This window comes from Tumebacillus flagellatus, assembly GCF_000714935.1.
GTDB classification, from domain to species: domain Bacteria; phylum Bacillota; class Bacilli; order Tumebacillales; family Tumebacillaceae; genus Tumebacillus; species Tumebacillus flagellatus.
Map to the genome: position 1 here is coordinate 1 of NZ_JMIR01000020.1, position 115,343 is coordinate 115,343.

The window sequence follows — 115,343 nt, forward strand, 5'->3', positions numbered from 1 at the left end:
CAAGGTCGTGAAGTGACCGACCATGCGTTGGATCGTGGCGGCATCGAACAGATCGACGTTGTATGCCAAATTGCCGACAACTCCGTCCGCCTCTTCCACCAAAGTCAGGGTCAGATCAAATTTAGCGACCTGACTGTTCATCTCCACTTCGGTAATCGTCAGACCGGGCAGTTCGAGGTCTGTGGACAATGCGCTTTGCATGCTGAACATGACTTGGAACAACGGAGATCGGCTGAGGTCGCGCTCCGGCTTTAACTCCTCCACCAATTTTTCAAACGGGATGTCTTGGTGCGAGTAAGCCCCGAGCGCCGTTTCACGCACGCGGCCCAGCAGTTCTTCGAAGGTCGGCGCACCCGACAGATCGGTTCGCATCACCAACGTGTTGACAAAGAAGCCGATCAAACCTTCCGTCTCTTCCATCGTTCGTCCGGCAATCGGTGTGCCGACGGTGATGTCTTCCTGACCGCTGTACCGCGAGAGAAGCAATTGGAAAGCACTCAGCAAGGTCATGAACATCGTGGCACCGTGACGGCGGGAAAGGGGCTGCAACTGTTGGGTAAGTTCAGCAGACAAAGTGAAACGCTCGTCGGCTCCCCGATAGGTCTGCAAGGTCGGGTGCGGTCGGTCGGTCGGCAGTTGAAGCACCGGAAGTTCACCGCCCAACTTTTCTTTCCAATAAGAAAGCTGTTCCTGCAACACCTCTCCTTGCAGCCAGTCACGTTGCCATGCGGCGTAATCCGCATACTGCATCGTCAAGTCCGCGAGGGGCGAAGGTTGTCCCGCTGCAAACGCTTCGTACAGAGTGACAAACTCCCGGATCAAAACTTGCAACGACCATCCGTCCGAGACGATATGGTGCATGTTGAGCACCAAGACGTGCTCTCGTTCATGGAGTTGAATCAGGTGGAAGCGAATCAGCGAACCCGAGGTCAGGTCAAACGGCTGATCGATTTCAGAAGAAACGAGTTGTTGCATCTTGAGTTCGCGTGTCTCCGGGGACTCTGTGCGCAAATCCGTCCGGGTGACGGAAATCTCACTGGATTCATGAATGATTTGGACCGATTGTCCTTCTCTGTCAGCAAACGTCGTGCGCAAAATTTCGTGACGAACGACGATCTCTTGAAGGCTTCGTACCAGCGCATCCAGATGCAAGTCTCCCTGCAGGCGCACCGCCACCGGCATGTTATACAGAGATGTGCCGGGCGTGAGTTGTTCGATGATCCAGAGACGCTGTTGCGCGAATGACAGCGGGAACTCGGATTGGCGAGAGACGAGTTCTCTCGGTTTAGGCGAAACGAGTTCTCCTTGTTTCATTTCCGAGATGCGGGCGGCAAGCGAACGCACCGTTGGCGATTCAAACAAAATGCGCAGCGGCAGTTGTACATCCAATGCGTTTTTCAATCGCGAAACCGCCTGCGTTGCGAGCAACGAATGTCCGCCCATCAAGAAGAAATCCGCTTCCGCGCTGACTCGTTCCAGGTTCAAGACCTCTGCAAAAATTTTGGCTACGGTCTCTTCCAGCGGGATGCGCGGTGCTGCATACGTGTCGCGGTTGCCTTGCGACTTCTCCGGTGCCGGCAGGGCCCGGCGGTCGACTTTTCCGTTGGGAAGAAGCGGCATCTCCTGCAAAATCATGATGGCGGAAGGTGCCATATACGCAGGCAGTTGCTGTTGCAAGTGCTGCAGGATTTCCTCCGTGCGCGGCGATGCAAACTCAGCAGCGACCACGTATGCAATGATCCGCTTGTCACCGGGCGCGTCTTCACGAATAAGCACCGCCGCTTGCTCGACATCCTGTCGGGTCAGCAAGGCCGCTTCAATCTCGCCCAGCTCAATGCGGAATCCCCGGATTTTCACTTGATTGTCAATGCGGCCCAGATATTCAAGCTGTCCGTCCGGCAGGTAGCGAACCAGATCGCCCGTTTTGTACAGGCGAGCCGCGGGATCGTCTGAATAGGGATTCGGAACAAATTTCTTCGCGGTCAGTTCCGGTTGGTTTACATAGCCGCGTGCCAGAACCGATCCGCCAATGTGCAGTTCCCCCGGCACCCCGATCGGAACCGGTTGCCCCTGTTGATCCAGAACATAGGAGATACGATCTCCAAGCGCAGCACCGATCGGCACGGCCCGCTCTTGTTGCAGATGCGTGTGCGGCGAAATCTCATAGGCATGCGAGGTGATCACGGTCTCCGTCGGACCATAGGCGTTCAGGAGGCGCACTTTTTCCGTCGGCAGTTCACGCCAGATCTCAACAGGTCGGGACAGCAGGGCCTCCCCGCCCGCGATCATCAAACGCAGGGACGGCGGAATCTCGGCTTTGTTGGCTTTCCAGTCATACACAACCTGTTGCCAATAGGCGGTCGGTACGTTGGCCACGGAGACGCGGAATTTGTGGAGGTTGGTCAGAAGTTCTTGAGCACTCCACAGCGTATTGCCGCGCAAGAAGACGGTGGCTCCCGACAAGAGGGCGCTGAACAGTTGCTCCAGCGAAGCATCGAAATTCAAGGACGCGAACTGCAATACGATGTCTTCATCCGTGATTTCGTAATGGCTTTGCACGGTCTGCACATGTTTGGAAACGGCGCTGTGCTCCACGACCACACCTTTGGGCGTTCCTGTTGAGCCGGATGTGTAGATGATGTACGCCGCTTGATTGGCGTGTGTCTGCGGCAGAGCGGTTATTTCTGCGGAATCAGCAAGCGCAACGTCGATGTCCACGACTTCAAAAGCGGACGAATCAAACGAGTCGACCAGCGACCCCTGACTGATCACGAAGCGGACGCCGCTGTCTTGGATCATATAGTCCAGACGTTCACGCGGGTACGTCGGATCGAGCGGGAGATACACTCCCCCTGCCTTGAGAATCCCCAACAACGCAAGGATGGCGTTCGGCGAGCGATCGAGCATCATGCCGACCGGTTCTTCCGGCTGGACTCCCTTCCGATGCAAATAGGAAGCGACTCGGTCCGCGCGTTCGCGCAGTTGCGAATAGGTCAATTCCTCCTGCTCGGAAACAAGTGCGATGTGGTTCGGAACGCGTTCTGCCTGCCGATCAAATACGTGGTGCAAGCAAGCGTCCTTCGAATGCTGATCCGGCATCGTGCGGGTGAACTCCACCAGCAATTGATGTCGCTCCTCCTCGGTCAGATAGTTCAACTCGAAAACCGAAGAGGTCGGGTGATCCACGATGCTTTTCAACAGCGTCGTGATGTGCCCGGCCATGCGCTGAACGGTAGCGGCATCAAACAGGTCTGCGTTGTATTGCAGGGAGCCGGCGAGAGCGCCCCCTTCTTCCACCATACTCAAGGTCAAATCGAATTTGGCGATCTGGGTGTCCATCTCCACCGCCGCAAGTGTCAACCCCGGCAGCTCAATGCCCTTGGACAGCGGATCTTGCATGGTAAACATGACTTGGAACAACGGAGATCGGCTGAGGTCGCGCTCCGGTTGCAGCTCCTCCACCAACTTTTCGAACGGTACATCTTGATGTGCGTACGCACCGAGCGCGACTTCACGCACGCGGTTGAGCAGTTCTTCGAACGTCGGCGCGCCCGACAAGTCGGTTCTCATCACCAGCGTGTTGACGAAGAAACCGATCAACTGCTCTGTGTCGTGGTGATGTCTCCCGGCAATCGGCGTGCCGACACTGATGTCCTCCTGCCCGCTGTAACGCGAGAGCAACAGTTGGAACGCCCCCAGCAAGGTCATGAACATCGTAGTCCCGTGACGACGGGAGAGGGCTTGCAGTTCCTGGGTGAGTTCAGACGGCAGAGTGAAACTCTCTTCGGCTCCGCGATAGGTTTGAGCAGACGGATGAGGACGGTCGGTCGGCAGTTGCAGAACCGGCAGTTCTCCGCCCAACTGTTCCTTCCAATACGACATCTGTTCCTCCAGAACGTCTCCTTGCAACCATTCACGCTGCCAAGCGGCATAATTTCGATACTGGATCGGCAGCTCCGGGAGCGGCGACGGAACACCTGCCGCAAACGCTTCGTAAAGAGCGACAAACTCACGAATCAAGACTTGCAGCGACCATCCGTCCGAGACGATATGGTGCATGTTCAGCACCAACACGTGCTCTGTTTCCGCCAGTTGAATCAAGTGGGCGCGAATCAAAGGCCCGACTTGGAGGTCAAACGGCCGCTCTGCTTCCAGTTGAACGAGTTGCTTCATTTTTTGCTCGCGGTCTTCCCTTTTTTCCTTGCGAAGATCGATGCGGTTGAAGCTCATCTCTTCCGTTTCGTGAATCACTTGGACCGGACGTCCGTCCCTTTCCAAAAACACGGTGCGCAGGGCTTCGTGACGCGCAACGATCCGGTTGAGACTTTGTACGAGTGCTTCGATCTGCAACTCGCCTTGCAAGCGCACCGCCATCGGCATGTTGTACAGCGCTGTGCCCGGCACCAACTGCTCCATCAACCACAGACGTTGTTGCGCAAAAGACAAGGGGTTGTCTTCGCTCGACACCGACTGGATGATCGGCTGCCGTGCGGACTGTTTCGCTCCTTCCAGATGAGCGGCCAACAACCGCGCGGTCGGCGCGTCAAACAAACTACGCAACGGCAAATGGACATTCAACGCGATTTTCAAGCGCGAGATCGCTTGGGTCGCCAGCAAAGAGTGACCGCCCAGCGAGAAGAAGTTATCCTCGACACTCACCCGCTCAAGTTGCAACAAGTTGGCGAAGATTTCGGCAACCGCCTGTTCCAGCGGCGTGCGCGGTGCCGCATATTCACTCTGGGACGACTGAGACCATTCCGGCACCGGCAAGGCACGACGATCCACTTTGCCGTTCGGAGAAAGCGGAATCGCGTCGAGCAGGATGAAGGCGGACGGTACCATATAATCCGGCAGTTTTTGCAGCAACGCTTGGCGCATGTCGGCGGCGGTCATGCCCGATTCCGGATCGACAACCACGTAGGCGACCAGGCGTTTGTCACCCGGTTTGTCCTCCCGTGCCAAAACCACGGCGGCACGCACCTCGGGCAGGTTCATCAAATCCGCCTCGATCTCGCCCAATTCGATGCGCAAACCTCTGATCTTGACTTGATGGTCAATCCGTCCCAGATATTGAATAGTGCCGTCCGGCATAAAGCGGGCAAGGTCACCCGTTTTATAGAGACGTCCCTCCGGCAAAAACGGATCTGCAATAAACTTTTCGGCTGTCAATTCAGGACGGTTGTGATAGAGCCGCGCGACTTGAATGCCGCCGATATGCAATTCGCCCGGCACGCCGATCGGAACCGGCTGCATCCGCCCGTTTAAGATGTAGATCTGGGTGTTGGCAACGGGGCGGCCGATGGGGACCAGCAATTGACCCGTGTTGGGTTGACATTCCCAATAGGTGACGTCGACTGCCGCTTCCGTCGGCCCGTACAGGTTGTGCAGACGGGCATCAAGACGGGCGAAAAATCTCTCGACCAGCTCGGCCGGCAGCGCTTCGCCGGAGCACATCACTTGCCGCAAGCTCCGGCATGCTTCCACGCCTTGCTCTTCCAAGAACACCTGCAACATCGAAGGTACGAAGTGCAGGGTCGTCACCCGCTCGCGTTGAATCAACTCGACCAGATACGCGCTGTCACGGTGGCCCTCCGGTCGAGCGACGACCAGACGTGCCCCCGTAAACAGCGGCCAGAAGAACTCCCAGACCGAAACGTCAAAACTGAACGGCGTTTTTTGCAAGACCGTGTCTTGTTCGGTCAGGTTGTATTCATCTTGCATCCACAACAGACGGTTTACGATCCCACGGTGGGTGTTGATGACCCCCTTCGGCATGCCGGTGGAGCCGGATGTGTAGATCATGTACGCCGCGTTTTCGCCCGTTGTCGTGCAGGGCGGATTGACGTCGCTTTCCTGCTTCAGAGCGGCTGCTGTCGCTTCATCGTCCAAGTAGAGAAGCTGGACGGAAGACAAATCCAAGTGGTCAAGCAGTTGTTTTTGCGTCAAAAGCAGCGGAACTCGCGCGTCTTGCAACATGTACGAGAGTCGATCGGCCGGATACGTGGGATCAATCGGCACATAGGCCCCGCCTGCCTTGAGGATGGCGTACAAGCTGATGACCATCTCCATCGAACGCTCCATGGAGACGCCGACGAGATCTTCCTTCTGCACGCCGAGTTTTTGCAGATGATGTGCCAATTGGTTGGCGCGTCGGTTCAATTCGCCGTAGGTCAACACCTGATCTTCAAATACGAGCGCCACTCGGTCCGGCGTGCGTTCTGCCTGTTCCTCGAACAGCAGGTGCAGAGCTTTGTCCTGCGGGTACTCGACATGCGTATCGTTGAAGTCCACGAGCAGTTGTCGGCGCTCCGCATCGGACAGCGGATCAAACGAATGATGTTCGGTCTCAGGTTGTTGTGCCATCGTTCTCAAGACCTTGAGGAAATACCCGCGCATCGCCTCGCCCTGCTCCGGGGTCACCACCCGACCGTTGGTATCCAGCATCAAGATGAGCTCGCCCGTCGTAGGAAGCAAACTGAAGGTGCTGCACAAGTTAAAGTTGGTATCCGCCACTTCCTTCAGGTCGAGAATCTCCATCGGTCCGTTGGTCACAACATCTTTGAGCGCATGGAAATGGACAAAGTTGAACGAGGTTTCAAAAAGCGACTGGCGGCCGTACACGCTTTGCAAGGCAGACAGCGGGTAACGGCGGTGCGGCAGAATCTCCATCTCGTCGTGGAAGACCGCTCGCACCAGATCCGACCAGGTGCCGTTTTGCAACTGGAAGCGGAACGGCAGCGTATTTAAGAACAGCCCGCGCACGCGGTCGCCGCCCCGGTCTTCCGAACGGCCGTTGGACGTCAAACCGGTCTGCACATCGTCGTCGCCCGCCAACAAGCTCAGAACTTTAACGTGCGCGGCAAGCAACACGCTCTTCAGCGGAACGCCCGCTTTTTGAGACAGTTCCTGCAGACCCCGCTGAATTTCGCGCGGCACATGCGTCAGAAACCGTTGGAACGTGCGTTCGACCTTGTCTTCACGGGCGCTTGACCACCGCGGCAACAGAGTCGGCTTGCAGTCATCGATTTTTTTCATCCAAAAATCACGGCTGTCGACCGATTGCAACGCTTGGCGTTCCCACCAGACAAAGTCGCGGAACGAGACGATCGGCGCCTCTGGTTCCACAAACTCTTCGTCCTGCAACTGAGCCAAATAGAGCATGAAAATTTCGCTGAAGATCGACGTCAAACTCCATCCGTCCAAGATCGCGTGACACTCGGTGACAGAAAACTCAAACAGATTGTCACTGCGCAGATGGACGAAGATGCGGATCAACGGCGGGCAAGCGTAATCAAACGTCTTCGTCCGCTCTTCGGCGAACCACTGCTGGAAGTGCTCCTCCTGCTCCGCCGTGTTCAAGTGGCGCAAATCTTGGAGGCCGATTCGCAAGGGAGCTGCCGCGTGCACCAACTGCAGCGGCTCGCTGAACGTTGTGAAATCAAAGCCGGTCCGCAGCGCAGGGTGGCGTGCAATCACGCGATTGACCGCGGTTTCCAACTTCGCCAAGTCAAACGCGGCGCGGATGGACAACGTGGTGATGTTGTAGTAGGTCGCTTCCCCTTCGTTGTATTCCATATGGAAAAACATCCCCGTCTGCAAAGCGCTCAGCGGGTACGCATCTTCCACGCCCTTGGGAAGCAACTGTACATCAGACTCCAGCAAACCGTGGAACGGCTCCGTGACGGGAAGCTCCGCTTCGCTTTCTTCCAAAGCTTGTGCCCCGACTTGCAACACTTCACACAGCTCGCGTACCGATTGATGTTGGAAAAGTTGTTGCAAGTTGAACGTGAGACCTTGTTCCTTGGCACGCGCCACGACTCGCAACGCACGAATCGAGTCTCCGCCCAGCGCGAAATAGTTGTCGTCGATCCCGACTCTTTCCAATTGAAGAACTTCTGCGAAAATGTCAGCCAGCGCTTGTTGCTCCGGTGTGGTCGGCGCCACATACTCGCCGCCGAAATCGGATTTCACGACCGTCAGTTGCAGCAACGCCCGACGGTCGACCTTGCCGTTATTGGTCAGCGGCATTTGATCCAGCGTGACAAACAAAGCGGGGATCATATACTCCGGCAATTCCTGTTGCAAAAATTGACGCATCTCCGTGATCGTCAGCGCCTTGCCGGACGCCGGTACCACATACGCGATCAACCGCTTGTCCCCCGGCTGTTCTTCCCGCACCAATACCACGCACTCCCGAATATCCGGGTGCTGGCTCAATTGCGATTCGATCTCCCCGAGTTCGATGCGGAAACCGCGCACCTTGACCTGATTGTCGATACGCCCCATGTATTCGATGTCCCCGTTGGACAAGCGGCGTGCCAAGTCGCCCGATCGATACAGGCGTCCGCCGCCGCGGAACGGGTTGGGCAGATAGCGCGTCGAGGTCAGTTCAGGACGGTTGAGATATCCTCGGGCGACACCCGCCCCTCCGATGAACATCTCGCCCGGCACACCGTACGGAACCGGCTGCAACCGATCATCGAGAATGTACAACTGCAAGTCCGGAATCGGAACGCCGATCAGACTGCCGCGCCCTTCTTCCACGTCCTGCATCGTGACCGGACGGTAGGTGACGTGTACGGTCGTCTCCGTAATCCCGTACATGTTGACCAATTGCGGCTGCTGGTCGCCATGACGCTCAAACCAAGGCCGCAAGCTCTGAAACTCCAGCGCTTCCCCGCCGAAGACCACGAAACGGAGCGCCAGAGCGTCCGCCAACTCCGGACGGTTCTCTTCCACGCGAATCAGTTGGCGGAAGGCAGACGGTGTTTGGCTGAGCATCGTAACCTGCTCACGAGCCAACAATTCATAAAATTGCTCCGGATTGCGCGAGACCAGATACGGCACGACGACCAATCTGCCGCCATACAGCAGCGCCCCCCAGATTTCCCAGACCGAAAAGTCGAACGCATAGGAGTGGAACACCGTCCAAACATCTCGTTCATCGAAATGGTACCAATGCTCCGTCGCTTGGAACAAACGAACCGCTTGACGGTGTTCGATCATGACACCCTTCGGCAGACCGGTTGAACCCGAGGTGTAGATGACATACGCGAGATGATTCGATTGTGCTCCGCCCTCGGGGTTTTCGTCCGGCTGTTCGTCGAAAATCCCCGGTTGGTCGAGACAAACCAGCGTGAGGCCCTGGCTTGGCAACTTGTCGAGCAAACGGGTCTGCGTCAGCATCAGCACCGCCGACGCGTCTTCCATAATGAACGAAACGCGGTCATTTGGAGAACTCGGGTCCAGCGGAACATACGCGCCGCCCGCCTTGAGGACACCCAAGATCGCCACGATCATCTCAGCCGACCGTTCCAGGTAGAGCCCCACCAGCGAGTCCGGTCCGACACCTTGCGCTTTCAAGTAATGAGCCAATCGGTTCGCACGCGCATTGAGTTCCCGGTACGTCAGCGCCTCCGTTTCGTACACCAAGGCGACCGACTCCGGGCGCAGGTTCACTTGCTCCTCAAACAGTTGATGCAGGCAGTGTTGCGAATCTGGAAGCTCGAAGTTGTCTTGAAAACGGTACAACAGTTCCTCTTGCTCATCTTCCGTCAGAAGTTTGACTTCATTAAGTACGACATCCGGTTGCGCGATGAGGTTTTGCAACAACGTTTGAAAATGGCCCAAGAAACGCTCGGCCGTTTCCGCTTCAAACAGGTCGCTGCAATACTCCAAACGCCCCTCCAGACCGTCTGCTGACTCCCACAGTTCCATCGTCAAATCCACTTTGGAAGTTTCCGTCTCCACGCGGATCGGCTCCAAAGACAAACCGGCAAACGACATCGACGGCATCGGCGTATTGTTATACGACATGATGACTTGATAAATCGGGTTGTAGCTGCTGTCGCGCTGCACGTTCAGTTCGTCGACCAACTTCTCAAACGGAACCGTTTGGTGGTCCAGAGACCCCAGCATGGAGGTACGCACTTTGCGCACGAGGTCTCGGAACGTTTCCACGTCCGAAAAATCGGTGCGCAGGGCAAGCGTATTGACAAAAAAACCAACCAAGCCTTCGAGTTCCGGTCGGTTGCGGCCAGCAACCGGCATCCCGATGACCACATCCTGCTGACCGGAAAGCCGGCTCATCAGGAGTTTAAAGGCCGCAAGCAACATCATGAACAATGTCGCTTGTTCTTGCTGACCCAACGCCTGCAAGGAGCTGACCGTTTGTTTCGTCAGCGAAAACGGCAACGATCCCCCGCGCCCGGTTTGCACCAGCGGGCGGGCATGGTCCGTCGGCAATTCGAGACGTGCCGGAGCGCCCTGCAATTGCTTTTTCCAGTACGCAACATGGTTTGACATTTCTTCACTGTCCAAATTCTCGCGTTGCCAAGCCGCATAGTCAGAGTATTGAATCGGCAAGTCCGCAAGCGGAGACGGTTTGCCTGCCTTCATCGCTTCGTACAACGCAGCGACCTCGCGCAACAACACCCCGAGCGACCAACCGTCGGCTGCGATGTGATGAACGGTCAACACCAGCGTGTGCTCCAACTCGTCCGCACGAAGCAGCAAAGCGCGAATCATCAGGTGATCGGACAGTTGAAACGGCTTGCGGACTTCTTCCGCAATCAACCGCTGCACAAGCGCGTCCCGGTCCTCGGAATGCCGGACGTCTTGAAACCGGCATTCAAAGTCCTCCTCCGAACCCCTGACGAGCGCGGGCACACCTTCCCGTGCCGCCACACCGGTGCGCAAAACTTGATGACGGCGAACGATCTCACGCAAAGCGGCTTCCAGAAGGTTCGCGTCAAGTTCTCCTTGAATCCGCACGCCAACCGGCATGTTATACGAAGAATTTCCCGGAGTCCACTGATCCAAAAACCACAAACGCTCCTGCCCCACGGACAGCACGATCGATCCATCTTGAACAGGCAGGATCATCGACTGCGCGTTTGTCTGTTTTTGAGCTGCCTCGCGGAGGCGCTTTTCCTTCAACGCTTTTAACAGTTCTTGTTTATTGGCAGCGTTTTGATCCATTTACTTCGAGCCCTCCCCAAGCATTCTTTGAATCTCTTCCTCACTCAACCCGTCCAACTCACCCAGCAGTTCCGCTTCGATCAGTTCATCAATCAACTTTGCCTGGCTGGCAACAGTCGGATGATCAAAAAACGCGGCGATGGGGAACTCCATTTCGAACGCGGTCTGCAAACGTGACACCACTTGCAAAGCCAAAATCGAGTCGCCCCCGAGTTCATAGAACTTAGACTCCACACTGACCGCTTCCTTACCCAGCACAGCAGACCAGATCGCGGCAACCTGTTCTTCCATCTCGTTGCGCGGCGCTACATATTCCTGCTCCGAAACCATGGCGTCAACGTCCGGCTTCGGCAAACTTTTTCGATCCGTCTTGCCGTTGGGAGTCAGCGGAATCTCGCCGACCGGCATAAACATCGAGGGAATCATATACTCCGGCAACTGCTCTGCCAAAAACTTTCGCAGCGACTCGGCTGTTACCGATTGGTCGTTTTTCGGCACCACGTACCCGACCAACCGTTTCTCCATCGTGTCTTTCTGCCAAACCGTCACGGCGCACTTCTCGACGCCCGGGTGTTGGGCCAGCACCGATTCCACCTCGCCGATCTCAATCCGAAAGCCGCGAATTTTCACTTGGTCGTCACTGCGACCCAGAATCTCAAGCGTTCCATCCGGCAGATAGCGTGCGAGGTCGCCCGACTTATACATGCGCCCGCCCGAGGTCCCGCTAAAGGGATCTGCCAAAAAACGCTCTGCCGTCAGGTCCGGGCGGTTCAAGTATCCGCGTCCGACGCCTCGGTTGGCGATGTACAACTCCCCTTTTGCCCCGATCGGCACCGGTTGACGTTCCTCATCCAAGACGTACAGCTTGGTGTTGATGATCGCGCGGCCCATCGGCAGGAACGGCAGTGTTTCTCCACCTGCTGAGACATACACCGTGGAGTAGACGGTCGTTTCGGTCGGACCGTACAAATTCACGATGACCGCCGGTGTTTTTGCCCGAAGGTTCTCGATGAAGGCGGTCGGCAACGGCTCCCCGGCGAACCACCATGTTTGTAACGAGGCAAGGAACCGTTGCGAACCCGGTTCATCGAAAAGCATTTTGCCGCGGGACGGCGTGGTCTGCATCATGGTCACCGGGCCGATGCCGTACTGTTGCGGCAGTTGTAAAAAACGATCGTAATTGCCGTACTGTTCGCCGTCATACGGCACCAAAACCGTCGTGATTCCTTGGCAAACAGTCCAAAACAGCTCCGCCACCGAGATGTCAAACGAGATCGACGCCAGAGCCAACATGACATCGTCTCCCGTCGGCGGGTTCACACGACTCAAATCAACGAACAGGTTCACCACGCTGTGATGCTCGATCATAACCCCTTTGGGCTTGCCGGTGGAACCGGAAGTGTACAGGAGATACATCAGCCCGTGACTGTCCGTCATGGGCTCTGGATTTCCGTCCGGCCGCGCAGCCAACTCCTGTGCCTCTTCGTCCAAACACAGCACGCGCGCACCATGATCGGGCAGTTTGTCCCGCAAGGAACGAACCGTCAACACGATCGGGCAGTTCGCATCTTCCAAGATGGCGGAGAGACGTTCTTCCGGATACGTCGGGTCCAGCGGAACATAAGCACCGCCAGCTTTGAGCACACCGTACAGCGCGGGCGGCAAGTCGGAAGTTCGCTCCAGATAGACGGCAACCAACGTGTCTTTTTGCACACCCCATTCACGCAGTCGATGCGCCAATTGATTGGCTCGGGCGTTCAGTTCCCGATACGTGAAGGCATGCCCGTCGCAGACGATCGCCACCGCGTCCGGTGTGCGCTCCACCTGCAACTCAAACATCTGGTGCACGGTGTCATAAGGAACCTCATGCTCCGTTTGATTGAGTGTAACCAAGAGGTGTTCCAACTCTTGATCCGTGAGAATGTTCAGGTTTTTTACCGGAGTATCCGGCTGCTCTACCGCATGACGCAAAAGCAATTCCAGAGAATCCAGCATTCGCTGTGCGTCTTGTTGTCCGTACAGAACCTCATCGTAAGCAAGCACGAATTCCAAGGAACCGGTGTGCTCGCAACAGACCAGTTTCAATTTGCAAGAGGGGTCCGATTCAAACAGACCCACCCGTTGAAACGTAAACTGCGGCCCTTCTTCGGCAGCCGGATGTACATGAAAAGCGAATCCAAACGGGCTCCCGACACCCCCTCTGTCATACTCTTGCCAAGAAGCGGCCAGTTCCAGCTCTTGGCGAACCGTGTCTGCCGCCTCCGCGAAAGATTGACTCATCTGTTGCAGGCCGAGCACGGGAACGCTTTTGCTCAACGGACCCACGACGGTTTGCAAATCGGGAATGGCTCGCCCGTCCAACACGACGTTGACAGGGACCACATCGCCTGCATACCGGCTTAACAACGATTGCCAAGCCGTCAAAACTGTTGCAGTGGTTGCCAGTTCAGCCATTGACGATCCAACCGCAATCGGGTTCGGAACCGTCCGCCGTGCGAACGCCGTTCGGGGAACATGCGGTTCGCCGATCCGTCGTTCCAGCGGCTGCGTATACACACTCTCTTCCACCTGGGAGAGGGCCTGACGAACTTTTTGCCAATGGGTCAGCCCCCCGATGGCGTCTTCCTCGGCAAGCAGTTCGTTTAACCACTCCACCACTTCCAAGTACGGAATGGGTTCCTCGCCGTCACTCAGCCGACTCTTCATGTTTTGAGCGGCGGCCAACGATTCCTCGCCCAACAGGGTTAACGAAGGCACATCGGCAATTTGAGAAGAAGCTGTTTGGATTAAACAAAATTTATTTTCGGATAATTCTATTAATTCAGCATGTAACAAACTTCCATTTATCTGCTCATAAGTACCCGCATCTCTCGCGTCACTCATCAGTTTCTCAACCAGCAACTTTTCGTCTGCTGTCCCGAGTTCCTCCCGAATCGACTCCCCATTCGTCTGGGAAAGGCTGGCGTGCGAAACACCAAATCGTTCCGTTGTTGCCTGATAGGCATGGCGCAATGCTCCCGCATCGACGCGGCCAGACAACAGAAATGCAGTCTGCACAACGGATTCTTGACGCAGATCAACATCGCTTTTCGAATTCACATACCCGCTCATCAAAACACCCCAGTTTAGAATTTCTTCTATCAAAGCTCAATTTTAATCAAACAGAAAAATAAACATCAACCAAATTGAAGTATAGAAAAACCAATTTGACCAACTCTATAATCTCTAATTAAGCATCAATTGTCAACGTCGACATGTAAATTCCACAGAAACAGATCGTATTGACATTACATAAATCTGAAGAATATAATTTTACTCCAACAACATCATTATTTCCTCGACCCTGATTTATCTAGTTTAAAACCGTTCTATTCTTATTCGATTTCCCCGTTTGAAGAAGGCAAATCGAATCCGCGTTTGTCGAACCCATGTTGCGTTACGAGGAGGAATCGGCTTTGTTTTCCACAGTAGTTGATGCGCTTGAACACTGGAGCAACACCCATGCCGACTTGATGGCACTCACGTATCTCGGAGAAGACGGAGAAACCGAAGAAGCCCGTCTCACCTTCACGGAACTCGTGCAGCGTGCCCGGTTGATCGGTGCAGCGCTGCTCGAACGGGGCGCAACCGGTCAGCGAGTTCTCTTGGCGTATCCCTCTGGAAGTGAGTATGTGACCGCGTTCTTTGGTTGCCTCTATGCCAACGCGATCGCAGTGCCTGTGACCTCGCCGAAGATCACGCGCCCGGATCGTCGCTTTGAAGCGATTCTAGAGGATTCAGAAGCGAAGATCGTCCTCACGTCCAGTTCCATCCTTCACGCTTTGCAAGCTCAAGAAAACCGGTTCACCCAACAGTTTGGTGATGTGCAATGGCTTGACACTCACGACTTGGACACCTCCAATCTGGAACCGTGCCCGGTGCCCAACGTCAACCCGGATACGGTTGCGTTTCTTCAGTACACGTCCGGGTCCACCTCCAAACCGAAGGGCGTGATTGTCACACATGGGCATATCATGCGCCATCTGGTGATTGCGTCCGAAGCGATCGGGGTCTGCGAAACCACGACGTTTGTGAGTTGGCTTCCGCTCTTTCACGACATGGGTCTGATCGGCAACGTTTTCTCCCCGGTGCTAAACGGACGTCATGTCGTTCTCATGTCCCCGCTCACGTTCATCAAACGCCCGTTGCGCTGGTTGAAAGCGATCGACCGCTACAAAGCCGACATCACCGCCGGGCCGAACTTTGCCTATGATCTTTGCGTGCGCAAGGCCAAGCCGGAAGATTTGCAATCTCTGGATCTGTCCAGTTTGCGTGTGGCGGTGACCGGTGCGGAACCGGTTCGCTATGACACGGTGCGTCGGTTTGATGAAACGTTCGCTCCGTGCGGGTTGAAAGCGACGACCCTGTGCCCGAGCTATGGCATGGCGGAAGCAACGCTCATGATCAGCGGTTCCTCCTATGAAGAAGGTTATACGTCCCTGCAGGTGGACAAGCGGGCGTTGTTGGAAAACCGTGTTCAGCCTGCCGCTGCCCCGGATCAGGAACTGGTGCTGATCGGTTGCGGACGTCCGCTCAACGCCGTCACGGTGCGCATCGTCAATCCGCAAACGCGGGTTCCCTGCCCGCCCAACGAAGTCGGGGAAATCTGGGTGTCGGGTCCGCAAGTCGCGGGCGGCTATTGGAACAACCCGCTCGTCACAGAAGAAACGTTTCAAGCGACATTGCCTGACGAGCCGGGTAAAGTATTCCTTCGCACCGGCGATTTGGGCTTTCTCCATGAAGGCGAAGTGTTTATCACAGGCCGCCACAAAGACCTGATCATCATCCGTGGACAAAACCACTATCCGCAAGACATCGAATGGACCGTCGAAAACGCGCATCCGTTCGTTTCCACAGACAACACCGCCGCTTTTTCCATCGAAGCGGACGGTGAAGAGAAATTGGTCATCGTCACCGAAGTGGAGCGACAGTACCGCAAACACGACCTCGCCGAAGTCGTGACCGCCATCCAAGCCGCCGTGTCCGAGCGTCATGAACTGCAGGCGCACGCGGTCATCATCTGCAGCCCCGGCGCAGTTCCGAAAACGACGAGCGGCAAAATCCAACGCAAAGCTTGTCAACAAAAATTTGTTGACATGAGGCTCTCCACGCTTCATGCCGTCATCAAAAACAGACATGTGCCCAACTGGGGACTGGTGGAAAGCGGCAACGATACTGCCAACTGAAAGGAGCAATGAGTCGATGCGCGTTTTTGATCAATATCTCGCCGCGGAAGATATGGAACGGTACTTGGGGGACCCCTTGTGCCCAGGCAGCCGCATCTCATTTCAACGTGTGGTCGAGTTGGACGAAGCCGATCAATATCCGCAGGAGTTTCTTTCCCGCCTGCATGAATGGGGGTACATGAACTATCTGGTTCCCAAGCCGTTCGGCGGGCAATTGCGCTCGTTGGAGGAACTGTTTGCCCTCAGCCGCGTCATTGCCCGGCGCGACCTGACGAGTGCCGTTGCAACCGGCGTTTGCTTGCTCGGTGCTCTGCCGGTATGGCTTCGCGGCACCGACTCCCAACGGGCAAGAGCGGCAGAACTGCTGATGGGCGGCGGAAAAATGGGGTTTGCACTTTCGGAGAAGGAACGAGGGCACGACCTCATCGCCAATGACCTCAGCGCTTGGGCGAATGAAGAGGGACACTACCTGCTGAACGGAGAAAAATGGACGATCGGCAATGCTACCCGCTCCGACGCGCTCACGTTGTATGTGAAGACAGCCGACACCAACAATCCGCGCAGCCACTCGATTTTGTTTGTCGACAAAAAAGACCTCAACCCCTCCACCTTCGAAAACACGCCGAAAATTAAAACGCTCGGACTTCGCGGCCACGACCTCAGCGGCATTCGCTTCCAAGACAGTCCGGTTTCGCAAGACACAATGGTGGGGCAACCCGGTGACGGCTTGCTGCTCGCGACGCAAACCACGCTGATCACCCGTTCCCTGTGCAGCAGTTTCATGCTCGCCTCCGCCGATACCCTCTTGCGCTCCACGTTGCAATTTGCCAAAGAGCGCCATCTGTACGGCAAACCGGTCACCGACATGCAATACGTGAGAGCGACGCTTACGGAAGTGTTCGTCGACACGTTGATCGCCGACTGCCTCGCCACCGTCACGATGCGCGGACTGCATGTCATTACGGATCAAGCAAGCATTTGGGCCGCTGCCGTCAAGTATTTCGTGCCCACCAGCATCGAGCGTTCGCTCCTGACTCTGAACGGCATCCTCGGGGCCCGTTTCTTCCTGCGGGAAGAACATCAGTTCGGCATCTATCAAAAGTTTTACCGCGACGCGCCGATTGTCAGCGTATTCGAAGGCGGGTCCTACTCCAATTTGCAAGCCATTGCCCTGCAACTTCGTCAATTGCTCAAGCCGAAAGCCACCGAACCGCAAGCGTTGCGCGCGGAGCTGGAAGCGATCTTCGATTTGCAACACCCTGTGCCGGAATGGCTCGACGCTTCCCAACTCGATCTGCACAGTCATGGACGAAACACCGCACTCGACGGTTTGGACCTTATCGACGAGTTGATGCGTGATCGGATCTCGGACCGGGTCGCCGAAGCAACGCGGGATGAAATCGCCGCGCTGATCGAGGAGTTGAAATCGCAAGTCGAATCGCTTCGCACACTGACTCGCAAACTGCACCCGGACAAGTCGTCCGATCAAATGGAAGTGGCACGCCGGTACGTTCATTTGCACACCGCAGCCATCGCGGTGCACACGTGGTTGTTCAACCCAGAACATCCCGCCGATTTTTTCCGTACTGGAGAATGGCTGGTCTTGGCGTTGCGCCGCCTGTTGTACGGAGAAAATCCCAGCATGGGCTTTGCTCCCCGTGCCGACTATGTCGAAAACGTGTTCCAAGCCTTGGAAACGTTGTTTGAAGAAAATCGTCTGTTCGCGTTGGTGCCGATTTCCTTGGGTGCCCAAAACGAAGGCGCGATCTAAGAGAGGGGTTTTTGTTAATGTCGAAACAAACGCCGGAAGCGATTCAAGAATGGATCATTGATCAGATCTGCGAACTGACAGATCTTGAGGCGTCCGAAATTCATCCGGAAGAGCCGTTTGCAAGCTATGGGTTGGATTCCATGTCGACCGTCACGCTCGTCGGCGATCTGGAAGAATGGCTCGGCCTTCGATTGGCGGCCACCTTGCTGTGGGATTATCCCACCATCGATGCCCTGTCTGTCTATTTAGCAGAACTCTCTGCCGATTGAACGATACTCTGCACCTGCATACCAGGAGGAAAACATGGAACCTATTGCGATCATCGGCATGGCCTGCCGATTTCCCGGTGCTGACGGGGTCGACAGTTTTTGGGAACTGATAAAAAACGGGGTAGACGCCATCCAAGAAGTGCCGAATGATCGTTGGCGCTTGGACACATTCTACGACGAATCCCGCACTCGACCGGGCACCATGAGCACGCGCTATGGCGGTTTTTTGTCCCGAATCAGCGAATTCGATGCGCAGTTCTTCGGGATCTCGCCTCGTGAAGCAGCAAACATGGACCCGCAACAACGTCTTTTGCTGGAAACGGCATGGGAAGCGTTGGAATCTGCGGGTCTTGTACCCAAACAACTTGCCGGCAGCAAAACCGGTGTATTTGTCGGGATCATGAATTATGATTACGGCAACATGCAATCGCGCAATCCGGAAGATATCAATCCGCACAGCGGACCGGGCAGTCAGGGCTGTATGGCCGCAAACCGCCTGTCCTATTTCTTTGATTTCCGCGGCCCGAGCTTGTCCATCGACACCGCGTGTTCCTCCTCGCTCGTCGCCGTTCATCAGGCTTGCTTGAGCTTGCAGTCTGACAATGCCGGCCCGATTGCCCTCGCCTGCGGAGTCAACGTGATCCTCTCGCCCACCGGGAATGTTTTCTTCAGCACGGCGGGTTTGATGACCGCAGACGGCCGTGCCAAAACGTTCGACGCAAGCGCAAACGGATTTGCCCGCAGCGAAGGAGTCGGCGTGCTGGTTCTCAAGCCGCTTGCCAAAGCGTTGGAAGAGGGAGACCCGGTTCTTGCCGTGATTCGCGGAAGTGCGATCAACCAAGACGGACGCACCAACGGCATCATGGCACCGAACCGCTTCTCGCAAGAAGCCCTGCTTCGCGAAACCTATGCCAGAGCCGGGATCAACCCGAGCCAAATCCAGTATGTGGAGACGCATGGAACAGGCACGCTGCTCGGTGATCCCATCGAAGCAAACGCGCTTGGCACCGTGCTGAGTGAAGGCCGTGACCCGGAAGACCGTTGCCCGATCGGTTCGGTAAAAACCAACATCGGCCACACAGAATCGGCGGCCAGCATGGCCAGTGTGATCAAAGTTGTACAGATGCTCCGGCACAAATTGATTCCGCCGAGCTTGCATTTTCAAACACCGAACCCGTATATTCCGTTCGATTCCCTGCCCTTGCGCGTGCCGACAGAATTGGAACCGTGGCCGCAAGGAACCGGATCGAGACTCGCCGGAGTCAGTTCCTTCGGCTTCGGCGGAACCAACGCCCATCTGGTGTTGGAAGAAGCTCCGGCAAGCACCGCCAAGCCCGCAAGGCCCGCTTCTGCAGATCGTTCCGCTGCTGAGCCCTTTCTGTTGCCGCTCTCCGCGCGTCACCCTGACGCCTTGCGTGCGTTGAGTCAATCCTATCTGCAGCGTTTGACGGAGAATTCGGATCTCGCGCTTGACGATGTGGTCTATACAGCAAGCCTCAAACGCACACAGCACGACTATCGACTCGCGATCGTCAGCGATTCGACAGAGCAACTGATTCAACAGCTCCAAACATATCTGGCGCAAACCTCTCATCCCGATCTGGTCACGGGACACCGTGCACCCGCCCGCCAATTAAAGCTCGTCTATGTCTTCACCGGACAAGGTTCGCAGTGGTGGGGCATGGGACGTCAATTGTTGCAAAATGATTCATTTTTCGAACAAAAATTAATCGAATTATCGAAACAATACGAAACCATCTCTTCGATCTCCGTGCTTGACGAGCTGTTGGCACAGGAGGAACATACGCGTCTCGATCAAACTTGCATCGCGCAACCGGCGTTGGTTCTGCTTCAAGTGGCACTGGTCGAGTGGTTGCGCGCGCATGGAGTCGAGCCGCACGGTGTGATTGGACACAGCATCGGGGAAGTGACTGCCGCTTATATCGCGGGCATCCTCACACTTGACCAAACGCTTCAGCTCCTCCATCACCGCAGCCGCATCATGCAAAAAGCGACCGGAACCGGACGCATGGCGACCGTCCGCTTATCTGCGGAGGAAGCGGTTCCCTATTTGCAAGGTCTTGAAAACCGTGTCAAAGTGGCAGTGGTCAACGAGCCCGCTTCGTGCGTGCTTGCCGGAGACACAGAAGCGATGGCCGAGTTGGAGGCAACGTTCCACTCCGCATCCGTCACCATGCGCTATCTCCCTGTCCAGTACGCGTTCCACAGCCCCCAACTCGAACCCTACCAAGCGGAATTGCAGCAAGCTCTCGATTTCCTGACGCCGCAAAAAGCCTCGTTGAAGATCTGGTCCACACGTACAGGCAAACTCAGTGACGGAACCGAATACGACGCGTCCTACTGGGGACGCCAGATGTGCGAAAGGGTGCAGTTTTCCGCAGCCGTTCAAGCGTGCGCCCTGGAAGGGATCACCCATTTTATCGAAATCGGTCCGCATCCTGTGTTGACCGGTCAGATCAAAAAGTGCCTCCACCACATCGACAAAACCGGCTTGATCGTGCCTACCCTGCACCGCGAAGAAGGAGAGCGCCGTCAGTTGCTCCGCGCGCTTGGCACCCTGCACGCCAACGGGTACAACCTCAACTGGAACCGACTTTCGCCGCGCGGACAGGTGGTTCGTCTCCCCGCCTATCCGTGGCAACGAGAACACTTCTGGTTCGAACCCAACGCAACCGCTGCGGACTTTTGGGAGCGCACGCAAGACGCGCCGATCGACAAAACTCTGCATCCGCTGCTGGGTTCCGCCGTTTCTCTGGCCCATCCCATGGCCGCGAACATCTGGCAGAGCCAAGTGAACAAATCTCGCCACCCCTGGCTTGACGATCATCGGATTCAAGGCAAAGTTGTCGTTCCGGGAACGTCTTATTTGGAAATCGCCTTGGCAGCCCTTCGTGCCCAGCGCGGCGATGGTGTGTACACACTGCGCAATTTGGAAACCCGTCGCGCCTTCTTCCTCGAAGATCAAGAAAAACGCTTCGTTCAAACTTGGTTGTCCGAACCGGACCGCGAGACAGGCGTTCAGAACATCGCCATTTACAGCTCTCCGGCAGATGAACGGGACCCCAAATGGATTCAACATGCGCAAGGGAGTGTCGCGTTTACGGCGCGAGAATCCCACGTCGAGCCTGCTCCGCTCCCGTTGTACGAACTGCTGGCCCGCTTCCCGGATGCGGCGGCTCCCTCCGACTTCTACCGCGACGTGGCAGGCAAAGGTCTGGAATACGGCCCGACCTTCCGCAGCATCGACCAACTGTACCTCGGGAACGGAGAAGCACTGGCGCACTTGCGCCTCCACGAAAAACTGCACGCTGATGCGGGGCGCTTCCTGATGCATCCGGCACTCCTCGACGCGTGCGGCCATCTCCTGCTCGCCACCGATGAAGTCGAAGCGGGAAGCGATTTGATCTACATGCCGGTCGGAATTCGCGAAGTTCGGGTGTACGGTTCGTTTGACCAAGAAGTGTGGAGCCATGCCAGTTTGAAACACGACGAGCAAGGACCGCAGGACCGCGTCGTCGGGCAGATTCGCATCTTCGACGGTTCCGGCCGTGTGCTTGCCGAAATGGACGATCTCGAATTTCAACGGATCGGCACTTGGAAAAAACGTGAGCGCCACGACACCTTCGACTCGTGGCTGTACGAAGTGCAATGGGAAGAAACGCCGTTGCCCGCAACACCCGCCGAGCAGCAAGGTCTCTGGCTCATGCTCTGCGACACCGCAGGAGTCGGCGACGCTCTCGCAGACCTCTGGCAGCAACAGGGACGCACTTGCATCCGTCTCTACTCCGGCGACTCGTTCCAAGAACTCGGGCCCTTGCGGTTCGCGGTTGATCCTGCACGAGAGGAAGACATCCGCCAGGCCTTGCAGATTGCCTATGCGACGCTGTCTCAAGAACCGCTGGCAGGCGCGCTCCATCTGTGGAGCCTCGACATCCCGATCGAAAGCATGGCCCAAAAAGAACGGCTCTCCCTCGCTTCCCGCCTCGCCTTGCAAAGCAGCGTGGCACTTGTGAAAACGTTGAGTTCCGACCCGCTGGCCCGTCGGACAAAAGTTCACTTCGTAACCCGTGGTGCACAAGCGGTTGACAGCACCTCTTCTGTCCACGTCAACCAAGCGCCGCTGTGGGGTCTTGCTCGTTCCTTGCCCATGGAACACCCTCACCTGTGGGGCGGGTTGCTCGATCTGGACCCGAATGCATCTTCCGCACAATCGGCGGAGTGGCTCAACCTCACCATCGGCAAGGCTCATGAGGAAGACCAGACGGCGATTCGCAACGGCCGCCTGTACAACGCGCGGTTGCGCACCCCCGACAAAGCCAAAGTGCTCGGAGAACCGACTCCGATTTCGGAAGACGGAACCTATCTGATCTCCGGCGGCCTCGGAGGTCTCGGTCTGGAGACAGCCAAATGGTTAGCCAAACAGGGCGCCCGTCATTTGCTCTTGCTGGGACGAACCCCCATGGCGCCGCGCTCCGAATGGGCGCAGCTCGATCCGGCATCCCGACAAGGGATGCAAGCCGCAACCCTCCTCGACTTGGAACAACAAGGCGTGCAGGTGGAAACAGCAGCGGTTGACGTATCCGACGCCGAGCAAATTCGCGCATGCCTGCATCAACGGAGTGAACGAGGCGTTCCTGCCGTTCGAGGTGTGTTCCACTTGGCAGGCAACGCCGAAGGAAGCCTGCTCACCGACCTGTCTGCCCAAACCTTGTCCAACATCCTGTCTCCGAAACTGGCTGGCGCTTGGGCGTTGCACACGGCCTTGGAAGGAGCGGAACTTGATTGCTTCGTTTTGTTCTCTTCCGCTTCTTCCCTGATGCCGTCGCCGATGATCTCCGCGTATGGTGCGGCCAATGCGTCGCTCGATGCGTTCGCTCATTACCGCCGCTCCTTGGGTCTGCCGGCTCTCAGCATCAACTGGGGTCCGTTCGCACAAGTCGGGATGGCGATGCAAAACACCCAAAACGAACGCCAATCCTTCGGCGCCCTGCAGCTGATCCAGCCCGAAGAAGCGTTGGACGGGATGCGTCGCCTGCTCGCCGGTTCCGGTTCCCAACTCGCCGTGTTCCCGATCAACCGCGAGATGTGGTACCAACTGTATGAGCGCAACCGCACCTTCCCGCTCTTGCGCGCTCTCTCCACCGCACCTGTCAAAAAAGCGGAAGTCTCCGCTTCCGCACTCAAGGTGGATCATGTGGAGAACTACGTGAGCCAACAAGTGGCCAACGTGCTGCGCCTTTCGGTTGGCAAGCTCGATGTCCAAGAATCCATGCTCAATCTCGGGATGGATTCCCTGATGCTCACAGAATTGAAAAACCGCATCGAGACGGATCTGAACGTGTCGCTTCCCTTGGTCAAGCTCTTGCAGGGTCCAAGCGTTCACCAACTCAGCGAGATGATCCGCGAACAACAGCAAGAGGAAACCGCCGCAGAAACCGCCGCCGCGGCAGAAGCGACGATCCCTGACGAGCTGGAAGCGGAGCAGCTTTTGGATCAACTGGACGACATGTCGGAGGAAGAGATTGAACGACTGCTGAGCTTGATGGCAGACGAGGAGGTGGAATCATGACCGTCAACGACACGGCATCTGACAAACGCGAACTTTTGCGGCAACTTCTGGAGAAGAAAGCCCGCCAACCGCAACGGCTCCCTCTGTCGCACGGCCAGCGCGCCATGTGGTTTCTCTACCAAATGGAGCCGGATTCCGCAGCCTATCACATCCTGTTTGCTGGACGGCTTCCGAGCACGCCCGACCTCGAAGTCCTGAACCGAGCGTTGAAAAAACTGATGCGCCGCCATCCGGCACTGCGCACCACCTTCGAACAAACAGCAGAGTCTCTGGAGCAGATCGTGCATCCGCAACTTGAAGTGCCGCTCACGGTGATTCCGGCACACGCTGAAACGGAGGAAGAGCTCTACGAACACGTGATGACGATGGCGCGCACCCCGTTTGATCTTACGCGCGGACCGTTGTTTCGCGTGGTGGTGTTCGAGCGTGAGGAGTCCCCTGTTTTGCTGATCGCGATCCACCATATCATCTCCGACTACTGGTCGCTCTCCGTCCTGCTCGACGAACTTGGACTTCTCTTCGCAGAAGAGAAGTCCGGGGTTTCGGCGGAACTTCCCGCGATTCGCAGCACGTATGGCGAATATGTAAACTGGCAGAACGAACACTTGCAGGGTCCCGCCGGCCGTCGCAACCATGACTTTTGGACGGAAACATTAGCCGGCGAACTCCCCGTCCTGCGTTTGACAACCGACAAACCGCGTCCGCCGGTGCAGACGTTCAATGGCAAAGGGATCACGTTCGAGCTGCCGGAAGCGCTGGTCGAGCAAGTCGAAACGTTGTCGCGAGCGGAGTCTGTCACCTCCTATGTGACACTGTTGGCTGCGTTTCAAATCCTGCTCGCCCGCTATACCGGCCAAGAGGAACTGTTGATCGGCTCGCCGACGGCCGGACGAAGCCGTCCTGAATTTGAAGGTGTGATCGGGTATTACGCCAACCCGGTCATCATGCGCACCCGTCTGCAACCGCAACAATCCTTCCGCCAGTTGCTCCAAGACCTGCGCGGCGTGGTCCTTGACGCCATTTCGAATCAGGACTACCCCTTCCCGCTGCTGGTCGACGAATTCCAACGCGAGCGCGATGCCAGTCGTTCCCCTCTGTTCCAGACGATGTTTGCTTTCCAAAAAGCACCGCGTCTGGAGGAACAAGACTTTTCGCTGTTCATGATCGGCGACCCGGACGCCCGGCTGAATCTTCAGGGTCTGGAACTCTTCCCTTATCCCGTTCCGCAACAGGAAGGGCAATTTGATTTGACATTGACGATGATCAAGCACGGTACGGCGATTCGGGCGGCGTTTTTGTACAACACCGATCTCTTCGAAGCCTCCACCATTCAGCACATGAGTGAGAACTTCTGCCAACTGCTCACCGCGTTGACGGAAACACCCGACCAACCGGTTCACGCCCTGAACCTGCTGAGTGCGCAGGAGCGCCGTCTGCTGCTCACGGAATGGGGCCGTCCGCGTCTCTCGCTGTCGACGGAAACCGCCTTGGAAACCTTCGAAGCACAGGCGCGGCAGAACCCGCAGGCGACCGCGTTGTACTGCGAGGGAGAGTCGCTGAGCTATGCAGAACTGCTCCAAAAAGCCGATCAAGTCGCCGTGTTGCTCCGCTCCCGAGGCGTACAACCGCAAGATACGATCGGGATGATGCTGGAACGGTCGGCCAGCGCCGTCATCGCGATGCTTGGCATCCTCAAAGCGGGCGGCGTGTACGTCCCGCTCGATCCGGCCTATCCGCCTGAACGCCTCCACTATATGATCGACGACAGCCGAGTCCGTTTCCTGCTCAGCCGCCGCTCACTGGCCGACTCGTATGCTTCTTCCGCCCTCGACGTGTTGGACATGGACGACCTGCTCGCCATGAACACAGACCCCGACACGTCGATCGAGATGCCAACGCCGCGCGGGGACCAACCCGCCTATATCATCTACACATCCGGCTCGACCGGCACGCCGAAGGGGGTCGTCGTCAACCACCAAGCACTCGCTCAGCAGGCGCAGACGATCCGCGAGTATCACCAACTGACAGGCGCCGACCGCGTGTTGCAGTTCTCGTCCTTGAACTTCGACACGTCACTGGAACAACTGTTCAGCGCGTTCACAGCAGGAGCGGCCGTCGTCATGCGCGGCGACGCCTTGTGGAGTTCCCAAGAACTGCGAACAAACTTCGAGCAATACCGGGTCTCGGTCGCGAACTTGCCGACAGCCTACTGGCATCAGATTGTCCACGAGTGGAAAACGATGAACATCGAGTTCCCCTCCTCCCTGCGCCTGATGATTCCTGGAGGAGAAGCGCTGTTGCCCCGGCATGTGCAGCTTTGGCGTGAACTGCCCACCCAAAACATTCGGCTGATTAACGCCTATGGACCGACCGAAACCGTTGTCACGTCCCACTCCTTTGAGATTGCCCCCGACACGCCTTTGCAACAGGAAAAAGCCGTTCCCATCGGTCGCTCGCTGGGAGACCGGGTCTCCTATGTCCTCGATGCAAACGGACAATTGGTGCCCGTCGGCGTTCCGGGAGAGCTTCACATCGGCGGCTCGACCTTGGCTCACGGGTATCTCCACCAGCCGGAGTTGACGGCGCAAAAGTTTGTGCAAGACCCTTTTTCAGACGACCCGAACGCCCGCATGTATAAAACGGGCGATTTAGTCCGCTATCTGCCGGATGGTCATCTCGAATTCCTCGGCCGTATCGACAAACAGGTCAAAATTCGAGGATTCAGAATCGAAATCGAAGAGATCGAAGCGAACTTGTTGCAGCACCCGTCTGTTGCAGGAGCTTGCGTGGTCGTAAGAGAGGATGAACCGGGCAGCAAGCGACTGGTCGCCTATCTCGTTCCTGCTCATGACGAACCGCATACGAGTGAGTTGCGTCGTTTTGCCCGCAGCAAACTGCCGGACTACTCGGTTCCATCCGCGTTTGTCTGGTTGCCCGAATTTCCCCTTACTGCCAACGGCAAAATCAATCGCAACGCCCTCCCTGCACCGGAGTCCGTGGAGCAGACGGATCGGACAGACGGTGCATCACCGCGAACCGAAACCGAGACCGTTCTCGCCGCGATCTGGGGTCAAGTGTTGAAAAAAGAGCATGTCGGCATCCACGACAATTTCTTTGAGCTCGGCGGCGACTCCATTCTCGGTTTGCAGATGATCATGCAGGCTGGACAAGCAGGCATTCACCTGACGCCCAAGCAATTGTTTGAATACCAGACGATTGCTGAATTAGGCGAAGTCGCAGGTCTTGCGACCTCCAAGATTGTGGCCGAAACCGGACTTGTCGAAGGCGATGTGCCGCTGACGCCGATTCAACATTGGTTTTTTGAGCAAACGTTGCCCGAGCGCCACCATTTTAACCAGTCTGTGTTGTTGGAAAGCAGCACACCGCTTGATGCCGGTCTGCTCCATCAGTCCCTCCTCGCGCTGCTGGCTCATCACGATGCCCTGCGCTCCAAGTACCGACTCGTAGACGGAATCTGGCAACAAACCGTGACCGGATCGGTTGCGGAAGTTCCGTTCCAGACGGTGGATCTCCATTCGCTGTCTGCCGATGAACAGGAAAAACTCATCGAACAGACGGCGGCACAAGCCCAAGCCTCGTTATCTCTTGAAGACGGCCGTCTCTTGCATGCCGTGCTGTTCAACCGCGGGCCTGAGCAGCCCGGCCTGCTGCTCTTGGTCATTCACCATCTGGTCGTCGACGGCGTTTCGTGGCGGATTCTGCTTGAAGACCTGCAACTTTCCTATCAACAACTGCAAGCGGGTCAACCTGTACAACTGCCTGCGAAGACCACCTCGTTCCAATATTGGGCACAACGGCTTGCCGCCCACGCGAAGACGGAAGAGGTTCGAAGCGAGCTCGCTTATTGGCAACATCGACCGGCAGCCGCCCCTGTGCTTCCGCGCGATCTTGAACGAGGTCCCAACACGGAAGGTTCGACACAAACGGTGACTGTTTCGCTCAGCGACGAAGAGACATCCGCGTTGCTTCACCGATCGCTTCGCACCTACCGTGCCCAAATCAACGAGTTGTTGCTGACCGCCTTGGCGAAATCGCTGTCCGATTGGACCGGTCAGTCCGCCAGCCTGATCGAACTCGAAGGTCATGGGCGCGAAGATTTGTTTGACGACGTCGATCTCACCCGCACGGTTGGCTGGTTTACTTCGGTGTTCCCCGTTCAATTGGACTTGCGGGAAGCCTCCACCCTGATTCAAGCGATCCAAGCGGTGAAGGAACAACTTCGCGCCATTCCGAAGCGCGGCATTGGATATGGACTTCTTCGCTGTCTGCAGGAAGAGGATTCCGTGAGACGAGAGCTTCAACAACTGCCGGTTGCTGAAGTGACGTTTAACTATCTCGGGCAATTCGACGATGCCGACGGCTCCTCCGCACTGCGAATCTCCCCCCGCTCAAGCGGCCCGATGCGCAGCGCAACCGGGATTCGCAGTTCCCTGCTGAACTTCGACGGAAGTTTGCTGAACAACCGATTGCAATTTGAGATCACGTACAGCACCAACCTCCATCATCACGAAACGATGGAGTGGCTGGCGAACCGGTTCCTTGCACACTTGCGCGACATCATCAGCACCTCGGAAACCCCCGGCGTCTGTGCGCTGACGCCGTCCGATTTCCCGCTTGCCGATTTGACCCAAGCGAAAGTGGACTCGCTTGCAGCGGCGTACCCGCATCTGGAAGACCTCTTCCCGATGACACCTACGCAACAAGGGATGCTGTTCCGCACGTTGGCTTCACCTGGCCGCAAGATCTATCACGCACAACTGGACTGCCTCTTGGAAGGACCGCTCGACGTTGCACGTTTCCAACAAAGTTGGCAATATGTGCAGGACAAGCACCCGACATTCCGCACGTTGTTCGTGTGGAAAGACCTGGATGTTCCGATGCAGGCCGTGCTCCAGGAGACCGAACAACAATGGCAGATGATCGACTTGCGCCATCTGAGTCCGGAGGAACAACTCGTTGAGCTGGACTCCTTCTTGGAAGCGGACCGCAACCAACCGTTTGCGCTCGACCGTGAGCCGTTGATGCGCTTCACCCTGCTGCGGCTGGCGGAGGAACGCCATCATTTTGTCTGGAGTCATCACCATCTGCATATCGACGGCTGGTCCTTGGCGCTGGCGCTTACGGATGCGATGCGCCGCTATGAGGAACATGCAAGCAGTCCCCTTCAGGAACGTGCCCGTTCCTACCGCGACTATGTGCGTTGGCTCAGTGCTCAATCCATGTCGGAAGCTCAATCCTATTGGACCGGGCGCCTCCAAGGCTACCGTTCCCCGAGCCGCCTTCAACTGCCTGCCGCACCGCCGGGAACACCGTCCGCATGGAGCAACCGCGACATCCAACTGTCTCTGGAAGAAACCAACGCCCTGCATGCGCTGTCCCGCCAAGCGCAGCTCACGCCCAACACGATCCTGCAAGGAGTCTGGGCTCTGCTGACCGCTCATTTCAGCGGTCAAGACGATGTTGTGTATGGAGTGACAACATCAGGTCGACCCATGGAACTGCGTGGAGCGGATTCGATTATCGGGATGTTCGTCAACTCCCTTCCGACTCGCATCCAGATCCCGCAGAACGGATCGGTCGCAGAGTGGTTGAGAGCGATTCAGACGGCGCAGGCGGAGGCACGTCAATACGAGTTCACCCCGTTGTCCCGCGTTCAGTCATGGAGCGACCTGCCGCATGGAGAAGATCTCTTCGAGAGCGTATTCGTGTTTGAGAACTATCCGCTCGACCGTTCGATCATGCAAGTGAACGGCCTGCGCGCACACCAACCCCGTTCGACGTTGAACCCGGGGTACACACTCTGCCTGCGCATCATGCCCGGCGATGAACTGCACGTCCTGCTTGAATTCGACAAAGCAACGTTCGCCGCCCAAGGCATCGAGACATTGCTCAACCTGATGCGACAGCTCCTCGTCACCTTGCACGAGCACTTGCACCAGGACCTTTCCGAGTGGCGGGACGTGCTCCGGCAAAAACACCAACAAGAACTGGACCGCTTGCAAAAAGACGCGCAACAACGCAAACTCAGCAAATTGCGGGAACGACGCAACAAGTCGTAACGCCAAAAAGGCAAGTCTCTCTCAATGGTATTATCCCCTCTAGGTAGACACGAGAAAAAGGACATCGGTAAGATGGACTTACTCGTGACGACCGGAGGGGATTTTTTTATGGCTAGAAAAGGGACAAAGTTCAATCGTTATTTCCTTGAAGTAAAAAGTGAAGCAATTCGGCTTTATTTAGAGGAGGGGATGGGGTATGTGGCTGTAGCACAACGATTAGGTTTGCGAAGCAAGACCCACGTGGAAACATGGGTCAAACGGCACCTTGAAGGGAAAGGATTCCAAGACGAGCGCCTTCGAGCACCTGTGAAACCTGATGAGCAGTAAAACAGGAGCAGATCGCCACACTCAAAGGGCACATTCTTGCGATCCACCAGCAATACCCATTCTACGGATACAAGCGGGTTCGTGTAGCTCTTAAACGCGAAGGTATTGTGGTCAATACAAAAAAAGTGCGACGTCTCATGCGTGAACTGAAAATTCGCTGCCACAAAACCAATGGAAAAGTTGGCAACCGACATCACCTATATTCGGGTCAAAGATGATTTCGTTTATATGTCAGCGGTGATCGATCTTTATAACAACGAGGTAGTGGCCTGGGCGACTTCGGAACGAAATGACATGGCACTGGTTCAAGCAACTCTCAACAAATTGTCCAAAGTACAAGGGATTGCGGGAGCTATTCTCCACTCTGATCAGGGCTTTCAATACACCTCTAAAGTGTACGCCAATCAGTTAGCAGGGCTGCAGTTAACAGGTAGCCACTCTCGCCGTGGAAATTGCTTTGACAACGCCTGTATCGAGTCATTCTTTTCGCATATGAAAACAGAGGAGATCTATCTCAACAAACCAGGTACCTATGACATGATTAAACGAAACATCGAGAGGTACATCCGTTACTATAACAGTGCTCGTTTTCAAACAAAACTAGACGAGCGCTCCCCAATTGAATATCGGAAAGCGCTCGCTGCATAACAATATCCTTTTTCTACTGTCTACTTGACGGGGCTGCGACCATCTTTCTTTTCATTTTTCGAATTGTCGGAATGGAGTTGCAATGTTGTTGACCTCCGTATTGGAATAACCCGATCCAGTTAGTCTCCCTGTAAGTAGGGTCTTGGGTTGTGGCAATCCAAAATCGGTACAGGAAACCTAGTTGTTGCGCGGCTTTCGGCCACCTTATTTTCAACCTACAACCACCCTGCATTTTTCGAGGATCTACTTTTTGCTCAAAAACCCCCTCGATCCTCAAAAATTTTCTAATTGCTCTTCTTCTTCCTCAGCATATTTTGTTGGACGCCTTTGAGAAAGAACTAGTTTTGATCATAAACCTTAACAAAAATAGTAATTACAACTGGACAATGTTGATTCTCAAAATTACAATACATATGTGCACTCGCTTACCACAAACAAATCAATGTTTTACTTTAGAAAGGAACCCCTAGTATGGACAACCTCTTCCCAGTCCTGTGTTCCATGTATTTTCCAGTCTATGAGGTGCTGACTACCTATGCTCCCCCGCACGAACTATCCACCCATCAAACGATCTTGGATGCCTTCCGTCCTCTTCCAACTGTCCCATCGCTTGGTGAGATCATGTACCAACTCTCCGAAAATCCAACGGGGACTACTCCCAAACTGATTGCGGAGTCCATCGCACTTTCTGGGTGGACAAAGCCCCACGGTTCACGACAAGCACTTGCTACGGTTTTCAGCAAGATCGAACTTGATCACAATGGCAGCACGCCTTCCTACTACCAACTTCAAAAACTCAAAGTAGACAGCCTGCTACTCCGACAGGCAGAACCCACTCATTCACTTCCAGCCCTTCAATCGCATGTTCGCCAATTTATGCGAGAGTCTGAAACTTTATTCGAGCAGAAGGATCTTCCTCTGCGCTCCTTCCTCATTCAAATGGCCGAATTGATTCGCACATGGTTTTGGTGTCTTCCCGTTGAAGGTCAGTCCAACACGGGAGAATCTGTGGCCGATGTCTGTCGTTTGGCCTCAGCCATCGCTTCCTGTCTTTGCAAACATCCAGATGCCACCCAATTCGGCTTGGTCGTGGGGGATCTCTCTGGAATTCAAAACTATATCTTCAGCATCGCCGTTTCGAATCAAAAAGGAGTCGCCAAACGACTGCGTGCTCGTTCGCTCTTTCTCACTCTGTTAACCGAAGTGGTAGGTCACCAAATTGTACATCAATTTGAGATGGACGTATGGAATATTGTGATGGATTCGGGAGGAAAACTCTACCTCCTTCTCCCCTGGTTCGACTCTGCTCCTCATTTACTAGAGGACATCCAACGAACACTTGATCGTTGGGCTCTCCAACAATACAACGGAGAGATCGTGTTGAATCTTGGGTGGTGTGCGGTGGACAAGGAACGAGTAAGCGAGGGAGACCACCTCTTCGCCCGGCTCAACGACTCGATCCTCACGCGAAAGGCGCAACCGCTCTTATCGGCACTTACAGAAGGATCGCAGTGGGACGAATCCGTCTGGTTGATCCCAGAATCGCTCAGCAAGCGTTGCAGCAGTTGCGCTAAATTTCCCGTACGAGTTCAGAACCTATGCGCCATCTGCGCTCGTGATGAACAGGTCGGGACGAAATTGCTGCATACGAAGTACATCTCCTTCCATTTTGCAAAGCAAGGGGACATCTCGTTCTTCGACAACTATTCGGTGCGCCTCCACTCCGAAATCCCTGTCCAGTCTGACGATACATACTTGGTTTGGTTGATTGAAGAAGACGCTTCTCACGTTGATCCCGTTGAACTTCCCCTGTGCTCGCATCCCATCGCGAACCATGTTCCACGGCAAGATGGGAGCATCATGGACTTTGATTGCATCGCCACACAGGGCGTCGGAGGAAATCAACTTGGGTATCTAAAAGCGGATGTTGACCAATTGGGGACGATCTTTTCCTTTGGTCTCAAAAAGGACGGGCACCACGTCCCTTTGACAGCGATTTTCAATTTGAGCACGATGTTGGATCTGTTTTTTTCAGCTTGGCTCCCCGCACGCTTGAAGGGAACCCATCCGCTTACCTATACCGTATTTTCAGGTGGAGATGACCTCTACTTGATCGGCCCTTGGGAGGAGATCATTCGCCTCGCGCTGGATCTTCGAGATCATTTCCGGAAGTACACGAGTTATCATCCGGAAATTACACTGTCCGCCAGTTTAACATTCGGCCCCGCTCGTACTCCGATTCATTTTCAAACCTCGATTGCCGAACGAGATCTAGAGAAAGCCAAAGAAACTCCCGCACTCGAACGAACCCAAAGCCGAGATCAGGTCACGTTATTGGGGGTTCCCATGAGTTGGGAAACGCTACAACGTGTCTTTCAAGAAGCACAAACCGTTCGGCAATGGCGTGAGGAGAAACGTATACCATCTGCTCTCCTGTATCGTCTTGCACATGCGAGCAACGAGTATCGTGCCTACCGAGAGGGCGATCCCTCAAAAGTCACGTTCGTTCCGCAATTGGTGTACACGATCAAACGCAATGTGCCGGCCCAAGATCATGAAGTACGCCAATGGCTCGCCCGCTTCGTCGATCACCAGTACTTGTCCCTCGACACTGTCAATCCGATCCTCTACATGGGTCAAATTATGCGGCTCATCTTGATGTACAACGAAGTTTCAGAGGAGGTTCATGACCATGACTCAACCACCACGCCAAGATAAAAATGGGAGCAGCGCAGGACCAAACGCAAGTCGCCCCCAATCGCGTCCTGCTCCTACATACAACAACGGATACAGCAGCGCCTATCTCGCCAAGGGCTACTACACTGATGATTCCAAAAAACAAATTCGGCGCGAAATCATCGTCGAGGATGCGGAAAGGATCGCCCATGCCCTGTTCTCTAAAAAAATGACGAGTACCACACTGTACCGTTTCTTCAATATCTTACGCGTTGCCTACGACCAATTACAGGCTGACAAAAAACGCGATTTCCGTGCAGTCGTCAATAAGATTGATATTTTGGAACCTGAAGCCAAGAAAGCGGTCCAGCGTGATGTCGCACCGCATATGTTTTTCAATTTCATACGAGATAACGTACGCCTCGCGAGACAGGGTGAAGAGAATCTGCGAGCATTTCTTCGTCACTATCAGAGCGTGATTTGCTATTTCCCAGAGAACAAGAAAAACTAACCGGAGGGATTCCCATGAAACTTAAACAAACCGTGAAATGCACCGCTACCTTATACTGCAAAACAGGGCTGCGGATTGGCGGAACTAAGGACAGCCTCGACATCGGGGCGTCCAACCCCATCGTCCGCCATCCGTTAACGCGAGTCCCTTACATCCCCGGCTCGTCAATCAAAGGAAAGTTGCGTTCGTTGCTGGAATCGGTACATTCTTCGAATAATACGGAGCGTGCTTGCGCTTGTGGAACATGCCCCGTCTGTAAATATTTCGGTTCGCTGAACTCCGCATCGCCTACTCGCCTCCTCGTTCGCGATGCGTTTATAACTGCCGATCATCTCTCCACTCTTCAACACGCAAACGAAGACTTTGGCATCAACTTCGTAGAAACCAAAACAGAAAACATGATCAACCGCAAAAACGGAAAAGCTGAAAAGCCACGGTCGATCGAACGAATTCCGGCAGGGACGGAATTTGAAGTGGAATTGATCATCCGTGTCTTTGAAGGTGATGATCCCTCTGAATCCCAAGCCTTGCTTGAGCAAGGCATTCGGATGATGGAAGCAGACTATCTAGGCGGTTCGGGTGGACGAGGTTATGGGCAGGTGGAGTTTCGAAACCTGACCTTCACACCGATCACATGGGATGAGAAGCGTTCATGATCATCGAATATCGCTTGCACTTCAACTCTCCTCTGCTGGGTCAACTCGACAGTGATACGCTGATGGGGGCAATGGCTTGGGCGATGGTTCGAACCGAGGGAGTCCCGGCACTTCAAGAGTGGATTCAACGCTGCCTCGACGACGATCCTCCCTTCGTCGTGTCGAACGGCTTTCCCACCGGCTATTTCCCAAAACCGATGCTGCTCCCCTTGAAGCGCACCGAAAGCGCAGACAAATCAAGCCAGCTTCAGGTCGCGCGCGAGAACAAGCGCTTCAAGAATCGCAGGTGGGTAACGAACGATGAGTTTCATCAACTCTTGCAGGGACAACCCTTGACAAACCATTCGGTCGTTGAGCCCTCCTCCTATTCTGGCACCCACGTTCATGCCGTCATTGATCGGACAACGGGTAAGAGCCTCTCAGAGCACGGACTTTATGAGATTCATTTCTCAGGATACCTTGCTGTGTCCCTCTATTTCCGACTTCTCGATCTAAACTGGGCGCAAAAAGTAGACAACCTGCTTCGATTTTTAGAAATGGAGGGGATCGGGGCACGAAAGTCAACAGGTCACGGCCAATTCAAAATTCTGTCCCATCAAGAATACGTACTGCCCGAGATACAAGAGAGCAACGGGTACGTCGTACTCTCTACGTTCGTCCCCTCGATTCGCGATTCCCAAGTGGGACGCTATCGGGTGAAAACGAAATACGGAAAAGTAGCCGAGGAATATTCGCAACAGGGCGTCCCCTTTAAAAAACCGTTGCTCATGATCGAAAGTGGTGCTAGCTTCCATGACTCCACTCCTCGTACCTATTGTGGACGGATCGTCACCGGCATCACCCCTCAGCGACCTGAAGTCGTCCAGTTCGGGTACGGTCTGACCGTCCCTGCACAACTTGCACTCGTAGAAAGGGACCTTACCAAATGAACTGCTCCTTAGAAATCTCCTGCACCCAGTTCACATTTGCGGTGCAAGAACCTGGGACTCTCCCTGCTATGAAAGGCTCTACCTGGCATGGCATCCTCGGTTCACGAATGAAGCAGCTTTTTTGCCTCTATCCGCACACCTCTTGCACAGGCTGCTCTCATCGCTCGGCCTGCGGGTACGTCGATTTTTTCGAACCTCACTTGCAAAGCAGTGAAGAACAAACCCCTTCCTCGTTTCAGAAGGGGTTTGTTCTTCGCGACATGACAGACATGCGGAAACAATTTCAGCCAGGGGATCTCCTCACAGTTGGGTTGGTGTTCGTCGGACGGATTCAAAAGTATCTGCCACTCCTCGTAGCTGATTTCAGCCGCCCGTTTCGGATCGGAAAAGTTCCATTTACCATCCAATTATCCGAAGTTCGTCAACTTCAATTCGCCAAACTGAGTGAGTTGGTTTTGTTCCGAGAGGGTCAGCTGATCCTTGCCCCAACCTCTACGAACACCGTTGGCCAGCTTTGGAAACTCGCGGAGGGGGTCCATTCGAACTCCGTGCAACTGAATTTTCTGACCCCGACGCGCATGAAAACGGCGGGGCGATTAAACAAGGCCCCCAACTTTGAACAGATTGTCCAAGCGTTGATCCGCAAACTGAACGCGTTTGCCGTACACTTTGGCGATGGACGAGATGTGATAGGAGCTGAGCACTATCAGGAATTGATGAAGAATTGCCGCTCTCTCCACGTGGTAGAGAATTCGCTGCGTTGGGTGGATTGGAAACGGTATTCTCGTCGCTCGGAGGAAACGATGACGCTTGGAGGGTTTATCGGCACTCTTACCGTGTCTGGAAACTTGAAACCTCTACTTCCACTCCTGCTGCTCGGTGAGTATCTACATGTTGGGAAACAGGCGTCCTTTGGACTGGGTCAATACAGGTGTCAATTTGTGTGAAACGAGGAGGGAGATTACTCGCATGAAGATGTTATTTGCCAACATCGGCAACCGCGATGTACAACTCAAGGAAACGATTCACTTTCCAGATGGTTCGGAGCTTACGAATGACGAGTTACTCAAAAACTGTCGCGCTCATGGCGAAAAACTACTTTCCCATGAGTCAATCTCGACACCGTTTCTGATCTATCCACTTCTGAGTAAAGCACTTCAAGATATCGTCAAACTTGGCATACTCCTGGACCGCGTGGTGTTGTTTTCCACGGATCAGCCGGAGGGTGTCGAGTTTCGAAGGACAGATACCCTGCATTTCGCCAAGCTGTTGGAGAAGTGGATCTCCGAGGAGTATGCAGAAGCTGTTCATGAAGTAGAAATTGTGCGCGTAACGGAGAATCCGTCGAGCTACGATCTCATGTACCTCAGATTTGAAGAGTACATGAATCACTTTTCAATCCGAGATGTAGAGACGGCGTACGTGTTGCTAAGCGGTGGAACGCCCGCGATGAACAATGCCCTGCTGTTCCTTTCGCATAAAATGTTCGACCAACGGGTGACCTGTCTGTACGTCAAGGAGTTTGAAGAGCAGCCCACGTACTTACGAATTGGGGAAACGATGCGCAAAAAAGACCTCTGTGAAAGCCTGAGGATCTTGATCCGTCGGCATGACTACCTCGGGGCGCGTGAATTGTTGGAGACGAATCGTGAGTTATTTCCCAAGGGGTATGACACGCTCCACCCACTGCTCACCTATGCGCATCATCGTTTGTGTTTTGATTTCAAAAAAGCAAGAGCTGCGCTTGATCCTCTTGCTGGCGACCCTCGTATGGAGTCACTCCAACGAAAAATCCCGGATGCAGAGAATGTACCGCGCTCTCTTGAAGAGTTGATCGGTCACGCCACGATTCTCTATGAGCAGGGGAACTATATTGACTTTTTAGGACGATTGTTCCGATTTCAAGAGGCTTGGTTGTCAGAAGTTCTCAAAAGGAAATTGCGGTTGCCTGTTAGGAAAAATAGATCGATTTCTTTACAACGGAAAGAGCTTAAAAAGGGGTTCCGTGGCAGTGAGTTCGATGGATATGTTGCGTCTGAATTCAAAAATAAATTGAGTTCTACTGCATTAAAACTAGATCGTCCAACCATGAGCACAATCATAGATTGGCATATCGAAAAGAACCACCCTGACCATAATCTTCTACAAAAACTCATGAGATACTCCCGCAAAATGGACAATCTCGCTACCCTTCGCAATGAAAGTCCGATTGCCCATAACTTCAAAGGCGTCTCTCATGAAGACCTCCAGAATAATTATGGGGGAGAGGACTTTCGCGTATTAGCAGATATGAGGGAGATGTATAGGCTACTGTTCGGGTCATTTCCTGAAACGTACATCTTTCGAGAAACGAATGATCTTGTCGAACAAGTACTCGTACATGCATAGCAAAAAGCGTCTGCCTCTGAGGAGGCCGCTGAAAAAGTCCAACATTTTTTCAAAACACAGACTTTCAGGGGTACTTGGATGTATCCCTTCATGCTATAAAAAGCGCTATGAGTCTACTAGAGGCCATGCGCTTTTTTAGTTTCGTGCTGTTTTTCAAAATAGGACTTTCAGCGGCCACACTCTGAGCAGGTGTTTTTTTTTTTGTGTGGTGATTTACTAGATTTTGTCCCCTGTTAGTCGGGTCTAGGATTGTGACTACGACGTCAACGCGTGGAGCTGCACACAACGGCCACAGTTTCAGTCCCCTATTTATCGGGTCTAGGATTGTGACGATATAGAACTTGTAGTCCGACCGATGTCTCTTGTGGTTTCAGTCCCCTATTTGTCGGGTCTAGGATTGTGACACCGCCAACGCCATTCTAAAGGAGTTCCGTACCAAGACGTTTCAGTCCCCTATTTGTCGGGTCTAGGATTGTGACTCGATTCGCGTAAAACAAAAAACATATAATTGAGAGGTTTCAGTCCCCTATTTGTCGGGTCTAGGATTGTGACAAACCAAGGCTTGTGAGGTCTGCGTGCATTTCGAATCCGTTTCAGTCCCCTATTTGTCGGGTCTAGGATTGTGACCGACCGAAATCCGCACATGAAATCCTAGATGTGATGCGGCTTCCAGCCCTCTCCGTTTTCATCTAGAACTCTCCATTTTTCGAGGATCGGTTTTTTGCTCAAAAACCCCCTCAATCCTCGAAAGTTGTTTCTCACATGGTTATTTTGCGTAAACCTAGTATAACTTATGTATCCATTGGTGAAAATAGATTTTTTTTACATACGAAAAAACCGACCTTCGTGGCCGGCCTTGCTCATTTTATGCGTGACCTCTTCCGTGAAATCATCGCAAGAGGGGGCATCTGCTGGATAGAACACAATATCACCGTCAGATTGTTGAGACACATTGCCGTCTGAATCGGTGAAACTCCTTTTTTAACCTTCCTTCGACCATTGGTTGGGAAGAGGCGCATAAATGTACTGCAACCATTTCCGTTTTCTTAATAGTCGGAATGGAATTGCAATGTAGCTCTATCCAGTTAGTTTCTGTTTCCCTGTTAGTCGGTCTTGCGTTGAGACGTTGCCGCGAACTGATCAATTTTGCCCATTCCATCAGTTTCAGTCCCCTGTTAGTCGGGTCTTGGGTTGAGACCAGGTCACGCAACGACCAATCCCACTCAGGCATCAAGTTTCAGTCCCCTGTTAGTCGGGTCTTGGGTTGAGACCCTACGACAAGGTGACGGTGAAGAGTGACGCAGTAATGTTTCAGTCCCCTGTTAGTCGGGTCTTGGGTTGAGACGGTGATTAGAATCCTGCATAACCCCCGCCCCAAAAGCAGTTTCAGTCCCCTGTTAGTCGGGTCTTGGGTTGAGACCAGTATGCTATCGCGAGCTGCTTGATGGAGTCCCAGAGTTTCAGTCCCCTGTTAGTCGGGTCTTGGGTTGAGACCACGGAAATGGCTTATCTCACCGCGTACGCCGCGCAATTGTTTCAGTCCCCTGTTAGTCGGGTCTTGGGTTGAGACGCGTAACGCAGTGCAGATGATGTCCATCCATAAATCCAAGTTTCAGTCCCCTGTTAGTCGGGTCTTGGGTTGAGACCAAAACCAAATCGTCAGACATGCCTGAGAGTTCTTAGAGTTTCAGTCCCCTGATAGTCGGGTCTTGGGTTGAGACAGTTTCGCTTTGGTGGCGAGCAGAAAATCATTGTCAGTTTCAGTCCCCTGTTAGTCGGGTCTTGGGTTGAGACTTGACCCAACACCAAAAAGATGCGGTAAATCTTGGTCAGTTTCAGTCCCCTGTTAGTCGGGTCTTAGGTTGAGACGACCCCAACTTTGGCGGCAACTACGTATCGATGGATGTTTCAGTCCCCTGTTAGTCGGGTCTTAGGTTGAGACACGCACGCCGATGTTGACCGTGGAAATCGGTGAAGCAGTTTCAGTCCCCTGTTAGTCGGGTCTTAGGTTGAGACTGGTAAGGCAGGCTTCAGTTGAGTACAAGGATATTCGTTTCAGTCCCCTGTTAGTCGGGTCTTAGGTTGAGACTTATATAATACGTGCGCTTGCGCGTATGCAATCGGGCGTTTCAGTCCCCTGTTAGTCGGGTCTTAGGTTGAGACGGCTGGTGCGGCTGTAGAGATAGGTACTGCTGCTATGTGTTTCAGTCCCCTGTTAGTCGGGTCTTAGGTTGAGACCGACCGAAATCCGCAAAAAGAAACCTAGCTGTGGTGCGGGTTCCAGCCATCTCAAATTCCACCTTGAACTCTCTATTTTTCGAGGATCGGTTTTTTGCTGAAAAACCCCCTCGATCCTCGAAAGTTGTTTCTCACATGGTTATTTTGCGTACGTCCAGTATAACTTATGTATCCCTTGGTGAATATAGATTTTTTACGTACATACGAAAAAATCCGACCTTCGTGGCCGGTGCCGCAAGTGAATCAAATCAAGAGCATGCGAAAAAAGGCACACCACTCTGTGTCGAGAAAGCGTGCCTTTTTCCTTCTTCCGTTACGGACCGGTCGTAAATCGGACAGGTGCCTTTGCGCAGCGTCGCTTCCACCACTCCGGAGCGAATCGCCCAGTTCGTCTGCCCCGAGCGGCGGTCGTACGACACGTCCATGAGATCGTCCATCAATTTGATCGTCAGTCTGGCCAATACCATGCCGAGTATTTCGACAAGGAGGCTAGACCAGACGCCAAACGTGTTCTTTCACCTCCCGGAATCCTTGGCGGTACAGAGCGGAGACGGGGAGCATATTCAGGCCCTTCAATTCGCGTTCGAGCAGTTTGAAGCCGCGTTGTCCGTCGGGGAGGTCGACTTTGTTGGCGAGGCAGAGATAACCGTGTTTGCGCTTGCCGAGCTCGGCGATTTGCAGGTCGAGTTCGCCGAGGTTGTTGAGGCCGCCCGCCTTCATGACTTCACTGGCGTCGACGAGATGGAGCACGCAGTCGGCACGGCGCAGTTCTTCAAGCGTTTGCGCCATCGCCTCGCGCATTTCCAGATCGGGATGGATGCCGTCGACGAGGCCGGTCGAGTCGGTGAGTTTGAGTTGGCGCATGCCTTTGCCGCGCGGGAGTTCGAGCGTGATCGATTGCAGCGAGCGCGTGTGATGCGCTTCGGTGCCGGAGAGTTCTTCGCGGGCGGCGCTGACGTTGTATTTGCGTTGACGGGTGGTGCCGTCCGGCAATTGGAAATAGACGTCCATGCGCTGGAGCCCGAGGTACTCCGCGAAATTGATGCAAAAGATCGTCTTACCGACGTTGGTTCTGCCAATCACGAGACAGTTCCTCATCTTTGGGTTCCTCCCCCATCACCAAGTCCTCCGGTTCGATCCGCATGAGTTCTTCACGGGACGGGCGCTCGTTGTCGAGCAGCCGTACGGCGTGCAGGCGAATTCCCCGCTCGATGATGTTGCGCACCATCCGGGCGTTGCTGAAATTGCGGCGTCCGACCCCTTGCAAGCTTTCGCGCAAGAAGGAGCGCAGTTTGACATTGGCTTCGTGCGACAGGCGGTATTCGCGCTGGCGGAGCATCGTGTCGGCAATCTGCATCAGCTCGTGCTCCGAGTAGTCCTCAAAGTGGACGGTGATCGGGAAGCGCGACGGAAGACCGGGGTTGGTGCGCAGAAACTGATCCATTTCCAAGCCGTAGCCGGCGAGGATGAGAATGAAGTCGTTTTTGTGGTCTTCCATGCTTTTGACGAGACAGTCGATCGCTTCCTTGCCGAAGTCTTTTTCGCCGCCGCGGGCGAGCGAGTAGGCTTCGTCGATGAACATGATGCCGCCGAGCGCTTTTTTGACATGTTCGCGTGTTTTTTGGGCGGTGTGCCCGATGTATTCGCCGACGAGGTCGGCCCGTTCCACTTCTACCAGATGACCTTTCGAAAGGACGCCAAGTTCACGCATCAAGCGAGCCAAGATGCGTGCCACCGTCGTTTTTCCGGTGCCGGGATTGCCTTTGAAGATCATATGCAAGACGATCGGTTCGGTGGCGAGTTTGGCGACGGAGCGTTTTTGCTGGATTTGAATGAACGCAAAAATCTCCTTGACCAAATTCTTGACTTGCCGCAACCCGATCAATCCTTCAAGTTCCTTGATGATCGTCTGGTAGCGCTGTGTATCGACAACGGCCGGTTGGCCTTTGTTTTCACGGCGGAGGGTGGAGGTCGGGCTGCTCCCGTTTAATCGTTTGAGCGCCTCGTTCAAGGCCACCTCGCCCTTGCGAAACTGATCCACCACATCCGGACCGTTGTCGCGCAAAGAAGGCGTCCTGTTTCCGCTCCTCATCACGTGATTTCCACCTCGCTTTTGGAGAGATTGGTATAGGGTATGTGTGGAGGTGGAAATAGGTGATTGCCTAGTGCGGAGGGTGGTGGGGCTTGTAAGATACTATTTCTGGACCGCAAGAATCATTCCTCGCGTACAAACTTCAAATCTTCTCTCCGGTCTCCGTGATGACTGCGAAAAACAAATCCCTGTATCCCATTGTCGACACAGCGCTCAAACTCAATCACGACGCAGTCGACTACGGGGTCGTGTGTATAAAATGTATCCAAAAAAACGACCGCCCTCACCACGGGAACGGTCGTTTTTTCATATCTTCTTACTTCTTGAGCGTCAAGAGGATTGCGTCGTTGAGGGACGCGCTGGTCTCTTGGACGAACGGGGGTTGGAGCATCGTGTAGTGGTTGCCTTTCACTTCAAACACAGTGAGTTCTCCCACTCGTTTGCGCCAGCCTTCCGCCGGGTTGAGTTGCGTGGACGGGACGTCCGACGCGCGGAACAGGATGACTTGCAGCTGCGGTGCAGCCACCGCCTCGTAGTTGCCCATCGCGTGGCTGTGGGCTTTGTAAACGGTGAACAGGCGCATCAGGTCTTCTCGCGTGAAGGAGATCGAGAGCTGCCCCGACTCTTGCGCTTGCGTCAGCACGCGCTCCAAGATCACGTGCGCTTCCTCTTGAGAAGCGGCTGCTTCGTCCTGGAAGATGCTCAGCAGGTCTTGGGCAAAGTCTGCCGCCACTTCCGATTCACTTCGTGCATTCCACTGCTCGCGGTTTTCAGGTGCGTAGCTGTCGAAGAACACCAACGGCTCCACGTCCTGCCCTTGTGCTTGCAGTTGGCGCGCCATCTCGTAGGCGACGACGCCGCCGAACGACCAGCCGCCCAGACGGTACGGGCCTTCCGGTTGCACTTGGCGCACTCCTTCCAAGTAGTACGCCGCCATCTCTTCCACGGTGTCGATCGGGTCCCCGCTTCCTTCCTCTACGCCGCGCGCTTGCAGACCGTAGACCGTCTGCTCCGGCAGACCGGATGCAAGACCCGCGTACACGTGCGCCATCCCGCCGATCGGGTGGACGAGGAACAGCGGAGTGCCTGCGCCTTTTTGGATCTCCACCAAGGACGGATGGAGCGGGCTCTCTCCGCCCTCGCGGATGAAGGCGGCGATTTGCTCGATGGTGCTCTCTTGGAACAGGCGCACCAGCGGCAAGCGGCATCCAAACTCCCGCTCAACGTCGCTGCTGAGCTTCACGGCGGTCAGGGAGTGCCCGCCCAGTTGGAAGAAGGAATCGCGAACGCCGATCTTCTCAGCGCCGAGCAGTCGTTCCCACATCTTCACCAGTCGGTATTCCGTGCGGTCGCGCGGTCCGACATAATCATTCTCGCGCTGCGTTTCCACCAAGAGCTGGCTCAAGGCGCGGCGGTCGACTTTGCCGCTTTCCGAAATCGGGAAGTTCTCCAAGCGGACGAACGCGGCCGGCACCATGTAGCCCGGTACTTTGTCCTGCATGTAGGCACGCAGGTCTGCCGCTTCGATGGAAACTTCCGGCAATACGGTGTAGAACGCGGTCAGGCGTTTCACGCCCGGCGTCGGTTCTTGGACGACGACCACGCCGCGCTCCAGCGCCGGGTGCTGTTCGAGATGCGATTCGATGTCGCCCAACTCGATCCGGTAGCCGTTCAGCTTGATTTGGTTGTCCATACGGCCGAGGATTTCCACCGTGCCGTTTGCCAAGAAGCGTGCCAAGTCGCCCGTTTTGTAGATGCGACGGGTCGTGCCGTCTGCAAAGGTGTGGGTGAGGAACGCTTTTTCCGTGAGATCCGGACGATTCCAGTACTCACGCGCCAACCCGACGCCGCCGATGTACAGCTCGCCGATCACGCCGACCGGCACGAGTTGTCGGTGCACGTCCATGATGTAGTACTCGTAGTTCGCCATCGGATGGCCGATCGTCACCACTTCGTCTGTCGGTTGCAGCGGATGGAGCGACGAGCAGACGGTAATTTCCGTCGGGCCGTAGCCGTTCCAGACTTCCACTCCGGCTTCCATGAGGCGTTGCACCAGTTCGAGCGGAATCGCTTCGCCGCAGACGACGGCGAGGAAGCGTTCCGGGTCCTTCCACCCTGCTTGCAACAGCATGTAGAAGGAAGACGGCGTTGCCACCATGTGCGTCGCGTTCGCTTCCGTGATCGTGGCAAGCAATCGCTGACCGTCGCGCGCCGTGTCGCGGGAGACGAGCACGATGCGTCCGCCGCTCGTCAGCGGCACGTAGAACTCCAAGCCGGAGATGTCGAACGTGACGGTTGCCGCCGCCACCCACGCGTCTTGCGCCGAGGAGCCCAGTTTCTCGCCGAAGGTCAGCATGAGGTTGATCAGCGAGTGATGCTCGATCGCCACCCCTTTCGGACGTCCGGTGGAGCCGGAGGTGAACAGCACGTACGCAAGGTGATGGCCGTGGGTGAAGTGTTCCAGATCGGTCACCGGCACTTGATCGGCTTGCAAATGTTCGATGCAGACGATCTGCGCGTCGGTCGACGGAACCAGCGTTTGCAAGTGCTCTTCGGTCAGAACGAGCGTCGCTTCCGAATCGTCCAGAATCATCGTGATCCGATCTTGCGGATGCTCCGGATCGAGCGGGACATACGCCCCTCCCGCTTTCCAGACCGCCAGCAGGGAGATGATCAGGCGCGGCGTGCGCTCCATGAACACAGCGACCAACGTTTCCGGTTGCACGCCCAGCGCTTGCAGGTGACGCGCCAAGACGTTTGCGCGCTCGTTGACTTCCCGGTACGTCCACGAATTTCCTTCGAAGGAAATCGCGACGGCGTCGGGGGTTTTTTGCGCTTGCGCTTCGAACAGGTGGTGGACGCATTGCTCAGCTGGGTAGCCCGCTTGCGTTTCGTTCCATTCCTGCACGAGCTGCGTTTGTTCCCCTTGGGTCAAGATCGGCAGTTCGACGATCTTGGTTTCCGGTTCGGCGCTGACCGCTTCGAGCAAGGTCACATAGTGTCCGATCATGCGCGCGATGGTCGATTCGTCAAACAGGTCGGTGTTGTAGCGCATCATGCCCACCAGTTTGTCGTCTTCCTCCGCCAGTGCCAGCGTGAGGTCGAATTTCGAGAGGTTGATCTCGAAGTCGTAGTCGCGGCCTTCCACGCCCGGCCAGTGCAAGCCGCTCGAAGGCGTGTTCTGGACTTGGAACATCACTTGGAAGAACGGCGAATGCGAAGTGTCGCGCTGCGGTTGCAGCTCTTCGACCAGCTTTTCGAACGGAATGTCTTGGTGCGCGTACGCTTGCAGCGCCGTCTCGCGCACTCGTTTTACCAGTTCGACGAACGTCGGCTCACCCGACAAGTCGGTTCTCATCACCAAGGTATTGACGAAGAAGCCGATCAATTCCTCCGTCTCGCGGCGCGTGCGCCCTGCCACCGGAGTCCCGATGGAGATTTGCGATTCGCCGGTGTAGCGGTGCAGCAGCGTCTGGAACGCCGCCAGCAACGTCATGAACAGCGTCGCGCCTTCTTGGCGGCTCAGTTGCTTCAAGCTCTTCGCCAGTTCCGGGGTGAGATCGAATTTCAGCTGTCCGCCGCTGAACGTTTGCACTTGCGGACGCGGACGGTCGTACGGGAGCGGCAGGCTCGAAGACGCGCCTTGCAGTTGTTGTTTCCAGTACGAAAGTTGCTCCGAGAGCACCGTGTCGCTCAGCGCTTCCTTCTGCCAGCGCGCGTAGTCGCTGTATTGGATGCCAAGCGGTGCCAGCGGCATCGGCTCCCCTGCCACGGCTGCCGAGTAGAGCGCGGTAAGTTCCTTGAGCAGGACGCCGACCGACCAGCCGTCGGAGATGATGTGGTGCATGTTCAAGAGCAAGACCGACTCCACCGCCGAGACTTTGACCAGATACGCGCGGACGAGCGGAGCTTCGTGGAGCGCGAACGGCATTTCCGCTTTCGCTTCGATGTACTGCTTCATGTCGGCTTCCGCGTTCGCGCTGCCTTGCACGTCGTACACTTCGAGCGGCAACTCCATCGTCGGGAGGATCAGCTGCACGCCTTCGCCCTCTTGCTCGACGAAGATCGTGCGCAGGACTTCATGGCGATCGACGACAGCCTGGAGGCTTTGTGCCAACGCGTCGATGTTCAGGTCGCCCGTCAGACGGAATGCGATCGGAACGTTGTAGACGGAAGAGCCCGGCATGATTTGCTCCAGCACCCAGAGGCGTTGCTGGCCGAAGGACATCGGCGCGGTGCCGTTGTGTTCCTCATGCTCCAGCGGCAGGAATTGACGCTGTGCCCCCTCTTCGCGGCGGCGTTGCAGTCGATCCGCCAAGCCGGTGATCGTCGGCGCTTCAAACATCGCAAGCAACGGCAGTTCGACGCCGAAGGTTTGGTAGATGCGGGAGATGACTTGAACGCCCAACAGCGAGTGACCGCCGAGTTCGAAGAACGAGTCGTGCACGCCGACTTGCGGCGTCTTCAGCACGTCCGACCAGATCGACGCGAGCAGTTCCTCATCCGGCGTGCGCGGAGCCGCGTAATTGGAGGAGCTGGAAGCGCTGGTGTCGGGCAGCGGCAGTTTTTTGCGGTCGATCTTGTTGTTCGGGGTCAGCGGGAATTCGTCCAAGATGACCACGTACGACGGAATCATGAACGCAGGCAAGCTTTGGCTGAGTGCAGAGCGCACTTCTTGGCCGTCTTGCAGGGTGTCGGAGGTGACGTACGCGACGAGGCGTTTGTCGCCCGCGATCACGTCGTCGCGCACCATGACGAACGATTCCTTGACGTCCGGCAGTTTCGCCATCGCGTCTTCGATCTCGCCAAGCTCGATGCGGTAGCCGCGAATCTTGACTTGGTGGTCGATCCGGCCGACGTACTCGATGGTACCGTCCGGCAGGAAGCGTGCCAAGTCGCCCGATTTGTACAGGCGTGCCCCCGGCGCCGGGCGGAACGGGTCGGCGATGAATTTCTCAGCGGTCAGGTCAGGGCGGTTTTTATAGCCGCGTCCGACCCCTTTCCCGCCGATGACCAACTCGCCGGTGATGCCGATCGGCACCGGATTCAGGTGCTTGTCGACGATGTAGCATTGGTAGTTTTCCAGCGGACGGCCGATCGGCATCTTCGCCACCCACTCCGGATGGTCGACGTGCGTTTCCGGGTTGTAGAACGTCGCGGTGACGGTGGTTTCCGTCGGGCCGTAGCCGTTCAGGAACAGCACGCGGTAGCCGACCATCTCATGCCACGTTTGGTAGCTCTGCGGCGAGACTTTTTCCCCGCCGGTGATGATCACGCGCAAAGTGTCGAGCTGCGAGAGATCCGTATCGCGCAGGGCGTTCACCCACTCGTGCAGGTACGCCGTCTGCATGATGATCAGGTTCAGGCGCTCCGCTTTGACCAGTCGCGCGAATTCGTACGGAGACGGCAGCGTGCGGTCCGGACGGAGCACGAGCGTTGCGCCGTTCATCCACGTCGGGAAGATTTCGTCGATGACGACGTCAAAGGAAATCGACGTGAACTGGAGCATGCGGTCTTCCGGTTTCAAACTCCACTGTTTGGTCAGCGAGTGCATGATGTTGACGCCCTGACGGTGTTCGATCATCACGCCCTTCGGACGACCGGTGGAGCCCGAGGTGAAGATCATGTACGCCAAGTTGTCTTCGCGCACGTCGACGTTCGGATTCACGCGGCTTTGCGAAGTGAATTCGCTCTCCCACTCCGTGTCGAGGCACAGTTTCGGAACTTGGGTTTCCGGCAAGGTGTCACGGATGTTGCCCTGCGTCAAGATGACGAGAACTTCCGAGTCTTCGATCATGAAGGCGAGGCGATCGCTCGGGTACGCCGGGTCGAGCGGCACATAGGTTCCGCCCGCTTTCATGACGCCAAGCACCGCGATCGGGAAGTTCAAGTTCGGCTCGACGGAGATGCCGACGGAAACTTCCGGGCCGACGCCGAGTTCGATCAAGCGATGCGCCACTTGGTTGGCACGCTCGTTGAGGTCTTGGTACGTCACTTCCATGCCGCGCCACGAAGCCGCCACGTTGTTCGGCCAGCGTTCCACCGCCCGCTCGAACAGTCCGTGCATCGTCAGCCCCGTCGGGTACTCGTCGTCCGATTGGTTGAACTCGTAGACGACTTGCTGCCATTCCGGCTGGGTCAGCATCGGCAGTTCGCCGATCTTGCGCTCCGAGTCGCTCACGATCGATTCCAGCAGGGTGTGGTAGTGCCCGATCAAGCGCGCCATCGTCGATTCGTCAAACAGGTCGGTGTTGAACTGCACCATCCCGTTCAGGCCGTCGCCCGTCTCTTCAAGCGCCAGGGTGAGGTCGAACTTGGAGATGTTCAGTTCGAATTCGTACTCGCGGCCTTGGACGTTCGGCCATTGCAGGCCGAGCGACGGCGTGTTCTGCAAGATGAACGACACTTGGAAGAACGGCGAGTGCGAGGTGTTGCGCTGCGGTTGCAGCTCTTCGACCAACTTTTCAAACGGGATGTCTTGGTGCGCGTACGCTTGCAGCGCCGTTTCGCGCACTCGTTTCACCAGTTCCACAAAGGTCGGCTCGCCCGACAAGTCGGTGCGCATGACCAGCGTGTTGACGAAGAACCCGATCAGGTCTTCCGTCTCGCGGCGCGTGCGCCCTGCCACCGGAGAACCGACGGAGATTTGCGCTTCGCCGGAGTAGCGGTGCAGAAGCGTCTGGTACGCCGCCAGCAAGGTCATGAACAGCGTGACGCCTTCCTTGCGGGAGAAGTCCTTCAGAGAGTCCGCCAGCGATTGCGGCAAGTTGAAGCGCAGCACGCTGCCGTTGAAAGTCTGCACTTGCGGACGCGGGCGGTCGAACGGCAGCGGCAGGTACGACGTGTCGCCGCTCAGTTGCTGTCTCCAGTAGGACAGCTGTTGTTCCAGCACAGTCTCGTTCAGCGCTTGTTTTTGCCACTCGGCATAGTCGCTGTATTGAAGCGCCAGCGGTGCCAGCGGCATCGGTTCCCCTGCCACGCCTGCGGTGTAGAGCGCCGTCAGTTCGCGGACGAGGACGGAGACCGACCAGCCGTCGGAGATGATGTGGTGCATGTTCAAAAGCAAAACGGATTCATCGTCGGCCGTGCGCACCAAGTACGTGCGGAACAGCGGCGCTTCGTGCAACGCGAACGGGATGTCGGCCGTCGCTTCGATCCACTGCTTGAGCTCGGCCTCGGTGTTCTGGCTACCGCGCAGGTCATGCACGTGCAGGGTCAGCGGCAACGACGGAAGGATCTCTTGGAGCGCCACGCCGCCCTGCTCCACGAAGACGGTGCGCAGGGATTCATGACGGTCGACGATCGCTTGCAGGCTTTGTTCCAGTACGTCGATTTGCAGGTCGCCTTTGAAGCGGAAGGCGACCGGCATGTTGTAGACGGACGAGGATTGCATGAGTTTTTCCATGACCCAGAGGCGTTGTTGGCCGAAGGACAACGGGGCGAACCTGTCGTTCTTCTTCTCAGCCGCTTGGAGCTGGATGAACTCGCGCTGTGCCCCTTCTTCGCGGCGGCGTTGCAGTTTCTCCGCAAGGCCGGTGACGGTCGGCGCTTCAAAGATCGCCAGCAGCGGCAGTTCGACGCCGAACGTTTGATAGAGGCGCGAGATGACTTGCACGCCGAGCAGCGAATGACCGCCGAGTTCGAAGAACGAGTCGTGAATCCCCACTTGCGGCACGTGCAGGACGTCTTCCCAGATCGAAGCAATCAGTTCTTCGTCCGGCGTGCGCGGTGCCGTGTAGTTGGAATTGCCGGCGGCGCTGATGTCCGGCAGCGGGAGTTTTTTGCGGTCGACTTTGTTGTTCGGAGTCAGCGGGAACTCGTCCAAGATGACCACGTACGACGGCACCATGAAGGTCGGCAGGTTTTGGCCCAGCGCGGCGCGCAGGACTCCACCGTCGGTGATCGTGTCGGAGGTGACATACGCGACGAGGCGTTTGTCGCCGACGACGACGTCGTCGCGGACGATGACGAGCGATTCCTTGACTTCCGGGTGTTTTGCGAGCGCTTCTTCGATCTCGCCAAGCTCGATGCGGTAGCCGCGAATCTTGACTTGGTGGTCGACGCGGCCGACGTACTCGATGGTGCCGTCCGGCAGGAAGCGCGCCAAGTCGCCCGATTTGTACAGTCGTGCCCCCGGTGCCGGGCGGAACGGGTCGGTGACAAACTTCTCGGCAGTCAGGTCAGGGCGGTTTTTATAGCCGCGTCCGACCCCTTTCCCGCCGATGACCAGTTCGCCGGTCACGCCGATCGGAACCGGCTGCAGGTGCTTGTCGACGATGTAGATCTGGTAGTTTTCCAGCGGCTTGCCGATCGGCATCTTCGCCACCCATTCCGGGTGGTCGACGTGCGTTTCCGGGTTGTAGAACGTCGCCGTGACGGTGGTTTCCGTCGGGCCGTAGCCGTTCAGGAACAGCACGCGGTAGCCGACCATCTCATGCCACGTTTGGTAGCTTTGCGGCGAGACTTTCTCCCCGCCGGTGATGATGACGCGCAGGGTGTCGAGTTGCGAGAGATCGGTGTCGCGCAGGGCGTTCACCCACTCGTGCAGGTACGCCGTCTGCATGATGATCAAGTTCAGGCGCTCCGCTTTGACCAAGCGGGCGAACTCGTACGGAGACGGCAGGTTGCGGTCCGGGCGCAAGACGAGCGTCGCACCGTTCATCCACGTCGGGAAGATTTCGTCGATGACGACGTCAAAGGAAATCGACGTGAACTGCAGCATGCGGTCTTCCGGCGTCAAGCTCCACTGTTTGGTCAGCGAATGCATGATGTTGACGCCCTGACGATGTTCGATCATGACGCCCTTCGGACGACCTGTGGAGCCGGACGTGAAGATCATGTACGCCAAGTTGTCTTCGCGCACGTCGATGTTCGGGTTCACGCGGCTTTGCGCGGCGAATTCGGTCTCCCACTCGGTGTCGAGGCACAGTTTCGGAACTTGGGTTTCCGGCAAGGTGTCGGTGATGTTGCCCTGCGTCAAGATGACGAGGACTTCCGAGTCTTCGATCATGAACGACAGGCGGTCGCTCGGGTACGCCGGGTCAAGCGGCACATAGGTCCCGCCCGCTTTCATGACGCCGAGAACCCCGATCGGGAAGTTCAAGTTCGGTTCGACGGAGATCCCGACGGCGAGGTCCGGGCCGACGCCCAGTTCGATCAAGCGGTGCGCCACTTGGTTCGCCCGCTCGTTGAGCTCGCGGTAGGTCACTTCCATGCCGCGCCACGAAGCCGCCACGTTGTCCGGCCAGCGCTTCACCGCTTGCTCGAACAGTCCGTGCATCGTCAGCCCCGTCGGATACTCGTCGTCCGTTTGGTTGAATTCAACGATCAGACGATGGAGCTCCGCGTCGGAGAGGAACGGCACGCGCGTTACCGGCAATTCCGGCGCGTGGACGACGCCCTCGACGAAGCATTGGAAATGCCCGATCATCCTCGTGATCGTCTCGTCGTCGAACAGGTCGGTGTTGTATTCGAAGGTCCCCGTGATGCCGTGTTCCCCCTCGATCACCGACAGCGCGAGATCGAAGCCCGCTTTGCCGTTGGAGCTGTACACCGGCGTCATCGTGCGATGTTCGGAGACGATCGGCGCTTCCGGCGATTGCATGAGGAACATCACTTGGAACAGCGGCGAGTAGTTCGTGTTGCGCTCCGGCTGCAACAGGTTGATCAGGTGGTCGAACGGCATCTCTTGGTGCGCGAACGCTCCGAGCGTCATGTCGCGCACGCGGCCCAACAGTTCTCGGAAGGTCGGCTCGCCGGAGAGGTCGGTGCGCAGCACGATCGTGTTGACGAAGAACCCGATCAGCCCTTCGAACTCCGTGCGGTTCCGGTTGCTGACCGGCGTGCCCAACACGATTTCGTTTTGGTTGGAGTAGCGGTGCAACAACGCATTGAACACGCTGAGCAAAGTCATGTACATCGTGACGCCCTCGCGGCGGCTCAAAGCGCGCAGACCTTGCGTCGCCTCAGCGGAGAGCGCAAACGACTGTGCCCTCCCGTTGAACGTTTGCACGGCCGGGCGCGGATGGTCGAGCGGCATCTCCAAGAGCGGCGGCGCGTCTGCCATCTGCTGCGACCAGTACGCTTCCAGTTCCTTCATCGACTCCCCTTGCAACAGCTCTTGTTGCCAGAGCGCGTAATCGGCGTATTGCACAGGCAGCGGGGCCAGCTTCGGCGTGCGGCCGGATGCGAACGCGTCGTACAGCGCGGAGAGTTCCTTGATGAAGATCGCTTTCGACCACTCGTCGTTGACCATGTGGTGGATCGTCATCACCAAGCGATGCTCTTCCGCTCCCAACGTAACCAGAACGGCGCGCAACAGCAGGTCTTCGGAGAGGTTGAACGCCTGCTCCGTCTGCTCGCGGCGCAATCCTTGCAACAGCTCTTCACGCTTTTCTTCCGTGCAATCGCGGAGGTCGAGCACCGCCAGTTCGAAGTGCACGTCATCGCGGATCACTTGCACCGGCTGCCCGTCCGCCATCGCGAAGTTCGTGCGCAACACTTCATGACGGCGCAGGATTTCGGTCAAGCTCTGCTCCAACAGCTTCGGCTCCCAGTTGCCCGCCAAGCGCAGTTCAAACGGGATGTTGTAGATCGAGTTGCCCGGATTCATGCGGTCGAGCAGCCACAGGCGTTTCTGCGCGTTCGAGACCGCAAGCGGCAAGGAACGATCTGCCGGCACGATCGGTTTGACGAGACTGAGGTGCGAGGCTTCCGTTTTTTCCTGCGGAGCTTGAATCGCTTCCGCCAGTTTCGCGACCGTCGGCGCTTCAAACAACGTGCGCAGCGGCAGTTGGAGGCCCAGCGCTTTGCGAAGCCGCGAGATAACTTGTGTAGCGTTCAGCGAGTGACCGCCCAGTTCAAAGAAGTTGTCATGAACGCCCACGCGCTCGACGCCCATCACTTGACGCCAGATCTCGGCGATCAGCACTTCCGTCTCCGTGCGCGGCGCGACGTACGTTTCTTGCGAGAGAACGGCAACCCCGTCGTCTTCCGGCAATGCCGCGCGATCCACTTTGCCGTTCGCCGTCAGCGGCAGTTCTTCCAACAACACGAACGCCGACGGAACGAAGTAGTCCGGCATCTGATTTGCCAAAAACGACTTCAACACGGAAGCGGGTTCTTCCATCGCAACGTCTTGATCCGCTCCATTTTGGAGAGCGACATACGCGACCAGACGCTTGCTGCCCTGCGCATCGTCTTTGACGAGAACGGCAGCTTGGGAAACTTGCGGGTGGCGCAGCAGGGCGTCTGCCACTTCGTTCGGCTCGACGCGGTAGCCGCGAATCTTCACTTGGTCGTCGGCGCGTCCCAAGAACTCCAACCGGCCGTCTGCCAAGCGGCGGGCGCGGTCGCCGGTTTTGTAGAGACGGACGGTCTCCCCGTCGATCTCCCGGTTGAGGAAGCGTTCGGCGGTGAGGTCCGGACGATTCCAGTACCCGCGTGCCACACCCGGGCCTGCGATGTACACTTCGCCGGACACGCCCACCGGAACCGGCTGCATCCGTTGGTCGAGCACGTGGATGTCGGTGTTCGCCAAGGGGCGACCCAGCGGAACGGTTCGCGACGAACGCTCCATCAGGGTGCTGCCGACTTCATGCGTCAGAACGCCGACCGTCGTTTCCGTCGGGCCGTAGTGGTTGATCAACAAGCACTCCGGCGCGAGGCGGCGCACGCGGTCAACCAGTTCCCAGCTCAACACGTCGCCCCCGAACACCAAGCGGCGTTTGGGCAGCACGCGGCGGGATTCGCCGCTCATCAGCGCTTGCAGGTGCGCCGGGACGATCTTCAACACGTCGACGTCGTGTTGTTCCATGTAGTCCGCCATCGCTTCGGCGTCGACCACGCGGTCTTGCGTCAACACGTGCAGCGTGCCGCCCGTCCAGAGCGCCGCGAACACCATCGTGTTCCCCAAGTCTGCCGCCAGCGTCGAGACGGTCGCGAAGCTCATGCCCGCTTCCACTTGCAAGCGCGGCAACACGCCTTGCACATACTGCAAGAGGTTGCGATGCTCGATGACGACGCCCTTCGGCTGCCCGGTGGAGCCGGACGTGTAGATCACGTACGCCGCGTCTTCCCCGCTTGCTCCGCTGACCGGATTCTCCGCAGAGTACGCATCAAAAAGGTCTGCATCCAACCGGACGACTTGCGCTTGATGCGGCGGCAAAGTTTCCGCCACGCTCTCCGTCGTCACCAGCACGGACACGTTCGAATCGGACAGCAAGTACGCGAGGCGCTCCGCCGGGAAGCTCGGCTCCATCGGCACATAGGCGCCGCCCGCTTTCAGAATCGCCAGCATCCCGACGATCTGTTCCACCGAACGCTCCACGCACAGGCCGACGAGCATGTCCGGGCCGACGCCGAGCGTTTGCAGATGAGCGGCGACGCGGTTGGCGCGCTCGTTCAGTTCGCGGTAGGTCAACTGCGATTGCTCACAGACGACGGCGACCGCATCCGGGGACAATTCCGCTTGCAGCGCCACGCGTTCGTGGAACAGCGGCGTGCCGTCGAATTCCTCTCGCGCCCCTTGCCAGTCGGTGCGCAGACGAGCTTGCTCTTCCTCTGCGAGCAGCGGCAACGACGAGATCGACTGCTGCGGATCGAGCAGCGCCCCGTCGAGCAAGCGGTGGAAATGGCCCACCATGCGCTCGATGGTCTCATGGTCGAACAGGTCGCTGTTGTACTGCAACCAGCCGCCCAGTTCCAGCTCTCCTTCGCTTCCGTGCTCGACGAGGGAAAGCGTCATGTCAAAACGCGAGATGTCGCTGTTGACATAGCGGATTTCCGTTTCGAGGTTCGGCAGCGCAAGCGGCTCCGGCGCTTTTTGCAGAACGAACAGCACTTGGAACAGCGGGTTGTGGCTCATCGCGCGCTCCGGGTTGAGCACTTCGACCAGTTTCTCCAGCGGGGTTTCTTGGTGTGCGATCGCGTCGAGCACGACCCCTTTGACCCGTTGCAACAGATCGGAGAACGACGGATCGCCGGACAGGTCGGTGCGCAGCACCAGCGTGTTGACGAAAAAGCCGATCATCGCTTCCAGTTCTTCACGGTTGCGGTTGGCGACCGGCGTGCCGACCCAGAGGTCTTCTTGACCGGTGTAGCGGTACAGCCACGTCTGGAACAGCGCCAACGCCGTCATGTACAGCGTGGTGCCGGACGCGCGGGAGATCGCTTGCAGCCGCTCGGTTTGCTCGCGGTTCAGCTTCATCGGGTACGTCGCGCCTTGGTACGAGCGCACAGCGGGACGCGGACGGTCGCTCGGCAGTTCGAGCAGCGGCAGGCGGCCGCTCAGTTTGTTTTTCCAATAGGCGAGCGACTCGTCCTCGCCGGTTTGCTTCTGCTCTTGTTCGCGCTGCCACACCGCGTAGTCGGCGTATTGAATCGCAAGCTCCGGCAACGAGGGCGTTTGTCCCTGTTGGAAAGCGGTGTAGCAAGCGGCGAGTTCCCGCAGCAGCACATCGGCGGACCAACCGTCCGACACGATGTGATGGCGAGCCAAGAACAAGCGGTGATGGTGCGTGCCGAGCTTGAGCAACTTCGCGCGCAGCAACGGGCCTTGGGCGAGGTCAAACGGACGACCGGCTTCCTCGCCCGCGAGGCGCTCGGCGCGCAGTTCGCGCTCTTGCTCCGTCCAGACCGTCAAATCTTCCAGCTCCAAACCCGGTGCGGCGGGCGGCAAAATCACTTGGGACGCAAGACCGTCCGACTCTTGGAACGAGGTGCGCAAAATTTCATGCCGGCGCACGATCTCCGCCAACGACCCTTCCATCGCTTCCACGTCCAACTCCCCGCGCAGATCGAGCACGATCAGCGGTTCGTTGTACAGCGAAGAGTGCGGGGTCAGTTGATCCAGGAAATACATGCGCTGTTGAGCAAACGACAGCGGGTAGGAATCGGCTTCTTGACGTTTTGCAATCGCAGAATGGCGGGAGGTTTCTCCCAGTTCCCCTTGTTGCTTCAGGCGCTGCGCCAGTTTTTCGCGCATCTCCGGCGAGAGATTGGCCAGTTTTTTGGAAACATCACTCATGTCTGTGGCACCTCGATTTCGATTAGTTCGCTTCCATCTCTTCCAACAGAGCCAGCAACAACGCTTCGTCGACCGAGTTCAATTGCTCGCCGACGATCAATTCCGCAAGTGACGCGACGGTGGACGCTTGGAACAAGTGGCGCATCGGCAAGTCGATCTGGAACGTCTGACGAATGCGCGCCACCAGTTTCGTCGCCAGCAAGGAGTGGCCTCCCAGAAGGAAGAAGTCATCGTGAATCCCGACTCGCTCCACTCCGAACACTTCGGCCCAGATGTCAGCCACCTGTTGCTCGGTCTCCGTGCGCGGCGCGACATATTCCCGTTGGGCGCTCACGGAACTCCAGTCCGGCTGCGGCAACGCTTTGCGGTCGACTTTGCCGTTGGGCGTCAACGGGAGTTCGTCCATCGCCACAAACAGCGAGGGGACGAAGTAGTCGGGCACACGCTCTTTTAAGGTACGGCGCAGTTCCGGGTCCATCGCGTTTCGGTCGCCTGCGTAGACGACATAGCCGACGAGACGCGCGTCTTCTCCCTCCGCCGCATGAGCGAGGACGACCGCTTTTTGCACGAGCGGGTGACTTTCCAAAATCGTTTCGATCTCTCCCAGCTCAATCCGATAGCCGCGGAATTTGACTTGGTGGTCGTTGCGGGAGAGGTAGGTCAGCGTCCCGTCCGCCTGGTAGCGAACCAGGTCGCCCGTGCGGTAGAGGCGGGCGTTCGGTTCGCCGCTGAACGGGTTTTGAATGAAGCGCTCGGCTGTCAATTCCGGTTGTCTCCAGTACCCGCGGGTCACGCCGTCACCGCCGATAAAAAGTTCCCCTGCCGCACCGATCGGCGCGAGTTGACGGTGTTCATCCAGCACGTAGAGCGACGTGTTCGCAATCGGACGTCCGATCGGCACGGTCAATTCCGTGTGCGTCACTTCGTGCACCGTCGACCAGATCGTCGTCTCCGTCGGGCCGTACATGTTGAACAACCGCACCGGCCACGTCGCTTTGACTTGCTCCGCCAGTTGGACAGGGAGTGCTTCGCCTCCGAGCATCACCGTTTTCAGCGTGCGCAATTGACGGCGGCTGTCCGGGTTTTGCAGCAAGAGCCGCATCAGCGACGGCGTGCATTGCAGCATCGTCGCGCCGTGCTTCTCCGCTTGGTCGCCGAGGCTTTGCTCCGATTGTTCCGGCAAGCATCGTTCGCGCAACTGATTCAAGTAGGTCAGGTGGTGCAGGACTTCGTCGTTTTGCACCCCGAAGTCGATCAGGCAGGCGATCTCGTTGACGCCGATGGCGGCGAGTTTTTCCACCATGCTTTGGCAGGTTTCCGGCGTCCCGAACAGGCCGCTGGTTTCAAAGTAGCGCTCAAACGCGAACGTCATGATGTCCATGCGGTCCGCTTCCGACAACTGATCGAGCGGAATGTCCGGGAAACGGCTCTTGGCAAGGCTTTCGATCAAGCCGAACGAACTGCGCAGATAGTTTGTGAACGGTTCGCGCACCCTCTCGCGCACCGCGTCAAGGTCTTCGCCTACAAAGGTGTGCAGCATCAGCGTGACGGTGAAATCGGACGGGTCGTGTCCGTTCCCGACCAGCGCGGCGCGGTAGGCGGCGAGTTTCTCCGCCAGCTCTTCCACCGATTGCCCGAGCAAGTGAGTCAACACGTTCGCGCCGATCTTCCCGGCTCTCTCAAACGTGGCTTTGTTGCCCGCACTCGTCACCCAAACCGGCAACTCCTGTTGCACCGGACGCGGCAAGATGTTGATCTCCGTCTCCTCCCCCATCCCGTTGCGGAAGGTTACCCCTTCGCCGCGCCAGAGTTTCTGCACGGTTTCGATGGAGCGGAACATCTCGTGGGTGCGGTCTTCGAAGTTGTCGGGCGCGAGGACGAAGTCGTTTTTGTGCCAACCGGACGCGAAGGAAAGTCCCACGCGGCCTTTGGAGAGGTTGTCGACGACCGACCACTCTTCGGCGACGCGAATCGGGTGGTTCAGCGGAAGCACGACGCTGCCTGCGCGCAGTTCCACGCGCTCGGTGATCATCGAGAGCGCCGAGCCGATCACCGACGGGCTCGGGTAGAGACCGCCGAACTCGTGGAAGTGACGCTCCGGCGTCCAGACCGCTTTGAACCCGTGTTGGTCGGCAAACTTCGCGCCGTCCAGCAACAGTTGGTACGAGTTCCCGCCGCCCGATTCCCCGGCGACGCTGTTGAAGTACATCAAGCTGAACTCCATCTCGGCTTGTCCGGATCGGGCCGAGGAGTGCAACAGCGCCTCTTCGGAGATCAGCACCACTTTCGCGCCCCGGCTCAGCGTCCAGAACAGTTCCAAAACGGAAATGTCGAAGGAGATGCTCGTCACCGCCAGCAGCGTGTCCCGCTCGGAACAGGGAATTTTTTGATTCATGCCGGCGAAGAAGTTGAGGACGTTGCGGTGCTCGACCATGACACCCTTGGGTCGTCCCGTGGAGCCGGACGTGAAGATCATGTACGCCAGGTTCTCAGGCGCAGTACCCGATTCCACCGGTTCATCGCTCCACTCCGTCAGGTCGCAGCCATCGAGAGCGATCACCGCGCACGGGAGGCTCGGCAGGTCGCCAAGCAGCGAGTCTTGCGTGACCAGCACTTGCATCTCGGCGTCTTCCAGCATGTAGAGCAACCGCTCTTGCGGATAGCTCGGGTCCATCGGCACATACGCGCCGCCCGCTTTGAGAATCCCCAGAAGACCGGCGATCATCGAGAGCGAGCGCTCCATCCGAATCCCGACGCGCACGTCCGGGCCGACGCCGTGCGTTTGCAAGAGGCGTGCCACCCGGTTGGCTTGGCGGTCCAGTTGTTCGTACGTCCAAGACTCTCCTTCAAACACAACCGCAACCGCTTCCGGCGTGCGGGATGCCTGCTGTTCAAACGCTTGGTGGAGGCAGAGGGTCTTGTCGTACGGGACGGTCGTTTGGTTCCATGTCTCGACGAGCAGGTCGCGCTCCGCCGCCGTCAGCAGCGGGAGTTCGGCGATGCGTTGCTCCGGCTGCCCGACGATGCCTTGCAGAAGTTCTTGGTAGTGACCCGCCATGCGTTCCACCGTCTCGGCTTCCAACAGGTCGGTGTTGTACTCCAAGACCACCGTTAACCCTTCTCCGTTCTCCTCGACGTCCACCGCGAGATCGAAGCGCGACGTGCCAAAGTCCACGCGCACAGGCTCTGCGGAAAGCCCCGGCAACATCGGCAAGGCGGTGCTTTCGTTGTGAAGCACGAACAGGACGTGGAACAGCGGGTTGCCGTCGCCTTGGCGATCCGGGTTCAGAGCTTCGACGAGCTTCTCAAACGGAAGCTCTTGGTGTTCGTACGCCTCGGTCGTGATGCGGCGAACGCGTTCCAGCAGTTCCAAGAACGTCGGATTCCCCGACAGATCGGTTCTCAGCACCAGCGTGTTGACAAAAAAACCAATCATCGCTTCCGTCTCGACTTGCTGACGGTTTGCCACCAGCGTCCCGACGCTGATCTCTTCTTGCCCGCCGTAACGGTGCAGTTGCGCTTGGAACGCGGCGAACAGGGTCATGAACAGCGTGACGCCCCATTCACGGCTCAACGATCTCAACTGTTGCGACAACTCGGTCGGCAGTTCCACCGCCAACTTACGGCCCCGGGAACTCGTCTCGACCGGGCGCGGGCGGTCATACGGGAGTGCGACCAGCGGCGACTGACCGGCGAGGCGTTGCTGCCAGTAGTCGAGATGGCGCGGCATCGCGCGGTCGAGATGTTCTTGCTCCCAGAGGGCGTAGTCGGCGTATTGCAGACGTTCGACTTGCCCTGCGTGCGCAGTCTGCGAAGTCTCAGCTCCACCCGTAATTCCGGCATACCCTTCCGCCCACTCGCGCACCAGCACGTTCATCGACCATCCGTCCGACACGATGTGGTGCATGACCAGCAGGCAGACCTGCTCTTGCGGTCCGACGCGGTAGAAACGGGCGCGCAGCAGAGGCCCTTTTTGCAAATCAAACGGTTTGGCGGCTTCGGTTTTCATGTGCTGTTCCCAATCGGCCGCCTCGACCGATTGCCAGTCGAGTTCCGCCGCCTGCTGAACCGCTTGCATCGGCTCGCCGTCGCGCACGCAGAAGACCGTGCGCAAGATCTCATGCCGCTGCACCACTTCGAGCAAGCCGTACTGGAGGGCTTCTTCGTCAAGCTCGCCGCAAAAACGCCAAGCTTGCGCGATGTTGTACGCAGGGTTGCCGGGGTCGAACTGGTCGAGCAGCCACATGCGGCGTTGCGCGGAAGACAGCGGGAGAAACTCGCCCTCCGTCCGATCTGCCCGCTTCAACTCCGCAACGGATGCATCCAGTCGCTTGAACTCTCCGTTTGCAATCCCTTCCGCCAGCGCCGCCACCGTCGGGCGCTCCAAGAACTGGCGAATCGACAGTTCCACGCCAAACTTCTGGCGAATCCGCGAGACGATCTGCGTCGCCATCAGGGAGTGCGCCCCGAGGTCCAACAGGCTGTCCACAACGGACAACGAGTTCAGCCCCATCACTTCTGCGCAAAGCCCCATCACCTGCGCTTCTTCCGCCGTGCGGGGCGCAACGAGATCGGCGTCCGACCCTGCTGCTCCCAACTCCGGCTTCGGCAACGCTTTGCGATCCAACTTGCCGTTGGCAGTCAGCGGAAACTGCTCCAGCAGGACATAGCTTGCCGGCACCATATACTCCGGAAGCGTCCGTCTCAGCGCCTCGCGCAACTCAGACGGCGCAGGGTGATGCTCGCGCTCCGGCACCACGTACGCCGCCAAGAACTTCGCCCCCTGCTCGTCTTCGTGCACCAACACGGCAACTTCGCGAACCGATTCCACCTTCAGCAGATGCGCTTCAATCTCGCCGAGCTCCAACCGGAACCCGCGAATCTTCACTTGGCGGTCCACCCGGCCCAAGAACTCCAAGTTCCCGTCCGCCGACCAGCACACGAGGTCGCCCGTGCGGTACATCCGACCGCCCTCAAGCTCCGAGAACGGATCTGCCAAAAACCGCTCTGCCGTCAAATCGGGCCGCTTCCAATACCCGTTGGCGACCCCGACCCCGCCGATGTACAACTCCCCCGGAACGCCGTCCGGCACGGGTTGCATCTCGGCGTTCAACACGTACACCGTCGTGTTGGCGATCGGCCGCCCGATCGGCACAAACTGACCGGGCTGCAAGAGCCGGCGATCCAAGTACGCCGTGGCGACCATGCTGCACTCCGTCGGCCCGTACAGGTTGGCAAAGTGCAGATCCGGACGCTGCTCCATCAACTTCTGGTAATGCACAGGTGACAGAACATCTCCCCCGGTCAACAATTGGCGCACGCCGCGCAGGTCGTCGAGGTGGTGCTCAATCAATTGGTGCAACAAGCCGGTGGTGAGAAACAGCGTGGAGATTTCATGCTCGACGAGGTAGTTCGCAAACTCATGCAGCGCCGGAACACCGGGCGGGTACACGTGCAGTTTCGCGCCCCACAGCAGGCTTCCGAACAGCTCGTAAAACGAAGCGTCAAACGCGATCGACGCGAATTGCATCATCACTTCGTCCTCGGAGAACTTCGCATACTCGCTGCCGAGCACCAACCGTGCGATGCCGCGATGCCCAACGCAGACACCCTTGGGAACACCCGTCGAGCCGGACGTGAAGATCACGAACGCCGTATCTTCCGCTCTCGTCTCCACCGACGGAGGCAACTCCGAGCGTTCTCCTCCCAGAGACGAGTACGCGGCTTCGTCCAGACACAGCGCCCGCTCCGCCTGGATCAGACCCTTCTCCACCCATTTCGACTGAGTCAAAATCAATTGCGCTTGGGTGTCCTCCAGAATCAGCTGCAAACGTTCCTGCGGTGTCTGCACGTCGAGCGGCACGCAGATGCCGCCCGCTTTCAAGATCGCCAGCATCCCGATCACCATCTCAAGCGACCGTTCCGCGAACAACCCCGTCATCACGCCGCGCCCGATGCCCCGCGCTTGCAACTCATGCGCCAGTTGGTTGCTGCGCGCTTCCAACTCGCGATACGTCAACTCCCTCCCCGAAAAAACGACCGCGACACGTTCGGCCGACAGCTCGGCGCGCCGGGTAAACAACTCCGGCAGCGTCAGGTCCTGCGGAAACGCACGAAGCGTTTCATTGCGCGAAACCAAGATCTCCTGCCGCTCTTCTGCGGTCAGCATCGGCAGATCTCCGACGACCGCGTCGGGCGTGTCGCGCATTCCGGTGAGCAACGCTTGCAAATGCCGGAGCATGAGGTCGATGCGGTCGGCGTCGAAGCGCTCTCCGTCGCAGGAGATCTTCACTTTGAAGCCACGCGCTTGCTCCGTCCAGCACACCTGCAACTCCTGTGCGCCAAGCGTTCGCACCGCCTGCACGTCGCCGGAAACCGCGTCCTCGACGCGGTTCAGCACCTCGTGCACCTGCGGGCGGCCGGAGAAATCGACGTGCAGCTCTTGCCACGCTTGCTCTTCCTCAGCTTGTTCAACGAGATAAGCGAGGCGAACCGTCTCTTCCCGCTCGTCATAGCGGTGGAACAGCAGAGCGCAAGCGGTCACAAGCTGATTCCCAGGCGTTTCCGCGCCCTTGAAAACAGAGGCGGGGATGACCCGGCTGCGAGAGTCAAGCCGCCGGGAAGGAGCTTTTTTGGATGTCTGAGGCAGTTGAACGTTCATGTCCTGATGTACCTCCCTAGTCGATCAATCTCCATCCCACAAACGCCGCATCTCCTCAGACGTTTGCAACAGTTCTTCGAGCGTCCCTTCCGCGACCACGCGCCCTTCTTGCAAGATGATGATGTGATCGGCGCGGGCGAGCAGCGACGGGCGGTGCGTCGCGACCAAGCAGGTCACTTCTCCGCGTTGTTCGATGAGGCGTTCCCAGAGCGTTTGCTCCGTTGCCACGTCGAGCGCGCTGGACAGGTCGTCCATCACGTAGAGCTCCGGTTCGCGCACGAACATCCGGGCGGCGGCGCTGCGCTGGCGTTGACCGCCGGAGAGCATCACTCCGCGCGGCCCGACCATCGTCTCCATCCCGTTTTGCAACTGCTGCAGATCGTGATCGAGAACGGCGGTCCACACCGAGCGCTCCAACTCCACGCGCTCTTCCGGCAACCCCATGAGGATGTTGTCTTTCAGCGAATCGCTGAACAGGCGGGGCACTTGCGAGATGTACGCCGCGCGCGGCGGCACGAAGAAGTTGCCGGGGTCGTCCACCGCTTCCCCGTTCCAGCGCACTTCGCCGCTTTGTTGCGGCAAGAGGCCGAGAACGGTGCGCAACAGGGTACTTTTTCCCGAACCGACGCGGCCGGTGACAACCGTGAGGCTTCCGCGCTTCAGTTGCAGGTTGACGTTCTCCACCCCGCGCTTCGTCTCCGGGAACACGTACGTCAAATCGGTGACGTCGAGCGATTCAAAACGGTGTTCGTCGCGTTTTTCCACGTACGGAACTTCGGGGAACTCTCCCTTTAAGTACACGTCGCCGTGACGCACCAGTTCGGTGTCCGCCGCCCCTTGCAGCAACGTCGTCAACCGCTGTCTCGACACGTGCAATTGCTTGTAGCGGGCGGTCAGCATCCCGAAGCGGCGCGTCAGTTGGGCGATCCACGTCAGGTAGTACGTAAACGCCGCGAACTCCCCGACCGTAAACGAACCGTCGGTGATCGATCTCGCCGTCAACAGCAAGATCGCGCCGGTCCCCAAATCCACCACATTGGCAAAAACGGAACTGAGCAGGGAGTTGAACACGTTCTCCCGCACCGTCGCGCGTCCGCGTTGGTCATTCAACTCCCGGAAGCGCTTCGTCACGCGCTCTTCCGCGTGCGCCACTTGAATCGCCTGGACGCTTCCGAACATCTCGCCGATGTATTCGGTGACTTGTCCGACCGATTGACGGCTGATGCGGCGGTACTTGTCGATCCGCTTGCCCGCCATGTGCGCCGTCGCCGCAACGAGGATCAGCGGGAGGAAGACGACCAGCGTGATTTTGACGTTGATCAGAAGCATCAACACCAGCGACACGACGGCGAACACCGCCGCGCCCACGACGTCGAGCAGCCCGTGCCACGTCAGATATTCCGCCGACTCGTCGATGTCTTCGCGGAAACGGGAAATCGCTTCCCCCGACGAACCGAGCAACGCGCGCCCCGCCGGAAGTTTCAAGATGTGGGAGAGCAAGTTTTTGCGCAAGAGCGATCCGATCGAGTGCCGGAACGTTTCGTCAACATAGAAGTTGGCGAACATCAGCAAGATCCGGGCGACGATGCTCATCACGAGCAGCGCCACCAGCCACCACACTTCCGTGCTGACGCTCGACCCCCGGCTCAGTGAATCGAAATAATGATTGCCGACATACGCCGGGACGAGGAACAGCAACCAACCGCTGAGCACCAAGACCGCGTCGACCGCATAGAGGCCGGGGCGGAAGCGTATGAATTGCATGAGCATCTGCGTCGTCTTCATACCAGCACCCCTTCCATGCCTTGTCTCAACAGTTGGTAGAAACGAGATTCCGGATCATGAGCCAGCACTTCGCGCTCTCCGTGCTGCACGATCCGCCCGTCTTCCAAAATCAAAATGTCGTCGACTTGCTGCAGCGTCGCCAAGCGGTGCGCGATGATGATCCCCGTGCGGTTTTCCATCAACTTGCTCACCGTGCGGGTCAACAACTGCTCCGTTGCCGGATCGAGGCGCGAAGACGCTTCGTCCAAGATGACCAGCGCCGGGTCGGCCAGAAACACCCGCGCAAACGCCAGCAATTGCCCTTCTCCTGCAGAAAAACCGCCGCCGGATGGACCGAGCCGCGTGTCGAGACCTTCGGGCAACGCTTGATACCATTCCAACAGCTCCAACTCGGTGAACGCTTGCAAAATCCGCTCATCGGTGATCGCCGGGTCAAAGAACGTCAAGTTGTCGCGGATCGTGCCGCTGAACAACTGCACGTCTTGCGTCACCATCACGACGCGTTTGCGCACCTCAGACAAGCTTGCGTCCCGCACATCCACGCCGTTCAAGCGAACTCCTCCCTCGTTGACGTCATAAAAACGCATCAACAAGCGCGCCATCGTGCTCTTGCCGCTCCCTGTGCGTCCCAAAACGCCCAACACCTTGCCGGGAGCAAGCGTGAGCGTCACGTTGTGCAACACGCGTTCCTCCTCCGAGTATCCGAACGAAACGTTGTCGAGGTCCACTTGCAGGGCGCCGTCCGCGATCGAGCGGCCGCTGCGTTCGACCAGCGCGCTTTTCGTGCCGAGCAACTCGCTGGTGCGGCGGATCGAAGCGCTCGCTTTTTGCAAATCTTGCAGTTGCTGCGAAATTTGCTCAATCGGCGCGCGCAGCATGTTCACATACGCGTAGATCAGGTAGACCGTGCCCAGCGACAGCGTGCCGTTGGCATAGAGCATCGCGCCGAGCGCCAGTGAAAGCGCCGTGCCGAGCGAGAACATCCCGATCGTCGTCGACCAAGTGACGCCGGCGGCGAGAAACGCTCTGCGGTCTTTGTGCAAGCGCAGGCGGTTCAGTTCGTGCAGGCGGCGCATCACATAGGCGACGGCACCGTTGGCGCGCACTTCCTCAACCCCGGAGAGACGCTCTTCCAAAAAACCGAACAGCTTCGCGCTGGTCTCCCGCGATTCCGTCCAAAACGGAGTCGCGAAGAAGCGGATCTTGCCCAGCATAAACATCACGACGCCGGTAAACGCGATGAACGTCAAACCGATGCCCCAATTCGTATAAGTCAAGAAGACCAGCATGCCGAGGAGCATGAGGAAGTTGCTGACAATCCGCACCCCGAACTGCGAGAAAAAGTTGCTCAACACGTTGACGTCGCCGTCGATCCGCTCGATCATCCGGCCCGGCGTGTGGTTGTTGTGGAACTTGAGGTCCAAACGCATGCTGTGCGCGAACAGATCGCCGCGCATCGTGTTCGAAACCGTCCACGCCAGCGTGTCGCCGAGATACGTGACCAACACGGTCAACCCTTGCGTGAGAATCGCGACGCCGATGAACAACAGCGCGGCATTGATCAGAGAGTTCACCTGCCCGCTGCCCGAAGTCGCGGTGTCGATGAAGAAGCGCAAAATCTGCGGATTGACCAGTTGCAGTCCGCTCCCCATCAAAATGACCAGAAAGAGCAACAACACTTTGCCGCGATGCGGGAGCAGGTACTGACCCAGCATCTTGCGGTACTCCTGAAACGACATGCCCTTTCCCTCCCCTTCTCCTCTTACACGCTGTAGCCGACCCAAGTGCCGCGCGTTGCGCCTTGCGCTTCATAGAAGCGTTGCGCGGTCTCGTTGTCGCTTGCGGTCACCCATTCCATGAACGCGTAGCCGTTGTCTTTCACATAGTTCGCACACGCTTGAAACAGCGCTTGTCCCACGCCGTGCTTGCGCGCTTCCGGGAGGACGAACAGGTCGTTCATCACCATCGCTTTTTGCGCGCGCAGGGTGCTGAACGTCGAATACAGCGTCGCAAACCCGACCGGTTTTCCGTCCACTTCCGCGATGAACTGCAAGCCGCGCTCCGGTTGCAACTCCAGCGTGTCGAGCAGCGCGTGGAGCTTTTCGTCTGCCGGATGCGCCACTTCATAGAAATCGAGATACCCTTTGATCAACGGGAGCACGAGCGCGCGGTCGTCGCGCGTCGTCCGGCGTACCGTCACTGCCATGTTTCATTCCTCATTTCCTGTTTTGAATGTCTTGCACCACGCGACGGGCGATCTCCGGGGCGAGTTTGTAACCGCCGCCGTTCCAGCCCACCGCATACAGCAAACCTTGTACTTCGTCTGCCGGTTTCAGCAGCCCGCGCCCGTCCGGGGTGTACCCGTCGAAACTGCGTCTGCCGCCCGAAACCCAGGCGCTCTCCGACCATGGCAGCCGCTTGGCAGACGCTTGTCGCAAGCGCACTGCGTCATCGGCTGGAACCGAGAGATCAGGGTCGATGTCCCATTCGTCCACCGGCAATCCGACCAAGGACAGGCCGGACTGATCGGGGCGCGCGTAGATATCGGTCGTCTCATCGAGAAAAGCCGGATGCTCCACCGCTTCCTCCGGTCTCATCAAGAAGTGAATTTGAATCGTCTTGCTGCGCACCGGAAGTTGGATCCCCATCGGACGGAGCAACTCCGCGCTCCAAGCGCCCGCCGCCAACACCACGCACGACGTTTGAATCACGCCGCGGTTCGTCCGCACGCCGGTGACGCGTCCGTTGTCGTGGAGAATTTCCAACACCTGCGTCCCTTCCGAAGCGAGGGCTCCCCGGCTGCGTGCTTCCTTGATCCAGAAGCGCGTCGTCAACACCGGGTCGGCATAGCCGCCGTCCGGTTCGTAGACAGCACCGCCTACGCCCTGCCACTCCAGTCCGCCAAACCGCTCGGCTCCCTCGGAGCCGCTCAAGCTTTGCAAGTTGTGTCCCAACTTCGTCAGGCGCTCCACTTCCCGCTCCATTTCCGTTACCCGCTCCGCCTTCTCCAACATCAGCAACCCCGTGCGCACATACCCGATATGCGCACGAAGTTCCAGAAATTCGTGAAAGCTGGCAGCCGCGAGATCGGACAGAAACGAATCGGTGTGATACACCCGCAAAAAACCGCCCGACTTGCCGGTCGAACCTGCGCCAAACGTGGATTTCTCCAACAGCACCGCACGTCCCAATCCCGATCGAGCCACTTCATGCAAGATGGCGGCGCCGATCACGCCTCCACCGATGATCACCACATCAGCCGTCTGCATCGCTCAACGCTCCTTTGTAAACCCGCGTCGGCCGCATTGCCAGATCGACCATTCCATGCCGATCCGCTCGCCCTGCGCCGTAAACGAAACGTCACTCGACCCTCTCTGCAACAAGCGAAGAAGTTCCGGCCCTCGGACCTCCGGGTGAACCGCCAACGTCTTCCACAGCAAGTCGGCCGCCCGGTACGACGATTCTTCGTACGTCTCGTGAAACCCGAGCACATACGAATCTTCCGCCGCCCCTTCGCTTAACTCAAGGAATTCCTCGATCTTCGAGTCGTCGGAAGCCACGAACAATCCCTTAAACCCCCGCTCCCGCAACTCGCGCACACTCCGCGCACTGTTGAAGTGCGTCCCGGCAAAAAACACCGCATCCACCCGCAGCACGCTCTCGTCTTCCGTCTCCAGACGCCGGACGGCGAGCCCTTCCCACCGATCGGGAAATCCGGCCGCCATCGCTTGCCCGTAGAACGTATCGTCAGTGAGCACAGCAAGTGAACGGCACCCTCTCTCCGACACGAAGCCCAGCACCGCGTGCGCTTGCTGGCCGTCATGCGGGCAGAACCGCAACATCCAGCCCTCGCCCGCTGCGGTCAACTGTTCGTTGGTGGACGCCGGCGCGAGAAACGGAAGAGATGCATCTCTATATAGTGGAAGAACGCGCTTGGCACAAGCGCTGTTAAAATGGCCGATCACAGCCTCCACTTGTGCCTCCCGCATCTTCTGTGCCGCGACTTCTGCTTGCTCGGGAAGCGCCGCATCGTCAAAAAACAGCCACTCAAATTCAGGGCCTGCTTCCAGCGCCGCTTGTGCGACCCCTTTTTTCAGCAACTCCCCGTACGCGGCGCGCGGGCCGCTGAACGGCCCGGCCACCCCGATCTTCCTCATGCTCCGACCGTCTCTTCTTGTTTGGTCGGAGAGACCACCGGCTCAAAGTACGGCGCAAACGCTCCGATTCGGCGTCCGCCCGGCACCAAGTTCGGCGTGTCTTCCCAGCGGGGAGCTTCCGTCTCGCCGAGCTGTTCGCGCAAGTGCGCGGCAAACTGCGGCATGATCGGCGCGGCGATTTGAGCCAGCACTTTAACGGCGGTCAGCTCCAGCGCGATGCCCGTGCGGCGCTCGTCGTACGCCGCTTGGATGCCCGCCAAACAGTTTTGAGCTTGTCCGAAGGAGATCGCCGCGCGCACCAGTTCGCACAGTACGCGGCTTGCGCGTTGCGGCGAGAACGTCGGCGCTTCAAACGCTTCGGACGCTTCTCCCGCCAGCTTTTTCAAACGGAGGAAGAAGTCCTTATGCGCGGCGCTCCATGCACCGGCGTCCGGCGCGATGCCCCCGAACTCTTGGCGAACTTTCTCGCCGACACTTTGCAGCCAACCGTTCCACAATTCCACCAATTCCGCTTGCACGGTCGACGTAAACGCTTGGCGGGTGAAGTTGGTTTGCTCCGTTTCCGGACGGCTGTACGCGAGGAAGAAACGAACGGCATCTGTGGAGTACTCCGCGAGCAGTTGATCGCCCCACACCGCGTGATTGCGGCTCGTCGAGAACTTCAGTTCATCGAGGCGGTAGAATTCGTTGGTCACGAACGTTTGCGGCAGGCGAATCGAGGCATCAAACGCCATCCACAGCGCCGGGAACAGCACCGCATGGTAGTACCCGTTGTCGATGCCGAAGAACTGCACGATTTCCGACGACCCTTCGCTCCAGAACGTCTTCCAGTCTTCGGAGAGACCCAAGCGATCCATCAGCTCTTCTGTCGCCGACAGATACCCCGGCGCCATCTCGAACCAGACGTAGATGCGTTGGTCTTCGAAACCTTCGACCGGCACCGGAATGCCCCAGTCGGACACGTGCGACACCGCGATGTCCGGCAGCCCGTCCGCCAGCATGTTCAAGCAGACCGAACGCAGATGCTCGCCCATCGAAGCGGTTTCGTACCAGCGGCGCAAATTCGCTTCTTGGGTTTTCAGCGGGAAGTACAGACGCTTCAGCGGGCGCTCGGTCGGCGTGCCGCCGCATCCCTTGCAAACCGGGTCGACGAGATCGACGCAGTCGTTCGGGCGGCAGCATTGCTCGCAGGCATTGCCGTCCGACGCGGAGTTGCAATGCGGGCAGAGGCCGCGCACATGCGCTTCCGACAGGTGCGTGTCGCAGGACTCGCAGTACAGCGACGGCACTTCCTTCTCAATCAGATGGCCCGCTTCATACAAGCTGCGGAAAAACGCGCTGACACGCTCGATGTGGAATTTCGACCGGTCGGGACGCACGAACAAATCCATGTCGATGTCGGCGTTGCGGTAGGTGTTTTCAATGCGGCCCGCAAACAGATCGACCGTCTCGCGCGCCGTGCGGCCGGTTTGGCTCGCTTTGAGCGGCACGTAGCTTTGGTGATCGTCCGCGCCGGAGAGATAAAACGCTTTCACCCCGCGCATGATCAAGTACCGCTTGTACATATCCGCTCCGACGTACGGACCGGAGAGATGGCCGAGGTGCAAGTCGCCGTTGGGAGTCGGCGGCGTCGCCGTGACCAGTACGGAGGTCGGGCGGTTCGCCTGTTTGAGTTCCTCATGTTGCAGCGCTTCTGCCACCAGCTTCATGTCTTCCCACCACACCGTCAGGAACACGAGCTGTTCGGTGGCGGAAGTGTTTTTCAACGAGTGCTTCGTGAACGCCGGCATGTAGATCAGATCGCCTGCGCTGACTTCCGCCGTCTCATCGTCGACTTTCATCAACCCCGAACCGCGTACGATAAAAAACGTCTCGCCTTCGTGATGGTTGTGCGGGCTCGAAGTCTCCCCCGGCTCCACGACGCCGAGCAACGAGCCGAACGGCGGTTGCACAACGTCTTTCCACGGATACAAACGGCGGCATTGAATGCCGTACTCCTGAGTCACGGTGCTGTCTTGTGCGCGAAGAATGTACATGGTGTGTCCTCCCTACCAGCCAATGGTCACTTCGTCAGAGTTGATTACCGTGCGCATCTGTTGATGCAGCGAACGCAAGATCTCAGAAGCCCGATACGGCAACACCGACAGCAGCGTGTCGCTGAGGCCGTGCGTTCCTTCGTTGACGCCTTGGACGAAGATGCTCGGTTTGAAACCTGCCTTCGTCACGAGGCGGTACTCGCGCTCGATCTCGTAGCCGCCGTCCTCCACCGTTACCAAGAACGGCTCCAAGCTCTTCAAGAGCGGATGGCGCTTCGGACGGTCATAGCCTGTCGCCATGATGACTGCGTCGCTTTGCAGCTGAACTGTTTCTCTCGTCATTACATTTTCAAACATTGCGAAAACTTCCCCCGCTTGGGTCGACAGCTCTTTCAACTCCAAGAACGAGAGGATGCGGAAGCGGTCGACGCCGACCACCCGTTGGTCGTAGAGCATCTTGTAGATGCTGCGGATCAGCGAGGAGTCGACGACCGCGTAGTTTGTGTTGTAGTGCGCGCGGAGCATTTTTTCCCGGTTCTCCGGCGACAGTTCATAGAAGAAATCGGTCATCTCCGGGAAGAAGATCTGGTTGACCAGTTCACTGCCGTCCGCCGGTTTGTAGTTGAACGCCCGCATGGCCACGGTGACGTCCGCGTTCGGATAGGAGCCGACCAGATGCGTGAAGATCTCCGCCGAGCTCTGCCCGCCGCCGACGATCAAGAAGCGATACGGCTCTTCGCTGTTGGAAAACTGCTGGTTCAACCGATAGAGGAAGTTGTGCGAGTGGAACACGTTGTCCGCTTGCGGGACGTCCACCGTTGCCGGGAACGTGGGAGTGCCTCCGGAAGCCACCACGAGATGTCTTGTGCGGAACACGGAAGCTTGACCGTCCGCATCGGTAACCGAAACTTCCAGGTACTCAACTTCGCCGTCCTGCCCTGTCACCGGATGGATCGACGTGACCGTTTGTCCATAGCGCACGCAATTTTCAAAGTGCTGCGCCACCCACGCCATGTAGTCGTTAAACTCGATTCGGGTCGGGTAGAACTCCTTGAGGTTGATAAACTCGTCCAAGCGGTTTTGCTCCTTGATGTAATTCAGAAACGTGAAACGGCTTTTCGGATTTCTCAAGGTGATGAGGTCTTTCATGAAGGAAATCTGCATGTTGGTGTTTTTGATCAACATCCCCTCATGCCAAACAAAGCCAGGCTTCTGCTCCAAGAACAGCATCTCGAGGTTCCAGTCTGCGCCTGCGTTCTCCATCTCGTCGGCGACGGCCACCGCCAACGACAAGTTCGACGGACCAAAGCCAACTCCAATCAGATCGTACACTTTGCCCTCAAAAGCCATGTGCACCTCTCCCCGCGTTCATGATGTAACCCACTCGTTTCTGTCCATACTGCTGATTGAATTTTTTATTTTTATCACTGTTTCAAAATGATATCTAATAAAAATTTCTCTGTCAATGTTCGATACGATCAAAATTATTAAAAACCAACATTGTAAATAACTAAGGAGTTTACACTGAATAAAGTTATGCTTTGTTTTGGTTCCCCCCAAAATCAAACCCTTTGAAAGACTGCGGTTTCTCTTGCCTCGTCCGTTTTTCCCCATACAAGTTTATTCATGGATATTCACTGAAATATTTACAGAAAAAAATCCATTATTTCGATGATTAAAACTTTCGTCCGCATCATTTTCCCTTAGTTATCGTTTGGAAAAATTTATCTACCTGCCCGTCGCTTTTGTTATACTGATTAAAGGAACGAAATTTCTGAAAGGGATGTGAAGTCTTTTGGTGACCACAATTCTCACCGTCCTCATCTTCGTGATCATCGCAATTCCGGCCGCGCTGGCCATCCAGCTCTATTTCCTCTCGCGCAAAGCGCAGCACTCCATCATCCGCCAGCACCCGTACCTGGGCTGGATTCGCTACCTGCTGGAAAAGCTCGGCCCGGAGTTCCGGCAATATTGGTTCGATGACGACAATGCGGGGAAACCGTTTTCACGAGCGGAGTTTATCGGGTTGGTGTTTTCCGCAAAGTACCGGCAAGATTTGATCTCGTTTGGCTCCAAGCGCGACTTCGAGCAGCCGGGGTACTACATCGCCAACGACATGTTCCCGCTGCTGACCAGCGAACTGCGCGTCAACAACGCGGACGTCGTGCAGGCCAAGAAGTATGTCATTCATAAGGAAGGCATCTTCTCGCGCAAGGAGAACTTGATCACCGACGAATCCCCGAAATGGCTGTACGACGACGCCGACACCCTGCTCATCGGCGCCGACCGACAAACGCCGTGGAGACTCAGCGGCATGTTCGGCGCTTCGGCGACTTCCTACGGTGCGGTCGGCGAAAACTACATCCTCTCCACCGGCCACGGAGCCGCGATGGCAGGCGGTTCGTGGATCAACACCGGCGAAGGCGGCGTGGTCGAAGAGCACTTGGCGTCCGGCGTCGACGTCGTGGCGCAGATCGGGCCGGGGATGTTCGGCTATCGCGACGAGAACGGCCAGTTCTCCCTCGACGAATTTCGCGCCAAAGCCGCTCTTCCCAACATCAAAGCGTTTGAGTTAAAAATGGCGCAGGGCGCGAAGATTCGCGGCGGGCACCTCGAAGGCAGCAAAGTCAACGCCAAAATCGCCGCCGTCCGCAAAGTCCCGGTCGGCAAAACGATCAACTCGCCGAACCGCTTCCCCTTCCTCACCAACGCGGAAGAAATGCTGGAGTTCGTCCGCCTGCTCCAAGAAGAGGGCGGCAAACCGGTCGGCGTGAAGATCGTCGTCGGGCAGCAAGCCAAGTTGGAACAATTTTTCCAGACGATGATCGAGATGGACGTGTATCCCGACTTCCTCACCGTCGACGGCGGCGAAGGCGGTTCGGGGGCGACGTACAAAGCGATGGCCGACACGATGGGTCTCCCGCTCTATCCGGCGCTGATCACCGTCGTCGACACCGCGTTGCACTTCGGCATCCGCGACAAATTTAAGATCATCGCGTCCGGCAAACTGATCTCGCCGGACAAAGTCGCCATCGCGATGGCGATCGGCGCCGACGCCGTCAACTCGGCGCGCGGGTTCATGATGGCAAACGGCTGCATCATGGCGCTGCAATGCCACACCGGCAAATGCCCGGCGGGCATCACCACCACCGATCCGAAATACCAAGACGCGCTCGTGCCGGAAGAAAAGCAGTGGCGGGTCATGAACTACATCCTCTCGATGCGCTACGGCCTCTACGCGCTCGCCGCCGCTTGCGGTCTCGACTCGCCGCGCAAGTTCACCCGCGAGCACATCGTCTACAACAACCAATACGGTCACGCCGTGCCGCTGCATCACCTGTTCCCGTACCCGGAGACTCCGCCCCGCCAAACGGCAGAATCGGAAGTCAGCGCCTCCTAACCGCAAAACAACCGCACGAAAAAAGCCCTTCTCCCGAACCTCACAGGGTCGGCGAGAAGGGCTTATTACTTTAGAAAAAACTTACTTGGCCGAAGCGGTCGGAGCTTGCGGCAGCGGCGGTTGCTTGGGGCTTAGCGCGCTGAATCCTCGCAACACCACCGTGAGGAGCGGTGTCGCGAGCACCAAGAGCAGCCCGCCGCACGTGAGCAGCGTCAGAGCGCCGAAACGCTCTCCGATCATCCCCGCCGCGAAGTATCCGACGGCGAGCGCCACGCGAATCAGCGAGTTGACCACCGAATAGACACGGCCCCGCACTTCGTTGGGCGTGGATTCCGCGTAACAAGCCGAGACGGGCGTCAACGCGCCGCTGGCGAAGAAACCGGACAGTCCGTACAGCCCCACCAACAAGATCGGGCCCGGATGGAACTGGATCGAGAGGAACGTCAACCCTTGGAACATCAAGCCGCCGATGATCAAGAAGCGGCGGTCGATTTTCTTGTCCATCGACGAAATGATCGTGGTGCCCAAGATGATGCCGATCGCAAGGGCGGCAACCACGACGCTGTACAGCCGGTCGCTCGATTCCGCAGACATCTGCAACTGGGTCTTGCAATACAGCACCGAACTGGTCAACACGACCGATTGGGTGATCCCCTTCAGCAAGTTGATCATCGTCACATAGCGCAAGACCTTATGTCCGAACAGATACGACGCACCCTCGCCGAACGATTTAAAAAACGAAGGGCGCTGGGTTGGAGCGGCTTTCTCCGCCTGCTTCGGGAATTGGATCATCAGCGTCAGCGACACCGCGACCAAGAACGTCACCGTGTCGGCGAGAAACGAGGCGCGCGGACCGCCGAACAACGCGATCACGCCCGTCGCGAGGAACGGACCCACAATCTGCACCGTCTGGAACGAGCTTTGCGACAGACCGATGGCTTTGACGTACAGTTCACGCTCAATCAACTCCGGGATGACGGCAGATCGAGCCGGCGCAAAAATCGCTGCCAACGTTTGGGTCAAGAAGCACAGCACGTAGATGAACCCGACAGACGTGGAGAAGAAAATCATCGCGACGCAGACGGCCCGCAGCAAGTCCACTCCGATCAGCACCGTGCGCCGGTTCATCCGATCCACGAGAACACCCGCAAACGGCCCGATGAAAATCCACGGCACCGACTCGATCACAAACGTCAACGTCATCGAGGTGACCGATTGTGTCATGGAGTAAATCAACAGCGGCAAGGCGACGATCGTGAGCGCATCGCCCAGTTGCGAGACGGTCTGTCCCAGCCATAACAACATATAATTGCGGTTGCGAACAACATCCCGAAAAGCAGGGCCGTTTCCTGGAACAGTTTGGCTCAACTCTTCTCACTCCTTTGCATGTAACGACGAAGAGAAATGTAAAAATGAAGATACAGACCACCCGATGTGTCAGGCAGTCTGTATCTTCGAGAGGCATCTTACCACTCGGACAGGAGACGCATGGTCGCGACTTTGGTGAGACGCTTCGGGGTCAGGGTTACTTGCTTGGAGAGCTTCTCCGCGTTGACCACGGTCTCAACAGTTTCTTGGGTTTCTACAACCTCAGCAACCAGAACTTGTTGTTTTTCCATTTTATCACCTCCCTTCAAGGAAGTCATGATTTACTTACGGCAAGATTTCTACATATTTCAGAGGGAGGATCGCGGCTTGGTTCAAGACAGCGCCCTTCACGCCCGAATCGACCATGCAGAAGTGCGACTCGTACATCAGCGGAATCGTCGCCATCTCCTGCAAGGCGATGCGCTCCGCCTGCACGCACAACTCCATGCGCTTCCCTTCGTCCTCTTCTTGCAGCGATTGCTCCAGCAGGTCGTCATAATCCGCCTGCGAGAAATTCGCGGTGTTGAAGGGATGATCGGTCGAGAGCGGGATCAAGAACGAACCCGGGTCGGCGATGTCGGTATGCCAGGTCTCATAGAGCAGGTCGTACTCTCCGGCATCGAGACGCTGCAGATACTCGCCCCACGACAAGCGGACTCCGCGAACGGAGATGCCGAGCACCCGCGCCCAATCTTCGATGTAGGAGTTCACCAGACGTTCCATGTACTCATGGTCGAAGTACGTCAAGGTGAGTTCGGGAACCCCCGCTCCCTCCGGAAACCCGGCTTCGCGCAGCAACGCGCGGGCTTCCTGTTCGTTCTCCCGAATCATCCCCCGCACTTTGGGGTACTTGAGGATCGTGCTCGGCACCAGCCCTTCGGCCGGTTGAAGATGCGGCACGGCGCGGTCGATCCCCTTCTGCCGGTCGATCGCCAACGACAGCGCCCGGCGGACGCGAACGTCCTGCAACGGCGCGATGCGCTGATTCGGGGTGAGCACGATCGTCGCCAACACGGGCATCGGCTGCAGTTCCGGATCGCACTTCAACTCCTCATACCGCAATACCGGCGCGTGGTTGAGGAAGTAGTACAAGCGCTGACCGTTCGGCGAAAACCGCGTTTTGAACAGGCGCAGACGCTCATCCGCATCCATGACCGGCACATACGTCACCGCATCGAGTTTGACGTTCTCCGCGTCCCAGTAGTAGGGATTCTTCTCCAACCGCACCAAGGACGGATGGGCAGGATCGAATTCCGACGATTCCTTGAGCAGAAACGGGCCGGACGTGACGAGCGTGTCGCGCTCAAAGCCGTGTCGCTCTGCGTTTTGTTTCGAGACGATGCTGAAAGTCGGCGTCGCCAAGTAATCGAGGAAGTTGTGCATCACTTGGTTCAACTCGATGCGAATCCAGCGCGGCGCATCTTCCGTGACCCAGATGTCCACTCCTTCGAACTGGGGAATCCGCTGCAAACTGTACACCACATCATCCACCAAGACCGGCTCTCCGTCGGAGAAGCGCGTGTTCGTGCGCAGATGGAAGCGGAACACGCGGTTCGGTTCCACCACTTCCCACGTGCTGGCAATCCCCGGACGCACTTCGAGCGTTTGCGGATCGGGCACGAGCAACCCTTCGAACAGATTCGCGATGATGTTGCGCGTGACCACATCAAACGATTTCACCGGATCAAACGTCAGCGGCGTCACTTGCGTCAAAAAATTCAATGTTTTCATCGGCCCATCCGGCTTCTGATCTTCCCACCAATTTAACCACATGGTCAAAACGACTCCCTCATATCAGGTAAGTTGGTACAACTGGACTTCGTCCGCTTCGCGGCCCTCCTCGATCCGGAGCAGGATGCGTTCGGACAGCCACTGTTTGCCTTTTGACGGCGTGAGGAAATAGACCAAATTCACATAGAACAGCCAGCCCGACGGCGACAGCGTGTACCGCTCGGCGTCTTCCACCACCAGCCCTTGGTCGACCGCTTGCTGCAACGCGACCAACGTTTCTTCCGGAACCCGCGCCCAGTCGACGCGCGACTTCTCCAACACGCCGCGGTACGGGAAGTAGACGATCCCTTTTTCCGGGCAGTCGAGATTCTGGATCGTCGTGACGTCAAGCGTCCCTTCGTGCATCGCTTTGATGAACCCTTCCATCGAGTTCGGGTTGACCATCGTATACTGATGCACTTGCGAGATGGCGCTGGAGCCAAAGCCGATCACTTCGTCGCCTTTGTACCCGTAGAGCATGTCGTGGTAGAGGAACACCGGTTCGCGAACGATCACTTGGCGCTCCTTGGGCGGTTGCTGCACACGCGTGTAGCTGTAGCCGTTGATCGGGTGATAGCCCTTGGCGCGCATGTATTCGTCCAAGAACATGCGGTACGAGATCTTGGTCGCCGGCGACAGCGGAGTCAGCCCTTTTTCCTTGATCGAACGGTGCATCTTCAAGGAAGCGGACATGTTGTTGAGCGGATAGAAGTCGATCGTGGCGGTACCGAGCGCCATCGCGGCTTCCGCTTCTTCGAGCAGATCGTCGAGCGATTGCCCCGCGATGCCGTAGATCATGTCGACGTTGACGTAGTCGAACGTTTCAACGGCCCACTTCGCGACTTGGCGCACTTGCTCTACGCTTGACGTGATGTTGAACACTTCGCGGAACGTCTCGTTGAACGTCTGGATGCCGAAACTGACGCGGTTGACGCCGATTGCCTTCATCGCGGCGAGCTTCTCTTGCGTGACGCTCTTAACCTCCAACTCGAACGTGAATTCCTTGAGTTCGCTCAAGTCGAAATTCTCCCGCAGTTTGGCGCCGAAGCGGCGAATTTGCTCCGCGCTCAAGACCGAGGGCGTTCCCCCGCCGACGGCGATGATGTCAACCGGCACGTTGCCGATGCCGGGGAATTGCGACTTCCACGCCATTTCGAGGAACAGCGCTTCGAGGTACTGATCGATAAACTCGTGGTACGTGTACGCCGTCGAGCGGAAGAACGGGCAGAACGTACAGAGCGTGTCACAAAACGGGATGTGGAAGTACAGCGCCCGGTATCCGTCCTTTGAAACCGGAATCGTGCGCATCGCGTCCACCGTGTCCACCACATCGTCCTCGTCGCTTGGGAACGGATAGTACCAATTGTAGACGGGCAACTGCTGGTCGAATTTGAGCAGGGTCGGGAACGGGTTCAGGTTAAGATTAAGCATTGGCGATCTCCTCCGGGGATCCAAACACGGTCTGTTCCCACTTCTCCGGCAGCAGGCTCGGGATGTTTTGCTTCAAGAACGTCTCGTATTGCACGTTCGTCAATTCATACGTCGCCAATTGACCGCCGATGTTCTCGTGCATGAAATAGCGCACGCCCGGCAGGATGATGTCTTGCTCCAGCAAATTGTCCGGAATCGTATCGGCGAGGTAGACCGACCCTTGGTACAAGATGCGGCTTCCGGTCGGTTGATGCGACGCGGTGAAGATCGATTGGTCGTAGCGCAGCGCGCTGACCAAGTCGTACGCGTGCTGTTCCCCGGCGATCTCGAACAGGTCTTCCTCGGTGATTTCGATCGCCAAGTTGTCGCGCTCCGCCGGCGACATCGCTTGCACGCGCTGGCGGTATACCTCGAACAGGTCGACCGGCGAGATGTCCAGAGCGTTGATCAAGAAATGAATGGTGAACGGATACTTGAAGAGGCACATCGTGTAAAAGTCCACCAGAGCGGAGTAGTCGCGTTGGTCCATGTACGACTTCGAGTAATCGAGGAAGAAAAAGTTCGCGTAGATGTACGGGTTTTCTTCGATCGCGGTTTTGTGCTTGTCGTACAAGAAGTTCATCATCGACGTGTTCACATGATCCCAGTCCAGCACCAGCTTCTCCGATTCGCGCATCAGGCGGGTTCCGGTGTAGGGGCTGAGCAAGTTGATGAAGGACCGCCATGCGCCGTTGATCTTGCAGGCAAACGCCAAGCGCACCGTCGCTTCCACGTCTTCCTTCTCCTCTTCCGGGAACCCCAAGATGAACGAGGTCGTCGGCAAGATGCCGTTCTCCAAGCAGTGGCGCAGGGTCTTGTGGATCGCCGTCACTTTCAGGCGTTTTCCGATCACTTTCTGAATCTTCTCGGAAGCGCTTTCCACGCCGAAGAAGATGTAGTTGCAACCGGCAGCCGCCGTGATCTGACAGGTCTTCTCATCGAGGGTGTCGATGCGGGAACTGAAGCCCCAGTTGATCTTCAACCCGCGCTGCACGATCTGTTCGGCGATCCCGTGAATGTACGGTTTATTCGACGACAGATTGTCGTGCATCAAGTTAAAGTGCGTCACGCCGTACGTGTTGTGCAGGTACGCAATCTCATCGACGACACGCTCCGCTCCCATCACGCGGTACTTGCGCTCCCAGACGATGCTGGTCGAGCAGAACACGCAGTCAAACGGGCATCCGCTGCCGGCGTAGATTTGCATATAGAGGTCTTTGGAGTGATCGATGTACGACTGCATATCCACGAGATCGTACGCCGGGCGCGGCGAGAGCGTGATGTCTTTCATCAGCGGGCGCGGCGGTGTTTTCACCGGATTCCCTTCGCCGTCGCGGTACGCGATGCCGAGAGTTTCGGACAAGTCTTCGTCAAACTCCAGCTTGCCGAGCAGTTCCGGGAACGTGATCTCCCCTTCCCCGATCACGCAGCTGTCCACAGACGGAAAGCTGTTCAGCGTTTCCTCGGGACACAGCGAGACGTGCGGCCCGCCAAACGTGATGTGCACGTGCGGAGCGCGCTTTTTGATCTCGTTCGCCAAGTCGACGGCGAGCACATAGTTGCTGCACATGGCGGTGATCCCCACAAGATCGGGGCGGTTGCTCAAGATGTCCTCGGCTGCGCGCGCGGCAAACTCGGGGCTGTCCCAACTCGGGTCGAGTTCTTTGAGATAATCATAGTCACAGATGACCGGATGATGTCCGACCTCCCGGATCGCCGCGGCCAAGATCAGCAAGTTTAACGGGTATCCGTTAAAGCCGCTCCCGGACAGCAACGGCCTTACAAGTGCAACTTTCATCGGCTTCCACCTCCAAGTAGGTTTGTGGGCACTGTCTGGCGCAACTTCATCCGCAAGAGGCGTTGCAACGCCACGCCTTCGCGCAACTGTTCCAATTGTTCAATCCCGTCGAGCGTGGCGTACGCTTCCTGCCACCGGCCGTCCAGCCACGCGTTCCAAGCGACCAGATATTGCCGATACGCCTCGTAGCCGATCCCGGTGGTTTTTTCCTTGTTCATGCGAAACACGCGGGGCGTGTCTTGGAACCTCTCTTCCAAGCGCGCCGCCAACACGCGGGGCGCTTCCGGCGCCGAGTAGATCAACGCGCTCAACCCGCCGTCGCTCTTCCCCGGTCCGTAGTAGCCGGACGCGTCGGGATTCTCCAGAAATTGCTTCCCAAACGGCGTGCCCGGATAGATGCGCACCCCGACGTTGTAGTAAAACGTGAACCCGCGCTTCGCATGCTCTTTCATCCGTTGCATCGCATACGCCAGCGTCGATTCGTCCTCTCCCGGTCCGCCGAGCAAGATCCCCGCGTACAGCTGGATATGCCCGATGTACGGTTCAAACGCGTCGAGGATCGCTTCCAAGTCCTTCTCGCGGAAGTTCTTATGGTAGCTTTGCAACACGCGATCATCGAAATGGTCGAACGCGAACTTGAACCGGTACAACCCGGACTCCACCAGCAGGGGAATCGCAGCCGCTTCAAACGGCCTTGCGTTCAAATACGCGGTCCACAAAATCTCATGATGCAAGTTGCGGCGAACGATCTCCTTCGCCAGCCCCGTCAAACGATCCATCGGGACGTTGGCTTCCGAGTCCGCGATGTGAAACACGCGAATCCCGTAGCGGCGCAGCGAGAACTCGATCTCGTCGACGACTTGCTCCACCGACCGAAAGCTCATGCGCATCCGGTTGACCGACTCGACGCAATAGCTGCACGCCAGCGGACAGCCTTGCGCACCGCGCACCGGCTCGGGCAGATAGTCGCGGACGTTTTTGTACGAGAACGCCCACGTGCGTTTGATGCGCGGCGTTTGCGTCAACACGCGCGTTCGCGCCGCATCGTTTCGCCGCACCGCTCCGCCTTCCCGCCAGAGGGCGCTTGGCAATTGTGACCAGAGTTCACGAAACTTGCCGTGATCGCCGGGGTCGGCTCCCAACACGTCGGAAGTCCAGGCCTCGCACAACTGCGAGATCGCCGGATCTGCCGCGCCGTAGATGCCGTACTCCAGTTGCAACGCATCCAAAAACTGCTCCGGTGACATCCCGAACGCCGCTCCGCCGATAAAAACCGGCCCGCGAAACCCGCGCAACGCCTCCGCCACCCGCCGAACTTCCGGAAACATCTCCAACGTATCGACCGACTCGGGATCTCCGTCCAACGAGTGGATGATCAGCGCGTCGTCCATGTTGCGAAACGAGATGCCGATCATCTGCGGTTGAAAGCGGTCGACCAGCTCTTGCAAACCGCGCATCGGGTCGAGAAACTCCGTGAACGGATTGGTCAGTTTCGTCACGAACCCGCTCTCCCGGCAGATGCTGTCGAGAATCTCCAGCCCGTACGGCCCTGCCAACAAGTCGATGTACGGATTGGCGTAGACCCACAGGATGCGGCCCGACTCCCGAGGCGGAGTTTGGAGATCAAAACAGACGCGGTCTTGCACGATCCGTTTCTGCTCGTCACCGAACACCCACTTCCCTGCCGACCGCTGCAACAACGGACGCTCGCGTCCTTCCTGCCGACGGTCATCGGCCCAACCCAACAGCACATCGGAAAACGCTTGCAAAAGCGCCTCCCTCGAACAGCCGGAAGCGAAAATCACGTTCCGCCACCCGTGCTCCCACTCCGGGCTCTCCCCGCACACATGGAGATCGGCAGGCCGCCCCTCCACGGTGAGCGAGTCGCAATCGACAAGCAAGATCGGTTGGGTGCGGGAAACGCTCAATCCCGTCAACCGAACTTGGTTATTTGAAATTTCAGTCATGATCGGCTGCGCTGAAATAGTTTCATCGAACACCAGATTCAGCCCAAACGCCGTTGCAAGTTCCGTAAGGGGCGCGACGGGACAGTCACCACGGCCCAGCCATTGCACGTGAAGAGTATGATCTCGTGCCTGTATCGGTTCCAGTCGTCCTTCACCACCCTTTGTTTGTAGTTTATATATATGACTGAATGATCAAAACATGTTTTTATTTAAAAAAATATTATCATATCAACCAACTTTTTGGAATCCCTATTTTCTAAATATTCAAAAGGAATATACAAACAAAAAAAGCCGCCCGCATCTGCGGACGACCTCTTGCCTGCTGTTATCAATTTTGTTTGCACGCTTGCCTTACGCTTGCACCAACACCGTGCGGAAGAATTCCAGCGACTGCGCCAACGCGTCGCGCGCGGCGTCGACGTTGTAAGAAACGCGGGTGTCGTTAAAAAACGCATGACTTGCGCCCGGGTAGATTTGGTATTCGAACTCTTTGCCCGCTTCTTGCATCGCTTTGGCGTAGTCCGGAATCATCGCGTTGATGTTCGGGTCGTTTTCGCCGAAGAAGCCCAGCACCGGGCAGGAGACGTTCGCGGTGTTCTCCGGGTTCAGACGGCCGTAGAACACGATCGCGCCGCCCAAGTCGGTCTGATTCGCCAGCGCTGCAGAGAGCATGCCACCCATGCAGAAGCCGACGGAGCCGACTTTTTGCCCAAAGCTGTGTTCGTAGGTCTTCAAGAAATCAACGGTGCCCTGCAGAATCGAGAGGAACACCGGACCGTTCGCCGCCATGCCGCCAAACAGCGCCATCATCGTTTCCGAAACTTCCGTGCGGGTCGGCTCCGGCAGTTTCGCCAGTTCTGCGGCACGCTGTTCTTCATCAAACCATGCGCCGTGCGGAAGGGAATCGAGGAATTTCTTCGCCGCTTCGATGCGGTTCTCTTCCAGACCCGGTTTGCGCTTGCCGCCCTCTGCGTAGAGATCCGGCGCCACCGCGAGATATCCCGCTTCGGCAAAACGGCGTGCCACATGACGGATGTGCTCGTCGGTGCCCCAAATCTCTTGAATCACCACGACGACCGGAAGCGGAGTCTTGGCATTCTCCAAGCGCGCGGTGTACAGGCTGATCTGTTGGCCGCCCTGTTCCACTTGCAGCCATTCGGTATGTAACGTCATCAGTCTCTTCCTCCCTCATGGTTGTACTCTTTTTAGAATGCCATAAACTCCCTGCGTCGTGTTTGTCGATTGTGTTACGAAAGTTGATTTTTTCGCGGTCGAAGAAACAGCAAGAGCAACAGCGGCACCAGCACGCCGTACACCGCCATGACGGCCGGCCACGCGTAGTTGAGTTTCAGCAATTGGATCGAGTTTTCAAAAAACCACATCGAACACGTCATCGCCATCGCGCCCACCCCGGTCGTCAGCCGTTGGGCGGACGCGCTCGGGAACACGCGGTGCAGGCCGTGCGAGACGATGTACACCCCGTAGCCGATCTTGGTGACGATCGAAGGCAGCCAAATCGAAATGACGGCGATGTCAAAACGGTCCAAGAAGTCGGTGATGCGAATCTGGCGGATCAACTCGATGTTCGGATACATAAACCGGGAGCCGATGTGCGGTCCCAACGTCAACAAGTCCAACGCGATGAGCAACGTCAAGAAAAACACGCCGCCGCCAAGCCCGATCAGCCCGTTGCGCATGTTGAAGATCTTATAAGGCAGGATGAACGGCAAGATCAGGATTTCGGTCAGATAGCCAAACGCCATCCACCCGCTTTTCAGCACTTGCGGAATTCCGCTGTCCAAGACCGGTTTGAAGTAGCGCGGCTCAAACTCCTTGGCGGTCAACAGCGGCAACGTCAACACGACGAGCAACAGCAGCGGCAGGTACAACTCCGTGATGCGCCCGAGCATCTCGATCCCGCCGCGGGCAATGAAAACGATCGTGACGGCGACGAGGAGCGAGATTGCCATCAGCGGCGTTTTTTGCAGGAGCTGGATGTTCACGAAGTCGGTCAACATCCGCAAGTCGCGGCACAAGATGAAAAAAATCAACAGCGTGTACAGAAGCACGACGCCTCGCCCTGCCACCTTGAAGCGGCGAACCAACGCTTCATAGAGGTCAGACCCTTCAAAGCGCTTGGACACCCGAATCAACATCCACAAACACACCGCCACGACCGCGCCTGCCAGCAGATACACCAACCAGGAATCTTGCCGGGAGAGGCCCATCAGTTGGGCCGGGAGAGAAATCAAGGTCGCGTCGAAGCTGATGCCCGCTCCCATCCACATCGCTTGACGTTTTGAGATCCGTTCCATAAGTGCGCTCCTTTACTCCCCGCTCACATTCAAAAGCGCGACCGGGGCCAGCAAGTGTTCCAGCCACGTCGACGGCCGCACGGGGGTTGCGACCGCTCCGAGATAGATCCAGATGCAGCAGGAGAGCCCCAGCATGGAAAAGTAGAGCAGGCGCGTGCTGCCGGGCTCTCGTTTGATCAACCGCCATTCCAGCAGGAGGACGAGTCCGATCGTCAGAATCGCTTGCACGATCACGGTGTTCATCGCTTGATCTCCCCTTCCTTGTACCCGAACGGCAAATTGATCGAGCCCGTGTGCACGATGTGAATCTGCGAAATCACCTCGACGCTCATCGCTTCATAATGCGATTGCCAGTCTTGGCGGAGCTTTTTCCATTGATCCGGGAATTCGCGGTAGACAGTGTCGCCAAAGCCGATCGGGTCGGATTGGTACTCCTTGCGCAAGAGATCGATCGTGTGCAGGATCGTTTTTTGCATCTGGAGGTCCAGTTGCATCTCCAGCGCTTCCAGATTCGATTGCGCCGTCATGTCATAGTCGGACGAGTTTTCCAGCACCGACCCTCTGCCGCGAATCTTCAAGCGCATCTTGAGTTTGCCGCCCTGAAACTCCGGATGGATGTCGGTGTCCACGTTTTGCAAGAGAACGGAGATTTCCCCCTTCCCTTTGGGGGCTGGCAAGACGTATAGAGGTTGCAGCGCTTGGTTCATGACGACGAGCATGCCTTTGGAGTCGTCTTCGTTCAAGATTCCGGCGAGTTTCCCTTCTTTGAAGACCGCCATGCCGCTGAGTTTGATCGTGGTTTTTTCCTTGCCGGAGCCGGATTGCGTTTTGGCGACTTCAAACGCGGGGGCGATCGGATCGATGCCGTCGGAGAGCAACGTTTCGATGAAGTGTTTTGCCGTGCGCGGTTTGCGCATTGAATTCTGCGCCAGTTCGCGCATCATCTCCGCCGGAAACTGCTCGATGCTCTGCTCGGTGTTCAGCACGTTGCGCGTCTCGCCCTTCGTGATCATCACAAACGTGCCGAGGCGGTTTTGCGGGATGCGGGCGATGATGTCCATGTATTGCTTGACGCCTTCGCGTGCCGCTTCTTCGCCGATCAACAGCACGCGGCGGTGTGCGTAATACAGTTGGCGGGACAGCGAACTCTGCTGCTTCTCGTTGGCTTCGCGAACCGTTTTGCCCGTCATCGATTCCACGTACCAAGATTTCTCCCCTGACGTGCCGCCCCCGCCGCCGCTGCCTCCGATGCCGCCGAGTTGGCTGGGCAGCGGCACTTGGATCGAGACGCGGTAGTTGTCGCCGACCTTGTCAAATCCCGTGGCCATCACAAACGCCACGTCGTTGATTTCGCGGCGGTCCCAACAGCCGGCGAGCACCAGCGGCGCGAACAGGAACCCCGCCAGCCACGCGCGTTTGGCTTTCATCAGGCATCGCCTCCCGATCCGTTTTCAGGCGACGGTTTGAGCGAGCGCAGGCGTTTGCGGTTTTTTTTCGAAAACGTGCTGGGGCGCTTGGTTTGGTTCCACCACGGCGTGCGCACCAGGATGTCTTTGAGTTCCGTTTTGTTAAACGGAGTGATGCCGGAGAGGTACGGCACGCCAAACGAGCGCAAATGGCAGAGATGCACTGTCAACAGCATCGTGGCGATCACCAATCCGAAGACGCCGAACAACCCCGCCGCCACCATCATCGGAAAGCGCAGCATCCGCACGGCGATGGAAGCGTTGTAACGGGGAATCGTAAACGACGCGATCCCGGTCAGCGAGACGATGATGACCATCGGCGCCGAGACGATCCCCGCCTGCACCGCCGCTTGCCCGATCACGAGCGCCCCGAGGATGGAGACGGCTTGGCCCACCGTCTTCGGCAAGCGAATCCCCGCTTCCCGCAACGCTTCAAACGCGATCTCCATGATAAACGCCTCCACGATCGCCGGAAACGGAATGCTCTCCCTCGCCGTCGCGACCGAAAGCAACAAACTCGTCGGCAGCATGTCTTGGTGAAACGTCGTCACGGCGATATAGAGCGCCGGCAAATACAGCGCGAGGAACAAAAACACATACCGGAGCCACCGGAGCAAATTCGCGACGATGTAGCGTTCGTAATAATCTTCGCTCGCTTGCAAAAACTGCCAGAACGTCACCGGCCCGGTCAGCACAAACGGCGTCCCGTCGACGAAGATCGCAAACCGCCCCTCCAACAGCTGCGCGGCGATCGTGTCCGGCCGCTCGGAGTACTGCATCTGCGGAAACGGCGAATAGGGCTGGTCTTCGATAAATTCCTCGATGTACGCGCTCTCCAGCACCCCGTCGATTTTGATGCGCTCCAGCCGTTTGTGCACCTCTTCGATCACGGCGGGGTCGACGAGGTTCTCCATATAGCACAACAACACCCGCGTCTTGGTGTGTTCCCCGATCGAGAACGACCGGGTTTTCAGCGACGCGGACTTGATCTTAAAGCGCAACAGCCCGAGGTTGACGGAAAGGCTTTCCGTAAATCCTTCACGCGGCCCGCGAATCACCGCTTCGGTCGCCGGTTCTTCCACCCCGCGCCGCGTGCCTCCGGTCGCGCTTAAGATCAGCGCTTCGGGGCACCCGTCGAGAAACAGCACCGCGTTGCCGTCGAGCACGGCGTTGATCGCGTCTTGCTGCTTGTCGATTTTCAGCACTTGTGAAAGTGTGATCACGCGTTGCTCCAAGTCTTGCGTGCTGGTTTCGTCCACTGCGTCCAGCCTTTTTACATGGAGCAACAACGGCTTCAGCGCGTTCTCATGCAGGTCATCCGCTTTGATCAACGCGTCCAAAAACACCAGAAAAGCCCGTTCCTGTTCAAATTCGATCTCGCGAAACACAAGGTCAGAGCAGTGCTTGAACGCATTGACAAACAGCTCGTGATTCTCCTCCAGCGCAGAAGAGAGTTTTTCATCACCCGTATGGGATTTGCGTATCGAGGAAGATTGGGTCATCTCGCCCACCCTTTTCTGAGAGGAAGTCAAGGGGATTATTCCCAACCCGCTGGAAAAACATGCTCAAAAATAGGCTTGCTTTTCCTTCTCAAATGCTCTATAGTGACTCCTAGCAGGTTTGCTGGTTTTGATGATGAAAAAGCCTCGACCGAGGACAACGCTCTCAGGCGAAGACCCTCCAGAGAGAGAATGCCACAGGCTGCAAGCATTCTCGGACCCTGGCCTTGGAGATACCCCCTTGGTAGCTGTTTGAACCAACCCGGCGCTGATTGTTTTTGGGTCGCGATTCGGAAGTAATTCAAACCGGTTCCCCGCCGTTATCGGGTACTGAGGGTTTGCAGTGTTTGTTAGTGCCTTTTGGCCTGCCTGCAAATTGAATCAAGGTGGTACCACGTGAGCATACGCTTTCGTCCTTGCAGAGTTGTTCTGCATCGGGACGGAGGCGTTTTTTTATTTCCCAAAGGAGGTTGCAAGCATGTCGAACGCAGTACAAGAAATGATTCAAATTCAACTCAAAGACGGCTCGGTCAAGGAGTTCGCGTCCGGCACGACCCTGCTGGACATCGCAGGTTCGCTGTCTTCGAGTCTCAAGAAAAACGTCGTGGTGGGCAAACTCAACGGCAAATTGGTCGACCTGACCACTCCGGTCACCGAAGACGCGAAAGTCGAGCTCTACACCTACGAAGACGAGGAAGGCGTTGACACCCTCCGCCACTCTTCCGCGCACTTGATGGCGCAAGCGGTCGCCCGCCTCTGGCCGGACGTGAAGTTCGCCATCGGTCCGGTGATCGAAGACGGTTTCTACTACGACTTCTCCGGCCGTTCCTTCTCGCCGGACGACCTTCCGAAAATTGAAGCGGAGATGGCGAAGATCGTCAAAGAAGACCTGCCGATCCGCCGCGAAGAAATTTCCCGCGAAGCTGCTCTCAAAATGTTCGAAGAGCGCGGCGACAACTTCAAAGTGGAGATCATCCGCGATCTGCCGGAAGACACCGTGCTCTCGATCTACCACCAAGGCGAGTTCACCGACCTCTGCACCGGCCCGCACTTGCCGTCGACCGGCCGCGTGAAGCAGTTCAAACTGCTCTCCATCGCAGGCGCGTACTGGCGCGGCAACTCGGAAAACGAAATGCTCCAGCGCATCTACGCGACCGCATGGCCGAAGCAAGCGCAACTGGACGAATACCTGCAGCGCCTCGAAGAAGCGAAGCGCCGCGACCATCGCCGCATCGGCAAAGAGCAGCGCCTGTTCACCTCCGTCAAGGAAGTCGGCCAAGGTCTGCCGCTCTGGCTCCCGAACGGCGCGAAGATTCGCCGCTCCATCGAGCGCTACATCGTCGACCTCGAAGAAAGCCTCGGCTACGATCATGTCTACACCCCGCATCTCGGATCGGTGGATCTGTACAAAATCTCCGGTCACTGGGATCACTACCATGAAGACATGTACCCGCCGATCAAGCTCGACAACGAAGAGCTCGTGCTGCGCCCGATGAACTGCCCGCACCACATGATGGTGTACAAATCCGACATGCACTCCTACCGCGACCTGCCGATTCGCATCGCGGAACTCGGGATGATGCACCGCTACGAAGCGTCCGGCGCGCTCTCCGGCCTGCAGCGCGTGCGTGCGATGACCCTGAACGACGCGCACATCTTCTGCCGTCCGGATCAAATCAAGCAAGAGTTCAAGAAAGTCGTCCAGCTCGTTGAGCGCGTCTACAAGGACTTCAAGATCGAAAGCTACAAATTCCGCCTCTCTTACCGTGACCCGAACAACACCGAGAAGTACTTTGCGGACGACGAGATGTGGGAAAAAGCACAAGCGATGCTGAAAGAAGCGATGGACGAACTCGGCGTCGAGTACTTCGAAGCAGAGGGCGAAGCGGCGTTCTACGGCCCGAAGCTCGACGTGCAAGTCAAGACCGCGATCGGCAAAGAAGAAACCCTCTCCACCGTCCAGCTCGACTTCCTGCTTCCGCAGCGCTTTGAACTGGAATACATCGGCGAAGACGGTCAGAAGCACCGCCCGGTCGTCATCCACCGCGGCATCGTCTCCACGATGGAGCGCATGACCGCGTACTTGATCGAAGTGTACGAAGGCGCGTTCCCGACCTGGTTGTCTCCGGTGCAAGCGCGCGTCATGACGATCTCGCAAAACCAAGTGGAGTACGCGGAACAAGTGGTGGAGTACCTGCGCTCCAAGAAAATCCGCGCCGAACTCGACGTTCGCAACGAGAAGATCGGCTACAAGATCCGCGAAGCTCAAGTCGGCAAAATTCCGTTCATGCTCGTCATCGGCGGCCAAGAAGCGGAGAACGCTTCCGTCTCCGTCCGCCAGCGCGGCGAAGGCGACAAAGGCGTCATGAAGTTTGAAGAAGCAGCTCAGTTGATCCTCGAACAGATCGAATCGAAGAACTAAGCTTTCGAAAAAAGCCTCGGGTCGCGCCGCCTAGCGCGTTCCGGGGCTTTTTTTGTGAATCGAAGAGCGAAATACACCCCTTAAAAAGAGCCTCCGTGTGCGTCCGGCATCATCCGAGACCTTTTTTGCGAGTCGACTCGCGAAGTCTTATCCACCAAAAAGCCCCGGGCGCATTCAGCGTCATCCGGGGCTTTTTGGGGGAATTCGGTGTGCGGCGTCGCGGGTCAGCGACCCCACCATTTTTGCCACAGAGACTTCTTGCGGCGTTTGTGACGTTCTGCGCGGCTCAAGGTCGGAAGCGGCTCTTGGCGCGGGTGAAACCGGCCGTCGGTCGCGGCTTGTTCCGAACCGTGGAGGGCTTGCAATTCCTCTGGTGTGATGCGATCTGCGTCGTTGACGGCGAGTAGGTCCTTCACGTTTCGTCCCCCTAAGCGGAACCGACAAGTTTAGCTTAGAGGTATTCTAACACTTGGCAGTTCCCCCCATCAAGCAAACGTTCTCCCGCTAGCGGCGGAATCCGTCCTTCACCACCAACTGCGTCAACACGTCCGCATCTTTTCCGTTGATCTGGTACTTGATCTTGCTGACATTTTGGAAGTCGGCAAACATCGTCTGGTTGACCGAATCGACGAACATCGTCTCCGTCGTGCTCCCTTGCAGCCGGGTCACTTCGTCGTTGAAATTCAGCGTCAGAACGCCGTTCTCCACCGTCGCCCCCAGCAGTTCCACTTTCGCCGGAACGGTGGCGATCGTCTGCGCCTGCGGGTTCGACTCTTTCAACAACCCGAAGATCACTGCGGCCCGCTTGGAGTCGCTCGCCATCTTGGCGATCGTCACCGTCTCTTTGACGAGCTTGGTGGCGTTCTGGTCCGATTTGTAGACGGCAACTTGGACTTGGTCGGCAGGCGGGACATCCGGCCCCTTCTGCACCGGAGCCGGTTCCGTCTGGGCCGGCGGCGGGTTCGGGATGACCGCCGAGTTGGAGGGCGGCTGGCTGGTGCCGGACCCTTGGGACGACTGGTCGGGCGGTGTCCAATCCTTCACATCTTTGGAATTGGAAGTCTGGCTCCCGCACCCGGCCAGCGTGAGGGCGAGCAACAACGGCAAGATGATTTTTTTCATATTCAAACACTCCTCGTTTCGCAGGTTGCTGTAGTCAATTCTTGCCCTATTCGACGTAAACATGCTGCGAAACGTTTCAAATCTCCGCGAAAAAATTCATCTCCAGACCTGACGCAGATACCGCACCCGCGCCGCCAGATAATACGCCAAGAAGCAGAGAATCGAGATGCCCACGACGAGGAAGTACGACTGCCACACAGCGCCTTCCACCGCCAGCAGGTTCATAAAGTCTTTCATCGCCACCGTCGAGTGCAACACGGCGACGGCAAACGGCACGAAGAACAACAGCATCAGTTCCACGCTCAACACGCGGCCCGCTTCTCCCCGCTCAAACCCAAGCCTGCGCAGGGACGCGAACTGACGAGCGTCTTCCTCTTGCTGCGCGAACAAGCGGAAGTAGATCGCCGAGCAAGACGCGAGGAAGAACAGCGTGGAGACGAACAGTCCGGCAAACTCCATCACTTCCAACACTTGGTGCACGCGGTCAAACACCGTTTGCGTGTCGGTGACGAACGCGCGTCCTTGCTTCACGTCGTCCGCAGCCAGTTCGTACACAGCGTTCATCGCCGGTTTGATCTCTTGCCAGTTCGACACTTGCCAGCCCGCGCTCGTCCAGAGACTCTCCGGCAGGGCGGCAGCTTTGACTTTTTGGAAGTCAACATCTGCCATCACCAGCACGAAATCGCTCGGCATCGACGATTCGGTGTTGAACGTGCGGGCATCATACTGACCGTCGATTTTCATATTCCACGTCGAAGCGCCGCTTTGGACCACCACGTCATGGCGCGGGTACAAGTCTTCCTTCAAGGCGATGGGGTAGGACACGATCAAGCGAGGTTCCCCAGGGGTTGCCGGAGCCGGCAGTTTGTAATAGTCGCGCAAGTTCTCGTGCGCCTGCATGATGTGTTTCGTCCACGAATCGAAATCTTCTTGACGCATCGCCCAAACCCGATTGGGCTTGGAACCGTCCGCCGCTTGCACGTTGACGAGGACCATCGGCGCTTGCAGTTCGTCGCTCGCGTCAAACCCGTTGCTTCGCAAAATCTCCCGCACTTTCTCCGGTTTCGCGGCGAGGCGGTCCGCCTGCGCTTCTTGGTAGATCACGTTCACGGAAACCGGATGAACCCGCGCCGTGTTCAACTCGTTGATCGACTGCGTGCCGGTCACGGCTCCCATCCCGGTGAGGACGATGGCGCAAAGCACCGTCACCAGCGTCAACATCCGGGCGTGATCCGTGATCCGGTACGTCAAACGCGAGACGACCAGCAGCGCGAGACCGCTCAACGGGCGTTTGCGAAGCGCCGTCAACACCCAGACCAGCGCTTGCGAGAACAGGAAGTACGTCCCCACTCCGATCAGAATCAAAATCGGGAAGAACGTATAGGTCAGAGCCAAACTCCAGAACACCGCCAGATAATAGGCAGCGCCCAGCGAGAGAACCGCCAGCAACACGCGCCACAGCGACGGCTTCGGCGCTTTTTGCCGGGTGCGGGCGCCGAGGATCAGCGCTTTCGGCGTGCGAAGCGACATCCGGACGGCGAGATAGAGGCTTTCCAAAACAAACACCGCGCCAAACAACAACAGGGTCGATCGGAACACCGCGCTCGGCAGCGCAAACGGAATCGGTTCGGAGACGGAAATGATGTTGCCCATCGCGAGCAGGAACATTTTCCCGAAGATCAGTCCGAGACCGATGCCGATCGTGAGGGCAGCGGCTCCGAGCAACAAGCCTTCGACGAAGATCATCCGTCCGACTTGAGCGGGTGTCATGCCAAGCGTCAGAAACAGCCCGAACTCCCGGTTCCGGTAGCGCATCATCGAACTGTGGAAGAACACGATGAACACGACGGCAAACGCCCCGACGATGTATCGGAATGCGTCAATGATGTACCGCACGTTGGCGTTCATATGCCCTTCTGCCACATACGGATTGTGAATGAACAGCGCGAAGATAAAAAACACCGTGACCGCAAGCGATGCCGACGCCAGATACCCGGCATAACGGCGAGCGTTTCGCCAGCCGTTTTTAAAGGCGAGCCGACGCCATTCCATGCGCGCTCCCCCCTTCCAGCACCGCCAGCGTGTCGAGGATTTTTTGGAAGAAAGCTTGGCGGTCGCCCACACGGTCGATCTGCGTGTACACTTGACCGTCCTTGATAAACACCACACGCTTGCAGAAGCTCGCCGCAAACGGGTCGTGCGTCACCATCAAGATCGTCGCCTGCCGCTCGTCGTTAAGCTTCTGAAACACGTCGAGCAGCGCGCGCGCCGAAGCCGAGTCGAGGTTCCCCGTCGGTTCGTCGGCGAGCAAGAGGCTCGGGTTGTGCACGACGGCGCGCGCCACGGCGGTGCGCTGTTGTTGACCACCGGAGACTTCATACGGGTATTTGTGCATCTGCTCGTGCAACCCGAAGTAGCCGAGCAGATTCTGCACGCGCTCCAAGACGGGACGCCCCTTCTGCCCGTCGAGGGTCAGCGGCAGGCCGACGTTCTCGGCGAGGGTGAGCGTGTCGAGCAAGTTGAAGTCTTGAAAGACAAAACCCAACTGGCGGCGGCGGAACAGAGCGAGTTCCTTGGAACTCATCCGGTTGACGTGATGTCCGTTGATTTCCAGTTCGCCGCCCGACGGTTTGTCGATGCCGGCGAGCAAGTTCAAGAGCGTCGTCTTGCCGCTGCCGGACGGCCCCATCACGCCGACGAACTCTCCTTTTTCCACTTCGAGGTTGATGCCGTTGAGGGCGCGGGAGAGCACGCCCCCGGCTTTGGCGCCGTAGACTTTGGTCAACGAGCCGGCTTTTAAGATCGTCATGTTTGCATTCCTCCTGACTGACTGCTTTCTACAGCCAGTATCGCACGCACCGACCTCTCCCTGCCCGCTCGCAACCTTACACGACCTTACAGAGTTGTCATGTTTCGCGCCACTTCGTAATAGCCGGACTTCGCAAGGCGCAGCGTCACCGTGGTGCCCTCGCCTTCCACCGAGTGCAGTTCGACGGTGTGGCCCAGTCGCTGTGCGGCGGTTTTGACCAAGTACAGCCCCATGCCGGTCGCCCGTGAGTGCGTGCGCCCGTTGCGGCCGGTGTAGAACGGTTGAAACACATAGCGGACATCTTCCGCCGGGATGCCGATGCCAAAGTCTTGAAACTGCACCTCCACCGCGTCTTCCCCGTCTCGAACACGCAGCCAAAACGACCCCGGCACGCGCTGGCCTTCCGCTGTCTTCGAGCCGTACTGCAACGCGTTGCGGACGATCTGGTCGCAGAGGAAGCCGAACCACTTGAGATCGGTGCGCACGAACACTTCCTCGCGGTCGCATTCGATCTTGGGAAACAGCCGGTAGCGAATCCATTCGGTCTTATGCTCGTTGATGATGCCGCGCAAGAGCGCGAGCAGTTCCACCGTCTCCATGCGGGAATCGAGCGAGAACTCGTGCAACCGCGCCGTCTGAAGCATCATGTTGATCGACTGATCAAGCCGGTTGCGCTCTTCTTGCAAACTCGCGGCGATGCCCGGCTGTCCCTCGCCTTGCAGTTCACCCTCCAACAGTTGTATGACGGTGAGCGGCGTTTTCATCTGGTGCGCGAATCGGTTGACGAACAGTTCGGTAAACTTGCGCTGTTCTTCAAGACCGCGCAGTTCTTTCTCGTAGGAATAGTAATAGGCGTGCAACAGGTCTTGCAGGGCGCGCTGCTCTCTGGTGCGCGCATCGTCAAGAGTCAGTGCTTCTTCCAACACCCTCTCTCCGTCAAGCCTCGCGTTGACGGCAAGGTAAAACGGACGGCGCTGCCAGTAGTCGATGCCGAGATGGAGAACCAGCGGAAACAGGCCCAGCCCCGCTCCGTAAAGCAAGATGGCAAGCGAGTAGTTAACATGTCGAGACGTTATGTAAAGGCAAAACAGCGCAAGCAACAAGCAGATGCCGACCAACCAGAACAGGATCAAGCGCGCTTGATCGAGCAGATAATCCCGCAGGGTCAGCTTCATGCCGCTCGCCCGCTTTCCAGCAATCGCCCTGCCAACCATCGTCCCGACCAATTTCGTCCTTCCTGCGCTTCCATCTTCATGCGCCTCCTTCCACTTCCAAGCGGTAGCCCTGTCCGCGCACGGTGACAATCGCCGTCGGCAGCCCCAACTCCTCCAGTTTGCGGCGCACGCGGGCGACGTTGACGGTCAGCGTGTTGTCGTCCACGAACTGCGTATCGTCCCACAGGGCGCTCAACAAGTCTTCGCGCGAAACCACTTTGCCCTCTGCGCGGATCAGTTTTTTCAGAAGTCCGGCTTCCGTGCCGGAGAGCGACAGGACGGTGTCGCCGGAAGTACGCGGGCAACGGATCGTATGGCGGTGCGCGTCCAAGATCAAACCCTGAAATTCGGTTTCTTCGTCGCCCGCGGCAGGTTCTGCGTATTCGCCGTACGTGCGCCGAAGCAGCGCGCGCAGTTTTGCCATCATCACCTCCGGGTGAAACGGTTTCGTGAGGTAATCGTCACCGCCGCTCTCCAGCGCCAACACCATGTCCATCTCGCCGCTGCGGGCGGAGAGGAACACGATCGGCACTTTCGATTGCTGACGAATGCGGCGGCACCAGTAGAATCCGTCGTAGTACGGCAAATTGATATCAAGCAGCACGAGATGCGGCTTGCACGCGAGCACCTCGGCGTCGATGCTCTCCAAACGAGCGATCAGCGACACCTCGAATCCGAAGCGCTCCAATTGCGTTTGCAACAAGTCCGCAAGCTTTTGATCATCTTCGACAATGCAAATTTTGTAAGGTTCCATACCTCCAAGTATAGCAAAAAAACAAGAGGAGAGAGCGACCCTCTCTCCTCTTGCTTCTCTCTTCATCCCCGTTAGATGTCATAACGGTTGCGGTGCTCCACCAAGTCGATTGCCCCCAATACCACATGCGCCAGACCAAAACCTGCAATTCCCCAAGCGATCGCCGGGTCCACCTTCTTGGTCGCGCGCAGTGCAACGCCTGTGGTCGTGACTACAGTGCCCAATACCGTCGGGATCAACCCTTCACGCACATTGTTCATGCAGCACAGCCCCCTTTGGATGTCAGAGTTCCCGACTAGTGTCTTCCAACGGAGCCGTTCTATGCGCCGAACGGCGTCTCAGCGCGATAACCCGTAGCGCTCCAACGCCTGTTGCAACGTGGCTTTCGTTACCACGCGGTCGGTTACTTTCACGCGACTGCCCCGCCCTCCCGCCGCCTCGCAGCTGCACAACCCGTTCGCCCCGGCGTTGTCGAGTGCGATTGTGCGCGTCCCCCCGATTTCTTATGTACGACTGAGGCGGGAAACTAGTCCCCGGATTTCCAAGGAAATGAGATTATTCGCACAAATCGCCAAAAAAGAGCGCTCCGCGTCGGTTTTCGCCGAGGAGCGCTCTGGTTTTACTGTCTTAGACAAGGGCTTACTGGGGAAGGACCCACGATTGAGCCACGGAGATCAGTTGTTTTTTTACCGCGGCCGGATCGGCGTCTTGATTGGCGTAGGCGGTCGACAGCGTGTACGCGAGGCACATGTCGTTGCCGCTGTCGGGGCCGAGCAGCACGAGCCAGTATTCATGCGTCACCGTGTCATCGTTCGAAGCCGCCGGCATCGTGCGCTCCACGTCGAGCAACGTCGCTTGGCCCGCCGGAAGTTTGATTTCTTCCCGGCTTTTGACGATGGCGTGATTTCCGACGACGCCGTTCACATCGTTGACCCCGTCCGACTTGACGACGTTCAACGTTTCCAGGCGCAGGTTGACTTTGTCCGACAGTTTTTCATAGGACGGGGAGCTGATTTTCTTGCCGGTCGGCAACGTGAGTTCCGTCGTCCACTTCACTTGTTGCGGCGTGTCGGGGGATGCCGGAGCTTCGCCGATGGTAGAGACCAGCCAGCGGTTGTCGTAGCGATGGACGGTCAGAACGACGCTCGCCTGCCCCGCCGGGCCGGTCGATGTCGCGTAGTTCATCACGACGCGGTAGGTATAGGTGTTGTCATCCACTTGCTGTTCGTCGGTCAGTTCATACCCGTCCACCCACGGCGAGGACACGCCGGTCACCCAGTTACCGCCCGGCCCGAAGTTGGTGCCGTTCTTCTCGCGCAGTTCCGGCGACCAGACTGCGAATTGCTCCGCGCCGTTGCGATGTTGAACGCCCTCCGCCCACGTCTTGGCAGCCTGTTTCGGCGTGGTCGGAGCCAGCGCGTCCTCTAACAGCTGCACTTGAAGTTGGAGGAGCTTGGCGTTCGTGTTGTCGACGATCACTTGTTGCTGTTCGCCGTCCCATTTCACGTCTGCGCCCAAGCTTTCCGCGATCGCGCGAATCGGTGCGTAGGTGACATCGCCCTTCATCTCCAACGGTTGGTCGATCGTCTTGCCGTTGACGATCAGTTTCAGCGGGGTTGCCGCAAACGCGGTGGTGGCCAGCACGCATAGCAGAACTCCGGACATCAAGAAAGCGGTACGTTTTTTCATGGAATAAGTTCTCCCTTCGGTTGTTAACTGCTTGTTATTCAATTAGACGCAAGACGAGATTGCTAGGTTTCACGATTTCAAACTATTTTTGCAAGAAAAAAACCCGCGCAATCGGCGGGTTTTGTCTGATGCAGCAGAGGATGGTGCTACGCGCTCTGGTAGTAGAGCGACTTCTTCTCATAGAGCAGTTGCGCCACTTCATGCGCCGGAACCGGACGGGAGAACAGGAAGCCCTGCATCTCGTTGCAATGTTGGTTGCGCAGGAATTCGAGTTGCGCTTCGCTCTCAACCCCTTCGGCAACGACGGTGAGCTTCAAATTGTGCGCCATCGCGATAATCGCGGTGACAATCGCCGCATCGTCCGAATCGCCGGGGATGTCGCCGACGAAAGAGCGGTCGATTTTCAGCGTGTCGATCGGGAACTTCTTGAGGTAGTTCAGCGACGAATAGCCCGTCCCGAAATCGTCGATGGAAAGTTGGACGCCGAGGTTTTTCAGCGCGTGCAGCTTGTCGATGGCGTGGTTGGCGTTTTTCATCGCCAACGTCTCCGTGATCTCCAAGTGCAGGTACTGCGGGTCCAGACCCGTCTCTTCCAGAATCTCCGCCACCGTGTCGACCAAGTTCGGCTGTTCAAACTGGCGGGCGGAGAGGTTGACGGCGACCTTGATCGGCGGGAACCCGGCCTCTTGCCACGCTTTGTTCTGGATGCATGCGGTGCGCAAGACCCACTCGCCGAGCGGCACGATCAACCCGACGCTCTCCGCCACCGGAATGAATTGTCCCGGCGGCACCAGTCCGCGTTCGGGGTGCTGCCAGCGAATCAACGCTTCCGTGCCGATGATGTGTCCGGTTTCGATGTCCACTTGCGGCTGGTAGAACAGCACGAATTCTTCATGATCGAGCGCGTGGCGCAGCGCCTTCTCGATTTCGAGCTGTTCGAGGATCATCTGGTTCATCTCCGGCGTGTAGAACTGGAAGTTGTCTCGTCCGCCCTCTTTCGCCGAGTACATCGCCGTGTCGGCGTTGCGCAGCAGCGTTTCGGCGTCGGTGCCGTCTTGCGGGTAGACGGAAATCCCGATCGACGCGGTGACGAGGAATTCGCGGCCCTCGAACAGCAGCGGGGTTTCAAACAGCTTCAACGCCTGCTGGGCGAGTTTGGCCGCATCCTCGGGGGATTCCAAGTCGGGCAGCAACATCGCGAACTCGTCGCCGCCCATGCGGGCGAGCAAGTGGTTTTCCGAGAGGGATTCCAGCAAGCGGCGGGACACTTCGCGCAGCAAGCGGTCGCCGGTGGCATGTCCCATCGAATCGTTGACGTTCTTGAAGCGGTCGAGGTCCAAGAACATCACGCCCACTTTGCTTTCGGTGATCTGCGCCATGTTCAGGGCTTGTCCCAGCACATCGGTGAAGTGCTTGCGGTTCGGCAAGTTCGTCAAGTCGTCATGATACGCCATGTGTGTGATCTGACGCTGCGAACGGTCTTCCACTTCCGAAATCAGATTGCGCATCTTGACCGTCATCACGTTGATGTGCTCGGCAAGCCACCCCAGTTCGTTGTTCTCGTGGATTTCCAATTGCCCGCTGAGGTCGCCCTCGGAGACGCTCTGCATGAACGCCTGCATCTCGTTGAGCGGCTTGAGGCGGCGTTGGGCGATGAAGCGCACCATGAAGTAGATGGCGAAGAACGACACTACAAACGAGAGCAACAGCACGAAGAGAAAGCGCAGTTCCAACGCTTGCTGCTTGTCCGTGTTGGTGACGATCACAATCGCGCGCGAATCGGAGAGCGGAATGTAGAACTTCTGGAGTGCCCGGCCGTCCTTGGTGAAGTCCACGCGCTTCTCTTTGTTGTCCTTGAGCAATTCGCTGAGCATCTTGTGGTCTTCCGAAAGCTCCAGCGAGTTGCGTCCGTAGAGAATCGGCAGGTCGGTGTCAGGAGACGTGACCAGGTTGTCTTCGCCCTTGAGATACGCCGGGACGTTGATGACGCCGATCTCCTCAATCGAGGAGTTCTGTTTCGTGATCCGGTCGATCATCTGTGTCGGACCGGTTTGGAATTCCAAATAGAGAATGTCTTGGTCCATCACATACGGGTTGATCATAAACGGCGTAGATCCGTCATCGTAGTACGCGTACTTGTAATAATGGTGATTCCACTCGGCTTTCGAGATCGGACCGGCCCAATAGTGCTCGTCCGAATAGCCCATGTTCACATCGACTTTCTGGCCGGCCATCAATTGATTAAACGCAGTGTACCATTCGCCCCAATCCTTGGTGTTCAGCCCGATTTCGCTGACGTCGGACGATTGGACGATCTTGATGTCCGCGCCCTCCTTCACAAACAGCGAAATCCCGTTCAGCCCCCACTCATCCCGCAAGCGGAGCAGATCGTTGCGGGTGATCTGCTGCAAGGTCTTGCCTTGCAGTTCCTTGGATATCGCCTTTGAAGCGGTGAGCAATTGCATGTCGATCAAGTGCTCGGTGATCTTCGTGGATGCGTTGGTCGATTCCATCGCGTTCGTGATGACTTCTTTCGTCGACTGCACATCGGCGTTCAACTGCTCCTCCATGCCGACCTTAAAATACAACAACGTGATCACAGTCGTCAGGACTCCGACGATGCTTAACGCAATCGCAATTCTCTTCAAGATCTGCGAGGTGAGCATTCGACGCTTGTTTGGCAGGACTGCAGTACCTTTCATCTCCCGGCTCCCCCATTTCTTGACGCTTCTCTCTATTTAGCCTAAATTAATATTTTTCTTTAATTTTACCATCACTCGCGTTTGCATTCAATATATCTTACGCACAAAAAAAGTCACCAAGGGAAAAATCTTCTTGGTGACGAATGAGCCGTTCTGTATTATTGAGCGGTATATCCGCCGTCGATGACCACCGCTTGCCCGGTGATCGAGCGGCCCTTCTCGCTGGCGAGAAACACGGCGTATTCGGCGATCTCTTCCGTGTCGAGCAAGCGGCGCTGCGGAACCAGCGGGTAGATGACTTCCTCCAAGACGTTCTCCAGTTCCACGCCGCGCGTGCGGGCGAGATCTTGCAACTGGTTGCGCACCAGCGGCGTGTCCACATAACCGGGGCAGAGCGCGTTGACGGTGATGCCCAGCGGCGCGCCTTCAAGCGCGGCGACTTTGGTCAGGCCGATCACGCCGTGCTTGGCGCTGTTGTAGGCGGCCTTGCCCGCGAACCCGACCAGGCCGTTGATCGAAGCCATGTTCAGCACACGGCCGTAGCCTTGGGCCTTCATGATCGGCCATGCGTGCTTCACGCCATAGAACGGGGCGGTCAACATGAGTTTGATCAACAGCTCGAACTTCGCAGACGGGAATTCTTCAATCGGTGAGACATGCTGCATCCCCGCGTTGTTGACAAGGATGTCGAGACGGCCGAATTCGGCTGCGGTGCGCTCGATCGCCGCTTGCACTTGCCCTTCGTCGGTCACGTCGCACGCGAGGGCGAGCGCTTCAAATCCCGCGTCGCGCAATTCGGCGACCGCCGCTTCCGCCGCGTCGAGACGCAGGTCGGCGATGGCGACTTTGGCTCCCTCTTCCGCAAATTTGCGGGCGATGGCAAATCCGATGCCGCTGGCCGCACCGGTGATCAAAGCAGAACGAGTGGCAAGTTGTTGGGTCATGGATGATTCCTCCTATAAGTGGTTTCCAAACAACAGAACGGACAAGACCGGGGGATGCCCGGCCGTGTCCGAATCTGGTTGTTTCTCGCTTAGTGGGTGGTGAAGAAGTCCCACATGATCCGGGTTGCATCCGGACCTGCCGGGTCGGTGTAGCTGCCTGCGCTGCTGCCGCCGGACCACGCGTGGGTCATGCCGGTTACTTTGTAGTATTGCATCAACTCGGCACCGCTTTTGTCTTTGTAGACATACTTGGTGTAACTGCGGCCGCCGGTAACCGTACCGGTGGTCGTGACATCCGCCGTCGCGTCAACCGAATCGTTGTCCAAGCCGTCGTCAATGTAATCGTTCGTTTGCGCCCATTGGCCGATCACTTGCGTCGCGTTGACCGGATAGACCGTGGTGTCGCTGGTGCCGTGGAAGACAATCACCGGCATGCGGTGTTTGCGCGAACCCATTTCGTAGTACGCATCATACCCGGTGTAGTACGGGTCCGGGCCGCCGTACGTCATCGCGCTGATGCCGCCTAACGCCGTATCCGCCGCGTTGTACTCCACGCCCGCCGAGATGCCGATGGCGTGGAACACGTCCGGATACGTCGCCCCCAAGATGGAAACCATGCCGCCGCCTGCGGAGAGCCCCGCCGCGTAGACTTTGCTGCTGTTGATTTTGTAAGAAGCTTTGACGTTGTCGACCATGCCTTTGATGATGTCCGCTTCGCCCGCTGCGCCGCGGTGCTGGTTGTAGTCATAGAACCAGTTCCAGCACATGTTGGTATTCGCCCAGTAGTTCATCTCCGGGTACAGCACGATGAAGCCCTTCTCTTCTGCAAGCGCATTCATGCGCGTCCCGGCAGCAAAATCGTCCGGGTTTTGCAGACAGCCGTGCACCATGACCATCAACGGCACGGTGGCGGCGCCGGTGTAGGTGCTCGGCACGTAGACTTTGTAGTAGAAGTTGCTTCCGTAGTAATACTCTGTGAAGGTCCCGGTTCCTGCGTACGATGCTTTCGGCGTCATCGAAACGAACGCCGAGAGAAACACGAGGACCAGCGCAAGGATGCCCAGCTTGTGAAACACGTTTTGTCTCTTCATCAAAATCCCTCCCTCTGTTTTTATCAGATTTTAATGAACTTTCAAACTCACTCTACCAAACGGTTGTTACAAGACAGTTACACAAAAAAAAGGGGGGCTCAAACCCCCACTTTTTCCTGCACCCAAGCCTTGAGGTCCGCCAGCAAGCGTTCCGGCGCTTCAATGTTCGGTGAATGGCCGATGCCTTCGTAGAACAGAATCTCGCTGCCCGGAATGCTGTCCTTCGTGCGCTGCGTCATCTCAAGCGTGATCAGCGAATCCTGCGTGCCGAACACGATCAGCGTCGGCACGTTGGTGTTAGCCAAGAGCGGACGGTAATCGGTCTCGCCAAGCGACGTATAATTCGGAACGCACGTGGGACCTGCGATCATCGCGTCGTCGACCAGCGTTTCGAAGAACTCGCCGCTCGCCTTCGTGGGAATCACCGCCGCCAGCGACATCTTCATGAGGTTGCGGTCTTGGATCATCATCTCGATGAGCGGTTTGCGCTCTTCCGGCGTGACCAAGCCTTCTGCCGGAGCGGAGTTGATCAGCACCATCCCCTCCAACAACTCAGGCGCGGTGACCGCCAACTGCATCGAGACTGCGCCGCCCAGAGAGTGTCCGACGACGGTGACTCTTTTCAAGCCGAGTTGTTCGAGCAGCCCTTGCACGTCGGCCGCGTACTGCGCAACGGAGTTGCCGCCCGCCGGTTCGCTTTGGCCGCAGCCGCGCAAGTCGAGGCGCACGACGGTGAATTGTTCCGCGAGCGGTGCGAACAGATCGTCCCACCAGCGCGAAGAAGCGACGTTGCCGTGGATCAGGACCAGCGCGTGTTCCCCGCTGCCCGCTTGTTCATAGTACAGATTCGCGCCGTTTACTGTCAGATGCGGCATGGCGAGATCCCCCTTTGTACCTCCATTTGTCGCGAATCGTCCCGAGAATCCCCTTGGGGAAGAACATGACGATCACGATGTACAAAATTCCGAAAAACAGCAACCAACGCTCCAAGAACGGATACTGCGTCGAGAGCGACGACAACCATTCATGCGCGAACGTGATGACGCCCGCCCCGACAATCGGGCCGAACAGCGTGCCGACACCGCCGACGATCGTCATCAAGAGCGCGTCGATCGTGCGGTCCATCGCAAACACATTGGTGTTGACGTACTTTTGCAACACCGTCCACAGCCCGCCCGCCATCGCCGCGACGCAGCCGGAGATCATCAGCGAAGCCAGTTTGTAGCGCAGGACGTTATAGCCGAGCGACTCCACGCGTTGTTCATTCTCGCGGATCGCTTGCAAGGTCCGGCCGAACGGCGAGTTGACCACTCGGCGCAAGAACAAGTACATCACCGCCAAAAACGCGAGCGCAATGAAGTAAAATTTCACACGGTCATTGAAAAATGTCGGCACGCGGACATACGCGATGCCGTCGCCGCCGCCGGTGAAGGAACTCCATTTTTCCGAGATGATGAAGAACAGTTGGGCAAACGCCAAAGTGATCATCGAGAAATAGACGTCCTTGACCCGCAGCGACAAAAACCCGATGATCAGCGCGATCACAGCCGCTCCGACCACAGCGATCAAAATCGCCGCCCAGATCAAGTTCGGCTGCTTGGTTTTGGAGAGCAAGATGCCGACGGAATAAGCGCCAAGACCGAAGAAGATCGTATGACCGAACGAGACGATGCCGGTGTAGCCGAGCAGCAAGTCGTAACTCATCGAGTACACCGCCATCAAAAACACCGATATCAGCATCGTCAGCAGAAATTTCGAAGAAGAGACGAACGGGACCAAGCACAGCGCGACCAACACGAAGCCGAGCCAAAGGTTGTTATTGAAAAGTTTCGCTCTCATGCCGCCGCTCACCTCCGCACGCCGAGGATGCCCTCAGGCTTCCAGATCAACACAATCGCCATCATGGCGACCGAAATGGCCATCGCCACGTCCGGCAGGTAGTACGCCATGAACGTCTGGACGATCCCGATCAAGAGCGAGCCGAGAGCCGCGCCCGGGAAGTTGCCGATTCCGCCGATGACGATGACAATAAACGCGTTCAGTTGGTTCGCCATGCCCAAGTCCGGGTTGAGCGAGCCGAACGACGGACCGGCGACCACGCCGCCAAACGCCGCAAGCCCCGCGCCGAACGCGAAGACCAGCGAGAAGACGCGGCGCACGTTGATGCCGAGCGCCTGCACCATCTCCGGGTCTTGCACACCCGCGCGGATGATGATGCCGTAGCGGGTGCGCGTCAAGAGCAAGTGCACCCCGATCAACACCAGCAACCCGATGCCGATGGTGAAGATGCGGTAGATCGGAAACGGATCGGACAGGATGTCCACGACGCCGGTGAGCGCCGCCGGTTTGTCAAAGCCCAGCAAGTTCGGGCCCCAGACCATCTTGATCCCTTCGGTCAAGATGATCATCAACCCCAGCGTCAACAGAATTTGCGCCACATGGTTGCCGTAAAACGGCCTCACGAACAGCCGCTCCATGATCCAGCCGATCACGATGCCCGCCACGGTCCCGGCGAGGATGCCGAGCAGAAAACTTCCGGTGGCGTTGTACACCGCCAAGCCCACATACGCGCCCCAAGCGAAGACCGCTCCGTGGGCGAAGTTCAGGACGCCCATCAGCCCGAAGATCAACGACAGGCCGACGGCGATCAGGAAGATCAAACTTCCCAACGCCACCCCGTTCAAAAGCAAATTTAAAGTCAGCGACACGTGACTGACCCCCTTTCCCTTAGATGGCGATGCCCAAGTATTTTTTCTTCAGGTCTTCATCGCCGCGAATTTCCGCCATCGTGCCTTGGTAGACGGTGTGCCCGTCGTCGAGGATGTAAACATCGTCGCCGACACCGCTGGCCATGAGGAAGTTCTGCTCGACCAACACGATGGTGGTGCGTTTTTTCAATTCCATGATCGCTTCCATGACTTTCTCGACGACGATCGGGGCGAGGCCCTTGCTCGGCTCGTCGATCAGGAGCAGCTTGTTGTCGTTGACAAAAGCGCGCGCCATCGAGAGCATCTGCTTCTGTCCGCCGCTGAGGTTCCCGCCCTTGCGCTTCCACGCGATCTTGAGGTCGGGGAACAGATCCAGCACAAACTCTTGACGCTCTTGCGTGGCGGCATCGAGCTTGCGGATGGCGATCTTCATGTTCTCTTCGACGGTGAGGTCTTTGAAAATGCCTTGGTCTTCCGGCACGTAGCCGATGCCAAGCCGTGCGATCGCGTGCGGCGGCAGGCCTTGGATCTCCTTGCCGTCATAGACCACACGGCCCTCGCGCGGCGGTGTCAATCCCATGATCGAGCGCAGAGTCGTCGTCTTGCCCGCGCCGTTGCGCCCGAGAATGACGGTGACGCGACCCGGTTCGACGGCGAGGCTCACCCCTTGGAGGATGTGAAATTGGTCGATGTAGGTCTGCAAGCCCTCAACCCGTAACAGCGTCATCGTATAACCCTCCCAAGTAAGCCGTCTGCACCAGTTCGTTGCTCATGATCTCTTCCGGCGTGCCGTGTGCCAGCAGTCGGCCGTTGAACAAAACCGCCAATTGGTCGGAGAGGTCGAGCACCATGTCGATTTTGTGCTCGATCAGCAAGATCGTGTGTTCGCCGGACTCTTTGAGCCCGCGGATCACTTCGATGATCGCCGGCACTTCCTCCAGCGACATCCCGGCGGTCGGTTCGTCGAGCAAAAGCATCTTCGGCTCCAACGCCAGCAAGATCGCGATCTCCAACTTGCGCTTGTCGCCGTGCGACAGGTTTTTGGCGATCTGCTCCGACTTGCCGTCAAGATGGACTTTGGCGAGCAGGTACCGCGCTTTTTCTTCGTAGTGCTTGAATTTCTTGTAGTGCGAGAACAGCCGGAAACTCCCGCCGCCCACCGCTTGCGCCGCCATGCGGACGTTCTCCAGCACGGTCAAGTTCGGGAACACGTTGGTGATCTGAAACGAACGTCCGATGCCAAGCCGCGTGCGCTCATGCACGGCAAGCCCGGTGATGTCGCGACCGTTCATCGCGACCGTCCCGCCGGTCGGACGCAATTGCCCGGACAACAGGTTGAAAAACGTGGTCTTCCCCGCCCCGTTCGGGCCGATGATCGAAGTAAAGGTCTGCGGAGCGACGGTGAAATCAACACCGTTCACAGCCACATGCGCGCCGAACTGAATGGTCAGCCCGCGCGTTTCCAATATCGGTTGCGCCACTGCGCCACCCCCTTAGCAAAAGTGCCCTGCCGACGGACGGCAGGGCTGTTGGTGCAAAGCCTTACTTGCTGTTCGTAATCGGCGGTGCCGTATCTTCCGGGCTCATCTCTTTGATCAGCGTCGGAACGAGGTAATCAAAGCCGTCCTTCTTCTCCAGTTTGACGATGTACATCGGCTGAATCGCTTGGTGGTCTTCCTTGCGGAAAGTGTAGTCGCCCTTCGCGCCGTGCACGGTCATGCCTTCCAGAGCGGTCACCAGTTTGTCGCCGTCGGTGGAATGCGCTTTCTTGATCCCTTCGACGATCGCGATGCCCGCGGTGAAGCCCCCTGCGGTGAACAGGTCCGGCGGAGCGTTGAAATCCTTCTGGTGGTGTTCAACCAGCCAGTCGTTTTCCTTGTTCTTCGGCAGGCCGTAGTAGTACGCGGTCATGCCTTGCAGCCCTGCTGCACCGTCGCCCATCGCTTTGATGCCGGCGATGTCCGGGATGCCGGTGGTGACTTTCATCTTCTCCGCCACTTTCAGCTCGGCGATTTGCTTGAACAGCGCAGCGCCGCCGGAGCCCGCCCAGGAAATCAACAGCACGTCCGCTTTGGACTGGATGGCTTTCTGCAGGTACGGGGTGAAGTCTTGGGTGTCGGCCGGTACGTATTCTTCCTCGGCGATCTTGCCGCCCGCTTTCTCGATCGTGCCCTTCCACGCCGCGTTGCTCGATTTGCCGAACACGGAGTCGGGAGCGAGCGCGACGAACGTCTTGCCCAAGTTTTCAACCGCGTACTTGCCGCCGGTCAGCGAGTCTTGAGACGAGTTGCGGCCCGTGCGGAAGATGTACTTGTTGAAGTTCTTGCCGGTGAGGTCGTCGGCTGCAGCCGGGTCGATCATGTAGATCTTCTTGTACTCTTCCGCCAGCGGTGCGATCGCCGCGGCGACAGAGGAAGACGCGGAACCTTGGAGGATGTCGACGTTGTCTTCCTCCAGCAGTTTGCGGGCTTTCTTGATCCCGTCGTCCGGTTTGCCGCCGTCATCTTCGATGATCAGCTGCACGTCGCGGCCTTCGACTTTGTTGGTGCCGCCGGTCGCATATTCGATGCCCAGTTTCAGGCCGTTGAGTTCTTGAGTGCCGTAGCCTTCGAGCGCGCCCGATTTCGAAGTGACAACCCCGATTTTAATCGGTTCTTTGCTTCCGCCGCCGTTCGAGTCGGTCGTGGAAGCGGTTTCTTTGGAATCGGAACAGCCTGCCAAGAGCATGGACAGAGAAACGACAGAGAGAATCCCGGCCTTGGCCCAGTTGCTTTTTTGCATCACATTGCCCCCTAGATAAGTTCTGAATTTTGTCATAAATCTACCGCACAGTCGTTACACAGGAGTTACAAATGCGGAACTTCTGAGTTGCACCCCCTGCACAACGCCCCTCCCTGTCTCTTAGCCCCAGCGGATGATGCAGGAATCCCACGCATAGCCGATGCCGGCAGAGACGAGCCCGACGATGTGGCCCGGTTGGATGCGGCCGCTCTCCAAGCCGAGTTCCAGCGAGAGGATTTGGTCGATTTGCCCGATGTGCCCGTACTCCGACAAGTAATACGTCTGGTCGTCGGTCAGCCCGAAGTGCTTCAGCACATAGTCGTGAGCGGAGCGCTTCATGTGCAAGATCGCGAGGTAGTCGAGATCTTCGTTCCCGTACCCGCTCTTCTCCAGCGCCCGTTCGATCACGCGGGTGAAGTTCTGCATCGACTTCTGCTCCAAGCGCTGCTTCATGCCTTCCGGGTCCATCACGTCGAGGTAGTTGAGGCGATTCTCAATCGCTTCGGCCGTGATCGGGTTCTTGGTGCCGCCCGCGACGACGGCGACGTCCTCGGAGAACGAGCCGTCGGTGATGATGTGCGATGCCAACAGTTCGTTCTGCTCATGGCCCTTCTTCAAAATCACCGCTCCGCCGCCTGCCGCCAAGTTGTACATGAAGCGCGTGCGCGGGTTCGTGTAGTCGATAAAGTCGGAGTTGCGGTAGCCGCCCGCGAGCAATACGGTGTTCACGTCCGGGTCGGCGGTCATCATGTCCTTGGCGATCTTGAGCGCCATCACCATCGTGCCGCAGCGCTGCTGAACGTCAAACGCCCACGCGTTGACGGCGCCGACCGCTTCTTGGAGCTTGATGCCCGCCGTCCACAGCGGGTATTCCTTATGCTCTTCGCCGATGTAGATGACGAGGTCGATGTCCTTCGGATCGACGTTGCCCTTCTCCAACGCTTTCTGCGCCGCCCAGATGCCCATCTGGCAGGTGTGGTCTTCCGGACCCGGCAGCGGCTTGCGGGAGAAACCCATCTTGGTCTCGATGATCTCTTGCGGAATGCCGCTGGCGGCAGAAATTTCAGCTGCGGTTTGGAAGTGTTGCGGTATATAGACACCGGTGCTGACGATGCCGATTTTCATGACGGTACAATCTCCTCTCTCTGGTGCAAGGTAGCAAGGTACGCTCTCACACTAGCAAAACAGGGTTGCACAGAAGTTACTAAAATCCTGAACCGAGCGATCAAAAAAGCAGTTGACCGCACCTCGAGGCCAACTGCTTTTTTCTTATACCCCGCCGCGCACGTACAGCACTTGGCCGGTGATGAAGCTCGCTTCGTCGGACACGAGGAAGAGGACGGCGTTGGCGACGTCCTCCGGCTTGCCCGTGCGTCCGAGCACCGACTGCTGTGCGCCGTACTCTTTGAACTGCTCGAAGTCCACGCCCATGCGCGCCGCCGTTTCGCGGGTCATGTCGGTTTCGATGAAGCCCGGCGCGACGGCGTTGACGTTGATGTTGTAGCGGCCCAGCTCGATCGCCAGCGTTTTCGTGAAGCCCTGCAAACCCGCTTTGGCGGTGGAGTAGTTCAGTTGGCCGCGGTTGCCCAGCGCCGAGGTCGAGGAGAAGTTGACGATCTTGCCGTACTTCTGCGCGACCATGTGCTTTTGCGCTTCCTGCGAGCAGTAGAACGCGCCTTTGAGATGCACGTTCATAACGGTGTCCCAATCATCGTCGCTCAGTTTGTGCGTGAGGTTGTCGCGGATGACGCCCGCGTTGTTGACGAGGATGTCGAGACGGCCGTACGTGTCGACCGCTTTGGCGATCAACCCTTGCACGGCGGTGCGGTCGGTGATGTCGCAGGCGTGCGCGATCGCTTCAAAACCTGCTTCGCGGATCGCGGCGGCGCTATGCTGTGCGTTGTCTTCCGAGATGTCGTTGACGACGACCTTCGCTCCTTCTTGAGCGAGGCGCAGAGCGGTCGCCGCTCCGATGCCGCGTCCGGCTCCTGTTACGATGGCTGCTTTGTCTTGTACGCGCATGAAGGAAATCCCCTTTCTAAAATCCCAACCTGAAAAACCTTATCCCCAAGCGATCGCGGTTCCCGAGACGGCTTCTACGCCTTTGTCGGTCACCGCGCGGACGGAAACGGTAAGTTTGGTGCGCTCGTTCTCGTTGATGCGCTCCCGCACAACGCCTTCGCAGGTCACGATGTCGCCGGGGCGCACCATGCCGGTGAAGCGCACTTGAAACTGCCCGAGCTCGCCCGCCGTGCCGATCCAGTCGGTCAGCATCTGGCCCGCAAACGCCATCGTCAGCATGCCGTGCGCGATCACGCCGCCAAGCCCGACCGATTGAGCGAACTCTTCCACGGTGTGAATCGGGTTGAAATCGCCCGACGCCCCCGAATACATGACCAACTGCGTCTTGGTGACAGGAGGTTTGGTCAGAGTCGGCAGTCGATCGCCCACTTGGAAATCACGAAGTTCCATGCGTGTCCCTCCCTCTCCGTCATCGGATGATGATCTTCATGATGTTGTGGTAACAGGTCTCCCCGTGCTGGTTGATCCCGGTTTGCTCCAGCGTGACAAACGTCATCTTGCCGGACTTCCCGGTTTTCTCGTAAACGTCGGTCACCTTCATCGAGCTGGAAATGACGTCGCCCGCGTACATCGGCTTGCCGTAGTTGAACTCCTGCTCGCCGTGGATCAAGCCGTCCGTTTTCAGATCGAAGCCTTCGAGTTTGCCGTGGTCGAGCGTCAGGGAGAACGTCGGCGGCGCGACGACGCGGCCGGATGCGTCTCCCGTGCGGTAAAGCGGGTTGGGGTCGCCGATCGCCTCGGCGAATTTGCGGATCGCGCCCCGCTCCACGTCATTTGCCACCGGAGTCGAGGATTGTCCGACAATCTCTGCCAGCCGTTGCATCGAATTCCCTCCTTAACTCGTATAGCCGTCCGCTGCGATCAAGCGCTCGGCGATGCGGCGTTTGCGCTCGATCTGGCCTTCCGGGTAGAAGCGGGCGAATTGTTCCCCGATCCGCGAACGCAGCGCCCCGACGCGCTCGGCGTTCAAGAGCCCCGCCAACACTTTGCGCGCCAGCATCTCGCTTTGCAAAAACGCATCTTCCACGAACGCGACGGTGAGATCGCGCTTGAGTGCGGTCTGCTCTTCGCCTTGTTTCTGAACAGCTTGCTCCGTGCGAAGCAACGCGCTTTCCATCGCGTACAGCTGAATGCCCAGTTCCGAAAGCTTCATCACGATCTCCTGCTCCGCTTCCAACTTCTCTTGGAGCTCTTCATACGCAAGCCCCAGCAACCCGAGGAAGACGCGGCGCACGGTGTTCACCATGCCGCGCTCGCGGGCGAGCGGCCCCTCTGCTTCCGGCGCAACGCCTACCAGTTCCGCCGTCGCTTTTTCAATCGCATCCGGCACGGGGAGGCTGCCCGCAGACGCTTTTTTCAAAAGCAGCCCCGGCACGAGCAGGCGGTTGACTTCGTTGGTTCCTTCGTAGACGCGATTGATGCGCGCGTCGCGGTACATCTGCTCAATGCGGTACTCGCGCATGTAGCCGTACCCGCCGTGCAGCTGCAAGCTCTCGTCGACCACCGCTTGCAGGGTTTCCGAGCCGAACACTTTGCAAATCGAGCACTCGATGGCGTATTCCATCAGTGCGCCGGCGATCTTGCGGGTGTCCGTTTCGGCGCAGAGGCTGCCGAGTGCGCTCTCCAGCAGGTGCGCCGTGCGGTATTCCAGCGATTCCATCGCATAGATGCGCGCCGCCATGTCGGCGAGTTTCTCCTGCGAGGCGGGGAAGCTCGCCAGCGGACGGTTGAACTGCACGCGGCTCTTGGCGTAACGCAACCCTTCCGCAAACGCGGCTTTCGAACCGCCGAGCGCCGCCGCGCCGAGGTTGAAGCGGCCGAGGTTCAGCACGTTGAACGCGATCACATGTCCGCGCCCGACTTCGCCGAGCAGATTCTCCACCGGAACGAGGCAGTCTTCGAAGAACACCTGACGCGTCGACGAGGATTTGATTCCCATCTTGTGCTCTTCCGGACCCAAGGACAGGCCGGGGAAGTTTTTCTCGACGAGAAAGGCGGTGAATTTCGTGCCGTCGACTTTCGCGTACACGATGAACGTGTCGGCGAATCCCGCGTTGGTGATGAACTGCTTCGTGCCGTTGAGAATGTAGTGCGTGCCCGCGTCGTTCCGTTTCGCCGTGGTCTTCGCCCCCAGCGCGTCCGAACCGGCGGAGGGTTCGGTGAGGCAGTACGCGCCCAAGTATTCGCCCGACGCGAGCTTCGGCAGGTATTTCGCTTTCTGCTCGTCCGTCCCGAAGTAGGTGATCGGAAGCGTCGCGATGCCCGTATGGTTCAAGTGCATCACGCTGTAGCCGCCGACCTGTCCGATTTCTTCGCCGACGATCACTTTGGTGATTTTATCGAGGCCGAGGCCTTCATACGCTTCGGGAACGGAGTGTGCGAGCAGGCCGAGTTCGCCCGCTTTTTTCAACAGCGAGACGGTGAAGTCCCAGTCTTGGGATTCGAGGCGTTCGTTGTGCGGGAGAACTTCCTTCTGCGCGAAGTCGCGCGCCAGTCGGCGGATCATACGGTGTTCGTCGGTGCAGTCCTCCGGGGTGAAGACCCCGCCGCAGCGGATCTCTTCCAGCAGAAACTGCCCGCCGAGTCGGGTCTCTTGGTGCAAAGTGGTCATGTTCGATCTCTCCTTCTCTTACATCGCAGACGCGCCGCCGTCGATGAGCAGCACTTGGCCGGTCATGCAGGCGGAAACTTCGGAAGCGAGGTAGACGGCAAGCCCTTTGAGGTCTTGTTGGCTGCCAAAGCGCTTCATCGGAACGCCGGCGAGAATTTTTTCACCGCCGTATGGGAGCACGGCCTCGCACATCTTGGTCGCAAACGGAACAGGTCCATGACGTGCATGAGGCGTGCTCCTTCCCCGCTCTTCCGAACGGTCGTTTGGGTGTTGAGGAAAAACTTCCGGGGTTACGCGTCGCGCAACGCCCGGCGGAGAATTTTACCGACAGCAGTTTTGGGAAGTTCGGCGCGGAATTCGTAGAGGCGCGGGATTTTGTACGCCGCCAGCCGTTCGCGGCACCAGTCGTTGAGCTCTTCCTCCACCCCGCTCGGGTCGATGCCTTCGCGCAGGACGATCACCGCTTTGGCGGATTCGCCGCGGTATTCGTCCGGAACGCCGACGACGACCGCTTCTTGGACGCTCGGGTGTTGGTAGAGCACTTCTTCGATGTCGCGCGGGTAGACGTTGAAGCCCCCGGAGAGGATCATGTCTTTTTTGCGGTCGACGATGTAGAAGTAGCCGTTTTCGTCCATGCGCGCGATGTCGCCCGTGTAGAGCCAGCCGTTGCGCAGCGTGTGGGCGGTGTCTTGCGGCATGTTCCAGTAGCCCTTCATCACTTGCGGGCCTTTGATCACCAACTCGCCGATCTCGCCGACGCCTTGCACGTCGTCGCCGGTGCCGAGATCGACGATTTTCGCTTCGGTCGCCGGGATGACGAGGCCGATGGAGCCGGGGACTTTCGGGTGCGTCGCGCGGTTGCTGTGCGTGACGGGCGACGCTTCGGAGAGGCCGTAGCCTTCAAGGACGTTGGCGCCGGTGCGCTGTTCGAACTTGTGCATGACTTCGACGGGCAGCGGCGCCGACCCGCTGTTGCAGATTTCGATGCAGTCGACGTCGTATTGCTGTGCGTCGGGGTGGTTGGCGATGGCGACGTACATCGTCGGGACGCCGGGGAAGAAGCGCGGTCGGTGGTGTTGGATCGTCTTCAGCAGTTCTTCGAGTTCAAAGCGCGGCAAGAGGATCATCGACGCGCCGGTGAACACCGCCATGTTCATCGCGACGGTCATGCCGTAGACGTGGAACAGCGGGATGGCGGTCAAAATTTTATCAACGCCGCCCGCGATATCGCTTCCGATCACCGCGAGCAATTGGTAGGTGTTGGCGACGAGGTTTTCGTGAGTGAGCATCGCGCCCTTGGAGCGTCCGGTGGTGCCGCCGGTGTATTGGAGCACGGCGACGTCCTCCGCCGGGTCGAGGATCGCCGGTTCCGGGATCTCCAGGTCGCGGGCGAGAGCTTCGTCCCAGAGGACAACGTTCGCCGGACGTTCTGCGTCTGCCGGGAACGGGGCGAACGACGCGAGCAAAACAGATTGGAGCGCTTGCACAGAGGCGTTGTCGACGAGCGCGGCGTAGAGGCGGTCGAAGACGACGAGCGCTTTGGCTCCGGAGTCGGTCAGGGTATATTCCACCTCACGCGGCGTGTACATCGGGTTGACCTGGACGACGACCGCCCCGAGACGGGCGCAGGCGTAGAACGCGATCACATAGTGCGGGCAGTTCGGCAACATGATGCCGACGCGGTCGCCCTTGGCGATGCCCTGCTCCGCCCAAAACGCCGACAACCGCTCCACCGCTGTCAAAAAATCACGGTACGGAATCGTCCGGTCATAAAAATACATCGCCGGCGCATCGGGATAGGTCTGCGCGGTTTTCACGGCTGCTTGATAGAGAGAAATCGCCGGAATGAAAAGCGCTTCCCCCACAACATGACTGATCTCCTTGGACACGTGAGTTTTCCCCCTGTCTGGCAAGCTTGATCATTCTACTACTCTATTCTATTCGTGAATATTCGGATACTTCCCTTTTTTCTGGACTCGTTTCTTGACCCGAGAGTGCAACTATTTTCGAAAGTCGAATAAAAAACAGCCGACTCGCGGGAGTCAGCTGCTTTGTTGTTGGACGCGCTATCGGCACTTGGGATAGGAAGAACACCCCTTGAACGGCCCGTACTTCCCTTGGCGGTCCACCAAAGGGCTGCCGCACTTCGGGCATTCGCCGGCTTGGAGTTTCGCTTCCTGCGCTGCTTTTTCAGCCTGGATCGTCTGAACGTGCTGCTTGCGGGTATGACGGTTGTCAAGGTTCGCAGCTTTCAGCCGCTCCTCGATCTGCGCAACTTGCACGGGGGTGAGCACAGGCTGCTTGTATTTCGCAATC

At 57.6% G+C, this 115,343-nt stretch carries 62 protein-coding genes, 3 pseudogenes and 2 CRISPR repeat arrays (1 of these 67 running past the window's edge); of the genes and pseudogenes, 14 read left to right on the forward strand and 51 right to left on the reverse strand.

Annotated elements, in window-relative coordinates; translation table 11 throughout:
* Both EL26_RS13620 and EL26_RS13625 read right to left on the reverse strand, forming a co-directional pair.
* Positions 1 to 10,980: non-ribosomal peptide synthetase (locus tag EL26_RS13620; protein WP_052036355.1), on the reverse strand; the 10,980-nt coding region annotated here is incomplete at its 3' end.
* On the reverse strand, positions 10,981 to 14,091 hold the full coding sequence (locus tag EL26_RS13625) for a non-ribosomal peptide synthetase (RefSeq protein WP_081857195.1): 3,111 nt from the start codon (positions 14,089 to 14,091) through the stop codon (positions 10,981 to 10,983).
* A 344-nt stretch (positions 14,092 to 14,435) separates the two neighbouring features.
* Between EL26_RS13625 and EL26_RS13630 the strand changes: the two genes are divergently transcribed.
* The 12 genes and pseudogenes from EL26_RS13630 to EL26_RS13690 all read left to right on the forward strand — a co-directional run bounded on the left by EL26_RS13630 (position 14,436) and on the right by EL26_RS13690 (position 38,050).
* Positions 14,436 to 16,205 carry a fatty acyl-AMP ligase gene (locus tag EL26_RS13630; protein WP_052036356.1) on the forward strand — a complete coding sequence of 590 codons (1,770 nt, stop codon included), beginning with the start codon at positions 14,436 to 14,438 and terminating at the stop codon, positions 16,203 to 16,205.
* A gap of 16 nt (positions 16,206 to 16,221) precedes the next feature.
* Positions 16,222 to 17,976 carry an acyl-CoA dehydrogenase family protein gene (locus tag EL26_RS13635; RefSeq protein WP_052036357.1) on the forward strand — a complete coding sequence of 585 codons (1,755 nt, stop codon included), beginning with the start codon at positions 16,222 to 16,224 and terminating at the stop codon, positions 17,974 to 17,976.
* A gap of 17 nt (positions 17,977 to 17,993) precedes the next feature.
* Positions 17,994 to 18,245, forward strand: a complete 252-nt coding sequence (locus EL26_RS13640; RefSeq protein ID WP_038089828.1) for an acyl carrier protein — start codon at positions 17,994 to 17,996, stop codon at positions 18,243 to 18,245.
* A 34-nt stretch (positions 18,246 to 18,279) separates the two neighbouring features.
* The gene (locus EL26_RS13645; protein ID WP_038089831.1) at positions 18,280 to 23,835 is read left to right on the forward strand and encodes a type I polyketide synthase; all 5,556 of its coding nucleotides are present in this window, start codon (positions 18,280 to 18,282) and stop codon (positions 23,833 to 23,835) included.
* Entirely contained in the window at positions 23,832 to 29,915 is a 6,084-nt protein-coding gene (locus tag EL26_RS13650) for a non-ribosomal peptide synthetase (RefSeq protein WP_052036358.1), read from the forward strand. The genes EL26_RS13645 and EL26_RS13650 overlap by 4 nt, the downstream gene beginning before the upstream one ends.
* Before the next feature lie 108 nt (positions 29,916 to 30,023).
* Positions 30,024 to 30,890, forward strand: a pseudogene (locus EL26_RS24605) (IS3 family transposase).
* A gap of 471 nt (positions 30,891 to 31,361) precedes the next feature.
* Positions 31,362 to 33,608, forward strand: coding sequence for a type III-A CRISPR-associated protein Cas10/Csm1 (cas10, locus tag EL26_RS13665; protein ID WP_038089834.1), 2,247 nt, complete (start codon positions 31,362 to 31,364; stop codon positions 33,606 to 33,608).
* A complete protein-coding gene (csm2, locus tag EL26_RS13670; RefSeq protein WP_052036361.1) occupies positions 33,583 to 34,077 on the forward strand; it encodes a type III-A CRISPR-associated protein Csm2 in 495 nt (164 codons plus the stop codon). Before cas10 ends, csm2 begins: the two co-directional genes overlap by 26 nt.
* A 14-nt stretch (positions 34,078 to 34,091) precedes the next feature.
* Positions 34,092 to 34,733: a type III-A CRISPR-associated RAMP protein Csm3 gene (gene csm3, locus EL26_RS13675; RefSeq protein WP_052036362.1), complete on the forward strand. Its 642-nt coding sequence runs from the start codon at positions 34,092 to 34,094 to the stop codon at positions 34,731 to 34,733.
* Positions 34,730 to 35,662 carry a type III-A CRISPR-associated RAMP protein Csm4 gene (gene csm4 / locus EL26_RS13680; RefSeq protein WP_038089837.1) on the forward strand — a complete coding sequence of 311 codons (933 nt, stop codon included), beginning with the start codon at positions 34,730 to 34,732 and terminating at the stop codon, positions 35,660 to 35,662. The genes csm3 and csm4 overlap by 4 nt, the downstream gene beginning before the upstream one ends.
* 68 nt (positions 35,663 to 35,730) lie before the next feature.
* Positions 35,731 to 36,609 carry a CRISPR system precrRNA processing endoribonuclease RAMP protein Cas6 gene (gene cas6, locus EL26_RS13685; protein ID WP_161780731.1) on the forward strand — a complete coding sequence of 293 codons (879 nt, stop codon included), beginning with the start codon at positions 35,731 to 35,733 and terminating at the stop codon, positions 36,607 to 36,609.
* Positions 36,610 to 36,631: 22 nt separating this feature from the next.
* Positions 36,632 to 38,050, forward strand: a complete 1,419-nt coding sequence (locus tag EL26_RS13690) for a hypothetical protein (protein ID WP_038089844.1) — start codon at positions 36,632 to 36,634, stop codon at positions 38,048 to 38,050.
* A gap of 219 nt (positions 38,051 to 38,269) precedes the next feature.
* Positions 38,270 to 38,678: direct repeats of the CRISPR family, unit length 37 nt.
* A gap of 533 nt (positions 38,679 to 39,211) precedes the next feature.
* Positions 39,212 to 40,288: direct repeats of the CRISPR family, unit length 37 nt; unit sequence GTTTCAGTCCCCTGTTAGTCGGGTCTTGGGTTGAGAC.
* A 248-nt stretch (positions 40,289 to 40,536) separates the two neighbouring features.
* Here the strand turns inward: EL26_RS13690 and EL26_RS13695 are convergent.
* The 13 genes and pseudogenes from EL26_RS13695 to EL26_RS13750 all read right to left on the reverse strand — a co-directional run bounded on the left by EL26_RS13695 (position 40,537) and on the right by EL26_RS13750 (position 72,395).
* Positions 40,537 to 40,755: a hypothetical protein gene (locus EL26_RS13695; protein ID WP_038089846.1), complete on the reverse strand. Its 219-nt coding sequence runs from the start codon at positions 40,753 to 40,755 to the stop codon at positions 40,537 to 40,539.
* Between the two features lie 22 nt (positions 40,756 to 40,777).
* Positions 40,778 to 41,371: a GTPase gene (locus EL26_RS13700; RefSeq protein WP_052036363.1), complete on the reverse strand. Its 594-nt coding sequence runs from the start codon at positions 41,369 to 41,371 to the stop codon at positions 40,778 to 40,780.
* A complete protein-coding gene (locus tag EL26_RS13705) occupies positions 41,346 to 42,380 on the reverse strand; it encodes an AAA family ATPase (RefSeq protein WP_081857200.1) in 1,035 nt (344 codons plus the stop codon). Before EL26_RS13705 ends, EL26_RS13700 begins: the two co-directional genes overlap by 26 nt.
* Positions 42,381 to 42,696: 316 nt before the next feature.
* On the reverse strand, positions 42,697 to 43,488 hold the full coding sequence (locus EL26_RS26715) for a thioesterase domain-containing protein (RefSeq protein WP_420802065.1): 792 nt from the start codon (positions 43,486 to 43,488) through the stop codon (positions 42,697 to 42,699).
* 9 nt (positions 43,489 to 43,497) lie between these two features.
* Positions 43,498 to 56,415: pseudogene (locus EL26_RS13710) on the reverse strand (non-ribosomal peptide synthase/polyketide synthase); the annotation flags it as partial.
* Positions 56,416 to 56,428: 13 nt separating this feature from the next.
* The gene (locus EL26_RS13715) at positions 56,429 to 63,067 is read right to left on the reverse strand and encodes a non-ribosomal peptide synthetase (RefSeq protein WP_052036365.1); all 6,639 of its coding nucleotides are present in this window, start codon (positions 63,065 to 63,067) and stop codon (positions 56,429 to 56,431) included.
* A 24-nt stretch (positions 63,068 to 63,091) separates the two neighbouring features.
* Positions 63,092 to 64,852, reverse strand: a complete 1,761-nt coding sequence (locus EL26_RS13720; protein ID WP_038089852.1) for an ABC transporter ATP-binding protein — start codon at positions 64,850 to 64,852, stop codon at positions 63,092 to 63,094.
* On the reverse strand, positions 64,849 to 66,591 hold the full coding sequence (locus EL26_RS13725) for an ABC transporter ATP-binding protein (RefSeq protein ID WP_038089855.1): 1,743 nt from the start codon (positions 66,589 to 66,591) through the stop codon (positions 64,849 to 64,851). The genes EL26_RS13720 and EL26_RS13725 overlap by 4 nt, the downstream gene beginning before the upstream one ends.
* A gap of 23 nt (positions 66,592 to 66,614) precedes the next feature.
* Positions 66,615 to 67,058: a GNAT family N-acetyltransferase gene (locus EL26_RS13730; protein ID WP_038089858.1), complete on the reverse strand. Its 444-nt coding sequence runs from the start codon at positions 67,056 to 67,058 to the stop codon at positions 66,615 to 66,617.
* A gap of 10 nt (positions 67,059 to 67,068) precedes the next feature.
* Entirely contained in the window at positions 67,069 to 68,121 is a 1,053-nt protein-coding gene (locus tag EL26_RS23830; protein ID WP_052036366.1) for an NAD(P)/FAD-dependent oxidoreductase, read from the reverse strand.
* Between the two features lie 3 nt (positions 68,122 to 68,124).
* Complete coding sequence (locus EL26_RS13740) at positions 68,125 to 69,009, reverse strand: branched-chain amino acid ABC transporter substrate-binding protein (protein ID WP_038089861.1); 885 nt, start codon at positions 69,007 to 69,009, stop codon at positions 68,125 to 68,127.
* A complete protein-coding gene (locus EL26_RS13745) occupies positions 69,006 to 71,045 on the reverse strand; it encodes a class I tRNA ligase family protein (protein ID WP_052036367.1) in 2,040 nt (679 codons plus the stop codon). The genes EL26_RS13740 and EL26_RS13745 overlap by 4 nt, the downstream gene beginning before the upstream one ends.
* A gap of 12 nt (positions 71,046 to 71,057) precedes the next feature.
* Positions 71,058 to 72,395, reverse strand: a complete 1,338-nt coding sequence (locus EL26_RS13750) for a lysine N(6)-hydroxylase/L-ornithine N(5)-oxygenase family protein (protein ID WP_052036368.1) — start codon at positions 72,393 to 72,395, stop codon at positions 71,058 to 71,060.
* A gap of 445 nt (positions 72,396 to 72,840) precedes the next feature.
* Here EL26_RS13750 and EL26_RS13755 point away from each other — a divergent pair, with 445 nt between their 5' ends.
* Positions 72,841 to 74,445, forward strand: a complete 1,605-nt coding sequence (locus EL26_RS13755; RefSeq protein WP_173424623.1) for an FMN-binding glutamate synthase family protein — start codon at positions 72,841 to 72,843, stop codon at positions 74,443 to 74,445.
* A gap of 81 nt (positions 74,446 to 74,526) precedes the next feature.
* Here the strand turns inward: EL26_RS13755 and EL26_RS13760 are convergent, their stop codons facing one another.
* From EL26_RS13760 to EL26_RS13805, 11 genes are all read right to left on the reverse strand, one after another.
* On the reverse strand, positions 74,527 to 75,813 hold the full coding sequence (locus EL26_RS13760; protein WP_152559268.1) for an MFS transporter: 1,287 nt from the start codon (positions 75,811 to 75,813) through the stop codon (positions 74,527 to 74,529).
* Positions 75,814 to 75,911: 98 nt separating this feature from the next.
* Positions 75,912 to 76,064 (reverse strand): hypothetical protein, encoded by a 153-nt coding sequence (locus EL26_RS25535; RefSeq protein ID WP_161780732.1) that lies wholly within the window; start codon positions 76,062 to 76,064, stop codon positions 75,912 to 75,914.
* A gap of 34 nt (positions 76,065 to 76,098) precedes the next feature.
* The gene (locus tag EL26_RS13765; RefSeq protein ID WP_038089867.1) at positions 76,099 to 77,586 is read right to left on the reverse strand and encodes a peptide ABC transporter substrate-binding protein; all 1,488 of its coding nucleotides are present in this window, start codon (positions 77,584 to 77,586) and stop codon (positions 76,099 to 76,101) included.
* 21 nt (positions 77,587 to 77,607) lie between these two features.
* Positions 77,608 to 79,014: a coproporphyrinogen-III oxidase family protein gene (locus EL26_RS13770; protein ID WP_052036369.1), complete on the reverse strand. Its 1,407-nt coding sequence runs from the start codon at positions 79,012 to 79,014 to the stop codon at positions 77,608 to 77,610.
* Positions 79,007 to 80,851, reverse strand: coding sequence for a B12-binding domain-containing radical SAM protein (locus tag EL26_RS13775; protein ID WP_038089870.1), 1,845 nt, complete (start codon positions 80,849 to 80,851; stop codon positions 79,007 to 79,009). Before EL26_RS13775 ends, EL26_RS13770 begins: the two co-directional genes overlap by 8 nt.
* Complete coding sequence (locus tag EL26_RS13780) at positions 80,848 to 82,818, reverse strand: B12-binding domain-containing radical SAM protein (RefSeq protein ID WP_081857201.1); 1,971 nt, start codon at positions 82,816 to 82,818, stop codon at positions 80,848 to 80,850. Before EL26_RS13780 ends, EL26_RS13775 begins: the two co-directional genes overlap by 4 nt.
* A 351-nt stretch (positions 82,819 to 83,169) precedes the next feature.
* Complete coding sequence (locus EL26_RS13785) at positions 83,170 to 83,991, reverse strand: dienelactone hydrolase family protein (RefSeq protein WP_038089875.1); 822 nt, start codon at positions 83,989 to 83,991, stop codon at positions 83,170 to 83,172.
* 74 nt (positions 83,992 to 84,065) lie between these two features.
* On the reverse strand, positions 84,066 to 85,133 hold the full coding sequence (locus EL26_RS13790; RefSeq protein WP_038089990.1) for a GerAB/ArcD/ProY family transporter: 1,068 nt from the start codon (positions 85,131 to 85,133) through the stop codon (positions 84,066 to 84,068).
* 12 nt (positions 85,134 to 85,145) lie between these two features.
* The gene (locus EL26_RS13795) at positions 85,146 to 85,376 is read right to left on the reverse strand and encodes a hypothetical protein (protein WP_038089878.1); all 231 of its coding nucleotides are present in this window, start codon (positions 85,374 to 85,376) and stop codon (positions 85,146 to 85,148) included.
* A complete protein-coding gene (locus EL26_RS13800) occupies positions 85,373 to 86,560 on the reverse strand; it encodes a Ger(x)C family spore germination protein (RefSeq protein WP_052036370.1) in 1,188 nt (395 codons plus the stop codon). The genes EL26_RS13795 and EL26_RS13800 overlap by 4 nt, the downstream gene beginning before the upstream one ends.
* Positions 86,560 to 88,101 (reverse strand): spore germination protein, encoded by a 1,542-nt coding sequence (locus EL26_RS13805; protein WP_052036371.1) that lies wholly within the window; start codon positions 88,099 to 88,101, stop codon positions 86,560 to 86,562. The genes EL26_RS13800 and EL26_RS13805 overlap by 1 nt, the downstream gene beginning before the upstream one ends.
* Positions 88,102 to 88,576: 475 nt before the next feature.
* Here EL26_RS13805 and thrS point away from each other — a divergent pair, with 475 nt between their 5' ends.
* Positions 88,577 to 90,520 carry a threonine--tRNA ligase gene (gene thrS, locus EL26_RS13810; protein ID WP_081857202.1) on the forward strand — a complete coding sequence of 648 codons (1,944 nt, stop codon included), beginning with the start codon at positions 88,577 to 88,579 and terminating at the stop codon, positions 90,518 to 90,520.
* Between the two features lie 224 nt (positions 90,521 to 90,744).
* Here the strand turns inward: thrS and EL26_RS13815 are convergent, their stop codons facing one another.
* The 25 genes and pseudogenes from EL26_RS13815 to EL26_RS13930 all read right to left on the reverse strand — a co-directional run.
* Positions 90,745 to 90,936 (reverse strand): hypothetical protein, encoded by a 192-nt coding sequence (locus EL26_RS13815; protein WP_038089881.1) that lies wholly within the window; start codon positions 90,934 to 90,936, stop codon positions 90,745 to 90,747.
* Positions 90,937 to 91,024: 88 nt separating this feature from the next.
* Entirely contained in the window at positions 91,025 to 91,642 is a 618-nt protein-coding gene (locus EL26_RS13820; protein WP_038089883.1) for a GerMN domain-containing protein, read from the reverse strand.
* 96 nt (positions 91,643 to 91,738) lie between these two features.
* Positions 91,739 to 93,694, reverse strand: coding sequence for an ABC transporter permease (locus EL26_RS13825; RefSeq protein WP_038089885.1), 1,956 nt, complete (start codon positions 93,692 to 93,694; stop codon positions 91,739 to 91,741).
* Positions 93,669 to 94,451 (reverse strand): ABC transporter ATP-binding protein, encoded by a 783-nt coding sequence (locus EL26_RS13830; RefSeq protein WP_038089887.1) that lies wholly within the window; start codon positions 94,449 to 94,451, stop codon positions 93,669 to 93,671. The genes EL26_RS13825 and EL26_RS13830 overlap by 26 nt, the downstream gene beginning before the upstream one ends.
* An 86-nt stretch (positions 94,452 to 94,537) precedes the next feature.
* Positions 94,538 to 95,626: a sensor histidine kinase gene (locus tag EL26_RS13835; protein WP_161780733.1), complete on the reverse strand. Its 1,089-nt coding sequence runs from the start codon at positions 95,624 to 95,626 to the stop codon at positions 94,538 to 94,540.
* A 76-nt stretch (positions 95,627 to 95,702) separates the two neighbouring features.
* Entirely contained in the window at positions 95,703 to 96,419 is a 717-nt protein-coding gene (locus tag EL26_RS13840) for a response regulator transcription factor (RefSeq protein WP_038089891.1), read from the reverse strand.
* 71 nt (positions 96,420 to 96,490) lie between these two features.
* The gene (locus EL26_RS13845) at positions 96,491 to 96,679 is read right to left on the reverse strand and encodes a hypothetical protein (RefSeq protein ID WP_038089893.1); all 189 of its coding nucleotides are present in this window, start codon (positions 96,677 to 96,679) and stop codon (positions 96,491 to 96,493) included.
* A 379-nt stretch (positions 96,680 to 97,058) separates the two neighbouring features.
* Complete coding sequence (locus EL26_RS23835) at positions 97,059 to 98,108, reverse strand: copper amine oxidase N-terminal domain-containing protein (RefSeq protein WP_052036372.1); 1,050 nt, start codon at positions 98,106 to 98,108, stop codon at positions 97,059 to 97,061.
* A gap of 146 nt (positions 98,109 to 98,254) precedes the next feature.
* The gene (locus tag EL26_RS23840) at positions 98,255 to 100,810 is read right to left on the reverse strand and encodes a putative bifunctional diguanylate cyclase/phosphodiesterase (RefSeq protein ID WP_052036373.1); all 2,556 of its coding nucleotides are present in this window, start codon (positions 100,808 to 100,810) and stop codon (positions 98,255 to 98,257) included.
* Between the two features lie 158 nt (positions 100,811 to 100,968).
* Complete coding sequence (locus tag EL26_RS13860; RefSeq protein WP_038089895.1) at positions 100,969 to 101,754, reverse strand: 3-hydroxybutyrate dehydrogenase; 786 nt, start codon at positions 101,752 to 101,754, stop codon at positions 100,969 to 100,971.
* Positions 101,755 to 101,843: 89 nt separating this feature from the next.
* Complete coding sequence (locus EL26_RS13865; protein WP_038089897.1) at positions 101,844 to 102,845, reverse strand: extracellular catalytic domain type 1 short-chain-length polyhydroxyalkanoate depolymerase; 1,002 nt, start codon at positions 102,843 to 102,845, stop codon at positions 101,844 to 101,846.
* Between the two features lie 98 nt (positions 102,846 to 102,943).
* A complete protein-coding gene (locus tag EL26_RS13870) occupies positions 102,944 to 103,720 on the reverse strand; it encodes an alpha/beta fold hydrolase (protein ID WP_038089899.1) in 777 nt (258 codons plus the stop codon).
* Positions 103,680 to 104,684 (reverse strand): branched-chain amino acid ABC transporter permease, encoded by a 1,005-nt coding sequence (locus EL26_RS13875; protein ID WP_038089902.1) that lies wholly within the window; start codon positions 104,682 to 104,684, stop codon positions 103,680 to 103,682. Before EL26_RS13875 ends, EL26_RS13870 begins: the two co-directional genes overlap by 41 nt.
* Before the next feature lie 8 nt (positions 104,685 to 104,692).
* The gene (locus EL26_RS13880; protein ID WP_038089905.1) at positions 104,693 to 105,553 is read right to left on the reverse strand and encodes a branched-chain amino acid ABC transporter permease; all 861 of its coding nucleotides are present in this window, start codon (positions 105,551 to 105,553) and stop codon (positions 104,693 to 104,695) included.
* A gap of 19 nt (positions 105,554 to 105,572) precedes the next feature.
* Positions 105,573 to 106,280 carry an ABC transporter ATP-binding protein gene (locus EL26_RS13885; RefSeq protein ID WP_038089909.1) on the reverse strand — a complete coding sequence of 236 codons (708 nt, stop codon included), beginning with the start codon at positions 106,278 to 106,280 and terminating at the stop codon, positions 105,573 to 105,575.
* Positions 106,261 to 107,034, reverse strand: a complete 774-nt coding sequence (locus EL26_RS13890; RefSeq protein WP_038089912.1) for an ABC transporter ATP-binding protein — start codon at positions 107,032 to 107,034, stop codon at positions 106,261 to 106,263. Before EL26_RS13890 ends, EL26_RS13885 begins: the two co-directional genes overlap by 20 nt.
* A gap of 61 nt (positions 107,035 to 107,095) precedes the next feature.
* On the reverse strand, positions 107,096 to 108,334 hold the full coding sequence (locus EL26_RS13895; protein ID WP_038089915.1) for a substrate-binding domain-containing protein: 1,239 nt from the start codon (positions 108,332 to 108,334) through the stop codon (positions 107,096 to 107,098).
* A 120-nt stretch (positions 108,335 to 108,454) separates the two neighbouring features.
* Complete coding sequence (locus EL26_RS13900; protein ID WP_038089917.1) at positions 108,455 to 109,459, reverse strand: 3-oxoacyl-ACP synthase; 1,005 nt, start codon at positions 109,457 to 109,459, stop codon at positions 108,455 to 108,457.
* A 144-nt stretch (positions 109,460 to 109,603) separates the two neighbouring features.
* Positions 109,604 to 110,356 (reverse strand): SDR family NAD(P)-dependent oxidoreductase, encoded by a 753-nt coding sequence (locus tag EL26_RS13905; RefSeq protein WP_038089920.1) that lies wholly within the window; start codon positions 110,354 to 110,356, stop codon positions 109,604 to 109,606.
* 39 nt (positions 110,357 to 110,395) lie between these two features.
* Positions 110,396 to 110,806: a MaoC/PaaZ C-terminal domain-containing protein gene (locus EL26_RS13910; protein WP_038089923.1), complete on the reverse strand. Its 411-nt coding sequence runs from the start codon at positions 110,804 to 110,806 to the stop codon at positions 110,396 to 110,398.
* 19 nt (positions 110,807 to 110,825) lie between these two features.
* The gene (locus EL26_RS13915; protein ID WP_038089925.1) at positions 110,826 to 111,239 is read right to left on the reverse strand and encodes a MaoC family dehydratase N-terminal domain-containing protein; all 414 of its coding nucleotides are present in this window, start codon (positions 111,237 to 111,239) and stop codon (positions 110,826 to 110,828) included.
* Between the two features lie 12 nt (positions 111,240 to 111,251).
* Positions 111,252 to 113,027: an acyl-CoA dehydrogenase family protein gene (locus EL26_RS13920; protein WP_038089928.1), complete on the reverse strand. Its 1,776-nt coding sequence runs from the start codon at positions 113,025 to 113,027 to the stop codon at positions 111,252 to 111,254.
* Between the two features lie 18 nt (positions 113,028 to 113,045).
* Positions 113,046 to 113,228: pseudogene (locus tag EL26_RS24610) on the reverse strand (SDR family oxidoreductase); the annotation flags it as partial.
* 89 nt (positions 113,229 to 113,317) lie between these two features.
* Entirely contained in the window at positions 113,318 to 114,916 is a 1,599-nt protein-coding gene (locus EL26_RS13925; protein ID WP_052036374.1) for a long-chain-fatty-acid--CoA ligase, read from the reverse strand.
* 177 nt (positions 114,917 to 115,093) lie between these two features.
* On the reverse strand, positions 115,094 to 115,343 hold the 3' end of the coding sequence (locus EL26_RS13930) for an NERD domain-containing protein (RefSeq protein ID WP_038089931.1). 518 nt of this gene lie beyond the right edge of the window; only the last 250 of its 768 coding nucleotides appear in the window; its start codon lies beyond the right edge, outside the window; its stop codon occupies positions 115,094 to 115,096.

Excerpts from the sequence above, each read along its gene's own strand:
- thrS (WP_081857202.1), top strand. The coding sequence starts at position 88,577 with ATGTCGAACGCAGTACAAGAAATGATTCAAATTCAACTCAAAGACGGC.
- EL26_RS13870 (WP_038089899.1), bottom strand. The coding sequence starts at position 103,720 with ATGCCGCATCTGACAGTAAACGGCGCGAATCTGTACTATGAACAAGCG.
- EL26_RS13885 (WP_038089909.1), bottom strand. The coding sequence starts at position 106,280 with ATGACGCTGTTACGGGTTGAGGGCTTGCAGACCTACATCGACCAATTT.
- EL26_RS13730 (WP_038089858.1), bottom strand. The coding sequence starts at position 67,058 with ATGGCAGTGACGGTACGCCGGACGACGCGCGACGACCGCGCGCTCGTG.
- EL26_RS13865 (WP_038089897.1), bottom strand. The coding sequence starts at position 102,845 with ATGAAGAGACAAAACGTGTTTCACAAGCTGGGCATCCTTGCGCTGGTC.
- EL26_RS23830 (WP_052036366.1), bottom strand. The coding sequence starts at position 68,121 with ATGCAGACGGCTGATGTGGTGATCATCGGTGGAGGCGTGATCGGCGCC.
- EL26_RS23835 (WP_052036372.1), bottom strand. The coding sequence starts at position 98,108 with ATGAAAAAACGTACCGCTTTCTTGATGTCCGGAGTTCTGCTATGCGTG.
- EL26_RS13740 (WP_038089861.1), bottom strand. The coding sequence starts at position 69,009 with ATGAGGAAGATCGGGGTGGCCGGGCCGTTCAGCGGCCCGCGCGCCGCG.
- EL26_RS13695 (WP_038089846.1), bottom strand. The coding sequence starts at position 40,755 with ATGGTATTGGCCAGACTGACGATCAAATTGATGGACGATCTCATGGAC.
- EL26_RS13720 (WP_038089852.1), bottom strand. The coding sequence starts at position 64,852 with ATGAAGACGACGCAGATGCTCATGCAATTCATACGCTTCCGCCCCGGC.
- EL26_RS13795 (WP_038089878.1), bottom strand. The coding sequence starts at position 85,376 with ATGAACACCGTGATCGTGCAAGCGATTCTGACGATCGGACTCGTCCTC.
- EL26_RS23840 (WP_052036373.1), bottom strand. The coding sequence starts at position 100,810 with ATGAAAGGTACTGCAGTCCTGCCAAACAAGCGTCGAATGCTCACCTCG.
- EL26_RS13840 (WP_038089891.1), bottom strand. The coding sequence starts at position 96,419 with ATGGAACCTTACAAAATTTGCATTGTCGAAGATGATCAAAAGCTTGCG.
- EL26_RS13725 (WP_038089855.1), bottom strand. The coding sequence starts at position 66,591 with ATGTCGTTTCAGGAGTACCGCAAGATGCTGGGTCAGTACCTGCTCCCG.
- EL26_RS13830 (WP_038089887.1), bottom strand. The coding sequence starts at position 94,451 with ATGACGATCTTAAAAGCCGGCTCGTTGACCAAAGTCTACGGCGCCAAA.
- EL26_RS13785 (WP_038089875.1), bottom strand. The coding sequence starts at position 83,991 with ATGACGTTACATACCGAATGGCTGCAAGTGGAACAGGGCGGCCAACAG.
- EL26_RS13650 (WP_052036358.1), top strand. The coding sequence starts at position 23,832 with ATGACCGTCAACGACACGGCATCTGACAAACGCGAACTTTTGCGGCAA.
- csm2 (WP_052036361.1), top strand. The coding sequence starts at position 33,583 with ATGACTCAACCACCACGCCAAGATAAAAATGGGAGCAGCGCAGGACCA.
- EL26_RS13835 (WP_161780733.1), bottom strand. The coding sequence starts at position 95,626 with ATGAAGCTGACCCTGCGGGATTATCTGCTCGATCAAGCGCGCTTGATC.
- csm3 (WP_052036362.1), top strand. The coding sequence starts at position 34,092 with ATGAAACTTAAACAAACCGTGAAATGCACCGCTACCTTATACTGCAAA.
- EL26_RS13645 (WP_038089831.1), top strand. The coding sequence starts at position 18,280 with ATGGAACCTATTGCGATCATCGGCATGGCCTGCCGATTTCCCGGTGCT.
- EL26_RS13820 (WP_038089883.1), bottom strand. The coding sequence starts at position 91,642 with ATGAAAAAAATCATCTTGCCGTTGTTGCTCGCCCTCACGCTGGCCGGG.
- EL26_RS13745 (WP_052036367.1), bottom strand. The coding sequence starts at position 71,045 with ATGTACATTCTTCGCGCACAAGACAGCACCGTGACTCAGGAGTACGGC.
- EL26_RS13750 (WP_052036368.1), bottom strand. The coding sequence starts at position 72,395 with ATGGCTTTTGAGGGCAAAGTGTACGATCTGATTGGAGTTGGCTTTGGT.
- EL26_RS13790 (WP_038089990.1), bottom strand. The coding sequence starts at position 85,133 with ATGGAACGGATCTCAAAACGTCAAGCGATGTGGATGGGAGCGGGCATC.
- EL26_RS13915 (WP_038089925.1), bottom strand. The coding sequence starts at position 111,239 with ATGCAACGGCTGGCAGAGATTGTCGGACAATCCTCGACTCCGGTGGCA.
- EL26_RS13640 (WP_038089828.1), top strand. The coding sequence starts at position 17,994 with ATGTCGAAACAAACGCCGGAAGCGATTCAAGAATGGATCATTGATCAG.
- EL26_RS13805 (WP_052036371.1), bottom strand. The coding sequence starts at position 88,101 with ATGACCCAATCTTCCTCGATACGCAAATCCCATACGGGTGATGAAAAA.
- EL26_RS25535 (WP_161780732.1), bottom strand. The coding sequence starts at position 76,064 with ATGGAAAAACAACAAGTTCTGGTTGCTGAGGTTGTAGAAACCCAAGAA.
- EL26_RS13780 (WP_081857201.1), bottom strand. The coding sequence starts at position 82,818 with ATGACTGAAATTTCAAATAACCAAGTTCGGTTGACGGGATTGAGCGTT.
- EL26_RS13860 (WP_038089895.1), bottom strand. The coding sequence starts at position 101,754 with ATGACCCAACAACTTGCCACTCGTTCTGCTTTGATCACCGGTGCGGCC.
- csm4 (WP_038089837.1), top strand. The coding sequence starts at position 34,730 with ATGATCATCGAATATCGCTTGCACTTCAACTCTCCTCTGCTGGGTCAA.
- EL26_RS13765 (WP_038089867.1), bottom strand. The coding sequence starts at position 77,586 with ATGTGGTTAAATTGGTGGGAAGATCAGAAGCCGGATGGGCCGATGAAA.
- cas6 (WP_161780731.1), top strand. The coding sequence starts at position 35,731 with ATGAAAGGCTCTACCTGGCATGGCATCCTCGGTTCACGAATGAAGCAG.
- EL26_RS13895 (WP_038089915.1), bottom strand. The coding sequence starts at position 108,334 with ATGCAAAAAAGCAACTGGGCCAAGGCCGGGATTCTCTCTGTCGTTTCT.
- EL26_RS13625 (WP_081857195.1), bottom strand. The coding sequence starts at position 14,091 with ATGAGCGGGTATGTGAATTCGAAAAGCGATGTTGATCTGCGTCAAGAA.
- cas10 (WP_038089834.1), top strand. The coding sequence starts at position 31,362 with ATGGACAACCTCTTCCCAGTCCTGTGTTCCATGTATTTTCCAGTCTAT.
- EL26_RS13900 (WP_038089917.1), bottom strand. The coding sequence starts at position 109,459 with ATGAAAATCGGCATCGTCAGCACCGGTGTCTATATACCGCAACACTTC.
- EL26_RS13905 (WP_038089920.1), bottom strand. The coding sequence starts at position 110,356 with ATGCGCGTACAAGACAAAGCAGCCATCGTAACAGGAGCCGGACGCGGC.
- EL26_RS13825 (WP_038089885.1), bottom strand. The coding sequence starts at position 93,694 with ATGGAATGGCGTCGGCTCGCCTTTAAAAACGGCTGGCGAAACGCTCGC.
- EL26_RS13920 (WP_038089928.1), bottom strand. The coding sequence starts at position 113,027 with ATGACCACTTTGCACCAAGAGACCCGACTCGGCGGGCAGTTTCTGCTG.
- EL26_RS13770 (WP_052036369.1), bottom strand. The coding sequence starts at position 79,014 with ATGCTTAATCTTAACCTGAACCCGTTCCCGACCCTGCTCAAATTCGAC.
- EL26_RS13635 (WP_052036357.1), top strand. The coding sequence starts at position 16,222 with ATGCGCGTTTTTGATCAATATCTCGCCGCGGAAGATATGGAACGGTAC.
- EL26_RS13690 (WP_038089844.1), top strand. The coding sequence starts at position 36,632 with ATGAAGATGTTATTTGCCAACATCGGCAACCGCGATGTACAACTCAAG.
- EL26_RS13775 (WP_038089870.1), bottom strand. The coding sequence starts at position 80,851 with ATGAAAGTTGCACTTGTAAGGCCGTTGCTGTCCGGGAGCGGCTTTAAC.
- EL26_RS13875 (WP_038089902.1), bottom strand. The coding sequence starts at position 104,684 with ATGAGAGCGAAACTTTTCAATAACAACCTTTGGCTCGGCTTCGTGTTG.
- EL26_RS13705 (WP_081857200.1), bottom strand. The coding sequence starts at position 42,380 with ATGAGGAGCGGAAACAGGACGCCTTCTTTGCGCGACAACGGTCCGGAT.
- EL26_RS13715 (WP_052036365.1), bottom strand. The coding sequence starts at position 63,067 with ATGAACGTTCAACTGCCTCAGACATCCAAAAAAGCTCCTTCCCGGCGG.
- EL26_RS13845 (WP_038089893.1), bottom strand. The coding sequence starts at position 96,679 with ATGAACAATGTGCGTGAAGGGTTGATCCCGACGGTATTGGGCACTGTA.
- EL26_RS13800 (WP_052036370.1), bottom strand. The coding sequence starts at position 86,560 with ATGAAAGCCAAACGCGCGTGGCTGGCGGGGTTCCTGTTCGCGCCGCTG.
- EL26_RS13910 (WP_038089923.1), bottom strand. The coding sequence starts at position 110,806 with ATGGAACTTCGTGATTTCCAAGTGGGCGATCGACTGCCGACTCTGACC.